The organism is Pseudomonas sp. CFBP 13710 (assembly GCF_014842235.1).
Lineage (GTDB): Bacteria > Pseudomonadota > Gammaproteobacteria > Pseudomonadales > Pseudomonadaceae > Aquipseudomonas > Aquipseudomonas baltica.
In genome coordinates, this window is sequence record NZ_JACYVJ010000001.1 from 743777 (window position 1) to 858725 (window position 114949).

At 62.1% G+C, this 114949-nt stretch carries 103 protein-coding genes and 2 pseudogenes (2 of these 105 cut by a window edge); 62 read left to right on the forward strand and 43 right to left on the reverse strand.

Translation table 11 applies throughout. The annotated features are described in order from the left end of the window. From IFT44_RS03165 to IFT44_RS03175, 3 genes are all read left to right on the forward strand, one after another. Positions 1–127 carry the end of a pirin family protein gene (locus IFT44_RS03165; protein ID WP_192175404.1) on the forward strand. Its footprint begins 596 nt before the window's first position, so the window shows 127 of its 723 coding nt (coding positions 597–723); its start codon lies off the left edge, out of view; the stop codon is at positions 125–127. Positions 128–290: 163 nt separating this feature from the next. Then, positions 291–1295: a GTP 3',8-cyclase MoaA gene (gene moaA / locus IFT44_RS03170; protein ID WP_185793216.1), complete on the forward strand. Its 1005-nt coding sequence runs from the start codon at positions 291–293 to the stop codon at positions 1293–1295. A 185-nt stretch (positions 1296–1480) separates the two neighbouring features. After that, positions 1481–2662, forward strand: a complete 1182-nt coding sequence (locus IFT44_RS03175; protein ID WP_192175405.1) for an acetyl-CoA C-acetyltransferase — start codon at positions 1481–1483, stop codon at positions 2660–2662. An 84-nt stretch (positions 2663–2746) separates the two neighbouring features. On the opposite strand, the gene IFT44_RS03180 is transcribed toward IFT44_RS03175, so the two are convergent. Next, positions 2747–5170: an autotransporter outer membrane beta-barrel domain-containing protein gene (locus IFT44_RS03180; RefSeq protein ID WP_192175406.1), complete on the reverse strand. Its 2424-nt coding sequence runs from the start codon at positions 5168–5170 to the stop codon at positions 2747–2749. A 431-nt stretch (positions 5171–5601) separates the two neighbouring features. Here IFT44_RS03180 and IFT44_RS03185 point away from each other — a divergent pair, with 431 nt between their 5' ends. Beyond that, entirely contained in the window at positions 5602–5904 is a 303-nt protein-coding gene (locus IFT44_RS03185; RefSeq protein ID WP_122477782.1) for an RcnB family protein, read from the forward strand. Positions 5905–5917: 13 nt separating this feature from the next. On the opposite strand, the gene cysG is transcribed toward IFT44_RS03185, so the two are convergent. The 6 genes from cysG to IFT44_RS03215 are packed head-to-tail and all read right to left on the reverse strand — an operon-like array spanning position 5918 to position 13476. Further along, positions 5918–7309 carry a siroheme synthase CysG gene (gene cysG / locus IFT44_RS03190; RefSeq protein ID WP_122477780.1) on the reverse strand — a complete coding sequence of 464 codons (1392 nt, stop codon included), beginning with the start codon at positions 7307–7309 and terminating at the stop codon, positions 5918–5920. Beyond that, entirely contained in the window at positions 7310–8590 is a 1281-nt protein-coding gene (serS, locus tag IFT44_RS03195; RefSeq protein ID WP_185793212.1) for a serine--tRNA ligase, read from the reverse strand. Positions 8591–8616: 26 nt separating this feature from the next. Further along, positions 8617–8991 (reverse strand): fluoride efflux transporter CrcB, encoded by a 375-nt coding sequence (gene crcB / locus IFT44_RS03200; protein WP_122477777.1) that lies wholly within the window; start codon positions 8989–8991, stop codon positions 8617–8619. Then, positions 8988–10313, reverse strand: a complete 1326-nt coding sequence (locus tag IFT44_RS03205) for a replication-associated recombination protein A (RefSeq protein ID WP_122477775.1) — start codon at positions 10311–10313, stop codon at positions 8988–8990. The genes crcB and IFT44_RS03205 overlap by 4 nt, the downstream gene beginning before the upstream one ends. 21 nt (positions 10314–10334) lie before the next feature. Beyond that, the gene (gene lolA, locus IFT44_RS03210) at positions 10335–10958 is read right to left on the reverse strand and encodes an outer membrane lipoprotein chaperone LolA (RefSeq protein WP_192175407.1); all 624 of its coding nucleotides are present in this window, start codon (positions 10956–10958) and stop codon (positions 10335–10337) included. Between the two features lie 37 nt (positions 10959–10995). Next, positions 10996–13476 carry a DNA translocase FtsK gene (locus tag IFT44_RS03215; protein WP_199861456.1) on the reverse strand — a complete coding sequence of 827 codons (2481 nt, stop codon included), beginning with the start codon at positions 13474–13476 and terminating at the stop codon, positions 10996–10998. Positions 13477–13881: 405 nt separating this feature from the next. On the opposite strand from IFT44_RS03215, the gene aat reads away from it, so the two are divergent. From aat to infA, 3 genes are all read left to right on the forward strand, one after another. Then, positions 13882–14562, forward strand: coding sequence for a leucyl/phenylalanyl-tRNA--protein transferase (gene aat / locus IFT44_RS03220; RefSeq protein WP_192059689.1), 681 nt, complete (start codon positions 13882–13884; stop codon positions 14560–14562). A gap of 58 nt (positions 14563–14620) precedes the next feature. Then, positions 14621–15328, forward strand: coding sequence for an arginyltransferase (locus IFT44_RS03225; protein WP_122477770.1), 708 nt, complete (start codon positions 14621–14623; stop codon positions 15326–15328). Between the two features lie 99 nt (positions 15329–15427). After that, complete coding sequence (gene infA, locus IFT44_RS03230) at positions 15428–15646, forward strand: translation initiation factor IF-1 (RefSeq protein WP_002553999.1); 219 nt, start codon at positions 15428–15430, stop codon at positions 15644–15646. A 140-nt stretch (positions 15647–15786) separates the two neighbouring features. Here the strand turns inward: infA and clpA are convergent, their stop codons facing one another. Further along, complete coding sequence (gene clpA, locus IFT44_RS03235; protein WP_122477768.1) at positions 15787–18057, reverse strand: ATP-dependent Clp protease ATP-binding subunit ClpA; 2271 nt, start codon at positions 18055–18057, stop codon at positions 15787–15789. A gap of 29 nt (positions 18058–18086) precedes the next feature. Next, the gene (gene clpS / locus IFT44_RS03240) at positions 18087–18449 is read right to left on the reverse strand and encodes an ATP-dependent Clp protease adapter ClpS (protein WP_043190060.1); all 363 of its coding nucleotides are present in this window, start codon (positions 18447–18449) and stop codon (positions 18087–18089) included. 223 nt (positions 18450–18672) lie between these two features. On the opposite strand from clpS, the gene cspD reads away from it, so the two are divergent. From cspD to nuoN, 23 genes are all read left to right on the forward strand, one after another. Further along, on the forward strand, positions 18673–18948 hold the full coding sequence (gene cspD / locus IFT44_RS21215; RefSeq protein WP_274604387.1) for a cold shock domain-containing protein CspD: 276 nt from the start codon (positions 18673–18675) through the stop codon (positions 18946–18948). A gap of 437 nt (positions 18949–19385) precedes the next feature. Further along, a complete protein-coding gene (locus IFT44_RS03250) occupies positions 19386–21614 on the forward strand; it encodes an NADP-dependent isocitrate dehydrogenase (RefSeq protein ID WP_192055317.1) in 2229 nt (742 codons plus the stop codon). A 398-nt stretch (positions 21615–22012) separates the two neighbouring features. Continuing rightward, positions 22013–22453 carry an NUDIX hydrolase gene (locus IFT44_RS03255; protein ID WP_192175513.1) on the forward strand — a complete coding sequence of 147 codons (441 nt, stop codon included), beginning with the start codon at positions 22013–22015 and terminating at the stop codon, positions 22451–22453. A 59-nt stretch (positions 22454–22512) separates the two neighbouring features. Then, positions 22513–23634: a tRNA 2-thiouridine(34) synthase MnmA gene (mnmA, locus tag IFT44_RS03260; protein ID WP_185793206.1), complete on the forward strand. Its 1122-nt coding sequence runs from the start codon at positions 22513–22515 to the stop codon at positions 23632–23634. Next, on the forward strand, positions 23631–24251 hold the full coding sequence (gene hflD / locus IFT44_RS03265; protein WP_122477760.1) for a high frequency lysogenization protein HflD: 621 nt from the start codon (positions 23631–23633) through the stop codon (positions 24249–24251). Before mnmA ends, hflD begins: the two co-directional genes overlap by 4 nt. Positions 24252–24340: 89 nt before the next feature. Beyond that, the gene (gene purB / locus IFT44_RS03270; protein WP_192175409.1) at positions 24341–25711 is read left to right on the forward strand and encodes an adenylosuccinate lyase; all 1371 of its coding nucleotides are present in this window, start codon (positions 24341–24343) and stop codon (positions 25709–25711) included. Positions 25712–25795: 84 nt separating this feature from the next. After that, positions 25796–26965 carry a ribosomal protein uL16 3-hydroxylase gene (locus IFT44_RS03275; protein ID WP_122477757.1) on the forward strand — a complete coding sequence of 390 codons (1170 nt, stop codon included), beginning with the start codon at positions 25796–25798 and terminating at the stop codon, positions 26963–26965. Then, a complete protein-coding gene (locus tag IFT44_RS03280; protein ID WP_192175410.1) occupies positions 26958–27383 on the forward strand; it encodes a GNAT family N-acetyltransferase in 426 nt (141 codons plus the stop codon). The genes IFT44_RS03275 and IFT44_RS03280 overlap by 8 nt, the downstream gene beginning before the upstream one ends. A 223-nt stretch (positions 27384–27606) precedes the next feature. After that, the gene (locus IFT44_RS03285; protein ID WP_122477753.1) at positions 27607–28362 is read left to right on the forward strand and encodes a secretin N-terminal domain-containing protein; all 756 of its coding nucleotides are present in this window, start codon (positions 27607–27609) and stop codon (positions 28360–28362) included. Between the two features lie 283 nt (positions 28363–28645). After that, the gene (aceA, locus tag IFT44_RS03290; RefSeq protein ID WP_122477751.1) at positions 28646–29971 is read left to right on the forward strand and encodes an isocitrate lyase; all 1326 of its coding nucleotides are present in this window, start codon (positions 28646–28648) and stop codon (positions 29969–29971) included. A gap of 597 nt (positions 29972–30568) precedes the next feature. Beyond that, positions 30569–30982: an NADH-quinone oxidoreductase subunit A gene (locus IFT44_RS03295; RefSeq protein ID WP_043190089.1), complete on the forward strand. Its 414-nt coding sequence runs from the start codon at positions 30569–30571 to the stop codon at positions 30980–30982. A 10-nt stretch (positions 30983–30992) separates the two neighbouring features. Next, a complete protein-coding gene (locus IFT44_RS03300; RefSeq protein ID WP_122477749.1) occupies positions 30993–31667 on the forward strand; it encodes a NuoB/complex I 20 kDa subunit family protein in 675 nt (224 codons plus the stop codon). A 79-nt stretch (positions 31668–31746) separates the two neighbouring features. Further along, positions 31747–33534 (forward strand): NADH-quinone oxidoreductase subunit C/D, encoded by a 1788-nt coding sequence (gene nuoC, locus IFT44_RS03305; RefSeq protein ID WP_122477748.1) that lies wholly within the window; start codon positions 31747–31749, stop codon positions 33532–33534. A 2-nt stretch (positions 33535–33536) separates the two neighbouring features. Then, entirely contained in the window at positions 33537–34034 is a 498-nt protein-coding gene (gene nuoE / locus IFT44_RS03310; protein WP_122477746.1) for an NADH-quinone oxidoreductase subunit NuoE, read from the forward strand. Beyond that, a complete protein-coding gene (gene nuoF / locus IFT44_RS03315; protein WP_122477744.1) occupies positions 34031–35389 on the forward strand; it encodes an NADH-quinone oxidoreductase subunit NuoF in 1359 nt (452 codons plus the stop codon). Before nuoE ends, nuoF begins: the two co-directional genes overlap by 4 nt. A gap of 130 nt (positions 35390–35519) precedes the next feature. Beyond that, on the forward strand, positions 35520–38237 hold the full coding sequence (nuoG, locus tag IFT44_RS03320; RefSeq protein ID WP_192175411.1) for an NADH-quinone oxidoreductase subunit NuoG: 2718 nt from the start codon (positions 35520–35522) through the stop codon (positions 38235–38237). Beyond that, positions 38234–39241, forward strand: coding sequence for an NADH-quinone oxidoreductase subunit NuoH (nuoH, locus tag IFT44_RS03325; protein WP_122477741.1), 1008 nt, complete (start codon positions 38234–38236; stop codon positions 39239–39241). The genes nuoG and nuoH overlap by 4 nt, the downstream gene beginning before the upstream one ends. Before the next feature lie 11 nt (positions 39242–39252). Beyond that, on the forward strand, positions 39253–39801 hold the full coding sequence (gene nuoI, locus IFT44_RS03330) for an NADH-quinone oxidoreductase subunit NuoI (RefSeq protein WP_122477739.1): 549 nt from the start codon (positions 39253–39255) through the stop codon (positions 39799–39801). A 9-nt stretch (positions 39802–39810) separates the two neighbouring features. Further along, positions 39811–40308: an NADH-quinone oxidoreductase subunit J gene (nuoJ, locus tag IFT44_RS03335; RefSeq protein WP_049860090.1), complete on the forward strand. Its 498-nt coding sequence runs from the start codon at positions 39811–39813 to the stop codon at positions 40306–40308. Positions 40309–40312: 4 nt separating this feature from the next. Continuing rightward, the gene (nuoK, locus tag IFT44_RS03340; protein ID WP_043190115.1) at positions 40313–40621 is read left to right on the forward strand and encodes an NADH-quinone oxidoreductase subunit NuoK; all 309 of its coding nucleotides are present in this window, start codon (positions 40313–40315) and stop codon (positions 40619–40621) included. Further along, a complete protein-coding gene (nuoL, locus tag IFT44_RS03345) occupies positions 40618–42471 on the forward strand; it encodes an NADH-quinone oxidoreductase subunit L (RefSeq protein ID WP_122477737.1) in 1854 nt (617 codons plus the stop codon). The genes nuoK and nuoL overlap by 4 nt, the downstream gene beginning before the upstream one ends. Positions 42472–42510: 39 nt before the next feature. Continuing rightward, positions 42511–44043: an NADH-quinone oxidoreductase subunit M gene (gene nuoM / locus IFT44_RS03350; RefSeq protein ID WP_185793200.1), complete on the forward strand. Its 1533-nt coding sequence runs from the start codon at positions 42511–42513 to the stop codon at positions 44041–44043. Between the two features lie 7 nt (positions 44044–44050). After that, positions 44051–45535 carry an NADH-quinone oxidoreductase subunit NuoN gene (nuoN, locus tag IFT44_RS03355; RefSeq protein WP_122477733.1) on the forward strand — a complete coding sequence of 495 codons (1485 nt, stop codon included), beginning with the start codon at positions 44051–44053 and terminating at the stop codon, positions 45533–45535. Between the two features lie 95 nt (positions 45536–45630). On the opposite strand, the gene IFT44_RS03360 is transcribed toward nuoN, so the two are convergent. The 5 genes from IFT44_RS03360 to IFT44_RS03380 form a co-directional block, all read right to left on the reverse strand. Then, a complete protein-coding gene (locus tag IFT44_RS03360; protein WP_192137302.1) occupies positions 45631–47880 on the reverse strand; it encodes an ATP-dependent DNA helicase in 2250 nt (749 codons plus the stop codon). After that, a complete protein-coding gene (locus IFT44_RS03365) occupies positions 47877–49529 on the reverse strand; it encodes a VRR-NUC domain-containing protein (RefSeq protein ID WP_192137304.1) in 1653 nt (550 codons plus the stop codon). The genes IFT44_RS03360 and IFT44_RS03365 overlap by 4 nt, the downstream gene beginning before the upstream one ends. Positions 49530–49613: 84 nt before the next feature. Beyond that, complete coding sequence (locus IFT44_RS03370) at positions 49614–51017, reverse strand: aminotransferase-like domain-containing protein (RefSeq protein ID WP_192175412.1); 1404 nt, start codon at positions 51015–51017, stop codon at positions 49614–49616. Beyond that, positions 51014–52327 (reverse strand): hypothetical protein, encoded by a 1314-nt coding sequence (locus IFT44_RS03375; protein WP_192175413.1) that lies wholly within the window; start codon positions 52325–52327, stop codon positions 51014–51016. The genes IFT44_RS03370 and IFT44_RS03375 overlap by 4 nt, the downstream gene beginning before the upstream one ends. A 332-nt stretch (positions 52328–52659) precedes the next feature. After that, positions 52660–53673 (reverse strand): zinc-dependent alcohol dehydrogenase family protein, encoded by a 1014-nt coding sequence (locus tag IFT44_RS03380; RefSeq protein ID WP_122477723.1) that lies wholly within the window; start codon positions 53671–53673, stop codon positions 52660–52662. Positions 53674–53904: 231 nt separating this feature from the next. Here IFT44_RS03380 and IFT44_RS03385 point away from each other — a divergent pair, with 231 nt between their 5' ends. The 3 genes and pseudogenes from IFT44_RS03385 to IFT44_RS03395 all read left to right on the forward strand — a co-directional run. After that, entirely contained in the window at positions 53905–54819 is a 915-nt protein-coding gene (locus tag IFT44_RS03385) for a LysR family transcriptional regulator (protein WP_122477722.1), read from the forward strand. Between the two features lie 196 nt (positions 54820–55015). Next, complete coding sequence (locus IFT44_RS03390; RefSeq protein ID WP_244652073.1) at positions 55016–55405, forward strand: SDR family NAD(P)-dependent oxidoreductase; 390 nt, start codon at positions 55016–55018, stop codon at positions 55403–55405. A gap of 278 nt (positions 55406–55683) precedes the next feature. Further along, positions 55684–56515, forward strand: a pseudogene (locus tag IFT44_RS03395) (hypothetical protein); the annotation flags it as partial. 50 nt (positions 56516–56565) lie between these two features. On the opposite strand, the gene IFT44_RS03400 reads toward IFT44_RS03395, so the two are convergent. After that, the gene (locus tag IFT44_RS03400) at positions 56566–57300 is read right to left on the reverse strand and encodes a zeta toxin family protein (protein ID WP_020300911.1); all 735 of its coding nucleotides are present in this window, start codon (positions 57298–57300) and stop codon (positions 56566–56568) included. Further along, positions 57297–57545 (reverse strand): hypothetical protein, encoded by a 249-nt coding sequence (locus tag IFT44_RS03405; protein ID WP_020300912.1) that lies wholly within the window; start codon positions 57543–57545, stop codon positions 57297–57299. The genes IFT44_RS03400 and IFT44_RS03405 overlap by 4 nt, the downstream gene beginning before the upstream one ends. Before the next feature lie 376 nt (positions 57546–57921). Between IFT44_RS03405 and IFT44_RS21115 the strand changes: the two are divergent. The 3 genes and pseudogenes from IFT44_RS21115 to IFT44_RS03415 form a co-directional block, all read left to right on the forward strand. Further along, positions 57922–58170: pseudogene (locus IFT44_RS21115) on the forward strand (hypothetical protein); the annotation flags it as partial. A 200-nt stretch (positions 58171–58370) separates the two neighbouring features. Beyond that, a complete protein-coding gene (locus tag IFT44_RS03410; RefSeq protein ID WP_122477720.1) occupies positions 58371–58661 on the forward strand; it encodes a type II toxin-antitoxin system ParD family antitoxin in 291 nt (96 codons plus the stop codon). A 2-nt stretch (positions 58662–58663) separates the two neighbouring features. Further along, positions 58664–59026 (forward strand): type II toxin-antitoxin system RelE/ParE family toxin, encoded by a 363-nt coding sequence (locus IFT44_RS03415; protein ID WP_192175414.1) that lies wholly within the window; start codon positions 58664–58666, stop codon positions 59024–59026. Between the two features lie 6 nt (positions 59027–59032). Here the strand turns inward: IFT44_RS03415 and IFT44_RS03420 are convergent, their stop codons facing one another. Continuing rightward, on the reverse strand, positions 59033–60283 hold the full coding sequence (locus tag IFT44_RS03420; RefSeq protein WP_192175415.1) for an MFS transporter: 1251 nt from the start codon (positions 60281–60283) through the stop codon (positions 59033–59035). 102 nt (positions 60284–60385) lie between these two features. Here IFT44_RS03420 and IFT44_RS03425 point away from each other — a divergent pair, with 102 nt between their 5' ends. The 3 genes from IFT44_RS03425 (at position 60386) to IFT44_RS03435 (ending at position 62954) form a co-directional block, all read left to right on the forward strand. After that, positions 60386–61354 (forward strand): AraC family transcriptional regulator, encoded by a 969-nt coding sequence (locus IFT44_RS03425; RefSeq protein WP_192175416.1) that lies wholly within the window; start codon positions 60386–60388, stop codon positions 61352–61354. Positions 61355–61542: 188 nt separating this feature from the next. Continuing rightward, on the forward strand, positions 61543–62406 hold the full coding sequence (locus IFT44_RS03430) for a LysR family transcriptional regulator (RefSeq protein WP_192137313.1): 864 nt from the start codon (positions 61543–61545) through the stop codon (positions 62404–62406). A 122-nt stretch (positions 62407–62528) separates the two neighbouring features. Beyond that, positions 62529–62954, forward strand: coding sequence for a VOC family protein (locus IFT44_RS03435; RefSeq protein ID WP_122477711.1), 426 nt, complete (start codon positions 62529–62531; stop codon positions 62952–62954). Position 62955: 1 nt separating this feature from the next. On the opposite strand, the gene IFT44_RS03440 is transcribed toward IFT44_RS03435, so the two are convergent. Next, on the reverse strand, positions 62956–64227 hold the full coding sequence (locus IFT44_RS03440) for a type II toxin-antitoxin system HipA family toxin (RefSeq protein WP_122477709.1): 1272 nt from the start codon (positions 64225–64227) through the stop codon (positions 62956–62958). After that, positions 64220–64537: a helix-turn-helix domain-containing protein gene (locus IFT44_RS03445; protein WP_122477707.1), complete on the reverse strand. Its 318-nt coding sequence runs from the start codon at positions 64535–64537 to the stop codon at positions 64220–64222. The genes IFT44_RS03440 and IFT44_RS03445 overlap by 8 nt, the downstream gene beginning before the upstream one ends. Before the next feature lie 346 nt (positions 64538–64883). Between IFT44_RS03445 and IFT44_RS03450 the strand changes: the two genes are divergently transcribed. From IFT44_RS03450 to IFT44_RS03460, 3 genes are read left to right on the forward strand one after another with little or no spacing between them, the layout of a single operon-like run. Further along, positions 64884–65666: an endonuclease/exonuclease/phosphatase family protein gene (locus IFT44_RS03450; RefSeq protein WP_192175417.1), complete on the forward strand. Its 783-nt coding sequence runs from the start codon at positions 64884–64886 to the stop codon at positions 65664–65666. Beyond that, the gene (clsB, locus tag IFT44_RS03455; protein ID WP_122477704.1) at positions 65663–66901 is read left to right on the forward strand and encodes a cardiolipin synthase ClsB; all 1239 of its coding nucleotides are present in this window, start codon (positions 65663–65665) and stop codon (positions 66899–66901) included. The genes IFT44_RS03450 and clsB overlap by 4 nt, the downstream gene beginning before the upstream one ends. Continuing rightward, a complete protein-coding gene (locus tag IFT44_RS03460; protein ID WP_192137321.1) occupies positions 66898–67896 on the forward strand; it encodes a lysylphosphatidylglycerol synthase domain-containing protein in 999 nt (332 codons plus the stop codon). The genes clsB and IFT44_RS03460 overlap by 4 nt, the downstream gene beginning before the upstream one ends. A 9-nt stretch (positions 67897–67905) precedes the next feature. On the opposite strand, the gene IFT44_RS03465 is transcribed toward IFT44_RS03460, so the two are convergent. From IFT44_RS03465 to IFT44_RS03485, 5 genes are all read right to left on the reverse strand, one after another. After that, positions 67906–69981: a hybrid sensor histidine kinase/response regulator gene (locus IFT44_RS03465; RefSeq protein ID WP_244652074.1), complete on the reverse strand. Its 2076-nt coding sequence runs from the start codon at positions 69979–69981 to the stop codon at positions 67906–67908. A gap of 39 nt (positions 69982–70020) precedes the next feature. Beyond that, positions 70021–71016 carry an aldo/keto reductase gene (locus tag IFT44_RS03470; RefSeq protein WP_192175418.1) on the reverse strand — a complete coding sequence of 332 codons (996 nt, stop codon included), beginning with the start codon at positions 71014–71016 and terminating at the stop codon, positions 70021–70023. Between the two features lie 110 nt (positions 71017–71126). Continuing rightward, the gene (locus IFT44_RS03475; protein WP_192175419.1) at positions 71127–71978 is read right to left on the reverse strand and encodes a LysR family transcriptional regulator; all 852 of its coding nucleotides are present in this window, start codon (positions 71976–71978) and stop codon (positions 71127–71129) included. Between the two features lie 178 nt (positions 71979–72156). Next, positions 72157–73026, reverse strand: coding sequence for an NAD(P)-binding domain-containing protein (locus IFT44_RS03480; RefSeq protein WP_185793186.1), 870 nt, complete (start codon positions 73024–73026; stop codon positions 72157–72159). 16 nt (positions 73027–73042) lie between these two features. Further along, positions 73043–73669 carry an RraA family protein gene (locus tag IFT44_RS03485; protein ID WP_192059728.1) on the reverse strand — a complete coding sequence of 209 codons (627 nt, stop codon included), beginning with the start codon at positions 73667–73669 and terminating at the stop codon, positions 73043–73045. Positions 73670–73767: 98 nt separating this feature from the next. Between IFT44_RS03485 and IFT44_RS03490 the strand changes: the two genes are divergently transcribed. Then, positions 73768–74667 (forward strand): LysR family transcriptional regulator, encoded by a 900-nt coding sequence (locus IFT44_RS03490; RefSeq protein WP_185793184.1) that lies wholly within the window; start codon positions 73768–73770, stop codon positions 74665–74667. 59 nt (positions 74668–74726) lie between these two features. Here IFT44_RS03490 and IFT44_RS03495 read toward each other — a convergent pair whose 3' ends face one another. Then, on the reverse strand, positions 74727–76070 hold the full coding sequence (locus IFT44_RS03495; protein WP_185793183.1) for an MFS transporter: 1344 nt from the start codon (positions 76068–76070) through the stop codon (positions 74727–74729). A 351-nt stretch (positions 76071–76421) separates the two neighbouring features. On the opposite strand from IFT44_RS03495, the gene IFT44_RS03500 reads away from it, so the two are divergent. From IFT44_RS03500 to IFT44_RS03525, 6 genes are all read left to right on the forward strand, one after another. Continuing rightward, entirely contained in the window at positions 76422–77012 is a 591-nt protein-coding gene (locus tag IFT44_RS03500) for an amino acid synthesis family protein (protein WP_192055351.1), read from the forward strand. 23 nt (positions 77013–77035) lie between these two features. Then, complete coding sequence (locus IFT44_RS03505; RefSeq protein WP_122477695.1) at positions 77036–77869, forward strand: alpha/beta fold hydrolase; 834 nt, start codon at positions 77036–77038, stop codon at positions 77867–77869. After that, complete coding sequence (locus tag IFT44_RS03510; protein ID WP_122477694.1) at positions 77866–79347, forward strand: aldehyde dehydrogenase; 1482 nt, start codon at positions 77866–77868, stop codon at positions 79345–79347. The genes IFT44_RS03505 and IFT44_RS03510 overlap by 4 nt, the downstream gene beginning before the upstream one ends. A gap of 11 nt (positions 79348–79358) precedes the next feature. Further along, entirely contained in the window at positions 79359–79844 is a 486-nt protein-coding gene (locus IFT44_RS03515) for a flavin reductase family protein (RefSeq protein ID WP_185793181.1), read from the forward strand. A 125-nt stretch (positions 79845–79969) separates the two neighbouring features. Beyond that, positions 79970–80722 (forward strand): GntR family transcriptional regulator, encoded by a 753-nt coding sequence (locus IFT44_RS03520; RefSeq protein ID WP_122477690.1) that lies wholly within the window; start codon positions 79970–79972, stop codon positions 80720–80722. Between the two features lie 5 nt (positions 80723–80727). Next, on the forward strand, positions 80728–81291 hold the full coding sequence (locus IFT44_RS03525) for an NUDIX hydrolase (RefSeq protein ID WP_192055357.1): 564 nt from the start codon (positions 80728–80730) through the stop codon (positions 81289–81291). Here IFT44_RS03525 and IFT44_RS03530 read toward each other — a convergent pair. Beyond that, positions 81288–81590 carry a DUF1330 domain-containing protein gene (locus IFT44_RS03530; protein WP_122477686.1) on the reverse strand — a complete coding sequence of 101 codons (303 nt, stop codon included), beginning with the start codon at positions 81588–81590 and terminating at the stop codon, positions 81288–81290. The genes IFT44_RS03525 and IFT44_RS03530 overlap by 4 nt on opposite strands. An 88-nt stretch (positions 81591–81678) precedes the next feature. Between IFT44_RS03530 and ribBA the strand changes: the two genes are divergently transcribed. The 5 genes from ribBA (at position 81679) to IFT44_RS03555 (ending at position 86851) form a co-directional block, all read left to right on the forward strand. Next, positions 81679–82827, forward strand: coding sequence for a bifunctional 3,4-dihydroxy-2-butanone-4-phosphate synthase/GTP cyclohydrolase II (gene ribBA / locus IFT44_RS03535; protein WP_192137328.1), 1149 nt, complete (start codon positions 81679–81681; stop codon positions 82825–82827). A gap of 95 nt (positions 82828–82922) precedes the next feature. Next, positions 82923–83948, forward strand: coding sequence for an ABC transporter substrate-binding protein (locus IFT44_RS03540; protein WP_122477683.1), 1026 nt, complete (start codon positions 82923–82925; stop codon positions 83946–83948). After that, positions 83933–84871, forward strand: coding sequence for an ABC transporter permease (locus IFT44_RS03545; protein WP_192137330.1), 939 nt, complete (start codon positions 83933–83935; stop codon positions 84869–84871). The genes IFT44_RS03540 and IFT44_RS03545 overlap by 16 nt, the downstream gene beginning before the upstream one ends. Positions 84872–84877: 6 nt before the next feature. Continuing rightward, positions 84878–85687, forward strand: a complete 810-nt coding sequence (locus IFT44_RS03550) for an ABC transporter permease (RefSeq protein ID WP_122477679.1) — start codon at positions 84878–84880, stop codon at positions 85685–85687. A 9-nt stretch (positions 85688–85696) separates the two neighbouring features. Next, positions 85697–86851, forward strand: a complete 1155-nt coding sequence (locus IFT44_RS03555; RefSeq protein ID WP_192055362.1) for an ABC transporter ATP-binding protein — start codon at positions 85697–85699, stop codon at positions 86849–86851. A gap of 85 nt (positions 86852–86936) precedes the next feature. On the opposite strand, the gene IFT44_RS03560 is transcribed toward IFT44_RS03555, so the two are convergent. Beyond that, positions 86937–88340 carry a purine-cytosine permease family protein gene (locus IFT44_RS03560; protein ID WP_192059734.1) on the reverse strand — a complete coding sequence of 468 codons (1404 nt, stop codon included), beginning with the start codon at positions 88338–88340 and terminating at the stop codon, positions 86937–86939. A 236-nt stretch (positions 88341–88576) separates the two neighbouring features. Between IFT44_RS03560 and IFT44_RS03565 the strand changes: the two genes are divergently transcribed. Further along, on the forward strand, positions 88577–89062 hold the full coding sequence (locus IFT44_RS03565; protein ID WP_122477673.1) for a flavin reductase family protein: 486 nt from the start codon (positions 88577–88579) through the stop codon (positions 89060–89062). A gap of 72 nt (positions 89063–89134) precedes the next feature. Then, a complete protein-coding gene (locus IFT44_RS03570) occupies positions 89135–90172 on the forward strand; it encodes an LLM class flavin-dependent oxidoreductase (RefSeq protein WP_122477671.1) in 1038 nt (345 codons plus the stop codon). A 108-nt stretch (positions 90173–90280) separates the two neighbouring features. On the opposite strand, the gene IFT44_RS03575 is transcribed toward IFT44_RS03570, so the two are convergent. Both IFT44_RS03575 and hmpA read right to left on the reverse strand, forming a co-directional pair. After that, the gene (locus IFT44_RS03575) at positions 90281–91360 is read right to left on the reverse strand and encodes an NAD(P)H-dependent flavin oxidoreductase (protein ID WP_192175420.1); all 1080 of its coding nucleotides are present in this window, start codon (positions 91358–91360) and stop codon (positions 90281–90283) included. Between the two features lie 55 nt (positions 91361–91415). Continuing rightward, complete coding sequence (gene hmpA, locus IFT44_RS03580; RefSeq protein ID WP_192137336.1) at positions 91416–92603, reverse strand: NO-inducible flavohemoprotein; 1188 nt, start codon at positions 92601–92603, stop codon at positions 91416–91418. A gap of 124 nt (positions 92604–92727) precedes the next feature. Between hmpA and norR the strand changes: the two genes are divergently transcribed. Next, positions 92728–94314, forward strand: coding sequence for a nitric oxide reductase transcriptional regulator NorR (gene norR, locus IFT44_RS03585; protein WP_192137338.1), 1587 nt, complete (start codon positions 92728–92730; stop codon positions 94312–94314). Between the two features lie 57 nt (positions 94315–94371). Here the strand turns inward: norR and umuC are convergent, their stop codons facing one another. Continuing rightward, on the reverse strand, positions 94372–95649 hold the full coding sequence (umuC, locus tag IFT44_RS03590; RefSeq protein ID WP_192137345.1) for a translesion error-prone DNA polymerase V subunit UmuC: 1278 nt from the start codon (positions 95647–95649) through the stop codon (positions 94372–94374). Continuing rightward, positions 95636–96064 (reverse strand): LexA family protein, encoded by a 429-nt coding sequence (locus IFT44_RS03595; RefSeq protein WP_122477662.1) that lies wholly within the window; start codon positions 96062–96064, stop codon positions 95636–95638. Before IFT44_RS03595 ends, umuC begins: the two co-directional genes overlap by 14 nt. A 95-nt stretch (positions 96065–96159) precedes the next feature. On the opposite strand from IFT44_RS03595, the gene IFT44_RS03600 reads away from it, so the two are divergent. After that, a complete protein-coding gene (locus IFT44_RS03600; protein WP_192137347.1) occupies positions 96160–96858 on the forward strand; it encodes an SOS response-associated peptidase family protein in 699 nt (232 codons plus the stop codon). Between the two features lie 24 nt (positions 96859–96882). On the opposite strand, the gene IFT44_RS03605 is transcribed toward IFT44_RS03600, so the two are convergent. Together IFT44_RS03605 and uvsE are read right to left on the reverse strand one after the other, a co-directional pair. Further along, the gene (locus IFT44_RS03605; RefSeq protein ID WP_192137349.1) at positions 96883–99240 is read right to left on the reverse strand and encodes a glycoside hydrolase family 65 protein; all 2358 of its coding nucleotides are present in this window, start codon (positions 99238–99240) and stop codon (positions 96883–96885) included. 148 nt (positions 99241–99388) lie between these two features. After that, a complete protein-coding gene (gene uvsE, locus IFT44_RS03610) occupies positions 99389–100408 on the reverse strand; it encodes a UV DNA damage repair endonuclease UvsE (RefSeq protein ID WP_192137351.1) in 1020 nt (339 codons plus the stop codon). A 255-nt stretch (positions 100409–100663) separates the two neighbouring features. Between uvsE and lldD the strand changes: the two genes are divergently transcribed. After that, on the forward strand, positions 100664–101797 hold the full coding sequence (gene lldD, locus IFT44_RS03615) for an FMN-dependent L-lactate dehydrogenase LldD (RefSeq protein WP_122477655.1): 1134 nt from the start codon (positions 100664–100666) through the stop codon (positions 101795–101797). 10 nt (positions 101798–101807) lie between these two features. Here the strand turns inward: lldD and IFT44_RS03620 are convergent, their stop codons facing one another. The 4 genes from IFT44_RS03620 to IFT44_RS03635 all read right to left on the reverse strand — a co-directional run bounded on the left by IFT44_RS03620 (position 101808) and on the right by IFT44_RS03635 (position 104614). Then, positions 101808–102266, reverse strand: a complete 459-nt coding sequence (locus IFT44_RS03620) for a YfcE family phosphodiesterase (RefSeq protein ID WP_192175421.1) — start codon at positions 102264–102266, stop codon at positions 101808–101810. 326 nt (positions 102267–102592) lie between these two features. Continuing rightward, positions 102593–102994: an ExbD/TolR family protein gene (locus IFT44_RS03625; protein ID WP_122477651.1), complete on the reverse strand. Its 402-nt coding sequence runs from the start codon at positions 102992–102994 to the stop codon at positions 102593–102595. A 1-nt stretch (position 102995) separates the two neighbouring features. Further along, positions 102996–103721: a MotA/TolQ/ExbB proton channel family protein gene (locus IFT44_RS03630; RefSeq protein WP_122477649.1), complete on the reverse strand. Its 726-nt coding sequence runs from the start codon at positions 103719–103721 to the stop codon at positions 102996–102998. An 80-nt stretch (positions 103722–103801) separates the two neighbouring features. Further along, on the reverse strand, positions 103802–104614 hold the full coding sequence (locus IFT44_RS03635; protein ID WP_192175422.1) for an energy transducer TonB: 813 nt from the start codon (positions 104612–104614) through the stop codon (positions 103802–103804). Positions 104615–105087: 473 nt separating this feature from the next. Here IFT44_RS03635 and IFT44_RS03640 point away from each other — a divergent pair, with 473 nt between their 5' ends. Further along, positions 105088–106188, forward strand: a complete 1101-nt coding sequence (locus IFT44_RS03640; protein ID WP_185793169.1) for a sigma-54 interaction domain-containing protein — start codon at positions 105088–105090, stop codon at positions 106186–106188. Between the two features lie 157 nt (positions 106189–106345). Here the strand turns inward: IFT44_RS03640 and IFT44_RS03645 are convergent, their stop codons facing one another. From IFT44_RS03645 to IFT44_RS03665, 5 genes are read right to left on the reverse strand one after another with little or no spacing between them, the layout of a single operon-like run. Continuing rightward, positions 106346–107566, reverse strand: coding sequence for an acyl-CoA dehydrogenase family protein (locus IFT44_RS03645; RefSeq protein WP_192175423.1), 1221 nt, complete (start codon positions 107564–107566; stop codon positions 106346–106348). A gap of 46 nt (positions 107567–107612) precedes the next feature. After that, the gene (locus tag IFT44_RS03650; protein ID WP_192175424.1) at positions 107613–109325 is read right to left on the reverse strand and encodes a dipeptide ABC transporter ATP-binding protein; all 1713 of its coding nucleotides are present in this window, start codon (positions 109323–109325) and stop codon (positions 107613–107615) included. After that, a complete protein-coding gene (locus IFT44_RS03655; RefSeq protein ID WP_192103376.1) occupies positions 109322–110185 on the reverse strand; it encodes an ABC transporter permease in 864 nt (287 codons plus the stop codon). Before IFT44_RS03655 ends, IFT44_RS03650 begins: the two co-directional genes overlap by 4 nt. Then, a complete protein-coding gene (locus IFT44_RS03660) occupies positions 110182–111174 on the reverse strand; it encodes an ABC transporter permease (RefSeq protein WP_192103375.1) in 993 nt (330 codons plus the stop codon). The genes IFT44_RS03655 and IFT44_RS03660 overlap by 4 nt, the downstream gene beginning before the upstream one ends. Then, entirely contained in the window at positions 111171–112838 is a 1668-nt protein-coding gene (locus tag IFT44_RS03665; RefSeq protein ID WP_192059761.1) for an ABC transporter substrate-binding protein, read from the reverse strand. The genes IFT44_RS03660 and IFT44_RS03665 overlap by 4 nt, the downstream gene beginning before the upstream one ends. 314 nt (positions 112839–113152) lie before the next feature. Between IFT44_RS03665 and IFT44_RS03670 the strand changes: the two genes are divergently transcribed. Further along, positions 113153–113395: a CopG family ribbon-helix-helix protein gene (locus IFT44_RS03670; protein WP_122477637.1), complete on the forward strand. Its 243-nt coding sequence runs from the start codon at positions 113153–113155 to the stop codon at positions 113393–113395. After that, entirely contained in the window at positions 113385–113669 is a 285-nt protein-coding gene (locus tag IFT44_RS03675; protein WP_122477635.1) for a type II toxin-antitoxin system RelE/ParE family toxin, read from the forward strand. The genes IFT44_RS03670 and IFT44_RS03675 overlap by 11 nt, the downstream gene beginning before the upstream one ends. A gap of 109 nt (positions 113670–113778) precedes the next feature. Here the strand turns inward: IFT44_RS03675 and IFT44_RS03680 are convergent, their stop codons facing one another. Beyond that, a protein-coding gene (locus IFT44_RS03680) for an ABC transporter ATP-binding protein (RefSeq protein WP_244652075.1) crosses the window boundary here: on the reverse strand, positions 113779–114949 show its 3' portion. 653 nt of this gene lie beyond the right edge of the window; 1171 of the gene's 1824 nt are visible here — the last part of the coding sequence; its start codon lies beyond the right edge, outside the window — the gene reads right to left on this strand; the stop codon is at positions 113779–113781.

Genomic DNA, 114949 nt, shown 5'->3' on the forward strand with positions numbered 1-114949 from the left:
CCAGCGTCTGAATGAAGGGGATGGCGTGCGCCTGCGCGAGGAAACCGTGCTGCGGTTGACCAACGGGGTCGACGCCGAGGTGCTGGTATTCGACCTGCGCCCCAACGAGTTGCCGCAGATGCCATGATCGGGCAGTGCACCGGGGGCCGATCAATCCTGTCGATGACCGCATTGAAAAAAGCGATTGGCTTGACCCCGGTGTGGCGCGTACCTTCAAGGTCTGTATTTTTTTTGCAACGCCTGCATGGCGTTGGCAGTCGAAATGGTCATGCCCTTTACTGGTACCCCCGATGCACACCCCTGAGCGCACCCTGCACGATGGCTTCGCCCGCAAAGTCGATTACCTGAGGTTGTCGGTCACCGATCGCTGCGATTTTCGCTGCGTGTACTGCATGGCCGAAGACATGACGTTTCTGCCGCGCCAGCAGATCCTCAGCCTCGAGGAACTCGAGCAGGTGGCCGCAAGCTTCGTCGCCCTGGGGACTCGCAAGATCCGTCTGACTGGGGGTGAACCCTTGGTGCGCTCGGGCATCGTCGACCTGTGCCGACGCATTGCCGCCCTGCCCGGCCTGCAGGAACTGTGCATGACCACCAATGGCTCGCGCCTGGAAGCCCTGGCCCAGCCGTTGTTCGACGCCGGCGTCAAGCGCCTGAACATCAGCCTGGACAGCCTCGATCCAGCGCGTTTTCGTGAGCTCACTCGTACCGGCGACCTGAACAAGGTAATTGCCGGCATCGACGCGGCCAACGCGGCCGGATTCCACCATACCAAGCTCAACTGCGTGGTCATGCAGGGTCGCAACGACGACGAAGTCGTCGACCTGGTGACCTTTGCCATCGACCGCGGCCTGGACATTTCCTTCATCGAGGAGATGCCCCTGGGGGCCATCAGCGAGCACAGCCGCGCCGAAGCCTTCTACTCGAGTGATCAGGTACGCGCACGCATCGCCGAGCGTTACGAGCTGCTGCCGTCCGCCGACTCCACCCAGGGCCCGTCGCGCTACTGGCGCATCCCCCAGGCGCCGGGCACGCGCATCGGTTTCATTTCCCCGCACAGCCACAACTTCTGTGCGACCTGCAACCGCGTGCGCCTGACCGTCGAAGGCCGTCTGCTGCTGTGCCTGGGCAACGAGCATTCGGCAGACTTGAAAAGCGTGCTGCGCGAGCACCCCGGCCAACCCGAGCTGCTCGAGCAGGCGATTATTCAGGCCATGCAGCTCAAGCCGTGGAGCCACAACTTTCGCCTCGACGATGACGTGCAGGTAGTGCGCTTCATGAACATGACTGGCGGCTGAGTGCGGGCGCTGGTCTGTGGCATTGTTCCGCTTTTCTTATAAACCCGTTTGAAAATGCAACTTATCAAATCAGTGCACAGGGCCGACAATCACTCTGTGCCGTCGCTGTGTGTCCGGTACGTTGAGCGGTGCCATCCGCTTCCTACAAGAACAAGGCCACCGGCCACACTACCGAGGACTCCTTCATGCAAGACGTCGTTATCGTTGCCGCCACACGCACCGCCGTCGGCAGTTTCCAGGGCTCGCTGGCGAGCGTTCCCGCCGTCGAGCTGGGCGCTGCGGTGATTCGCCGACTGATCGCACAGACCGATCTGGATCCTGCACAGGTCGACGAGGTCATTCTTGGGCAGGTGCTTACCGCGGGCGCCGGGCAAAACCCCGCGCGCCAGGCGGCGATGTTCGCCGGCCTGCCCAGCGCCGTACCGGCCATGACGTTGAACAAGGTCTGCGGTTCAGGGCTCAAGGCCGTGCACCTGGCCGCCCAGGCCATCCGCTGCGGCGACGCCGAGGTGATCATCGCCGGCGGCATGGAGAACATGAGCCTGGCGCCCTACCTGCTGCCGGCCGCACGCACCGGTCTGCGCATGGGCAATGCCGCGCTGGTCGACAGCATGATCAAGGACGGCCTGTGGGATGTCTTCAACGACTATCACATGGGCATTACCGCAGAAAACCTGGCCGAACAGTACGGCATCAGCCGCGAAGCCCAGGATGCGTTCGCTGCGCAGTCCCAGCAAAAGGCCGTGGCTGCCATCGAAGCGGGTCGTTTCGTCGATGAAATCACCCCCATTGCCGTGCCCCAGCGCAAAGGCGAGCCCGTGCAGTTCGCTGTAGACGAGCAGCCACGTGCCGACACCACGGCGCAAAGCCTGGGCAAGCTCAAGCCGGCCTTCAAAGCCGACGGCAGCGTCACCGCTGGCAATGCGTCGTCGCTCAACGATGGCGCTGCGGTCGTGCTGCTCATGAGTGCGACCAAGGCCCAGGCACTGGGCCTGCCGGTGCTGGCGCGCATTGCCGCCTATGCCAATGCCGGCGTGGATCCGGCGGTGATGGGCATCGCTCCGGTGTCGGCCACTCGCCGCTGCCTGGAGAAGGCCGGCTGGAGCCTCGAGCAACTGGACCTGATCGAAGCCAACGAAGCCTTCGCGGCGCAGGCGCTGTCGGTTGGCCAAGTGCTGGGCTGGGACGCCGACAAGGTCAACGTCAACGGCGGCGCCATTGCCCTGGGTCACCCGATAGGGGCTTCCGGCTGCCGGGTACTGGTCACCTTGCTGCACGAGATGCTGCGTCGCGATGCCAGCAAGGGGCTGGCCACCCTGTGCATTGGCGGTGGGCAAGGTGTAGCCCTGGCTCTGGCGCGAGACTGATCCGGCAGCAGGCAACACGCACTGGCCAGTGTGTGGTGAATGGATGGAGACTGGCACGCTCAGCCTTGGTGTAGTTCGACCTACCTAAAACCCGTAGGTCAAACTCACCTCGGCAACACTGTCGCTGTAATTTCGGCCACCGAATCGATGGCCAACTGCCCCGCTCAGGCCAAGTCGAGAAGTTACTTCGCCCTCCACACCCAGCTTTATTTCTCCAACATCCCGATACCCATCCTGGGAGATTTTCACACGATCCATATTGACACTATATACCTTGTCACTGTGAATCCATCCCGCCTCTACGTAGGGCTTGATCTCAGTCCCTGCTGATGAGCCGCGATCTAAATTTTTCAGAAATGCTCTCACTGCCAAATGAGTGTAAATACCGCTCTCATTACCAAATCTCACCACGGTTCCATTCCGCTCAATGTGATCTTCAGCTTTTATGTTGGACCAAGCCAATTTCACCTTGGGCTGAATGTAGAATGAAAAACCGCGGAACTTGGAAACCTCCATCACACGGCCAACTTCTACCGAAGCAACGGGACCACGGGACTTGTACTGCTCGCCACTTAGACCCTCACCTTTTACCGAATTATCGAACCAACTGTACTGAAATACACCGTCGATATAAGCACCCATTTCATCTACGGCATCTTCGTACCAAGTACTATAAACGCCTATTGAGTAGCCTGAAACTCGCCCTTTTGAGTCGTATGAATTAAGTTTATATGCAGTGTCGTTGGTGCCGCTGCCATAACCTGCCAATGCGCCTACTCGCCACCCTCCTCCTTTCCCTGTCGCGCCTGATGCGATATCACTACCTATCATCACAGCCTGACGGTCGGAGTGAGTACTCAGCTGACCGCTGATATCTACGCCCTGGGCATACCCCCTGATAGTTTTCATCCACAAACGCGTTGTCTTTTGCTCGCCACTCAGTGGATCAGTGTAATCTCGCGAGCCGGGCCGATCCTCCAACCTGGTTTCAAACAAAGCATTTGCCATCGCGAGATTTGCAGAGTAAGACCCCGCCTCAGGCCGAATAGTTTGCGACTGAGGTATTTCTGGCACCTCAGAAGCCCCACTGTCCAAATACCAATTCCCACTATTGGAGCCTTCCCCCCTTACGAGACGATAGTCATAAGCCCCGGCTACAATTCGGCCGGCCTGCTCGAACTGAGCTAAAGAATTGCCCTGGACGGTGATAAGTTCTATCCCGTTCAGTGTCGAGGCACCTGATCCGCCCAAATTATTCACGCTAACTTTTGTAAGACCAGAAGTATCGCCCAAGACTACCAAGCGATCCGTCACGGATTCATCGCCATTTAGCACTGAGTTGAAAATCAATAATCCATTGCCTCCTGTATAATCCCCATCAATTGTGAGTACCGCACCAGCACGCGGCCCTTGCAACGAAACAACACCACTATTGGTCAACCCTCCCAACGTTTGACCGTATCCATTGAGCGATAAGGCCCCGCCTTCAAATACAGTGTAATCAGAGTTCTTACTGAAGACATTCATACCTCCTGCCTCAAGCACTCCACCCACTAATTTAGTCAACCCACTGTATGTGCTCTCACCGGTCAATATCGTTCGGCCATTTGCAATCAACGCTGAACCGCCTCCTTTAATAGCCGATGCAAACTCATAATCCGATGCCGTGTGGTTAAAAACAATACTGCCATCGCCGGCACCGAGCCAAACGCCCTCGGTTGAGTTCAGCGAACCCGCTTCGGCCGGAGCGTCAGTGTTTGAAGAACCTATGTAAAGCACTCCGCTTGAACCAGCGGCATCCGCCAAAACCAGCTTATTGGTGTTTAGCTCACCTTTATTCTGAAGCGTGAGCATGCCACTGCCACCTTTACCCACAACCGTAACTTCAGCCGCATTCACGGACGAGCCGCCCCCCGAAACAAGTAACTCCCCAGCCGAGTTGCTTGCTCTACCGAGCGTTATAGAGCCTACACCTGCCCCCACAACATTTATAACGCTCCCTCCAGTAACGCTTACGCTACCCTGCGAAAAGTCTTCCCCACCGACATCTAGCGTGTTCTCGACAGATAGAGAGCTGCCATTACTTACCACTACGCTACCGATCGAATTCCCTTCTACTCCGACCTCGAGCGACTCACCTACAGAAACACGCGCCGCGCTATCTACAACCAGGAGGCCTTTACCATTGACCCCCACTTTGGTGTCTCCTGTACTATTCCAGCGAGAACCTGATCCGGAAACAACCACCACTCCCTCAGAACCGGCGTCAACACCCAGCTGACCAGATCCAGCTCCCACTGAATGACTTGTCACTTTTGCGCCGTTTGTAATATTCACTCGTCCGTACCCATACGTACCGACATTCAACCCATTCCCGATAGTCGGACTAAAGGGAATATTAAAATTCAACGGATCAGGGCCATTGACAGATAGAGCAATAACATCCTGCGGCATCACAAACATCCACGCCAGCCCAGAGCATTGTAGAATTTTGTTTTTTATAGCCATTTCAACCGCCCACCAATATTTAAAACCGACGAAATTCAGTACTCACTGGCATCCTGTATTCCATACATGACACGCACGCAAAATGACGCATTTATTTTTCAACAACTTTAATCGTCGCAAGGCGGAGAAAAATAGAGGAAATTTCCCATGCTTCGCCAATGTAATGCAAAGTTACATTTTTGGAGCAGATGGGAGCTTGCGTGCGTTGCCTTAGCGCATTTTCTTACTTGCCGTCGAAGCTTTCTCAAATACGCTTGGCATGCTGTACAATTGGCATACTACGGTTGATTCGGTTGAAAAAATCGAGATCTCAGACTGGAAGACGTCAAGCTTAGCCGTCTCTTCGGAACCTGTTCACCACATTGCGTGGCCTCTGGTTCCGCGTTGATCGTTGCAGCTTGGCCAATAGGTTGATTAGAGGAAGTTCCCCCATGACCCGCATGCTGTTCGCTTCGCTGTGCATCACCGGCGCGCTGTTGTCGGCCGCATCGCCTGTCACGCTTGCCATCGAGGTATTCCGCCCGCCCGGCGACGCCACCGAGCTGGTTTCCCTGGGCAAGGGCGACCGTGTTCCGGCAGCCTATGCCCAACCCGATTCAGCTTTCATCGGGTGGAAATCCTCGGGGCTCAAGCAACCCGACCCGGACAGCCAGTGGGTGCAGATCGGCGACAACTTCGTACTGGTCCGACGCAGCAACGCGGTGATTCAGGACATCCAGCCCATTCCCAAGTAATGGCTGTCGCCTGTCAGCGATACTGCGCGCCGTCGAACCAGGCGAGCTTCTCGCGCAGCACCACCACTTCGCCAACGATGACCAGCGTAGGTGCATGCACCTCATGCTCGGCGACCATCCGCGGCAGGTCCGCCAGGGTGCCGGTGAACACCCGCTGGTTTACCGTGGTGCCCTGCTGGATCAACGCCGCCGGTGTATCCGCGCCGCGACCGTGGCGAATCAGCTGTTCGCAGATGATCGGCAGGCCGATCAGGCCCATGTAGAACACCAGCGTTTGCCCTGGGGACACCAGATCGTGCCACGGCAGATCACTGGTGTTGTTCTTCAAGTGCCCGGTGACGAAACGCACAGATTGCGCATAGTCGCGGTGGGTCAGGGGAATGCCGGCATACGCCGCACAGCCGCTGGCTGCAGTGATGCCCGGTACCACCTGGAATGGGATGCCGTGGGCCGCCAATTCCTCGATCTCTTCGCCGCCCCGGCCGAATATGAACGGATCGCCGCCCTTGAGACGCAGCACGCGCTTGCCCTGCTTGGCCAAGGCCACCAGTTGCTGGTTGATCTGGTCTTGCGGCAAGGCATGCTCGGCGCGACGCTTGCCGACATACACACGTTCGGCGTCGCGACGACACAGGTCGAGGATCGCCGGCGCGACGAGGCGGTCGTAGAGCACCACATCGGCCTGCTGCATCAAGCGCAGGGCGCGGAAGGTCAGCAAGTCCGGGTCACCGGGGCCAGCGCCCACCAGATAGACCTCACCGGGGGCATGGGGCGGTGCACCGTCGACCTTCGCCTGGAGCATGCGTTCGGCCTCGGCGCCCTGCCCGGCCAACTGGCGATCGGCGATCGGGCCCTGAAACACTTCCTCCCAGAATGCACGGCGCTGGGTGACATCCGGGTACAGCGCCTTGACCTTCTGCCGAAAGCGCGCCGCCAGGCCGGCCAGCTCGCCATAGGTGGATGGAATCCAGGTTTCCAGCTTGGCGCGGATCAGCCGCGCCAGCACCGGCGCGTCGCCGCCACTGGACACTGCCACCACCAAGGGTGAGCGGTCGACGATGGCCGGAAAGATCACCGTACACAGTGCTGGCGCATCGACCACATTGACCGGCACACAGCGCGCGCGGGCATCGGCCGACACCTGGGCGTTGAGCGGTTCGTCATCGGTGGCGGCGATCACCAGCACGCAGCCGTCCAGATCGCTGCTCAGGTAACCCCTGTCGAGCATCTGCCCGCCGCTGCCGCGCACCAGATCGGCAAGCTGCGGGTCGATGCTCGGAGCGACCACGCGCAACACCGCGCCAGCCTCGGCCAGCAGGCGCGATTTGCGCAGGGCGATCTCGCCCCCGCCCACCACCAGCACCTGGCTGTCGCGCAATTTGTGGAACAGCGGCAGAAACTCCATTTAGCCGATGACCTCGAGGCCGCCCATATAGGGCTTGAGTACTTCGGGCACGCGGATGCTGCCGTCGGCCTGCTGGTAGTTCTCCAGCACGGCCACCAAGGTGCGACCGACTGCCAGGCCCGAACCGTTCAAGGTATGAACCAGCTCGGGTTTGCCTGTTTCAGGGTTGCGGAAGCGGGCCTGCATGCGCCGCGCCTGGAAATCCCCGGTGTTGGAACACGAGGATATCTCGCGGTACTTGTCCTGGCTCGGCACCCAGACTTCCAGGTCGTAGGTTTTCACCGCGCTGAAGCCCATGTCGCCGGTGCACAGGGCCAGTACGCGGTACGGCAGCTCCAGCGCCTGCAGGATGCGCTCGGCGTTGGCAGTCAGGCTTTCGAGGGCTTCCATGGATTTCGACGGTTCGACCACCTGGACCATCTCGACCTTGTCGAACTGGTGCTGACGGATCATGCCGCGGGTATCGCGGCCCGACGCGCCGGCTTCGCTGCGGAAGCACGGCGTGTGGGCGACGAACTTGAGTGGCAGCAGCTTGGCATCGAGGATTTCGCCGGCCACGATGTTGGTCAGCGACACTTCGGCCGTGGGGATCAGGTACAGATCGGCTTCACCTTCACGGCTGATCTTGAACAGGTCTTCCTCGAACTTGGGCAACTGACCGGTGCCCTGCAAGGCCGGGGCCTGCACCAGGTACGGGGTGTAGGCTTCTTCGTAGCCGTGTTCGCTGACGTGCAGGTTGATCATGAACTGCGCCAGTGCGCGATGCAGGCGCGCAATCGGCCCACGCATGATGGCAAAACGTGCACCGGACAGCTTGGCAGCCGTCTCGAAATCCAGGCCACCCGACTTGCCACCGAGGGCAACGTGGTCCTGCACCGGAAAATCGAAGGTGGTCGGCGTTCCCCAGCGGCGGACCTCGACGTTGCCGTCTTCGTCCTCGCCGATCGGTACCGATTCGTGGGGCAGGTTGGGAATGCCCAGGGCAATACCGTCGAGCTCGCCCTGGAGCTGTTCCAGCTCCGCCTTGCCGCGCCCCAGCTCCTCGGCGATGGACTCGACCTGCGCTTTCAGCGCGTCGACATCGCCGCCGCTTTTCATCACCTGGCCAATGGACTTGGACAGCGCATTGCGCTCGGCCTGCAGCTGTTCGGTGCGGGTCTGCACGGTCTTGCGCTGGGCTTCCAGCGCCTCGAGGCGCGCCACATCCAGGACATAGCCACGGCTGGCAAGGCGATCCGCTACGTCCTGAAGCTGGCTACGTAACAGTTTGGAATCGAGCATGTCGGTCTCTCGTTTATCAGTATTGGTCAGATTTTAGTCAGTGCCAGGCCGGCCCAGGTGGCCAGCAGGCCGCCGAATACGCTCACAGCGCAGTAGCCCATGGCAACCAGTCCCTGGCCGCTTTCGAGCAGGCGCACGGTGTCCAGCGAAAATGACGAGAAGGTGGTCAGGCCACCCACGAACCCCACCATCAATCCCGAACGGATCTCGACCGGAATGTCCGGGCGAATCATGAACAGCCCATACAGGTAGCCAATGATCAGGCACCCGATGATATTGACGGCCAGCGTACCGGTATAGAACAGACGTGGCCAGTTCGCATTGATGTAGGTCGCGGTGAACAGGCGCAGCAGTGTGCCGACCACCCCACCCAGGGATACCGCGACAATGGTCGGGATCACGCCTTTCTCCGCCGCCGTGGACTGCTGTCGTCCAGGCTGGCGAGGTGCTTGAGCTTTTCGCCTATCTTCAATTCCAGGCCGCGCGGCACGGGGCGATAGTAGTGGCGTGGACTCAACTGCTCGGGGAAGTAGTCTTCGCCGGCCGCATAGGCGTCGGGCTCATCGTGGGCATAGCGGTACTCGTCGCCGTAGCCCAGCTGCTTCATCAGTTTGGTCGGGGCGTTGCGCAAATGCAGCGGTACTTCCAGCGAGCCATGTTCGGCCGCCTCGCGCATCGCCGCCTTGAAGCCCATGTACACGGCATTGCTCTTGGGTGCACACGCCAGATAAACGATGGCCTGGGCCACCGCCAGCTCGCCTTCGGGGCTGCCCAGGCGCTCCTGCACATCCCACGCCGACAGGCACAGCGGCAGCGCCCGCGGATCGGCATTGCCGATGTCTTCGCTGGCCATGCGCACCACCCGCCGCGCCAGATAGAGCGGGTCGCAACCGCCGTCGAGCATGCGTGCGAACCAGTACAGCGACGCATCCGGATCGGAGCCGCGCACCGATTTGTGCAAGGCCGATATCTGGTCGTAGAACGCCTCGCCGCCCTTGTCGAAGCGTCGGCGGGTATCGCCGAGCAGGCTCTGCAACAGCTCGACGCCTATTTCCTCGCCGTCCTCGGCAAGGTCGGAGGCATTCTCCAGCAGGTTGAGGATCCTGCGTCCGTCACCGTCGGCAGCGGCCATGAGCATGGCAAAGGCCTCGTCGCCCAGGCGCAGTCGGCGCTTGCCCAGGCCGCGTTCCTCGTTCAGCGCACGGTCGACCAGACGCCGCAGCGCCGCCTCGTCGAGGCTCTTGAGCACATACACGCGGGCTCGCGAGAGCAAGGCGTTGTTGAGCTCGAACGAAGGGTTTTCGGTGGTGGCGCCGATGAAGATCAGCGTACCGTCTTCCACGTAGGGCAAAAACGCATCCTGCTGGGACTTGTTGAAACGGTGCACTTCATCGACGAACAGAATCGTGCGACGGCCATACTGGCCCGCCTGCTGCTTGGCCACCTCGACCGCCTGGCGAATCTCCTTGACCCCGGCGAGTACCGCCGACACGGTTTCGAAGTGAGCATCGGACACCTTCGCCAGCAGCCGTGCCAGGGTGGTCTTGCCCACGCCCGGTGGCCCCCAGAAGATCATCGAGTGCAGGGCGCCCTGCTCCAGTGCCTCGCGCAGCGGCTTGCCGCGGGCGAGCAGATGCTCCTGGCCGACGTATTCGTCCAGGTTGCTGGCGCGCAGACGCGCGGCCAGCGGCTGGGCAATGGGATCACTGCGAAACAGGTCCATGGGGCGACAATCGACCTCGAATTATTCCTGGATCACGTCCGCGCCTTTGGGGATGTCGAACTGGAATTTGTTCGCGGCGATCGGCTCGTTGGCCCGGACGTTCATGAACAGGATATTGGTGCGCTGGCCCACGCTGTCGATCAGTTGCATGTCGTTGATCACACCCTTGCGGAACGACAGGCGCAACGAATCGAACAAGGTGTCGCGGGTCTTGGGCTTGAGCACGAAATCGATCACGTCGCCGGCTTCCTTGGCACTGATGTCGAAGCTCTGGCTGATCTTCGACACGTCACCGGACAACAGCAGCGCCGGGGTCTGGGTCAGGCGCTGGTCGAGGGTCTTGATGGTGACCTGCTCCAGGTCCGGGTCCCACAGCGAAACCTTCTTGCCGTCGGAGACCATCAACTGCTCCTGCGGCGCGTCAGTGTGCCAGTTGAACAGGCCAGGCCGCTGCAGGGCCATCTGCCCGGCGGTCTCCTGCAACTGGGTACCGCTGCCGTCCAGGGTCAGCTGGGAAAAACGCGCGGTCAATGTCTGGGATTTCTCCAGCAGTTGCGTCAAGCGCGCCACGTCCTTCTGGTCGGCGTGTACCGACAGGCTGGCCAGGGCCAGGGCAGAAACCAACAGCATGCGAATCAGGCGCATGGGAATCCTCGTTCTAAGGTAAGGCGCGAGCGTTGCATCAGTCGCGCATCGGGCCCGGCGCGATCACTTCGCGCGAGCCATTGGTGTTCATCGGCGTGACCACACCGGCCATTTCCATGGACTCGATCATACGCGCCGCGCGGTTGTAGCCGATCTTGAGCTTGCGCTGTACCGCCGAGATGGACGCACGACGGCTTTCCAGCACGAAGTTCACTGCCTCGTCGTAGAGCGCGTCGCTTTCGCTGTCGTCGCCATCGCCGCCACCACTGCTGCCCTCGAAGCCACTGCCGGCTTCCTCGACGCCGGCCAGAATGTCTTCGTTGTAGTCGGGCACACCACGCTGCTTCCACGCCTCGACCACGCGATGCACCTCTTCGTCGGAAACGAAGGCGCCGTGCACGCGAATCGGCAGGCTGGTGCCCGGCGGCATGTAGAGCATGTCACCGTGACCCAGCAGCTGTTCGGCACCGCCTTGGTCGATGATGGTACGCGAGTCGATCTTGCTCGATACCTGGAACGCCATGCGCGTGGGGATGTTGGCCTTGATCAGGCCGGTGATGACGTCCACCGAAGGTCGCTGGGTAGCGAGGATCAGGTGGATACCGGCGGCACGGGCCTTCTGCGCGATACGGGCGATGAGCTCTTCGACCTTCTTGCCGACGATCATCATCATGTCGGCGAATTCGTCCACGACTACCACGATGGTCGGCAGGGTCTTGAGCAGCGGCGCCTCGTCGTGAATGCTTTCGCGCTTGTAGAGCGGGTCGCTCAGGGGCGTCCCGGCCTCTTCGGCGTCCTTGATCTTGCGATTGAAGCCTGCCAGGTTGCGCACGCCCATGGCCGCCATCAGCTTGTAGCGTCGCTCCATCTCGGCAACGCTCCAACGCAGCGCGTTGGCCGCGTCCTTCATATCGGTGACCACGGGGCAAAGCAGGTGCGGGATGCCCTCGTAGATGGACAGTTCGAGCATCTTCGGGTCGATCATGATCAGCTTGGCGTCTTCCGGGCCCGACTTGAACAGGATCGACAGAATCATCGCGTTGACCCCCACCGACTTGCCGGAACCGGTGGTACCGGCAACCAGCAGGTGAGGCATCTTGGCCAGGTCGGTGATCACCGGTTTGCCGCCGATATCGTGGCCTAGCGCCATGGTCACAGGCGACTTGGCCTCGTCGTACTGGGGCGAGGACAGCACTTCGGAGAAACGCACGATCTGCCGGTCTTCGTTGGGAATCTCGATACCGACGGTGGTCTTGCCGGGAATGACTTCGACCACACGGACACTGAGCACCGCCAGCGAACGCGCCAGGTCTTTGGCCAGGTTGGAGATGCGGCTGACCTTGACGCCGGCCGCCGGCTGGATCTCGTAACGGGTGATCACCGGGCCGGGGTGAATGGAATCGACGGTCACTTCCACGCCGAATTCCTTGAGTTTCACCTCCAGCAACTGGCCCACGGCCGCCAGCGACTCCGGCGAATAGTTGACCTTCTTCTCTTCGGCGGGATCGAGAATGGAAATCGGCGGCAAGGTGCCCTTCACGGCGCTGTCGACGAACAATGCAGCCTGCTTCTCCTTCTGCACCCGCGCGCTCTGTTCGGGCGGCTTGCCGCTGGGTGCGCCCTGGGTACTTTCTTCGCTCAACGGCTTGATCGGTACTGCAGGCCGCACGGGCTGGCTGGCCGCGACCGGCGCCGCCATTGCGACCGGCGCGATGGGCGCCACCGGACGGCTCTGCAGGGTCGGTTCCACAGGCGCAGGCCGCACCGGCCTGGGCTTGGCGACATCGCGCGGCTCGCTGACCCTGGGCGCAGCGTAGGCCGGTTCGTCCACTTCACGCAGTTGGGCAACCAGTTGCTTGCGTTCGGCACGCGCCGCCCACCAGCGGCTGGCCGAGCCCTGCATCAGCTCGAGCAGGTCGAGGGTGATCTTGCCGGTCATGTCCATGACCTTGAACCAGGACAGGTCGGTGAACACGGTCAGGCCGAACAGAAACAATGCGATGAACAGCAGCGTACTGCCCTGGATGTTCAACGCGTTGAGCGCCAGGTTGCCCAGGCTTTGGCCCAGCGCGCCCCCGGCGGACGCCGGGAGGCTGCCGGCAGAATGGAAATGGATATGGGCCAGGGCCGCGCCGGAGAGGATCAGGAACACCAGCCCGATCAGGCGCCAGGAGAACAACCAGCCGCTCCACTGCCAGGGCTCGTGGCGCTGACGGAAGATCTGCCAGGTCTTGACGGCCAGCAGCAGGGGGAAGATGTAGGCGAAATAGCCCAGGACCATGAACAGAATGTCGGCGGCGAATGCACCGGCCCGGCCGGCAGCGTTCTGGACCTGGTCCATGTTGCTGCTGGTATGGCTCCAGCCGGGATCGGTCTGATCGTAGGTCAACAACGCCATCCACAGATAAAGGCACAGCGCGCCCATGGCGATCAGTGCGCCTTCCTTGAGGCGATAATGCATTTGCTGGCGCCAGACGGGCACCGATGCGGGAGCGGATGAGGCAGTGGATTTCTTCAAAACGCTTGATTTCCTGCGCCTGTCGAAGCACGCAACTGATGGATGACAAAAAATACAGCAAATGGCCACTATCGGTGGACAACGGGCCCTGCAAAGATCGCATTGTACGGCTTTGTCGGCAATTCGCGCATCTGCAATATAAGCGTCGCTTGCCGTGCGCCATTCAGCTCCGAATCGGGCGACGCACGAAATGCGATTCAGCGGTGCTTTGTGTTTGCCGACAAGGCCTTACGAGCCAATCTTGAAGAACAGTGACATGGGACTGCAATTGCCTGAAAAAGTTACATGAAAGCTCGGTCGCCCTGGCTGCCCGGCCTTGCTGCCATGCATTGGCGTGCCGACCGGATCGTGGCAGGATGAACTCACTGCCCCCGGTACCACCCTCCCCTGCCGTAGCGAACAATCATGCTGACGTGGCTCAAACGAAACGAACTGGTCTTTCCTCCCCTGAGCAAGGCGATGCGCGAGCCCAATGGGCTGCTGGCAGCCGGTGGTGACCTCAGCCCCGAGCGGCTGGTGCAGGCCTACCGGCACGGCTGCTTCCCCTGGTTCGAGGACGGCCAGCCGATTCTCTGGTGGTCGCCGGATCCGCGTACCGTGCTGATGCCCGCCGAACTGCACGTGTCACGCAGCCTGCGCAAGGTACTGCGCCAGCAACGCTTCACGGTAACCTTCGACCAGGACTTTTCCGCTGTCATCGCTGCCTGCGCAGGGCCGCGCGATTACACCGACGGCACCTGGATAACCAGCGACATGCAACGCGCGTACCTCACCCTGCACGAGCAAGGGCACGCGCACTCGGTCGAGGTGTGGGACGGCGAGACGCTTGTAGGTGGGCTCTATGGCCTGGCCATGGGCCAACTGTTCTTCGGCGAATCCATGTTCAGCCGCACCGACAACGCCTCCAAGGTTGGCTTCGTGACTTTGGTCGAGCATCTGCAGCAGGCCGGTTTCGTGCTGATCGACTGCCAGATGCCCACCGAGCACTTGCACAGCTTGGGCGCACGAAGCATCGCCCGAGATCAGTTCGCCGGTTATCTGAGCCAATACCTCGACCAACCCAATAGCGCGACATGGCAGCGCTAGGCGAGTTCTCCGGCACTGGCTTACACTTGATGCAATGGTTTCATTCCGAGGGTTCATCATGACTGAGTTGGCGCGCCTGAAGTTCTATGCCACTCAACCCCATTCGTGCAGCTACCTGCCCGACGAGCAAGCCACGACCTTGTTTCTCGATCCGAGCCAGCCGATGGACGTCCACGTCTACGCCGACCTCTCGGAAATGGGTTTCCGCCGCAGCGGTGACCACCTCTACCGGCCGCACTGCCAGCGCTGCAACGCGTGCGTGCCGGCACGCATTCCCACGGCAGGCTTCACCCCCTCGCGCCAGCAGAAACGCATCGTCAAGCGCAATCACGACGTCCAGGTGACGAGTGCCACCCCCCGCTTCAGCGAAGAGTATTTCGACCTCTATCAGCGCTACATCGAGCAGCGCCACGCCGATGGCGACATGTTTCCGCCCAGCCGTGATCAGTTTTCGACATTTCTGGTCCGAGACCTGCCGTTTTCGCGTTTCTACGAATTTCGCCTGGAAGGCCGGCTGCTGGCGGTGGCCGTGACCGACCTGCTGCCCAACGGGCTGTCCGCCGTGTACACCTTCTACGAGCCGACCGAAGAGCGGCGCAGCCTGGGCCGTCTGGCGATCCTGTGGCAGATCGAGGAAGCACGGCGATTGAACCTGGATGCGGTCTATCTGGGCTACTGGATCAAGAACTGCCAGAAGATGAATTACAAGACGCAATATCGACCCATCGAGCTGCTTATCAACCAGAGATGGGTAACACTTAACTGAACCCCTTGGCTTGAGCCCCCTTTTTCGGGCACAATGCACGCCGCTTTTGCCTGGCGCAGTTGCACCGGGCCATCAACTGGATACCGAGGGTTTTACTGCATGTCGAAAGAAGACAGCTTCGAAATGGAAGGCACTGTCGTCGACACCCTGCCCAACACCATGTTTCGCGTGGAGTTGGAAAACGGGCACGTCGTAACCGCGCATATCTCCGGCAAGATGCGCAAGAACTACATTCGTATTCTCACCGGTGACAAGGTGCGTGTTGAACTGACGCCCTATGATTTGAGCAAAGGGCGCATCACCTACCGCGCTCGCTGAACCGAGACACATGAACACGCCCGGCATTGCCGGGCGTTTTTGTGTGCGTGGGATTTGGACACCAAAAGCTGCGCGGCTTGCGCCGCTGCTGCAGAGACCGTACAAACCCCTGTAGCAGCGGCGCAAGCCGCGTCGAGCCGTTATGCCATCTCAGCCGTGGTTTCGAAATCGAAGGTCAGCTCGCCGTCCTTGATGTCGATGTGCACCACCCCGCCATGCTCGGCCAACTCGCCGAACAGGATCTCTTCCGCCAACGGCCGCTTGATCTTGTCCTGAATCAAGCGCGCCATGGGACGCGCGCCCATCTGCACATCGTAGCCACTTGCCGCCAGCCAGCCGCGCGCGGCATCGGTGACTTCAAGCTGCACACGCTTGTCTTCCAGCTGCGCCTGCAGTTCGGTGAGGAACTTGTCGACCACGCTCTTGATGACTTCGTGGCTGAGGCGACCGAACTGGATGATGGTGTCCAGGCGGTTGCGGAATTCCGGCGTGAAGCTTTTCTTGATCACTTCCATGGCGTCGGATGAGTGGTCCTGATGGGTAAACCCGATCGAGGCCCGCGCAGCGGTTTCGGCACCCGCGTTGGTGGTCATGATGAGAATCACGTTGCGGAAATCCGCCTTGCGTCCGTTGTTGTCGGTCAGGGTGCCGTGATCCATGACCTGCAGCAGCAGGTTGAAGACCTCGGGGTGAGCCTTTTCGATTTCATCGAGCAGCAACACGCAATGCGGCTGCTTGGTGATGGCTTCGGTCAACAGACCGCCCTGGTCGAACCCGACATAACCCGGTGGCGCACCGATCAGACGCGATACGGTGTGACGCTCCATGTACTCGGACATGTCGAAACGCACCAGCTCCACGCCGAGGGCCTTGGCCAGCTGGCGCGCAGCCTCGGTCTTGCCAACACCGGTAGGGCCGGCGAACAGGAACGAACCCACGGGCTTGTCCGGCGCTTTCAACCCGGCGCGCGACAGCTTGATGGCCGTGGCCAGCGAGTCGATGGCAGCGTCTTGGCCAAACACAGTGAGCTTGAGGTCACGCTCCAGGTTACGCAGCAGCTCCTTGTCGGAACTGGTTACGTGCTTCGGCGGAATCCGCGCGATCTTGGCCACGATGTCTTCGACCTGAGGCACTTCGATACGCTTGACTCGATTGGCTTCAGGCTGCAGGCGCTGGTAGGCACCTGCCTCGTCGATGACGTCGATGGCCTTGTCGGGCATGTGTCGGTCATTGATGTAGCGCGACGCCAGCTCGGCGGCCGCACGCAGGGCCTCGTCACTGTATTCGATGTTGTGGTGCTGCTCGAACCGCCCCTTGAGGCCGCGCAGGATACCAATGGTGTCTTCCACCGAAGGCTCGGACACGTCGACTTTCTGGAAACGACGTGCCAGGGCGCGGTCTTTCTCGAAGATGCCACGGAACTCCTGGAAGGTGGTCGAACCAATGCAGCGGATATCACCGGAGGACAGCAGCGGCTTGAGCAGGTTGGACGCATCCATCACCCCGCCCGACGCAGCACCCGCACCGATGATGGTGTGGATCTCGTCGATGAACAGGATCGCCTGCGGACGCTTCTTCAGCTCGCCGAGCAACGCCTTGAAGCGCTTCTCGAAATCGCCGCGGTACTTGGTACCGGCCAGCAGTGCGCCAAGGTCGAGGGAATACACGACGCTGTTCGCGAGCAGATCAGGCACCTGGCTATCGACGATGCGCTTGGCCAGGCCTTCGGCAATCGCCGTCTTGCCCACGCCTGCTTCGCCTACCAGCAACGGGTTGTTCTTGCGGCGACGAGCGAGAATCTGCGCGACGCGCTCGACTTCGCTCTCGCGACCGACCAGTGGATCGATGCGACCCTGGCGAGCCAGCTCGTTGAGGTTGCTGGCGTAGGCATCCAGCGGGTTGCTCGACGAAGAGGTATCACCGCCTTCTTCGTCCTGCATTTCCTGCTCGCCTTCGGAGCTGTCACCGTGACCAGGGACCTTGGAAATACCGTGCGCGATGTAGTTGACCACATCGATGCGCGCCACGCTCTGCTGCTTGAGCAGGAACACGGCCTGGCTTTCCTGCTCGCTGAAGATCGCCACCAGCACGTTGGCCCCGGTGACTTCTCGCTTGCCCGAACTTTGTACATGGAACACGGCACGCTGCAGCACACGCTGGAAGCCCAGCGTCGGCTGGGTTTCACGATCCTCGTCATGCACGGGGATCAACGGCGTGGTGGAGTCGATGAACTCCTGCAGGTCGTGTTTGAGTTTTTCGAGATTGGCGCCGCACGCGCGCAATACGGTGGCGGCTGCCTCGTTGTCCAATAGCGCCAGAAGAAGGTGTTCCACGGTCATGAACTCATGACGCTTGGAGCGCGCTTCCTTGAAGGCAAGATTGAGCGTGACTTCGAGCTCGCGGTTTAACATAGCTTCACCTCATACCCAAGTGGTCGGCGTTAACCGTCCTTCTCGATTTCACAGAGTAGCGGATGCTGGCTTTCCCTGGCGTACTGGTTGACCTGCATGGCCTTGGTTTCGGCGATGTCTCGGGTAAACAATCCGCATACTGCCCGTCCTTCTGTATGGACGGCCAGCATGACCTTGGTCGCCAGCTCACGATTCAGATTGAAGAAAACCTCGAGGATCTCGACGACGAAATCCATCGGGGTGTAGTCGTCGTTGAACAGAACCACCTTATACATCGGTGGGGCCTGCAATGCAGGCTTGGATTCCTGGACGGCAATGCCTGCCGAATCGTCCTCGTGCGACTGCGGGCGGTCTTGATTGAAGGTTAGTCGAATCTGACTGAATGCATGCATGGAAAGAAGATTCATCGTTGAGCGAATAGAAGTGGTGGGTTGACCTTGTGACCGAATTTTGACTCGGTCGCCGCATGACCTTGACTATCGGCAAAACGGTGTTACAAACAGTAGAACCCACATTGGGGAAGAAAGGTCCGCGCAGTCAACCAAATTTTTTCAATCGGTTGTGTTGCGCACGAAGTGGATGATACTCCAGAGCTGGAGTCCTTTGCAGAGGGATATGGGTATGCGCAGTGGTAAAGTCAAGTGGTTCAACAATGCCAAGGGCTACGGCTTCATTATCGAAGACGGTCAGACCGAGGATCTTTTCGCCCATTTCTCCGCCATCGCCATGGAGGGTTACAAGACGCTGAAGGCTGGCCAGGCCGTTTCCTTCGAGATCTCACAGGGACCCAAGGGGCTGCACGCCGTGGCCATCAAGACGGTAGAGGCCGAAGTCACGCAAGCAAGCGCTGCGACGACCAAAGAAGAGGCAAGGCAGTCCGCGAACGCATGATCGCGTCGCAGGAACAGTGATCGCGAGCAAGCGTTCCTCGGGCGCATGCCGGGCAACGTGAGCGCTTGCTCGCCGTCATTGCTGCGAATGTGCACCCGGACAGGCCATCCACACGGATGGCCTGTTTCGTTTCCGGCAGCTGCCGACCCGCCCAGCTTTGTGCCCCCTACACAGTATTCATCGCCGCGACCAGTGGTATACTGCCGCAGTGACCGCAGGGTCACCTTGGTCGGACCGGTCCGCCCGCGTGCACCGCCCATGCGAGTCGCGAGAGGGCCGTTGTTGCCGGTCGACCGCTTGACGCTCTACTGATGCATCCCACATCACCGCGACCAATGCTCGATTTTTCGCCTCATTGATGACAACGAGCGAAAGCGCCTATCCTGCGCATCTCGAGATTCTGTGCACGCTCAGCAAAGAAGAGAGTTAATTCGATTATGCCCACCCGCTCAAAGATCATCTACACCTTCACCGACGAAGCGCCAGCCCTGGCCACCTATTCGCTGCTGCCGATCATCGAAGCCTTCACCGCTTCTTCGGACATCGCCGTCGAGACCCGCGACATCTCCCTGGCGGCGCGCATCCTTTCAAGCTTTCCCGAGCGTCTGCAGGCCGGCAAACCCGTGCCGGACGATCTCGCCGAGCTGGGCACCCTGGCCACCACGCCTGAAGCCAACATCATCAAGCTGCCGAACATCAGCGCTTCGGTACCGCAACTGAAGGCGGCGATCAAAGAGCTGCAGGACCAAGGCTTCGACCTGCCCGACTACCCAGACAGCGCCGAGTCGGATGCCGACAAGGACACCCGCGCCCGCTACGACAAGGTCAAGGGCAGCGCCGTGAACCCGGTACTGCGTGAAGGCAACTCCGACCGCCGTGCACCACTGTCGGTCAAGAACTATGCGCGCAAGCACCCGCACAAGATGGGCGCCTGGGCCGCCGACTCGAAGTCCCACGTTGCGCACATGAGCAGCGGCGATTTCTACGGCAGCGAGAAAAGTGCCCTGATCGAAGCCGACGGCAGCGTCAAGATCGAGCTGGTCGGCAGCGACGGCAGCACCACCGTATTGAAGGAAAAGACCAAGGTCCTGGCTGGCGAGATCATCGACTGCGCCGCGCTGAGCAAAAAAGCCCTGCGCGCCTTCGTGGCCGCCGAGATCGAGGACGCCAAGAAACAGGGCGTGCTGTTCTCCGTTCACCTCAAAGCCACCATGATGAAGGTCTCCGATCCGATCATGTTCGGCCAGATCGTCGCCGAGTTCTATCAGGAGGCGCTGGACAAGCACGCCGACGTGCTGGAGCAGGTAGGTTTCAACCTGAACAACGGCATCGGTGACCTGTACTCGCGCATCAAGTCGCTGCCCGCCGAGCAGCAGGCGCAGATCGAAGCCGACGTCCAGGCCGTCTATGCCACGCGCCCTGCCCTGGCCATGGTCAACTCCGACAAGGGCATCACCAACCTGCACGTGCCCAGCGACGTCATCGTCGATGCCTCGATGCCGGCCATGATCCGCGACTCGGGCAAGATGTGGAACACCGAAGGTGTGCTGCAGGATACCAAGGCCCTGATCCCGGATCGCTGCTACGCCAGCATCTACCAGGCCGCCATCGAAGACTGCAAGAAGCACGGTGCATTCGATCCGACCACCATGGGCAGCGTGCCCAACGTGGGCCTGATGGCGCAGAAAGCCGAAGAATACGGTTCCCACGACAAGACCTTCCAGATTGCCGCCGACGGCGTGGTCCGCGTCAGCGACAGCAATGGTCGCGTGCTCATGGAGCAGAAGGTCGAGACTGGTGACGTGTTCCGCATGTGCCAGACCAAGGACGCGCCGATCCAGGACTGGGTCAAGCTCGCCGTCAACCGCGCCCGTGCCAGCAGCACCCCTGCCGTGTTCTGGCTCGACCCGGCACGCGCCCACGACGCGGTGATGATCGACAAGGTGCAGAAATACCTGAAAGACCACGACACCAATGGCCTGGACATCCAGATCATGTCGCCGGTCGATGCCATGGCTTTCTCGCTCAAGCGCATTCGTGCCGGGCAAGACACCATTTCCGTGACCGGCAACGTGCTGCGCGACTACCTGACCGACCTGTTCCCGATCATGGAACTGGGCACCAGCGCCAAGATGCTTTCGATCGTGCCGCTGATGAATGGCGGCGGCCTGTTCGAAACCGGCGCTGGCGGTTCGGCGCCCAAGCACGTGCAGCAACTGGTCGAAGAAAACTTCCTGCGCTGGGATTCCCTGGGTGAGTTCCTGGCCCTGGCCGCTTCGCTGGAGCACCTGGGCAGCACCTACGACAACCCCAAGGCGCTGGTACTGGCGGCGACCCTGGACAAGGCCACCGGCCAATTCCTCGACAACAACAAGTCGCCATCGCGCAAGGTCGGCAACATCGACAACCGCGGCAGCCACTTCTACCTGGCACTGTACTGGGCCCAGGCCCTGGCCGAGCAGAACGAGGACGCTGCCTTGCAGGCACAGTTCGCGCCGCTGGCCAAGACCCTGGCCGAGAACGAGGCGAAGATCGTCGCCGAGCTCAACGCCGTGCAGGGCAAGCCAGTGGACATCGGCGGCTACTACCATGCCGATGCCGAACTGACCCGCAAGGCCATGCGCCCCAGCGAAACCCTGAACGCCGCGATCGCTTCGCTGGTGTAAGGTTTGAACCGGTAACACCCCCAGCCCTGGCCCTGTGCCGGGGCTGACTTTTTAAGCGCAGGCGATCTCCCGTAGGAGCGGTCATCGGCCCCGAAAGGAGCAACGCGAATTGTCTGATGCACCGCGGCGCCTCTGGTTCGCGGCCACGGACCGCTCCTACGGAAGATCGCATGCGCCCGTAGGAGCGGTCATCGGCCGCGAAAGGAGCAACGCGTATTGTCTGATGCACCGCGGCGCCGGGTTCGCGGCCACGGACCGCTCCTACGGAAGATCGCATGCGCCCGTAGGAGCGGTCATCGGCCCCGAAAGGAGCAACGCGAACTGTCTGATGCACCGCGGCGCCTGGTTCGCGGCCACGGACCGCTCCTACGAGGGGTCCATCAATGGGAGATTCCATCATGACCTGGCAACCGCATATCACTGTCGCCACCATCATCGAGGACAGCGGGCGTTTTCTGTTCGTCGAGGAAATGAAAGGCGGACGTTTGGTGCTCAACCAGCCTGCCGGCCATCTCGAGCCTGACGAAAACCTCATGCAAGCCGCCCTGCGCGAGACCCTCGAAGAAACTGCCTGGGACGTCGAGCTGACCGGCGTGGTCGGCATCTACCTGTACACGGCGCCCAGCAACGGCGTGACCTACCAGCGCATCTGCTTCAGTGCACGCCCCCTGCACCTCAACCCCGAGCTCGAACTGGATCCGGACATCAGCGGCACCACCTGGCTGACCCGCGACGAGCTGGCCGCACAGGGCCATCGACTGCGCAGCGAGCTGGTCATGCAATGCCTGGACGACTACCTGAACGGACCGCTGCACAGCCTGGAGCTGATTCGCACCTGAGCGTTTTCCGACGCACCCTGTTAGAATCGCGTCCTTTTCAGAGGCCCCATCGAATCCCTATGCGTGAGCCAGCTCCCCGCCACTGCGCAAAACAGCGCGTCATCGTCGGCATGTCCGGCGGCGTCGACTCGTCCGTGTCCGCCCTTCTGCTGATGGAGCAGGGCTACCACGTGGAAGGCCTGTTCATGAAGAACTGGGAGGAAGATGACGGAACTGACTACTGCACGGCGCGCGAGGACCTGGCGGATGCCCAGGCCGTTTGCGACAAGCTGGGCATCAAGCTGCACACCGCCAACTTCGCGGCTGAATACTGGGACAACGTCTTCGAGCACTTCCTCGAGGAGTACAAGGCCGGCCGTACGCCAAACCCGGACATCCTGTGCAACCGCGAGATCAAGTTCAAGGCATTCCTGGACTACGCACTGATGCTGGGCGCCGACCTGATTGCCACCGGCCACTACGTGCGTCGCCGCGACAGCGACGGGCAGACGCAACTGCTCAAGGGCCTGGATCCGAACAAGGACCAGAGCTACTTCCTGCACGCCGTCGGCGGTGAGCAGATCGCCCGCACGCTGTTTCCCGTGGGCGAACTGGAAAAGCCCGAAGTGCGCGCCATCGCGGAAATGCACGGCCTGGCGACCGCCAAGAAAAAGGATTCCACCGGCATCTGCTTCATCGGCGAACGCCGCTTCAGCGACTTTCTCAAGCAGTACCTGCCAGCGCAGCCAGGCGAGATCAAGACCACCAGCGGCGAGGTCATCGGCCGGCACCACGGCTTGATGTACCACACCATCGGCCAGCGCCAGGGGCTGGGTATCGGCGGCCTCAAGGACGCCGGTGACGACCCGTGGTACGTGCTGGCCAAGGACCTGGTCGCCAACGAATTGATCGTGGGCCAGGGCAACGAGCATCCGCTGCTGTTTTCTGGCGCCCTGCTCGCTTCGGAAATCTACTGGGTGAACCCGGTGGACCTGGCCGAGCCGCGGCGCCTGACGGCCAAGGTTCGCTATCGTCAAAGCGACCAGGCATGCACCCTGGAACGCACCGCCGAGGGCTATCGCGCGGTATTCGACGAGCCGCAACGGGCTGTCACTCCAGGTCAGTCGGTGGTGTTCTACGACGGCGAAATCTGCCTGGGTGGCGGCGTCATCGAAGTCGCCGAGCCCTGGAGCCAGCCATGAACAACCTGCAGGAACAATTGGTAGCCCTGGGCGCGGTGTTCCAGGCGGCGGTGCTGGTCGACCGTATCGCCAAGACCGGTTCCGCCGCCGAGGCTGACGTCGCCTGCCTGCTGGGCAGCCTGCTGGTGGTCGATCCGCAGAACACGCTTGAAGTGTTCGGTGGCGACGACAGTCATCTGCGCGAAGGTTATGGCGCGCTGTCCAGCGCGCTGGAGCGAGACCCCGGCAGCCTGCAGCGCGAGCCGCTGCGCTACGCGCTGTCGATGCTGGGCCTGGAGCGGCAGCTGGCCAAGCGCGGCGAGATGCTGGAGATCATCGGCAAGCGCATTCCGCAGATCCAGAACCAGGTCGAGCACTTCGGCCAGGGCCATGAGAACGTCATCGCCGCCACTGGTGCGCTGTACCAGGACACCCTGAGCACGCTGCGCCAACGCATCCAGGTGCATGGCGATACGCGCCACCTGCAGCAGCCCAACAACGCTTCCAAGATTCGTGCCCTGCTGCTGGCCGGCATCCGTGCCGCACGCCTGTGGCGACAATTGGGCGGGCATCGCTGGCAGCTGGTGATCAGCCGCCGCAAGCTGTTGCGAGAGCTGTACCCCCTGATGCGCGGATGAACGACCGGAGGGTTGGCCCGGGCCGCCCAATCGGCTTTTTTCATGTATAATTCGCGCCCTTTTCAAAGCCCGACTGTCCGAGAATACCCATGCAGCTTTCTTCGCTCACTGCGGTTTCCCCTGTAGACGGCCGCTACGCCGGCAAAACCCAGGCCCTTCGCACCATTTTCAGCGAGTACGGCCTGATTCGCTTCCGCGCTCTGGTCGAGGTGCGCTGGTTGCAGCGCCTGGCCGCGCACCCGCAAATCGCCGAAGTACCGGTTTTCTCGGCAGAGGCCAACGCCGTACTGGATGTGCTTGCCAGTGATTTCGCCCTGGAGCACGCCGAGCGCGTCAAGGAAATCGAGCGCACCACCAACCACGACGTCAAGGCCATCGAGTACCTGCTCAAGGAGCAGGCGGCCAAGCTGCCGGAACTGGCCAAGGTCAGCGAGTTCATCCATTTCGCCTGCACCAGCGAGGACATCAACAACCTGTCCCACGCGCTGATGCTGCGCGAAGGCCGTGACGATGTGATGCTGCCGCTGATGCGCCAGATCGCCGGGTCGATCCGCGAGCTGGCCCATCGCTTCGCCGACGTGCCGATGCTGTCGCGCACCCATGGCCAGCCGGCTTCGCCGACGACCCTGGGCAAGGAGCTGGCGAACGTGGTGTACCGCCTGGAGCGGCAGATCGCGCAGGTGGCAGCCGTGCCCCTGCTGGGCAAGATCAACGGCGCGGTAGGCAACTACAACGCGCACCTGTCGGCCTACCCGCAGATCGATTGGGAAGCCAATGCCCGCGCCTTCATCGAAGACGAACTGGGCCTGGGCTTCAATCCCTACACCACGCAGATCGAGCCGCATGACTACATTGCCGAGCTGTTCGACGCGATCGCCCGCTTCAACACCATCCTCATCGATTTCGATCGTGATATCTGGGGCTACATCTCCCTGGGCTATTTCAAGCAGCGCACCATCGCTGGCGAAATCGGTTCCTCGACGATGCCGCACAAGGTCAATCCGATCGACTTCGAGAACTCCGAAGGCAACCTGGGTATCGCCAACGCGCTGTTCCAGCACCTGGCCAGCAAGCTGCCGATCTCGCGCTGGCAGCGCGATTTGACCGACTCCACCGTGCTGCGCAACCTCGGTGTCGGTTTCGCCCACAGCGTGATCGCCTACGAAGCAAGTCTTAAGGGAATCAGCAAGTTAGAGATCAATACTCAGAAAATAGCTGAAGATCTGGACGCTTGCTGGGAAGTGCTGGCCGAGCCCATCCAGACGGTCATGCGCCGTTACGACATCGAGAACCCGTACGAGAAGCTCAAGGAGTTGACCCGCGGCAAGGGCATCGGCCCACAAGCTCTGCAGACCTTCATCGACGGGCTGGACATGCCTGAAGAAGCCAAGGCCGAACTCAAGCAACTGACCCCGGCGAACTACATAGGCAATGCAGCAGCGCAGGCCAAGCGCGTCTGACATTCGCTACCGACGCTTTGACGCCCGGCCTCGCCGGGCGTTTTTATTCCAGTTATAAAAGCAATATTATTCAGCAGGTTACACATGAAAGCTAATACCCCACTTCAAATACTGGGCGGCCTGACTGCCGCTGAATTCCTGCGCGACTACTGGCAGAAGAAACCCCTGCTGGTACGTCAGGCCTTCACCGACTTCGAAAACCCGCTGAGCGCCGACGAGCTGGCTGGCCTGGCGCTCGAGGAAGAAGTCGAGTCGCGGATCGTCATCGAGCACGGCGCCCAGCCATGGGAAATGCGCCGCGGCCCCTTCGCCGAAGATGAATTCAGCAAGCTGCCGGAAACCGAGTGGACCCTGCTGGTCCAGGCCGTGGACCAGTTCGTCCCGGAAGTTGCCGAGCTGCTGGAGCACTTCCGCTTTCTGCCGAGCTGGCGCATCGATGACGTCATGATCAGCTTTGCCGCGCCGGGCGGCGGTGTGGGTCCGCACTTCGACAACTACGACGTGTTTCTGCTGCAGGGCCTGGGCAAGCGCAACTGGAAGGTCGGGCAGATGTGCGATTCGCAGAGCCCGCTGCTCGATCATCCGGATCTGCGCATCCTGGCCGACTTCCAGCAGAGCGAAGAGTGGACCCTGGAGCCCGGCGACATGCTCTATCTGCCGCCGCGCCTGGCCCATTGCGGCGTTGCCGTGGACGATTGCATGACCTATTCGGTCGGTTTCCGTGCACCGAGCGCTGCCGAAGTGCTGACTCACTTCACCGACTTCCTCAGCCAGTTCCTGCCGGACGAAGAGCGCTACAGCGACGCCGATGCCGTGCCTGCGGCCGACCCGCACCAGATCCAGCACGACGCCCTGGATCGGCTCAAGCGCCTGCTGGCCGAGCACATGAGCGACGAGCGCCTGTTGCTGACCTGGTTTGGCCAGTTCATGACCGAGCCGCGCTATCCGGAGCTGGTCGCCGGCGAAGACATGGCCGAGGCCGATCTGCTTGCCGAACTGGAACAGGGTGCGCTGCTGGTGCGTAACCCGAGCGCCCGCCTGGCCTGGTCGGAAGTCGACGCAGACCTGTTGTTGTTCGCCAGTGGCCAAAGCCGCTTGTTGCCCGGCGAACTGCGCGATCTGTTGAAGCTGATCTGCGCGGCCGACGCCTTGCACATCGACAACCTGGGCCCCTGGATGCACGACGAACAGGGTCGCGCGCTGCTCTGCGAGCTGGTGAAGCAAGGGAGCCTGGGGTTCGCCATCGATGAATAGCATTGGCGTGCGCGTGGCTGACTGGCACAAGGACAATCGCGACATCCGGCGCATTCGCGAGGCGGTGTTCATCGCCGAGCAGGCGATTCCGGCCGAGCTGGAATGGGACGAGGACGATCTGAGCGCGGTGCATTTCCTGGCTGTCGAAGGCGACTATGCGGTGGGCACTGCCCGCCTGCTCGCCGACGGTGAAATCGGCCGGGTGTCCGTGCTCAAGGACTGGCGCGGCCTGAGGGTGGGCGACAAGTTGCTGCAAGCGGTCATCGCCCATGCCAATGCACTGGGCCTGCACGAGCAGAAACTCAGCGCTCAGGTGCATGCCACGACGTTCTACGAACACCATGGCTTTCGCGTCGTCAGCGGTGAGTTTCTCGAAGCCGGCCTGCCCCATGTGGACATGATTCGCAGTCCAAGCTGACACGTGTGAGCGTGGTCGTCGGCCGCGAACGGCGCATCGTGATACGCCTGCTGGACTGCGGGGACCCTTTCGCGGCCGCTGACCGCTCCTACGGAGGCTCGCATCCGCCTTTGGGCGGTCAGCGGCCGCGAAAGCGGCGACGTGGTTCGGCTGATACGCTGCATCCTGTACATTCAGCGCGCATGCCATACTTGTCCGCACATCCAATGCGGAGATCACGGACATGCCGCTGCACCTTCTGCTCGCCAGCCTGCTGTTGTGCCTGATGCCCAGTGCCCAAGCGGCTACCCAGGTCATGCCCCTTCACTATCGCACCAGTGCCGATATCCTGCCCATCGCCCAACAACTGGTGGGACGAGACGGCAGCGTCGCAGCCTACGGCAACCAACTGGTGGTCAACGCCGAGCCCGACAAGCTCGACGAGCTCACGGCGCTGCTCGAGCAATTGGACAAGCCGGCGCGACGCCTGCTGATCAGCGTCGACACCAGCGACAGCAACACCGCCAACCAGCGCGGCTATCGCGTCAACGGCGGTGGCACCACGCGCATCATCCAGTACGGCACCGACAACCGCAGCGGCGGAGTGCAGCAGGTTCAGGCCAGCGAAGGCAGCCCGGCACTGATCCAGATCGGCCAAAGCGTACCCCTGACCACTGCAGGCACCGACGCGTACGGCCGCCTGCAAGCGCAGACCGAGTACCGCGATGTCACCCAGGGTTTCTACGTAACAGCCAGCCTGACCGGTGATGTAGTGCACCTCAACATCGCTACAAACAACGACCGACTGAGCCAGGAAAGGGCCGACGTGGTCAACGTGCAAAGTACGCAATCGACCCTCAGCGGCCGGCTCGGCGAGTGGATCACGGTGGCCGGCATGAACGAGCATTCGAGCATCAACCAACAGGGCATCGCCCGGCAATACAGCACCCAGGGGCGTAACGACACTACCGTTCGAGTAAAGGTCGACACCCTTGACTGAGCCTGAGGCACGACAGCGCCACCCCTGTCGGGAATCGTCGACCGCAGCCTCGAAAAATGACTCCACAGTCGCGAAATTGGCCTTTATGTAGTGCTTCGTATATTTCACTACAAAACGTTTGACGTGCAGAAAATCCATGGGGCATGATGGCCTCGCCTTCACTGATCCGCGCCTTTGCCACCCTGGCAAACGCACCGCACGATGAAGGCCGACCGGCAGTTCGGCACAAGCAGCGCCTGGCGCAGCAACTCCATCATCGAACCTATGCACGAGGTTTATCTCCATGGCACTGACACGCGAACAACAAGAAGCGGCCCTTGCAAAAGACTGGTCCGAAAATCCGCGCTGGAAAGGTGTGACGCGCAACTACTCGCCCGCCGATGTGGTGCGCCTGCGCGGCTCGGTCCAACCCGAACACACGCTGGCCCGCCTGGGCGCAGAAAAACTGTGGGACCTGGTGACCCAGGGCGCCAAGCCTTCATTCCGCCCCGACAAGGATTTCGTCAACTGCATGGGCGCACTTACCGGCGGCCAAGCCGTGCAGCAGGTCAAGGCCGGCATCCAGGCCATCTACCTGTCCGGCTGGCAGGTTGCAGCAGACAACAACTCGGCCGAATCGATGTACCCCGACCAGTCGCTGTACCCGGTGGACTCGGTGCCGACCGTAGTCAAGCGCATCAACAACTCGTTCCGACGTGCCGACCAGATCCAATGGAAGGCTGGCAAGAATCCGGGCGACCAAGGCTATATCGACTACTTCGCGCCAATCGTGGCCGATGCCGAAGCCGGCTTCGGCGGCGTGCTCAATGCCTATGAACTGATGAAGAACATGATCGAAGCGGGCGCCGCCGGCGTTCACTTCGAGGACCAGTTGGCCTCGGTGAAGAAATGCGGGCACATGGGCGGCAAGGTATTGGTGCCGACCCAGGAAGCCGTTCAGAAACTCACCGCTGCGCGCCTGGCCGCCGATGTCGCTGGTGTGCCGACGATCATCCTGGCGCGCACCGATGCGAACGCAGCGGACCTGCTGACGTCGGACTGCGACCCTTACGACCAGCCGTTCGTGACCGGCACCCGCACACCCGAAGGCTTCTACAAGGTACGTGCCGGTCTCGATCAGGCAATCGCCCGCGGCCTGGCCTACGCGCCCTATGCCGATCTCATCTGGTGCGAAACCGCCAAGCCGGACCTTGATGAGGCGCGCCGCTTCGCCGAAGCCATAAAGCGCGAGTACCCGGACCAGCTGCTTTCCTACAACTGCTCCCCTTCCTTCAACTGGAAGAAGAACCTGGACGACGCGACCATCGCCAAATTCCAGCGCGAGCTGTCGGCGATGGGCTACAAGCATCAGTTCATCACCCTCGCCGGGATCCACAACATGTGGCATGGCATGTTCAGCCTGGCGCACGACTACGCGCGCAACGACATGACGGCCTATGTGAAGCTGCAGGAGCAGGAATTCGCCGATGCCGAAAAGGGCTACACCTTCGTCGCTCACCAACAGGAGGTGGGTACCGGGTACTTCGACGACATGACCACCGTGATCCAGGGCGGCGCCTCGTCGGTCACCGCCCTGACCGGCTCGACCGAGGAAGAGCAGTTCCACTGATCCCACAGGCAAGCTGCTCTCGCGAGGGCGCAGCGTCTGTGGGACGAGGTGCCTGTGCGGCAAGGTAAATGTGGGAGCGGGCTCTGCCCGCGAAGAATTCGGTGCGGTGTACCCGCCAGACCGCAGCGTCACCTTCGCGGGTAGAACCCGCTCCCACAGGGTCATCGTCGCTTCCACAGGGATGGGTGTTGAATCCAAAGCCGCCGCATGCAGTTGCCGGCGGCTTTTTTATGCGTCCGATTGATCCAGCGCAATGCCGGCAACCGAATAAGCGGGTAAAACACTGCGCACAGTTAATTGAGCCAACTTGCATGGTCAATCCAAGACGCTAAATGATATTAGTTATCATTAAGATATTCGCGTACTCACGGTAAAAGCTTGGCCTGCTTGATATTTTCGTGTTTCACCCACCTAAATCCTCTCAGTGAGCTACATTGAATAAGCCTATGTGCGTAATGATACGAATTAATTTGCGATCCGAAATTTACTTGCCCGGCTTTTACCCATAAAATCATCGCGATTGATTCTGCTGCGACATATCGTCACTGCGACACTTCATTCAACCCAGAGGCCCCGGCCCCTGCCAAGGAAACCAGCATGCCCGATTCGACAGGACTCATCGCCCACAACTGGGGCTTTGCCATCTTCCTTCTCGGTGTTGCCGGTCTGTGTGCGTTCATGCTCGGGCTCTCCAGCCTGCTGGGCAGCAAAGCCTTCGGACGCAGCAAGAACGAACCTTTCGAATCCGGCATGCTGCCGGTCGGCAGCGCCCGCCTGCGCCTTTCCGCCAAATTCTATCTGGTCGCGATGCTGTTCGTGATCTTCGATATCGAAGCCCTTTTTCTCTTTGCCTGGTCTGTGTCCGTCCGCGAAAGCGGCTGGACCGGATTCGTCGAAGCTCTCGTTTTCATAGCAATTCTGTTGGCAGGTCTTGTCTACCTGTTCCGAGTGGGCGCCCTTGACTGGGCACCGGAAGCTCGTCGCAAGCGGCAGGCGAAGCTGAAACAATGAGGCTTTGGCAATGCAATACAATCTCACCCGGATCGACCCCGATGCTCCCAACGAGCAGTATCCCATCGGCACCAGGGAAACTGTTTCCGACCCCCTAGAAGATCAGGTTCACAAGAACATCTTCATGGGCAAACTCGAAGACGTCCTCAGCGGCGCGGTCAACTGGGGTCGCAAGAACTCCCTGTGGCCGTACAACTTCGGTCTTTCGTGCTGCTACGTGGAAATGACCACGGCCTTCACGGCACCCCATGACATCGCCCGCTTCGGCGCCGAAGTCATTCGGGCCTCGCCGCGTCAGGCCGACTTCATGGTCATCGCCGGCACCTGCTTCATCAAGATGGCGCCGATCATCCAGCGCCTCTACGAGCAGATGCTCGAGCCCAAGTGGGTCATCTCCATGGGTTCGTGCGCCAACTCCGGTGGCATGTACGACATCTACTCGGTGGTCCAGGGGGTCGACAAGTTCCTCCCCGTGGACGTCTACGTGCCTGGCTGCCCGCCGCGCCCTGAAGCATTCCTGCAAGGCCTGATGCTGTTGCAGGAGTCGATTGGCCAGGAGCGTCGCCCGTTGTCCTGGGTCGTCGGTGATCAAGGCGTCTACCGCGCCGAGATGCCGTCGCAGAAGGAACAGCGCCGCGAACAGCGTATTGCGGTAACCCACCTGCGCAGCCCCGACGAAGTCTGATCCAGCGTTTGTCACGCCTGCCGATGCAGGCCGAGAACCCCTGGCTTCACACCGTAGTTGACCGATAGCGACCGAGACCATGACAACAGCGGACACCGCTCTGTATATCCCGCCCTACAAGGCTGACGACCAAGATGTGGTCGTCGAACTGAACCAGCGCTTTGGCCCCGAGGCGTTCCTCGCCCAGGAAACCCGTACCGGCATGCCGGTGCTGTGGGTGGCCCGTGCCAAGCTGGTCGAGATCCTCACGTTCCTGCGCAACGTGTCCAAGCCGTACAGCATGCTCTACGACCTGCACGGCGTGGACGAGCGCCTGCGCACCCATCGCCGCGCCATCCCCGGCGCGGGCGACTTCACGGTGTTCTACCACCTGCTGTCGGTCGAGCGTAACAGCGACGTCATGCTCAAGGTGGCCTTGAACGAAGGCGACCTGAACCTGCCGACCATCACCGGTATCTGGCCCAACGCCAACTGGTACGAGCGTGAAGTCTGGGACATGTTCGGCATCGACTTCGCCGGTCACCCTCACCTGTCGCGCATCATGATGCCGCCGACCTGGGAAGGTCACCCGCTGCGCAAGGACTACCCGGCGCGCGCGACCGAGTTCGACCCCTACAGCCTGACCCTGGCCAAGCAGCAGCTGGAAGAGGAAGCCGCGCGCTTCAAGCCCGAGGACTGGGGCATGAAACGCTCCGGGACCAACGAGGACTACATGTTCCTCAACCTGGGCCCCAACCACCCTTCCGCGCACGGTGCATTCCGCATCATCCTGCAGCTGGACGGCGAAGAAATCGTCGACTGCGTGCCCGACATCGGCTACCACCACCGTGGTGCCGAGAAGATGGCCGAGCGCCAGTCGTGGCACAGCTTCATCCCCTACACCGACCGCATCGACTACCTGGGCGGGGTGATGAACAACCTGCCCTACGTGCTGGCCGTCGAGAAGCTGGCCGGCATCAAGGTGCCGCAGAAGGTCGACACCATCCGCATCATGATGGCCGAGTTCTTCCGCATCACCAGCCACCTGCTGTTCCTGGGTACCTACATCCAGGACGTCGGCGCCATGACCCCGGTGTTCTTCACCTTCACCGACCGCCAGAAGGCCTACACGGTGATCGAAGCCATCACCGGTTTCCGCCTGCACCCGGCCTGGTACCGCATCGGTGGCGTGGCTCACGACCTGCCGCGCGGCTGGGAGAAGCTGGTCAAGGACTTCGTCGAATGGCTGCCCAAGCGCCTCGACGAATACACCAAGGCTGCGCTGCAGAACAGCATCCTCAAGGGCCGTACCATTGGCGTCGCCGCCTACAACACCAAGGAAGCCCTGGAGTGGGGCGTCACCGGTGCCGGGCTGCGCTCCACCGGTTGCGATTTCGACCTGCGCAAGGCGCGTCCGTATTCGGGCTACGAGAACTTCGAGTTCGAAGTGCCGCTCGCGCACAACGGCGATGCCTATGACCGCTGCATGGTCCGCGTCGAAGAGATGCGCCAGAGCATCCGCATCATCGACCAATGCATGCGCAACATGCCCGAAGGCCCGTACAAGGCGGATCACCCGCTGACCACGCCGCCGCCCAAGGAGCGCACGCTGCAGCACATCGAAACCTTGATCACGCACTTCCTGCAGGTTTCGTGGGGCCCGGTGATGCCGGCCAACGAATCCTTCCAGATGATCGAAGCGACCAAGGGCATCAACAGCTATTACCTGACGAGCGACGGCGGCACCATGAGCTACCGTACCCGCATACGCACCCCGAGCTACCCGCACCTGCAGCAGATCCCTTCGGTGATCAAGGGCAGCATGGTCGCGGACTTGATCGCGTACCTGGGTAGCATCGATTTCGTTATGGCCGACGTGGACCGTTAAGCATGAACAGCACGCTCATCCAGACAGACCGTTTCGCCCTGAGCGAAACCGAGCGCTCGGCCATCGAGCACGAGCTGCACCACTACGAGGACCCGCGCGCGGCGTCCATCGAAGCCCTCAAGATCGTCCAGAAGGAACGCGGCTGGGTGCCTGATGGCGCGCTGTACGCGATCGGCGAACTGCTCGGCATTCCGGCCAGCGACGTCGAAGGCGTGGCCACCTTTTATAGCCAGATTTTCCGCCAGCCGGTGGGCCGCCACATCATTCGCGTCTGCGACTCGATGGTCTGCTACATCGGCGGGCATGAATCGGTGGTCAGCGAAATCCAGAGCAAGCTGGGCATCGGCTTGGGCCAGACCACCGCCGACGGCCGCTTCACCCTGCTGCCGGTGTGCTGCCTGGGCAACTGCGACAAGGCCCCGGCGCTGATGATCGACGACGATACCTTTGGCGATGTCCAGCCCGCTGGCGTGGCCCAACTGCTGGAGGGCTACGTATGAAGCTCACCTCGTTCGGCCCGGCCAATACCATTGCCCGCGCCGCTGAAACCCATCCGCTGACCTGGCGCCTGCGTGACGACGGCGAGCCGATCTGGCTCGACGAGTACCAGGCCAAGGACGGCTACAGCGCCGCGCGCAAGGCATTTGCCGACATGTCGCAGGACGACATCGTGCAGACGGTGAAGGATTCCGGCCTCAAGGGCCGCGGCGGTGCGGGTTTCCCTACCGGCGTCAAATGGGGCCTGATGCCCAAAGACGAATCCATGGACATCCGCTACCTGCTGTGCAACGCGGATGAAATGGAGCCCAACACCTGGAAAGACCGCATGCTGATGGAGCAGCAGCCTCATCTGCTGATCGAAGGCATGCTGATTTCCGCGCGCGCGCTGAAGGCCTATCGCGGCTACATCTTCCTGCGCGGCGAATACACCACAGCCGCCAAGCACCTGAATCGTGCCGTACAGGAAGCGAAAGCCGCCGGCCTGCTGGGCAAGAACATCCTGGGCTCGGGCTTCGACTTCGAGCTGTTCGTGCACACCGGTGCCGGCCGCTACATCTGCGGTGAAGAAACCGCGCTGATCAACTCGCTGGAAGGCCGCCGCGCCAACCCGCGGTCCAAGCCGCCCTTCCCCGCCGCCGTGGGCGTGTGGGGCAAGCCGACTTGCGTGAACAACGTCGAAACCCTGTGCAACGTGCCGGCCATCGTCGGCAACGGCATCGACTGGTACAAGGCGCTGGCCATGCCGGGCAGTGAAGACCACGGCACCAAGCTGATGGGCTTCTCCGGCAAGGTCAAGAACCCCGGTCTGTGGGAACTGCCGTTCGGCATCACCGCCCGCGAGTTGTTCGAAGACTATGCCGGCGGCATGCGCGACGGTTTCACGCTCAAGTGCTGGCAGCCAGGCGGCGCCGGTACCGGTTTCCTGCTGCCCGAGCACCTCGACGCGCAGATGTACGCCGGCGGCATCGGCAAGGTCGGTACCCGCATGGGCACCGGCCTGGCCATGGCCGTGGACGACAGCGTCAACATGGTCTCGCTGCTGCGCAACATGGAAGAGTTCTTTTCGCGCGAGTCCTGTGGTTTCTGTACCCCTTGCCGCGACGGCCTGCCGTGGAGCGTCAAGCTGCTGCGCGCCATCGAGACCGGCAACGGCCAGCCGGGGGATATCGAAACCCTGCTGGGCCTGGTCGGTTTTCTCGGCCCCGGCAAGACGTTCTGTGCGCACGCGCCCGGCGCCGTGGAGCCCTTGGGCAGCGCGATCAAATATTTCCGTGCCGAGTTCGAGGCGGGCATCAAGCCCGTCACGCCGGGCAGCCTGACCCAGGTGGCCACACCCACCATGGCCGGCGCCTGACCAACAGCACGCCCGGCGGCCCGTGCCGCCGGTATCGCCCGCTGACGCGCCCTTTCCGGCTGCGCCGGGCGAACGACAAGATTTCCATTAGCCACGCCCGCTGACAACGGGCCAACGAAGAACTTGAACCATGGCCACTATCCACGTAGACGGCAAAGCGCTCGAGGTCGATGGCGCAGACAACCTGTTGCAGGCCTGTCTGTCGCTGGGCCTCGACATCCCGTATTTCTGCTGGCACCCGGCGCTGGGCAGCGTCGGCGCCTGCCGCCAGTGCGCAGTCAAGCAGTACACCGACGAGAACGACACCCGTGGTCGCATCGTCATGTCGTGCATGACACCTGCCACCGACAACACCTGGATCTCCATCGAAGACGACGAATCCAAGGCATTCCGTGCCAGCGTCGTCGAATGGCTGATGACCAACCACCCGCACGACTGCCCTGTGTGCGAGGAAGGCGGTCACTGCCATCTGCAAGACATGACCGTGATGACCGGTCACAACGAGCGTCGCTATCGGTTCAGCAAGCGCACCCACCAGAATCAGGAACTCGGCCCGTTCATCGCGCATGAGATGAACCGCTGCATCGCCTGCTATCGCTGCGTGCGTTTCTACAAGGACTACGCCGGCGGCACCGACCTGGGCGTGTTCGGCGCCCACGACAACGTCTACTTCGGACGGGTCGAGGACGGCACCCTGGAAAGCGAGTTTTCCGGCAACCTCACCGAGGTCTGCCCGACCGGTGTGTTCACCGACAAGACGCACTCCGAGCGCTATAACCGCAAGTGGGACATGCAGTTTGCCCCGAGCATCTGCCATGGCTGCTCGAGCGGTTGCAACATCAGCCCGGGCGAGCGCTACGGTGAGCTGCGCCGCATCGAGAACCGCTACAACGGTTCGGTGAACCACTATTTCCTGTGCGACCGTGGCCGCTTCGGCTACGGCTACGTCAACCGCACCGATCGCCCACGGCAACCGCTGCTGGCCGAAGGCAACCGCAAGCTGAGCCTCGACGAGGCGCTGGACAAGGCTGCCGAGCTGTTGCGCGGCCGCAACATCGTCGGCATCGGCTCGCCTCGGGCCAGCCTGGAAAGCAACTACGCCCTGCTGGAACTGGTCGGTGCCAAGCACTTCTACAGCGGTATCGAAGCCGGCGAGCTGTCGCGCATCCGCCTGGCCTTGCAGGTGCTGCAGAACAGCCCGTTGCCGATCCCGAGCCTGCGCGAGGTCGAAGACCACGACGCGGTGTTCGTGTTGGGCGAAGACTTGACCCAGACCGCCGCGCGCATGGCGCTGGCACTGCGTCAATCGGTGAAGGGCAAGGCAGAGGCTATGGCCGAGGCCATGCGCGTTCAACCGTGGCTCGACGCTGCCGTTAAGAACATCGGTCAACATGAGCTGCATCCATTGTTCATCGCCAGCCTGACCGACACCAAGCTGGACGACGTCGCCGAAGAATGCGTGCACGCCGCGCCCGAAGACCTGGCGCGCATCGGCTTCGCCGTTGCCCATGCGATCGATCCCAGCGCACCCGCCGTCAGCGGCCTGGACACCGAAGCCCTCGAGCTGGCCCAGCGCATTGCCGATGCGCTGGTGGCCGCCAAGCGTCCGCTGGTCATCAGCGGCACTTCGCTGGGCTGCAACGCCCTAATCGAGGCGGCAGGCAACATCGCCAAGGCCTTGAAGGGTCGCGACAAGGCCGGCTCGCTGAGCCTGATCGTGCCGGAAGCCAACAGCATGGGCCTGGCAATGCTCGGCGGCGAGTCGGTGGACGACGCGCTGCAAGCCGTGATCGACGGTCATGCCGACGCATTGGTGATCCTGGAAAACGATTTGTACACCCGTGTCGATGCCGCCAAGGTGGACGCCGCGCTGAACGCCGCCAAGGTGGTCATCGTTGCCGATCACCAGCACACCCGTACCGTCGAGCGCGCCCATCTGGTCTTGCCGGCGGCCAGCTTCGCCGAAGGCGATGGCACCCTGGTCAGCCAGGAAGGCCGCGCCCAGCGGTTCTTCCAGGTGTTCGATCCGGTCTACCTGGATTCCAGCATTCTGATCCACGAAGGCTGGCGCTGGCTGCACGCGCTGCGCAGCACGCTGCTGAACCAGCCGGTGGACTGGACCCAGCTCGACCACGTGACCGCTGCCGTGGCCAACAGCGCTGCACCACTGGCGCGCATCGTCGATGCCGCGCCTTCGGCCTCGTTCCGCATCAAGGGCCTGAAGCTGGCCCGTGAGCCGTTGCGCTACAGCGGCCGCACGGCCATGCGCGCCAACATCAGCGTGCACGAGCCACGGACATCGCAGGATACCGATACCGCCTTCTCGTTCTCCATGGAAGGCTACTCGGGCTCGGTCGAGCCGCGCCAGCAGGTGCCCTTCGCCTGGTCGCCAGGCTGGAACTCGCCACAGGCCTGGAACAAGTTCCAGGACGAAGTGGGCGGCCATCTGCGTGCCGGTGACCCAGGCACACGCCTGATCGAAAGCCAGGGCGACGGCCCGGGCTGGTTCGCCAGCGTACCGGCGGCCTTCTCGCCCGCTCGCGGCACCTGGCAGGCAGTGCCGTTCTATCACCTGTTCGGCAGCGAAGAAAACTCTTCCCGCTCCGCACCGGTGCAGGAGCGGATTCCGGCTCCCTACGTCGCGTTGGCCAAATCCGAGGCCGATCGTCTGGGCGTCAACGACGGCGCGCTGCTGAGCCTCACCGTCGCCGGCCGGGCCTTGCGCCTGCCGCTGCGCATCAGTGAAGAACTGGGCGCAGGCCTGGTGGGTCTGCCCGCTGGCCTGGCGGGCATCCCGCCGGCGTTTGCCGGCGCATCCGTCGAAGGCCTGCAGGAGGCAGCACAATGACCTGGTTCACCCCTGAAGTGATCGACATCATAATCGGTGTGGTCAAGGCCCTGGTCATCATGCTGGCGGTGGTCGTCTGCGGCGCGTTGCTCAGCTTCGTCGAGCGTCGCCTGCTGGGCTGGTGGCAGGATCGCTACGGCCCGAACCGGGTCGGTCCGTTCGGCATGTTCCAGATTGCCGCCGACATGCTGAAGATGTTCTTCAAGGAAGACTGGAACCCGCCCTTCGTCGACAAGGTGATCTTCACCCTGGCGCCGGTGGTGGCCATGAGTGCCTTGCTGATCGCCTTCGCGATCATTCCGATCACCCCCACCTGGGGTGTGGCGGACCTGAACATCGGGCTGCTGTTCTTCTTCGCCATGGCCGGACTGTCGGTGTATGCCGTGCTGTTCGCCGGCTGGGCCAGCAACAACAAGTACGCCCTGCTGGGCAGCTTGCGGGCCTCCGCGCAGACGGTGTCGTACGAAGTGTTCATGGGCCTGTCGCTGATGGGCATCGTGATCCAGGCCGGCTCGTTCAACATGCGCGACATCGTCGAGTACCAGGCGCAGAACCTGTGGTTCATCATTCCGCAGTTCTTCGGCTTCTGTACCTTCTTCGTCGCCGGCGTGGCGGTGACTCACCGTCATCCGTTCGACCAGCCGGAAGCGGAACAGGAACTGGCCGACGGCTATCACATCGAATACGCCGGCATGAAATGGGGCATGTTCTTCGTCGGTGAATACATCGGCATCATCCTGATCTCGGCCTTGCTGGTGACGCTGTTCTTCGGCGGCTGGCACGGTCCGTTCGGAATTCTGCCGCAACTGTCGTTCGTCTGGTTCGCACTGAAAACCGCGTTCTTCATCATGCTGTTCGTACTGCTGCGCGCATCCATCCCGCGCCCTCGCTACGACCAGGTAATGGATTTCAGCTGGAAGTTCTGCCTGCCACTGACCCTGATCAACATGCTGGTGACCGCCGCGATCGTGTTGTTGAACACGCCCGCCGGCACGGTTCAGTGAGGAATTGACCCATGTTCAAATATATCGGTGACATCGTAAAAGGAACGGGCACGCAGCTGCGCAGCCTGATCATGGTGTTCGGCCACGGTTTCCGTAAGCGCGACACCCTGCAATACCCCGAGGAGGCGGTGTACCTGCCGCCGCGCTATCGCGGCCGCATCGTATTGACCCGCGACCCCGACGGCGAGGAACGCTGCGTGGCCTGCAACCTGTGCGCCGTGGCCTGCCCGGTGGGTTGCATCTCGTTGCAGAAGGCAGAAACCGAGGACGGTCGCTGGTACCCCGACTTCTTCCGGATCAACTTCTCGCGCTGCATTTTCTGTGGCCTGTGCGAGGAAGCCTGCCCGACGACCGCGATCCAGCTCACGCCGGACTTCGAGATGGCCGAGTTCAAGCGTCAGGATCTGGTCTACGAAAAGGAAGATCTGCTGATCTCCGGCCCCGGCAAGAACCCTGACTACAACTTCTACCGCGTAGCCGGCATGGCCGTAGCCGGCAAGCCCAAGGGCGCCGCGCAGAACGAAGCCCAGCCGATCAACGTGAAGAGCTTGCTCCCTTAAGGAAGAAAGATGGAATTCGCTTTCTATTTCGCGTCGGGTATCGCGGTGGTGTCCACCCTCAGGGTGATCACCAATACCAACCCCGTACACGCCCTGCTCTATCTGATCATCTCGTTGATCGCCGTGGCGATGACCTTCTTCGCTCTGGGTGCGCCGTTCGCCGGCGTGCTCGAAGTGATCGCCTACGCCGGCGCCATCATGGTGCTGTTCGTCTTCGTGGTGATGATGCTCAACCTGGGCCCGGCCTCGGTGCAGCAGGAACGCGTGTGGCTCAAGCCGGGTATCTGGGCTGGCCCGGTATTCCTCGGCGCCTTGTTGCTGCTCGAATTGCTGTACGTGCTGTTCGCCAACCCCAGCGCTGCCGGTATCGGCCAGACCACAGTCGATGCCAAGGCAGTCGGCATCAGTCTGTTCGGCCCCTACCTGCTGGTGGTTGAACTGGCGTCGATGCTGCTGCTGGCTGCAGCCGTGACGGCGTTCCACCTCGGCCGTACGGAAAAGGAGTAAACAGATGCCCGCTATCCCTCTCGAGCATGGCCTGGCTGTCGCCGGCATCCTGTTCACCCTTGGTCTGGTCGGCCTGATGGTCCGCCGTAACATTCTTTTCGTGTTGATGAGTCTGGAAATCATGATGAACGCCTCTGCCCTGGCGTTCATCGTGGCGGGCGCACGTTGGGGTCAGCCCGATGGACAGATCATGTTCATCCTGGTGATCACCCTCGCCGCGGCCGAGGCCTCCATTGGCCTGGCGATCCTGATGCAGCTGTATCGCCGCTTCCACACGCTCGACATCGACGCTGCCAGTGAGATGCGCGGATGAACCTGATCTTTCTGACCTTCGTATTCCCGCTGATCGGCTTCCTGCTGCTGTCGTTCTCGCGCGGGCGCTTCTCGGAAAACCTCTCGGCGCTGATCGGCGTCGGCTCCATCGGCCTGTCGGCGGTGGTTGCCGCCTACGTCATCTGGCAGTTCAACGTCGCGCCGCCCGAGGGTGGCGTGTACACCCAACTGCTGTGGCGCTGGATGGCGGTGGACGGGTTCGAACCCAACTTCACCCTGTACCTGGACGGCCTGTCGATCACCATGCTCGGCGTGGTGGTAGGCGTGGGTTTCCTGATCCACCTGTTCGCCTCCTGGTACATGCGCGGTGAAGAAGGCTACTCGCGCTTCTTCGCCTACACCAACCTGTTCATTGCCAGCATGCTGTTCCTGATCCTGGGCGACAACCTGCTGTTCATCTACTTCGGTTGGGAAGGCGTGGGCCTGTGCTCGTACCTGTTGATCGGTTTCTACTATGGCAACCGCAACAACGGCAACGCAGCGCTCAAGGCGTTCATCGTTACCCGCATCGGCGACGTGTTCATGGCCATCGGCCTGTTCATCCTGTTCCAGCAACTGGGTACCCTGAACATCCAGGAACTGCTGGTGCGGGCGCCGGAACATTTCAAGGTCGGTGACTTCTGGATCGTGCTGGCCACGCTGATGCTGCTTGGCGGCGCTGTGGGCAAGTCCGCGCAGCTGCCCCTGCAGACCTGGCTGGCAGACGCCATGGCCGGCCCTACCCCGGTGTCGGCACTGATCCACGCCGCCACCATGGTGACCGCCGGTGTCTACCTGATCGCCCGGACCCATGGGCTGTTCGCCCTGGCCCCGGACATCCTGCATCTGGTCGGTGTGGTCGGTGGGGTCACGCTGGTCCTGGCCGGCTTCGCTGCACTGGTGCAGACCGACATCAAGCGTATCCTGGCCTACTCGACCATGAGCCAGATCGGCTACATGTTCCTGGCCCTGGGCGTCGGTGCCTGGGACGGCGCGATCTTCCACCTGATGACCCATGCCTTCTTCAAGGCGCTGCTGTTCCTTGCCTCGGGTGCGGTGATCGTCGCCTGCCATCACGAGCAGAACATCTTCAAGATGGGTGGTCTGTGGAAGAAGCTGCCGTTGGCCTACGCCAGCTTCATCGTCGGCGGCTCTGCCCTCGCGGCCCTGCCGTTGCTGACGGCCGGCTTCTATTCCAAGGACGAGATCCTCTGGGAAGCCTTCGCCAGCGGCAACAACGGCTTGCTGTACGCCGGCCTGGTCGGTGCGTTCATGACCTCGCTGTACACCTTCCGCCTGATCTTCATCACCTTCCATGGCGAAGCCAAGACCGAAGCGCACGCCGGCCACGGCGTTGCCCACTGGCTGCCGTTGGGCGTGCTGATCGTGCTGTCGACCTTCATCGGTGCCTGGATCCATCCGCCATTGGCGGGCGTGCTGCCGCAGAGCGTCGGTCATGCCGGCGGCGAGGCCAAGCACAGCCTGGAGATCGCCTCGGGCGCCATTGCCCTGGCCGGTATCCTGCTGGCAGCCATGCTGTTCCTCGGCAAGCGCCGCGTTGCCACGGCCGTGGCCAACAGCGGCATCGGCCGGATGCTGTCGGCTTGGTGGTTCGCCGCCTGGGGCTTCGACTGGATCTACGACAAGCTGTTCGTCAAACCCTACCTGCTGATCAGCCACCTGTTGCGCAAGGACCCGGTTGACCAGGTGATTGGCTTGATCCCGCGTACGGCCAAGGGCGGCAACAACGCCATGAGCCGTACCGAGACCGGTCAGTTGCGCTGGTATGCCGCTTCGATGGCCGCTGGCGCCGTGCTGGTGCTCGGCGCCGTCGTGCTGGCGGCGGTCTGATATGAATCCTGTGACTTTGCGAAAGGAAACGAGCCCGTCATGATTTTGCCCTGGCTGATCCTGATCCCCTTCATCGGCGGCCTTCTGTGCTGGGTAGCGGAGCGCAGCAGCGCTACCCTGCCCCGCTGGATCGCATTGCTGACCATGTCCCTGGAACTCGCGCTCGGCCTCTGGCTGTGGGCCAATGGCGACTACACCCTGGCGCCTGCACCCGGCGCGGAACCTGTCTGGGCCTATGAGTTCAAGCTCAACTGGATCCAGCGCTTCGGCATCAGCGTGCACCTGGCGCTGGACGGCCTGTCGCTGCTGATGATCCTGCTCACCGGCCTGCTGGGTATTCTCTCGGTCCTGTGCTCGTGGAAAGAGATCCAGCGCCACGTCGGCTTCTTCCACCTCAACCTGATGTGGATCCTGGGCGGTGTGGTCGGTGTGTTCCTGGCGCTGGACCTGTTCCTGTTCTTCTTCTTCTGGGAAATGATGCTGGTGCCGATGTATTTCCTCATCGCGCTCTGGGGTCACAGTTCCTCGGATGGCAAGAAGACCCGGATCTACGCCGCCACCAAGTTCTTCATCTTCACTCAGGCCAGCGGCCTGATCATGCTGGTGGCGATCCTGGGCCTGGTGCTGTTCAACTACAGCAACACCGGCGTGATGACGTTCAACTACAGCGACCTGCTCAAGGCGCAGTTGCCGGAACATGTCGAATACCTGCTGATGCTCGGCTTCTTCATCGCCTTCGCGGTGAAGCTGCCGGTGGTGCCGTTCCACTCCTGGCTGCCCGATGCTCACGCCCAGGCGCCTACCGCAGGTTCCGTGGACCTGGCCGGTATCCTGCTGAAAACCGCCGCCTACGGTATCCTGCGCTTCGCCCTGCCGCTGTTCCCCAATGCCTCGGCAGAGTTCGCGCCGATCGCCATGACCCTCGGTCTGGTGGGCATCTTCTACGGCGCCTTCCTGGCGTTCGCGCAAAGCGACATCAAGCGCCTGATCGCCTTCTCCAGCGTCTCGCACATGGGCTTCGTGCTGATCGGTATCTACTCCGGCACCCAGCAGGCCCTGCAAGGCGCGGTGATCCAGATGCTCGCCCACGGGCTGTCGGCAGCGGCGCTGTTCATCCTCAGCGGCCAGTTGTACGAGCGCCTGCACACTCGCGACATGCGTGAAATGGGCGGGCTGTGGTCGCGCATTGCCTACCTGCCGGCCATCAGCCTGTTCTTCGCCGCTGCCTCGCTGGGCCTGCCGGGCACGGGCAACTTCGTCGGTGAGTTCCTGATCCTGCTGGGCAGCTTCACCGTCGCCCCGTGGATCACCGCCATCGCCACCTCCGGGCTGGTGTTCGGTTCGGTGTACTCGCTGATCATGATTCACCGAGCCTATTTCGGCCCCTCCAAGTCGGACGCGGTACTGGCCGGCATGGACAATCGCGAACTGATCATGGTGCTGGGCCTTGCGGGCCTGCTGATTCTGCTCGGCGTCTACCCGCAGCCTTTCCTCGATACCTCCGCCGCCACCATGACCGGTGTGCAGCAGTGGTTCGGCACCGCCTTCACTCAACTCGCTTCGGCCCGGTAAGAGCGCTATGGACCTGACGATTCAACACTTTATTGCGCTTGCGCCGCTGCTGATCACCACCGTCACCGTCGTTGCGGTGATGCTGGCGATCGCTTGGCGGCGCAACCATTCGCAAACCTTCCTGCTCTCGTGTGCGGGCTTGAACCTGGCGCTGCTGTCGATTTTGCCGGTGCTCAAGCTGACGCCCATGACCGTGACGCCGTTGCTGCAGGTGGATAACTTCGCCGCGCTGTACATGGCGCTGATCCTAGTGGCCACGCTGGCCTGCGTGACCCTGGCACACGCCTACCTGGGTGATGGCGCCACCGGCTATCCCGGCAACCGTGAAGAGCTTTACCTGCTGATCCTGATGGCCGCGCTGGGTGGCCTGGTACTGGTCTGCGCGCAGCACCTGGCCGGCCTGTTCATCGGCCTGGAACTGCTGTCGGTACCCACGTACGGACTGATCGCGTACGCCTTCTTCAACAAGCGCTCGCTGGAAGGCGGCATCAAGTACATGGTGCTGTCCGCCGCAGGCTCCGCGTTCCTGCTGTTCGGCATGGCGCTGTTGTACGCCGATGCCGGCAGCCTGAGCTTCTCGGGCATCGGCTTGGCCCTGGCCGCCACTGGCGTGCCGAGTGCGCTGGCGCAACTGGGCCTGGCGATGATGCTGGTGGGCCTGGCGTTCAAGCTGTCGCTGGTGCCCTTCCACCTGTGGACACCCGACGTGTACGAAGGCGCCCCGGCGCCTGTCGCTGCGTTCCTGGCCACTGCCAGCAAGGTCGCGGTGTTTGCCGTGGTGGTGCGCTTGTTCCAGCTGTCGCCGGCAGCCAGCAGCGGTGTGCTCAGCGATGTGCTGGCGGTGATTGCGGTGGCGTCGATCCTGATCGGCAACCTGCTGGCGGTGACCCAGAGCAACCTCAAGCGCCTGCTGGGTTATTCGTCCATCGCCCACTTCGGTTACCTGCTGATCGCGTTGGTAGCGAGCAAGGGCCTGGCCCTGGAAGCCATCGGCGTCTATCTGGTGACCTACGTGATCACCAGCCTGGGTGCGTTCGGCGTGATCACCCTGATGTCGTCGCCGTACAACGGCCGCGACGCCGATGCTTTGTACGAGTACCGCGGCCTGTTCTGGCGCCGTCCGTACCTGACGGCGGTGCTGACCGTGATGATGCTGTCGCTGGCGGGCATTCCGCTGACCGCCGGTTTCATCGGCAAGTTCTACATCATCGCCACGGGCGTGGAATCGCAACTGTGGTGGCTGACCGGTGCGCTGGTGATCGGTAGCGCCATCGGCGTCTTCTACTACCTGCGGGTGATGGTGACCTTGTTCCTGATGGAAAAGAACCTGCGTCGCACCGACGCCCCGCTGAAGTGGGAACAGCGCACCGGTGGCGTGATGCTGCTGGCCATTGCCGCCCTCGCCTTCCTCCTGGGCGTGTACCCGCAACCGCTGCTGGAGCTGGTGCAGCATGCCGGGTTCCAGTTGGGTTCGGTGGTTGTGAAAGGCTGAAGATAGGCTGCATGAAAAAACCCGCTTCGGCGGGTTTTTTTATGTGTCCGTGGCGGCCTCTTCGCGGGCAGAGCCCGCTCCCACATAGCCGAACACTAAACCGCCCACCATCGCGGAAACAGGCTCTTGACCCGCGCCTCGGCAAAGCGGTCGTCGATAAGCACTACCACCCCCCTGTCGTCCTGACCACGGATCACCCGTCCTGCCGCCTGCACTACCTTGCACAAACCGGGATACAGGTAGGTGTAGTCGTACCCCGAACCGAACAGGGTATTCATGCGCCCCTTGATCTGCTCGTTGACCGGGTTGAACTGGGCCAATCCAAGGGTAGCGATAAAGGCGCCGATCAAGCGCTTGCCGGGCAAATCGATGCCCTCGCCAAACGCACCGCCAAGCACCGCAAAACCGACGCCCTGACTGGCCGAGGTGAAGCGGGCAAGAAAGTCACGCCGTGCGCCTTCATCCATCTTGCGTGCCTGTGCCCACTGCTCGATGTTCGGGTAGCGCTCGGCCAACAGTGCTTCGACCTGCTGCAGGTAATCGAAACTGCTGAAGAACGCAAGGTAGTTACCCGGCTGCGCCAGGTACTGCTTGGCAATCAGTTCCACAATGGGCCCCAGCGACGCCTGCCGATGGTTGAAGCGCGTGGAGATGTCATCGACGATGCGCACCTCCAACTGCTCGGCACTGAACGGCGACTGCACGTCGATCCACGCATGGTCCTTGGGTAGCCCGAGCAGGTCGGCATAGTAGCGTCGCGGGCTGAGCGTGGCGGAAAACAGAATGGCACTGCGCGCTGCGGCGATGCGCGGCCCCAGCAAGGGCGCGGGGACGATATTGCGCAGGCACAGCTGCGACTGCACGCGCTTGACCGAACCGTCGCGGCGAGTCACGTCGAATACATAGTGCTCATCGAACAGCTCGGCGACACGGGTGAACTGCAACGCCTGGAAATAGAAGTCCAGCAGTTGCGGGTCGATGCCCTGGGGCTGCGCATTCATCTCGTCGCCAATCAGACTGATGCAGCGCAGCAGCGCGAGGATCAACTTGTCCGGCAGGCGCGCGTGCGCCTGGTATGGCCCCGATTGCTCGGCGTGCAGCGCGTTCCACTCCCGATTCACACGTTGCAGCGGACTCTTGAGCTTGCTTGGCGGCGCCGCGCGTACCGCCTGCAGCGTGCGCTGGTCGAGGGTGGCGCTGTACATGCCGCGCGCCCGCTCGACCAGATTGTGCGACTCGTCGACCAGCACTGCCACACGCCACTGCCGCTCTTGAGCCAGACCGAACAGCAGGGCATTGAGGTCGAAATAATAGTTGTAGTCGCCGATGACCACGTCTGCCCAACGGGCCAGTTCCTGGCTCAGGTAGTAGGGGCAGATCCGGTGCGCCAGGGCGGTCTGGCGCACCTGTGCCTGATCCAGGATCTGCAAGCGCACGGCGTCTTCGCGAGCTGCCGGCAGGCGGTCGTAGAAGCCCTTGGCCAATGGGCAGGATTCACCGTGACAGGCCTTGTCCGGGTGCTCACAGGCCTTGTCCCGCGCGACCATTTCCAATGTACGCAGGGGCAGCCCCGGCTGGCGATGCAATTGCGCCACGGCCTCCAGCGCCAAGGCACGACCGGGGCTTTTGGCGCTGAGAAAGAAAATCTTGTCCAGTTGCTGCGGGACCATCGCCTTGAGCAACGGAAACAGCGTCGCCAGGGTCTTGCCGATACCGGTGGTGGCCTGGGCCATCAGGCAGCGCCCGGTGCTGACCGCCTTGTAGACGGTTTCCGCCAATTCGCGCTGACCGACGCGAAATGCCGCATGGGGGAAGGTCAGTGCACGCAGCGCCGCGTCGCGCTCGGCGCTACGGGCCAGTTCCTGACGCGCCCATTGCAGGAAGCGCGAACACAGCCGTTCGAAATGTGCTTCCAGATCCTGCGCCTGGCACTGCTGGCTGAACACCGTCTGCTTGTCGTAATCGACATCGAAATACACCAAGGCAACGTCCATGCGCGTCAGCTGCAGTTGCTTACACATCAGCCAGGCATAAACCTTGGCCTGGGCCCAGTGCAATTGGCGATGATTGTCGGGCTGCAGATCGAGGTCGCCGCGGTGGGTCTTGATCTCTTCCAGGCGGTTCAGCGCCGGGTCATAGCCGTCGGCGCGGCCGCGTACCTGCAACTCATGGTATTGGCCGCTGAGGGTGACTTCGCTCTGGTAGCCGGCCTCGCGGCCCTGAGTCACCCGGCGATGGCCGAGCATGCCCTCCTGAGCCGACGGCGAAGGTGTGAAGCGCAGGTCGAGGTCACCCACCTTGGCCGTGAACTCGCACAAGGCCCGTACGGCCACGGTGTAGCTCACGCGGGCTGTCCTGCCCACTCCACGTAGCAGACCTGCACCGGCAGTGCATGGCGGGCACAGAACTCCAGCCAGCGCAGTTGGTTATCCTGCAAGCGGTCGCCGGGCCCCTTGACCTCGATCATCAGGTAGCGACCTTCGGCGGGCCAGAACTGGATGAGGTCGGGCATACCGGTGCGGTTGGCCTTGACGTCTTCCAGCACCCGGTCGAAACAGTGTTTGAGGTGCTGCGCGGGAATACAGCCCAATGCGAGTTCGAGCAGGGTTTCGTCGAGCATGCCCCAGTGCACGAAAGGCGATTGCACGCCCTGCTTGTCCCGCCAGGTCTGGCGGATGGTGTGCTTGTAGCGCCCATCGTCGAGCTCGCCCAGGCATGCGTCGAACAGCGCACTGCGACGCTGGCGGAAGTCGGGCTGATGCAAGTCGGCCGGACCGTTCTGGAACGGGTGAAAAAAGGCGCCGGGCAACGGTGCGAAAATCGCCTTCCAGCACAGCAGGCCGAACAAGGCGTTGAACAAGGTGTTCTCGACATAATGCACCGGCGCATCTTCGCTATGCAGCGACGCGGCCACCCGCCGCTCGACGCTCAGGCGCTGTTCGCAGAGCACCAGAGTCAGGTCCAGGCGCGCGACTTTTGCGGCCTGGCGCTTGGGTTGAGCAGGCAAACCCAGATGCCGACGCAGGCGCGGCAGCATGCGCGGCAGTTGCTGCGCCTCGGCCGGATTGAGCGGGGCCAGGCTGGCCTGCTCGGCCAATTCCAGCGCCTGGCTGTATTCACCGCGCAATTCGAGCACGCGAATGATCCGCGCACGAGCCTGGGCAAACGCGCAGCTGCGGTACACCACCAGGGCCTGCTGCAGATCCTGCTGACGCTCGCAGGCATAGCCCAGGCGGAACAGCAGCTTCTGCCGACGGCTCTGCAACCAGGATTTGTCCGTGGTCACCGCCAGCAGTTGACGGTGAATGTCTTCGCACGGCAGCCCGGCTTCGATCGCTTCGCTGCATGCATGCAGCGCCAGCCCGGCCGCCACGTCGTCGCGATGGGTCAGCCCCCGTGACTCGGGCGCCAGCTGTACTGCCTCGTAGCGATACACCCCCAGGTCGGCCAGCACGAACTCGGTCCAGCCTTGATGCAGATTGCCGAAGAACAGCAACCGCAGACGGTCACAGAGCGCTTGCACCGTCAGGCAGTAGAGCGTGTCGGCCAACGTTGGACACCAGCCCCGAAACGGCTGCACGGGCCAGTCGTGTTCGGCAAGGGCCAGCAGCAGTTGCGGCTTGGGCAACGATGGCTTGGCGAGGTGGGTCGCGAAACAGCTGACGATTTCCGGCTTGAGCAGCACCTCGCCCACCTGCTGCAGCGTCAGCGGGGCTTGATCGGTGAGATAACCGCTGGCCAGCAGCGGTCGCGCTGCTTCGTCTGGACAACCGATCTCGGCGTACTCGAGGCGACTGGCGCGGAACATCTCGCCCTTGCGCATGATCATGCGCACCAACAGCGCCTGGGACGGCTGCGGCAGCGCGTCGAAACGCTGGATGAAGCTCAGCTCCTCGGTATCCAGCACGTCCAGGTAGCGTTGCTCCAGCCACGCCAGTACGCGACGGAAATTGGCCAAGTAATAGAAAGGGTCTTCGAGCGCTGCAAATGCCACGTTTTCGCCAAACCAGTGTCATGAAAGCCACTGTTTATACATACAGAAAAAAGCCAAGGCAATCGGAAATGGACCGATGGTGGACTACACCTCGTGCACTTTCAGGGCCACTGCCAGCGCTGCGGCGCAGCGCTCCCACTGCATCGCCGAGTGCCCGCAACCATTGAGGCGCAGGTGTTGATGGCAATGGCCCTGCAGGCTGAAGATGTCACCCGGGGCGATCAGCAGACGCTGCCTGCGCAGGTCCTCGTGGACGCCGCGCATGTCCACCGGGTAGCGCGCCCGCGCCCACACGCAGGCGCCACCGGCGCTGCGTGTCAGTTGCAATCGTTCGTTCAGCCGCGTGTGCAGGAGCGTGGTGAAGGCTGTCACCTGTTGCTGCAGGGCTTCACGTTGCAGGTTCAAGTGAGCGTCGTAGGCGCCACTGCCGATGAACCGAGCGAGCGCCTTGTGGCGCAAGGGTGGCGCCGCAGTCACGCGTTGCAGGCAGTACTGCTGCAGGCTGCTGGGCCAATGCCGCGACAGCAGGTAGGCGAAAGCCGCCTCGGCACCAAAGAGGGGTTGCAGCGAGCCGAAGATCAGCAAGCGTTGCGGCGCTACCAGTTCGCGAAAACGCAGCACCGCTTCGAAGCACAGGTCGCCCTCGGTGTCGTCCTCGGCCACCCACACCCCGTGCCGCTCCAGCAGGCTGGCAATCGTGCGCTTGTCGGCGTCACCGATGCAGGTGCCGTGTGGGCCATGGAAAGACGCGCCCAGCACCATCAGACGCACCTGGCGCCTGGCAAGCACTTCGCGCAGGCGCTGCATCGGCACCCGGCCGCGCTCATCGAGCGCCAGCTCGACCACCCGCGCCCCGGCCTGCTGCAAGGTGCGCAGAATGCGCCAGCCGCACGGCACCAATACCACCACCACCGCGCCTTGCAGCTGCATGGCGGTCCAGGTCATGTGCAGCACACTGAGCAGGTCACCGCCGATGTAGACATCGTCGGCGCACCAGTGGTGGTCCAGGCAGCGGGTGTAGCGCGCCGCCAGCGCATGGCGCAGCTCCAGTTCACCGCACGGCTGGGCGATGCTCCCCAGCCCCGCCGGGTAGCGCCTGGCCAGTTCGACTTCGAACCTGAGCAGGGTCTTCAGGGCATCGGTACGCGGCGGTGGTGCGGCGCCACTGAATACGTCCACACTGGACTGGCAGGCGCCGGCGAGTACCTGCTGGAGCAGATCGGGGCTGACCAGCGCCGGCCCGAAGGCTGTGGAGCCCCGTGCGTAGTAACCGGACTTGGCGATCGGCTCGATTCGCCCTTCGGCTTCGAGCAGCCCGTAGGCGGCCTGCACGGTCGAAACCGAAACATCCAGGGTTCGCCCCAGCGCACGGAGGGATGGGAGCTTGACGCGCAGCCCTGGCTCGATCCCGTCGATCAGACGCAATAGGTAGCGGTACACACCTTGGTAAGCGAATGCGCCGGCCTTGTCCCTGGCAGCGCCGTTCATGGCAACCTGGGTCGCTGGTAGAGCCCTTGCAGAATTGGCAAAGACAGCCCGCTGACCGATTCCAGCCACTGCGAGACCTGCGCTGCAACCCTGGAACCACGCAGCGCGCGGTGCAGGTGGGGCAGAGCCACCTGCATACCCGGATGGCACGCTGTCAGGAATGCCTCCAGGCGTGCCCCGCGATCGCTGAACGGGGCGTACACCGCACAGTTCAGCTCCGCTGGAGTCATCCCGTACCACGTGGTCAAGCGGGCCTGCATCTGCTCGGCGGCGTCTTGCACAAGTGCTCTGGGCAGTTGCGTAGCAGGCCAGCCCTGGTTCGCCGCCGTTCGGCCCACGGTGTTGCGGAAGGCCTTCAGCCCCTGCTCGAAGCTACCCCCGTGCAAGCACTGGCTGCGCAGGCCGTGCAGGTAAGCCAGCCAGGCCAGTTGCGGATGGCGGATTTCGTGTGGATCGAATAGCGGGCGCACGGGTTGGCAGCCCAGAAACTGCCACATGGCGTCATCGGACGCCGACGGATCGCCGAGCAGATCATGCATACCCAGCAATCGCGCCCTGTCGAGAGGATCGACGCGCTGGCCGCGTGGCATACCCACGACAGCAGCACCCAGCCCTTGCAGACAGCCACTGCCCTGCCAATGGTCGCGAGTCGCGGGCGATGCGCCCGCCCGGCGTCGCTCACGCATTGCCCAGGCAACGAAACGTCGCCGCTGCAACACCGGTTGGTCGAGCACGATGGCATCGGCCGGGGCCGAGTAGCCCAGCAGTCGCTGATAAACCCGCGCGATCGTTCGATAGCCCCGATGCTGCAGCTCGGCGGATCCAGAGGGGGCGAATTCGTGGGCAGCATTCAACAATTCGCTGCGACAACTCGAGCGCTGGGCGTCGACGCCTGCAAGGCGATACTCGTACGGCCGCAGGACATCGTCGGCGAACGTCAACAGTTCGATGCGCGGATCGTCGTGCAGAAACAGCGCATTGCAGGCCCGCTGCACATTGCCGTTGCGGACATCGTCGAGCAGGGCCTGGCTGCTCACCGCCGCACGGATGAAAAACGTCGGTTGATGACGGGCAGCCAAGGTCAGTTGCGCTGCCCGCAGCAACGCCAGACCGGCATGGCCGGCCGTGCTGCCGCAGAGCCTGTAGACGACTCGATAGCCGCCCAGCCGCTGGGCGCCGCCGGCGGCGGTCATCAAGCGCTGGATCAGTGGCTGTACCGCCACCCGCCGCGCTGGCGAAAAGGAACCGAGCAAACGCGACAGCACCTGCTGGTAGACGCGATTCATGGCTTGCTGGTGCATTGCGCTCATGGCTGCTTTCCGAGTACTGGCCGAGAACCCGCCGGACGACTGCCACACTTCGAAACGTGCTTGCAAAGCCCCGGAGACGGGCATGGAGCGCGCATTATGAAGGGCCGTTTTCCGATTAAAAGATACAGAAAGCAGGCAACGGACAATGCAGATTGGCGGGCGTACGGCGAATCCGCACGAGCACCATGAGGCGCCCATGCCGACGCCGGGCGCAATCGGACAGGTCTGAGAAAAGAGTGGAAAGGTCTTACAAATCTGCGCGAATCAGCGATGCAGATGCTTTGAAAACCAGGCGTCCCGCGCAGGAACGCCTGGTCTGCCGTGTCGGCCGGTTACAGCTGCAGCGCGATGCGACCGCCGCAGGGGCATTCATCCATGGCCTTGTGCGCCTCGACGAACTGGTCGAATGGATACACCTTGGCGATCTGTGGCACCAGCACGCGGTCAGCCGTCATCTGGTTGATATCACGCAGCGCGCGCTGCAAGGCCTCGGCATCCTGGACGATCCCCAGTTCCGGCTTGCCGAGAAAGTTGCCCAGGCAATGCACATGGAACTGGATGTTCTTCTGGAACGCGGCACACGCGGGAAACGGCGTCTGGTTGCCGCCCTGCAGGCCATACAGGATCAAACTGCCACGCGGTGCCAGGACGTCGCCGAGTACCGACATCTGCGGCCCGCCCAGCCCATCCAGAACCATGTCCACGCCGCGATTGCCGGTGAACTTGTCGATCTGCATGAGCAGGTCCTGCTCCTCGGTCACCACGACTTTCTCGGCGCCCAGCGACAGCAGGTAATCGCGCTCGGCCGGATTGCGCGTGGCGGCGACCACCTTCAGGCCCAAGGCCTTGCCCAACTGCACGAACGAAGGTCCGGCGCAGTGGCTGGCGTCGGTTACCAATGCAGTCTGCCCTGGCTTGGCACGGGCCAGTTCGGCGTAGGCGAAGTAGGCGATCAGCAACGGCGTGTAGTGCACCGCTGCCTCTAGCGGCGAGAGAATGTCGGGGTAACGGGTAAGGGCCGTGGCCGGCAGCAGAACCATTTCGCCGTAGACCGGGTACTCGTTGGGGCTTTCTGCGGGAAAGCTGGCGACCTTGTCGCCCACCGCGAAACCCTCGACCCCTTCACCCAGCGCCGTGACCACGCCGGCCATTTCCTGACCGAGGCCCGCCGGCAGGCGCGCTTGCGAGGGCGCCAGGTTCTGCCGCCAGAGCACGTCGTACCAGCTGATACCGATCGCCTCGACACGTACCTGAACTTCGCCCGGAGCGGGCGATGCCACTGCATGCTCTTCGCACGTCAAGACCTGCGCCGGACCAAATTTATGAAAACGGATCGTGCGGGACATCGCAAACCTCGCCTTGTAAACCTCTAATGCCATGAACTTTATCTGGGCATTCGCGCTTAAGCTATCAGCGCCTGTTAATAGTCGACATGCTTGCCATTGATTCGACCCTGCGGCCGCTCTGCGGGGCAGGCACGCGGATGACGCAAACCGAAATTTTCCGGTGCAGGGTAGCAGCCTTTGCCCTTAAGATTCACGCCTGCACCTCTTCTTCATGTTCCAGCGGGCCCATAGATGAACCGTAACGACCTGCGTCGCGTCGACCTGAACCTGTTGATCGTGTTCGAAACCTTGATGCATGAACGCAGCGTCACCCGCGCGGCCGAGAAGCTCTTTCTCGGCCAGCCGGCCATCAGTGCCGCCCTTTCACGCCTGCGCGGCCTGTTCGACGACCCGCTGTTCGTGCGCACCGGGCGCAGCATGGAACCGTCGGCGCGGGCCATGGAGATCTTCGCCCTGCTGTCGCCGGCACTGGACTCCATCTCCACCGCCGTCAGCCGCGCCGCCGACTTCGACCCCGCCACTAGCAACGCGGTATTTCGCATCGGCTTGTCCGACGACGTCGAATTCGCCCTGCTGCCCATGCTGCTCAAGCGCATCCGCGCCGAAGCACCCGGCATCGTGCTGGTGATCCGTCGCGCCAACTACATCCTCATGCCCGCCCTGCTCGCCTCCGGGGAAATCTCCATCGGCGTCAGCTACACCGATGACCTGCCGGCCAACGCCAAGCGCAAGGTGCTGCGGCGCAACCGCCCCATGCTGCTGCGCGCCGACACCAAGCCGGGCAACCTGACCCTCGACGAGTTCTGCGCCCGCCCCCATGCGCTGGTGTCGTTCGCCGGCGACCTGAGCGGCTTCATCGACGAAGAGTTGAAAAAGCACGGCCGCACACGGCACGTGGTGCTCGCCGTGCCCCAGTTCAACGGCCTCAGCACCCTGCTCGCCGGCACCGACATCGTCGCCACCGTGCCCGACTACACCGCCGATTCGCTGACCGCTGCAGGCGGCGTGCGCGCCGAGCCGCTGCCGCTGGACACGCCTTCGTTCGAGCTGCACCTGGCTTGGCGGGGGTCACAGGATAATGATCCTGGGGAGCGGTGGTTGAGGTCGCGGATTCAGATGTTTTTTGGGGATCCGGACAGTCTGTGATGGAATTCCACTGAATTCCATAAAGTCCTTTCATAACAACTACTTATTGAGATTTTTAGTCCACTGCCGCCTGTCTAAATCCAATGGATTCTACGACTTATGGGGGCATAATTGGGGGCAAGTTTCGATTCCTTGAAAAGGATGCCCCCACCGATGCCCCCATATAATGGGGTTGTTTTCAGACGAAAACTCAGCGATGCCTTTGTTAACTACGCAAGCAGCTGCCCAGGTGATGGAAGCCGGTTCAGCCATAGTCAATATCAGTTCAGGAATGGCCCACAGCCCTTACCCCCAAGTCCATGTGTATTACGCCACCAAAGGCGCGGTCAACACCCTGACCCGCTCACTGGCAATGGAACTGGGCCCCCGTGGCATTCGCGTGATAGGCATCGCGCCGGGCTTCGTTCACACCGAAGGTAATGCAGAATCCGCACAAGGAATGGATGAGTTTTTCATCGCCAAAACGCCGCTGGGGCGTGTCGGCAAACCTGCAGACATTGCCGGTGCCGTGGCGTTCGCGGTTTCCAACGATTCCGCCTGGGTGACGGGCAGCACGCTGGATGTGGCAGGCGGGATGATTTTCTAAGCATGCCTCGCAATGCCGGTTGTGCAAAAGGGCAAGGCACCCGCTGTGGACAAGTGAGTGCTGGTGGTGAGTGCTGAGTTGCAGCCTCATCAGAGCTAGCACTTCAACGTCCGCTGCTGGCCGATTATGTTGAAAAGGTAGCTCCCCTATCTGGCCTGCGGCAAGAGGCCCATTTGAACCTGGCGTATCTCTGGCTCTCGGGGCAGCGATCTCTTTCGCTGGCTGTTCAGAGGTGCTGCATCGTTGCATGGACGCTGGGTTGGTCAAGGGCGAAGGCTTTGAAACCTGGCGCCTCGGTCAGTCTCGCCCCGTTCACTGATGCTTGGCGCCTGGTCGAGCAGCTGGATCAGGTGGCGAGTCTGTCGATCGATGAGCTGGACGATGAGGTGGTAACCAGTCACGAAGACCAGCGCGATGTTCTCGGCGAACTGGAAATCACTGCCCGTCTGATGATCACCGGCGGCGAGGCCAAAGAAGAGGCGCGCCTGAGTCGAGCCGATCGCAGCTTGATCCGCGAGTGCATTCTCGATGCGGCGCAGAACAGATGTCCATCAGCCACATCAGCTTGATGAACCCGTGAACAACCTCGCCGAGCGCGACCAGTACCTGGGCCGACCGATCATCATGGTCACCGACGAGGGTCATATCATCACCAAGAACCCGTTGCTGGCGCTGTTCGTGGTCAAGGGGACGAATATGTGGCGCAAGCTCGGCGCTTGGTTCTGGCTGGCGACGCAGAACCTTGCTGATTTTCCCACGGCTGCGCAGACCATGCTCAACATGATCGAATGGTGGATTTGTTTGAATATGCCGCCCGCGGAAATCGAAGAAATCGCACGGTTCAAGAAGCTTTCACCTGCGCAGAAAGCCCTGTTGCTCTCCCCCAGCAAAGAGCAGGGGAAATACACCGAGGGAGTGGTGCTGTCGAAAAAGCTCGAGACGCTGTTTCGAGCCGTGCCACCCAGTCTTTACCTCGCCTTGGCCATGACAGAGCCCGAGGAAAAAGCCGAACGCTGGACACTGATGCAGGAGAATGGCTGTTCGGAGTTGGAAGCGGCTTACCGGGTAGCTGAACGGATCGATAGCGCACGAGGAATAGAGCCCACATAAGGGAGGCGTGGCGCTCCAAGCTTTGGCCAATCCGGCAGCTAGCCGTTCAGCTAGCCGTTGGACACCTTTTCAACGTAGGCATCCATGAACCAGTCAGGGACCTCATCAACCTTGAACTCAAGGTCCGTCCCATCCGTAACTTCGGCCAGCAGCACCAGATCGGCACCGGAGTTATCGAAGATGTAGGCCCGGTCCGAAGCAGCAATAGCCACAGGCAGCAGGCTGAGGCAACGGCCGTAGCGCTGTACAATTTTTTCTGTGGGAACTGGGTGCCCACCTGCCGCGACACGGTTCCTGACCCTGTTGATATTGATGTCAGGGTCTTCAGTTGCCACAAAGTACAGGTAGGTTCGGTATCCAGACTCTCTTGCCTTGAGCATAAAGGCGATTTTGTCGTCGCTAGACATCACCGTTTCGAAGGTGAAAGACAACTGGTCTTCGAGGAGCTTGTTCCGGATGAAGTCAGAGAGCACGGAGGCAAAATAGGAGTTCATCGCGACCGTCTGGAAATTCAGGCCGTTGCTGCTAAAGCCTATGTTGGTCGCCTCCTCATCGAGACGGGCAGACCTGACCAGCCGATGCTCCCTAATGAAACCGAGAACCTCATCACCCTCAACTTCCAGTTGAAAATCACTGAACTCCAGACGACCGCTGTCTTTGGCAGCCTTCTCGATTTCATCCGGGTTAATGTAGATACCGATCAGATGGGAAGGGATGGCACTTTTCATCGTGCTCTTGCCGGAGCCGTTGGGTCCAGCAAAGACCCTCAACCGAGGGACAGTCATGAGCAACGGCGCACCTTGATGACGCCACCCAGAGTCACTTTGTGCTTGGGCTTGGCCACCCGAATGACTTTGTGCTTACCGTCAGCAGTCGTTTCAACAAGCATGCCGTTCATGACTTCCATCACACTGCGGCCGGCAGCCAGGGCGTTGATATAGGCGGTATTGATGGCGCCTTCAGCCATGACCGGGATCTTATCCTCCAGTCGACTCACCAGATCGTCACTCAACACTCGTTTGGCTTTCATATCGCGCTCCACGTTCTCAGAGCGTGCAGAATCTGCACTTAATCAGAATCTTAGCTACGTGAACCTGTTTGTGACAGGGCGAAAGCTACTTCTGCCAGCCTCCATTCTAGAGGAATGGCGTCTGGAACCATACCTTTCAAGAGATTTTCACGTTCGATGCATGACCGGTGGCATTTGAAGCAAGTACCGCCCTTGGTGCAGCGCCCAAATAAGGGAAGCACTGCCGTTCTAGAACCCTGTCAAAATGTTTTTTGGGGATCCGGACAGTCTTTAGGTGTCGTCGGGCAGGCTGTTTATCTGATGATTTTTTTGCTTTCCACAAACCATGGCACTGCAATCCTGGTAGATAGCCACATGAGGCACATCTGGAGGCCATGGTTCGGATGACTGCGCACTTGTCCCATACTGTGGTGCTGACCTGATCGAGCACTATGTCCGCCAAGCTGACCCGATCGGCCACCGAGTGTTCAGCAGCTTCTGCAAGAAGAACATGGGGCTGTTGAAGCATATTTTCGGCCTGCTTGGCGATAGCGACGACAACGTACAGAGAGTAATGCTGTCCTGGTTGAACAGGCGATCGAAAGTACCGGCCTGGCCAGGAACACTACGAAGAATTGTGGATTGAGTAGGATCAGCCTACTGCCAATGACAGGTATCACCCTTGCCCCCTACGCCACCCTTTTTTGAGGTCGTGCGCATGAAGCAACGCGTGACTTCATACGTCGCAGCTCGTCAGTTCCAAACCTCAAGCCATGTGTTCGCAAGAAGAATGGCATAATATGCCAATGAGCGGAAAAAACTTCTTATCGAAAGCTGGAGCTCATCATGGCGACGCGAAACGTTGTGCTCACCCCTCACCAGGAACAGGTTATCCATGACCTGGTGCAGTCCGGCCGTTATCAGAATGCCAGCGAAGTGATGCGAGAAGGTTTGCGTCTATTGGAACAGCGCGTCGCCGAAGACACCGCCAAAATCGAGGCCCTGCGTCAGGCGACTTCGATCGGCATCATGGACCTTGAGCACGGTCGCTTCACTCAGGTGAACGAAGGGGAACTGGATCACTACCTCGAGGACTTGAGCCTGGAGGCCACCCTCCCCGCGCGTGAGAAACGCTGAGCATGCCGCAGTATCGAATTTCCAACGCGGCGCGCGCCGACATTGTCGACATCCTCAGGCTCTCCCAGACGCAGTTCGGCGATCAAGCACGCCAGCGTTACCAAGCGCTGATCCTCGCGGCGCTGCAAGCGCTTGCCGACACGCCTCATCGCATTGGCAGCCGCGACCGCGACCGCGATGAGCTTGCACCGGGCCTTCGAAGCTATCACCTCATCTATTCGCGTCAGCAGGCCAAACAAACCCACGGAACGGTGAAAAGCCCTCGCCATATCGTGTTCTATCGTGTGGCAAACGACCATGTGATCGAGGTCGTCAGACTCCTTCATGACGCCATGGAAGTGCAGTTGCATTTGCTGGACGACTGATCAGAATCACAGATGCAGCGCAGACTCCCGCTGGCCAACCCCGCGGCGAGAAGGAACGCGCACCCGCAGCGCAATCAGCAGCGCAGCCAGCAGCATCACCACAGCCGCCGCTACGAATACGCCTGAGCTGCCGCCGAGGCTGAACATCGCACCGCCAGCGGCGGCGCCGGTGGCGATGGCTGATTGCACGGAAGCCACGACCATGCCTCCGGCGCTTTCCGCCTGGTCAGGGACCGCGCTGGCGACCCAGTTCGACCACGCTACCGGCACACCACCGAAGGCCAAGCCCCAGATTGCCAGCAGTACCGCCTGCCCCGGCACCGAGGCTGGCAACAACACCAATGCTAGTGCTGCAAGGCCGACCAGTGCGGGCATCAGCACCAGGGTGGCCAGCGGGTTTCGTTCCAGCAGCTTGCCGGCCAACAACGTGCCGACGAAGTTCGCCGCACCGAAGCCCAGCAGCATCAGCGACAGCCCTTGAGCGCCGATGCCGGTCGTGCCTTCAAGGAACGGCCGAACATAGGTGAACATCGCGAAGTGGCCGCTGTGCACCAGCACGCAACCGAACATCCCCATGGCAACGCCCGGACGCTGCAACACCTCTAAAATGGTACGCAGTCTTGCCGGCCGCCGCGGCGCCAGCCGCGGCAAAGTGAACGACTGGAAAGCCAGGGTCACCATGCCCACCGCCGCCGCTGCAAAGAACGCGCTGCGCCAGCCATACAGCCCGCCCAGATAGCTGCCCAGCGGCACCGCAACGACCGTGCCGATAGCGATGCCGCTGAAAATGATCGACAGCGCCCGGGGCAACAAGGCAGTCGGCACCAGGCGCATCGCTACCGCCGCTGCCATGCTCCAGAACCCGCCCAGGGCGACGCCCAACAGAATGCGCATCGACAACAGCACCGCGAAGCTGGAGGACACGGCGACCAGTAGATTGGAGGCGACCATCAAGGTAGAAAAACCCAGCAATACCCAGCGCCGGTCGATGCTGCGGGTCAGACCTGGCACCAGCAAGCCAGCGAACAGTGCCACCACTGCGGTCACTGTTACTGCCTGGCCAGCCAGCGCTTCGGATACGCCCAGGTCGGTAGCCATCAGCGTCAGCAAACTGGCCGGAAGGTACTCGGCGGTCAGCAATCCGAACACCCCCATTGCCAACGAGAAGACGGCCATCCACGCCGGCGTCGCAGGCTCTAGGTCCGCGTCGATACCGGTATGGCGGTCGGATACGGTGTTGCATACACCTTCAGTCATTGCTCAGATCTCCCAATCTTGATTACGAGCGGAAGTCTAGGCGCCGAGATCTGGATGATCTATGATCTGGAATCTCTGGTTTTTGACCGAAACACCTGAACGATGTCTGCAGATCAGTTTGCTCTTTCCTCGGATCTCATCAACGAACTGTTGCGCGGCATGCGATTGCGTGGCGTCGAGTACCGGCGTATCCAGGCGGGCCCCACTTTCGGTTTGGGTTTCGCGGAAAAGTCCGGGCACGCCTGGTTCCACTTCATCGCCGTCGGCGATGCGGTGCTGCAAATGGAGGATGGCAGCACCTACGCGCTATCTGCCGGCAATGCCGTGTTCATCTCCCATGGCGCAGCCCACCAGCTGTTTTCTCATCCGCACGCGCCAGTTCAAGACATCGACCGTCTGGACAGCGCACCGCTCGGTGATACCGTCAGCGAAGTGGATACCGGAACCGATGCCAGCGCCACGCCAAGCACAATATTGTTCAGCGCTTGCATGGAGTTTGAACTGGGCAGCCTCCATGGCCTTGGCCGGCTGATGCCGGGGCTGATGCTGATCAATGCCGGCGGCCAGCGTTACCCGGGGCTGGTGCCGATTCTGGCCACCATGGAGCGCGAGGTCAGCGCCGCCCGTATCGGTTTCGCCGGTATCCTTGCGCGGTTGGCCGACGTGGTGGCTGCCATGGTCGTTCGAGGCTGGGTCGAGTGCGCCTGCGGCAATGCCTCTGGGCTCGTCGCGGCCTTGCGCGACCCACGCCTGGCCGGTGCACTGCTGGCGCTTCATCAACAACCGGGTCGGGACTGGACCGTCGCGCAGTTGGCCGAGCACTGCAATACCTCGCGTTCAGCCTTCGCGGAGCGCTTCCAGGTGACGGTTGGCATGACGCCGCTGCGCTACGTGACCGAGCTGCGAATGCGCCTTGCAAGCCAGTGGCTAACCTTGGACAGGCTGCCGATCGAAGAGGTGGCGCAGCGCTTGGGATACACCTCCCAGGCCGCGTTCAGCCGCGCATTCAAACGCATTACCGGCAAAACGCCTGGACTGAGCCGCAAGGTGAGGCAAGCCGAACGCGGGTAGTGGAAGCAACAGAAATAGCCACTCGCGTACGCTGGTACACCCGTTGAAAGCGAGGGACGAAACTGGGAGCAACAGGGTGTTTTTCAGGCTGTAATCGCCGACCAGAAGTAAAGTGCTTTTCGAGGATCCGGACAGCTTCTGGATATCCCGTCATTGCGCACCTATCCGTCAACACACCAAGGCACCCCATGATCCGAGAACTGAAGACCTTCATCTGCGTAGCCCAGCGAGGCACCTTTGCCGCCGCCGGCCAGCAGGTCGGGCTGACCCAGTCCGCCGTCAGCGCGCAGATCAAAGGTCTCGAGGAAACACTCGGCGTCAAGCTGTTCGACCGCACAGGCCGTTCGGCCACCCTCAATTCGGCAGGCCAACGCGCCATACCAATGGCCGAAGAAATCCTGCGCCTGTTCGAGCAAATGGGCGCGGCCGACAGTGCCAATGGTTTCCAGGGCTCGTTGCGCATCGGCGCCATCGGCACGGTTCAGACCGGGATCCTGCCGCAGGCATTGGTGACCTTGAAATCACAGGCGCCGTTCATCGAAACCCACCTGGTGCCGGGTGTTTCGTTGAACCTGCTCAGTCAGGTGGATGCAGGTGAGCTGGACCTGGCCATCATGATCAAACCGCCCTTCTCGCTACCCAAGGATCTGCAAGCCGAAGTGATCGCGCGCGAGGCGTTCGTGCTGATCACCGCCAAGGATGTAGCAGGCGATGATCCGCTCAAGCTTCTCGCAGAACAGCCCTTCGTGCGGTATGACCGCGGATCGTTCGGCGGCCGCCTGGTCACCCAGTTTCTCAAGGAACAAAAGATCCACGTTCGCCAAACCCTGGAATTGGATGAGCTGGATGCAATTGTAAAGATGGTGCGCAGTGGGCTGGGTGTTTCGTTGGTACCCAAAGCGGGTCTATGGCTCGAACATTCGGAGAACGTGAGAGTGCTGGAGCTGCGTGAGCTGACGTTTTTCAGAGAAATCGTGCTGGTAGCCAAGTACCGACAAAAGCATTCGCCACTGTTCAATCTGTTTCGAGACTGCGTTCTGCAGGCGGTATAAAGCTTAACGAACGCTTGATTCATCAGAATAATTGGAGCTCGGAACCCAAGATTTGCGCTTTCACTCGGGGTATTTCCGGATAAGAATTGATAAAAATCAAAACCAGTCCAAAGGAAATCACCGTGAGCCTTTCGCCCTTCCACCTTGCAATCCCCGTGTACGACCTGGCCGCCACCCGTCACTTCTACGGTGAGGTGTTCGGCCTTGCCGAAGGCCGCTCGAGCGCACAGTGGGTAGACTTCGATTTCTACGGCCATCAACTGGTCATCCATGAGCACCCCAAGACGGCTTCGCAGGAAAGTGTGCACAGCAACGCGGTGGACGGCCACAACGTACCGGTCCCGCACTTCGGCATCATTCTGGAATGGGCGCAGTGGGAGGCCCTGGCAGAGCGCTTGAGGGCGCGCGGAACCGAGTTCGTGATCGAACCCTACATCCGTTTCCAGGGCCAGGTCGGCGAGCAGGCCACCATGTTCCTGTTCGACCCCTGCGGCAACGCGCTGGAGTTCAAGGCCTTCAAGGACATGAGCCAGCTGTTTGCCAAGTGATTCAGCTGACTGTTGCTCGCAGCCGAGCAACGTTCTCATCAATACGGTTCTGGATCATGCGCAAGGTGTCTTGAGTAATGAGCTGCGGATACAGGTCCTGAGCAATAGTCGCGAACCGGCTGGCCACATCACAAATACCCTCGATCATTTTGCTTGCGGCAGCCGGGGCGAGCTCTGCTTCCTCGGCAAGCCGCAGCATTTGCGTACGTGAAATCGCCAGCGCCTCACCCATCACATCCATCTGGTGGTATCCGCCTGGTCCTTCGCAGAACGTCACGTCGTAGGCCGGCGACAATCGCCACTGACCGTCGCGCGTCATGATGTAGGCAAAGTTCTTCGGGTGATCGTCCCGGTTGTTAAACGCGACATTGAAGACCGCACGCTCGAACGCCGTTGCCATCGCTCGCACGTCGTTGGTACACATATGCGTCGCCCGCAGGAAGTTGACGTAGTCCAATACGCCCGGTGATCTATAGTCGGCCCCGGTAAAGGCTGCGAGGCTTTGCATCGGGATGCGCAGGCCACCCCGGCGGTCAAAACGCTTGCTGGCAAATGCAGCCAACCCGCCCGGCAGACCGAAGTACTGGGTCTCGGGCGTTTCGATCCCGCACATGCGCAGGCACTCGGCATAGACCATTTCAATGGCGCACACCTCCGCATGTTCGTCCTTGGCTGGAAACTTCACCAGCCAGGCCTCGAAACCAGGCATCACCGCCGTGGTGAATCCGCCCGTTGCCGGGTCGCGATGAACAAGCGCTTTGGGCCTCGCACCCTGAGGCGAGCCGCCCACCAGAAGCAGGGTCTGCAAGAACTCACCGCCGTCTCCCTGGAGCACTTCCTGCACTTCGGTTGCAAGTTGTTCCAAAGGAATATGAACATCGGACTCCTGCCCCTCGGGTACCACCGGCTCGAACGTCATGGCGCCCATCGCATTGCTACCGATGTAGGCCAGCCGTTGCAGCGTACCGATTCGCGCCGTGCCGAGCCCACGACGCCTGAACATGCGATCCATCAGCAACATGCCCCAGCCGTCTGGTAACGCGTCGTAGACGGGTCCTGGCAGATGCCATTGGTGGTCTGGAAAATCCCGTCGCAATCGAGCACCTTTCAACGGCAGCCTGTAAGACGACAGCTCAAAGCCCTTTTCCCTGGCTTCATTGCTGTACTCGAACACGATCACCGGACGACCCGTCAGGGCAGTGGTAGACACCAGCGTGCCCCACTGCCATCGCTCGCCCCAGCCCTCGTAAAAAACGTTCACCTGCTCAGGCATTGCCAGTCTTCCTTTTAGAGCGAAGACGTTTGGCACTGTTTTCATAGCGCTGGATGTCATCGATGCTTTCCAGCCTGGGCATGAACAAGCCATCGAGCTCTTGGGCTCGACCCAATGCCATCGCCACCCTGACCAGGTTCTCGAACCCGACATTGCGTCCGGCTTCAAGGTTGGAAACGGTGTTGGTGCCTATGCCGGCGCGGGCCGCCAGATCGGCCTGGGTCATGTTCAGTGCCAGCCGCTCGGTGCGCAAGCGCCCGCAAAGGCGCTTGGCGATCTCGGCTGGCTTGTTGAAATATAAATCCAACATTGCGAAACCTCGGGGACTGTCTGGCGTAGTGACCCACATTATAGGATGGGCATGCATCCAAGGTAAAATTTAAATCCCTTATGCTGTTGGTTATGTCAATTTTATCGACTTATGCCACAACTTATTGGATTTATGATTTTTCAGGTCACATACAGTCCACATGACCTCGCCTCGCACCAGCACCCTGAGCGGACCTGAGCACGTCTGTGAAACGCATTTTCTACAGCATCAGGTCGCTCCGGCATGGGCCTGGTCTCCAATGATGGCACCGTTGAACCTTCACAATCGCTTCCGAGTCGGACCATAGGGGCCAAAGTGCCCCTGTCGTCCCCTCAGGAGCTTCAGAATGACCACCCCCAATCCTCAGCCGTTACCCCAGGACGCTGTGGCGGTAACTTCCCTGCATGTTCTGACGGTCAATACCCACAAGGGCTTCAGCCCGCTGAACCGGCGCTTCGTGCTGCCCGAGTTGCGCGAGGCTGTTCGCACGCTGGGCGCCGATGTGGTGTTCCTGCAGGAAGTGCTCGGGATGCATCGCTCCCATGGGCAGCGCTACGACAACTGGTCGGACGTTCCCCAATACGAATTTCTCGCCGACAGCATGTGGCCGGTGTACGCCTACGGCCGCAACGCGGTGTACCCGGACGGCGACCATGGCAACGCGCTGCTGTCCAAGTTTCCCATCGTGCGCCACGAAAACCTCGATGTCAGCGTCAATGGCACCGAGGAGCGTGGCCTGCTGCATTCGGTGCTGGCCGTACCGGGGCATGGAGAAGTGCACACCGTCTGCGTGCACCTGGGGCTGAGCGAAAGCCAGCGTCAGCAGCAACTGAAGTTGCTGTGTCGGCTACTTGACAGCCTGGATCCGAAGGCTGCCGTTATCGTCGCCGGCGATTTCAACGACTGGCGCGTGCGTGCCGACGAAGCCCTGGCGAGCTGCCACATGACCGAAGTGTTCGTCGAAGCCTTCGGCAGCGCGGCGAAGACATTCCCGGCCCGACTGCCACTGCTCAGGCTCGACCGCATCTACATTCGCAACGCGACAGCCCACCTGCCCAAGGTGCTGTCGCGCAAACCCTGGTCCCATCTTTCCGATCATGTGCCCCTCGCAGTGGAGGTTCGCTTATGAGCGAGCAATGGCGTGACAACAATGAAATCCAGCTGCTGATCAACGGCGAGGAGTTCTTCCCGGCGGTGTTCGAGGCTATCGGCCAGGCTCGAGAGGAAGTGTTGATCGAGACCTTCATCATCTATGAAGATGAAGTAGGCAAGGATTTGCAGCGGGTGCTGATCGAAGCGGCGCAACGTGGCGTGCGTGTGGAAGTGCTGGTGGACGGTTACGGCACGGCGGAGCTGAGCACGCAGTTCCTGCGCGAACTGTCCGATGCGGGCGTGAAACTGCTGGCCTTCGACCCGCAGCCGCGGGTAATGGGCGTACGCACCAACCTGTTTCGTCGGCTGCACCGCAAGATTGCGGTCATCGACGGCGAAATCGGTTTCGTCGGTGGCATCAACTACAGTTCCGACCACCTGGCCGACTCCGGCGATCCGATGGCCAAGCAGGACTATGCCGTGCGTGTACGAGGCCCCATCGTGGCCGACCTGCACCGAGCCACCCTGGCACTGCTCGACCGCACCAGCAAGGTCGTGCGCGACCGTGCGCCATGGCGCTCGCGCAGCCCGTCGCCCGATGCCGACAGCGCCAGCGCGCGGCTGCTGCTGACCATTCGCGACAACAACGAACACACCACCGATATCGAGGACCACTACCTCAAGGCGATTCGTGGTGCGCGTGAACGGATCATCATCGCCAACGCCTACTTCTTCCCCGGCTACCGTTTTCTGCGCGAACTGCGCAATGCGGCCCGGCGCGGCGTCGACGTGACTCTGATTCTGCAGGGCATGCCCGACATGCCGCTGGTGCGCCTGTGCTCGCGCCTGCTTTACAACTATCTGCTGCGTGACGGCGTGGTCATCCGCGAGTACTGCCAGCGTCCGCTGCATGGCAAGGTCGCGGTGGTGGACCGGGAATGGTCGACCGTGGGTTCCAGCAACCTCGACCCGCTGAGCCTGTCGCTCAACCTGGAAGGCAACCTGATCATCAAGGACCGCCGTTTCAACCAGCGGCTGCACGATCACCTGCAGGAACTGGCCGAAAGCACCTGCAAGTCGATCAGCCTGCAACGGGTTCTGCGTGGGTACTGGTGGCGCGCGCCGATCATCTTCCTCACCTTCCACTTCCTGCGCCACTTTCCGGCCATGGTGGGGTTCATTCCAGCGCACTCGCCCAAGCTGGTACCGCTGATCGACGTTGAGCCGCAGCATTGCCAGGCGCCGTCGCTGGATCACAAGGAGACGGTATGACGACTTCATCGCAGAGCGCGCCGAAGGCCTCGCCGAAATCCAGCAAGTGGGTATGGGCCAAGCGCATCATGACCGTGCTGTGCTTCATCCTGGTCCCGGTGCTGGTGTTCATGCTGGTGAAAAACCTCGACTGGCAGGAGGTCAAGCATGCGCTGAGCTCCTACAAGATGAGTACCTTGTTGATCGGTGCCGGCATCGTCGCAGCCAGCTACCTGACGTTCGCCAGCTATGACTTGCTGGCCAAGCGTTATATCGGCCACGAAGTGCCCAGTCGGCAGGTGCTGCCATTGGCCTTCGTGTGCTATGCGTTCAACCTCAACCTGGGCTCGTGGGTCGGCGGGATTGCCCTGCGTTATCGCCTGTACTCCAAGCTGGGTCTGGATGTGCCGGCCATTACCAAGATTCTCAGCCTGTGTCTGATCACCAACTGGCTGGGCTACCTGTTCGTGGCCGGTACGCTGTTCGCCATGGGCCTGCCGGCACTTCCCGAAGGTTTCAAGATCGGCAGTACCGGGCTGCAGATCATCGGCGTAGTGATCATCCTGCTTGGGCTGGCGTACCTGGCGGCCTGCCGCTTCTCGAAGAAACGCACCTGGACGATACGCAAGCAGGAGATTCTTCTGCCGTCGTTCAAGATGGCGCTGACCCAAGCCTGTCTGGGCGCGTTGAACTGGAGCCTGATGGGCTTGCTGGTGTGGTCGTTGCTGCCCGAGAAGGTCGGCTACCCGACCATTCTGGCGATCCTGCTGATCAGCAGCATTGCCGGTGTGATCACCCATATCCCAGCCGGCCTCGGTGTGCTGGAAACCATCTTCATCACCCTGCTGCAAGGGCAATACTCCAAAGGTGCGCTACTGGCCGCATTGATCGCCTACCGGGCGCTGTATTTCCTGCTGCCGCTGGCTATTGCCTGCGTGGTGTACCTGGTGCTGGAGAAACGCACCCGAACCATCGAGAAAAACCGCGAGTCGGGCGCCAGCAGCGGCGCCGGATAGCGGTATGAGCTAACGCCTGACCAACATCGAGCGCACGGTGTGGATCAGGTGGTCCAGGCTGAACGGCTTGGTCAGCACATGAGCAACAGCTTCGGGCAACTCGTCCATGGCTGCGGTCTGATCCACATAGCCGGTAATGAACAGTACCTTCAGACCCGGCTCCATCGCCCAGGCAGCATCCGCCACCTGACGACCATCGAGCCCACCCGGCAGGCCGATGTCGGTGATCAACAGGTCGGCCTTCAAGCCGCCTTGCACCAGTGACAGGCCCTCTACGCCATTGGCCGCTTCCAGCACTCGATAGCCCTTCTCCCGCAACGCCTCGCCCACCATCTGCCGCAACGTTCCTTCGTCGTCGATCAAAACGATGGTTTCACCGGTGGCTTCGGTGTCTATCAGGGCTCCGGTCAGTACCGGCAGCGTCGCACCGATCTCGCCGGTGTGTCGCGGCAGGAACAGGTGCATTGCGGTGCCCTGCCCCAGTGAGGAATCGACGCGAATCTGCCCGCCCGACTGGCGTACGAAGCCGTACACCATCGACAGGCCCAGGCCGGTGCCCTGACCCAATGGCTTGGTGGTGAAGAACGGATCGAATACCCGTGCGATGGTCTGCGGATCCATGCCGGTGCCGCTGTCGGTCACACTCAGGCACACGTACTGGCCCGGCTGCAGATCGTTCTCGGTGCGGGCTCGGGCGAACTGATGGTGATTGCGCGCGCGCAACCACAGGCTGCCGCCCCCCGGCATTGCATCACGGGCGTTGATGCAGAGGTTGAGCAATGCGCTTTCCAACTGGTTGGCGTCGACGCGCACCCACCAGACATCGTCGTCGCCCTGGGCACTGAACTCGATGCTCGGGCCCAGCGTCTGGCGTACCAGGTCTTCGAGGTCGGCGATCAGGGCCTTGGGCTCGACAGCCCGTGGCGCCAGGGTTTGACGACGCGAGAACGCCAGCAGCCGATGAGTCAGGGTGGCGGCCCGGGCCGAGGCCCCCTGTGCAGCGTCGATGTAACGCTTGAGCTCGCCGATGCGGCCCTGTTCGACACGTTGGCGCAGCAGTTCCAGGCTGGCGCTGATGCCGGTCAGCAGGTTGTTGAAGTCGTGGGCAAGCCCGCCGGTCAACTGCCCGACCGCTTCCATCTTGAGGCTGTGGCGCAGTTGTTCTTCGACCTGCTGCAGCATCAGCGCACGCTCGCGCTCTTCGGTCACGTCGCGGCCTACGGAGTGGAATGAGTCTTCGGCAGGCACCGCTGCCCAGGCAATCCAACGGTAACTGCCGTCGCGGTGGCGCAGGCGGCAGGTCATGTCATGCAGGCGTTCGCCGCGATACAGCGGCACCATCGCAACCGCTACCGCTTCATGATCGTCGGGGTGGATCAGGTCGATGGCGTGATGGCCAACCAGGTCCTCGGCGCTCCAGCCCAGCACCCGCGACCAGGCCGGATTGATGGCTGTGATTTCAAGCCTGCGGCTGGCCACCAACATGATGTCGGATGAAAGGTCCCAGAAGCGGTTGCGTTCGACCGTGCGCGCCATGGCTTCACGCTCGAAGCCTTCGGCTGCCTGCTCGGCCTTGTCCCTGGCCTGCAATGTCGCGGTGGTTTCGATGACCGTGTCGAGCATGCCCACGATGGTGCCATGTTCGTCGCGTACAGGGCTGTAGCAGAACGTGAAATACGCCTGCTCGGCCCTGCCGTTGCGCTGGATGACCAGCGGGAAGTCCTCGATGAAGGTCGCTTCGCCCTGGAAGGCGCGCGTCATTATCGGCTCGATGTCGTCCCACACTTCGTTCCAGACGATGTGCATCGGCACCCCGAGCGCCGGCGGCTTGCCCGCCAGCAAGGGCTCGAACGCATCGTTGTACAGGGTGATGCGCTCGTCCCCCCAGGCCAGACAGCCGGGGAAGCGTGATGCCAGCAGCATATCGACGGCAATGCGCAACACGGCAGGCCAACTGTGGATCGGCCCCAGCGGCGTCGCGGCCCAGTCGTGACAGCGTACTTTCTCGCTCATGCCCTCTCGGGAAAAGGGAAACGGGTGGGTCATGTTCAACTCGGGCAGTGGATCGCCCAGCAACGATAGCATCCGCGCGATTCTTCGGCGACCCACCTGCGCCCAGCGCTGTCAGGCAAAACCGGTCACCACGTGTGGCACGTAGGGGCCTTCGAGGCGCGCCGTTTCCTCTTCGCTCAACGACAGTTGCAGTGCAGCCAGGGCATCGTCCAACTGCACGGCCTTGGAAGCACCGACGATGGGCGCCGACACGCCGCGCTTGTTCAACACCCACGCCAGCGCCACCTGCGCCATGGGCACGCCGCGTTCCTTGGCGATCTGCTCGACCACGTCGATCACCTTGCCATCCTCGACCTCGGTGGCAGCATAGAACGACTGCCCGGAAATGTCGGTGCGGGTGCGTTCGGTCTGCATGCCGTGCGGGCGCGTCAGCCGGCCGCGGGCCATCGGGCTCCAGGGCATCAGGCCGACGCCCTGATCCAGGCACAGGGGAATCATTTCGCGCTCTTCTTCGCGATAGATGAGGTTGAGGTAGTTCTGCATCGAGACGAACCGGCTCCAACCGTGGCTGGCCGCGACCTGTTGGGCCTTGGCGAACTGCCAGGCGTACATCGACGAGGCCCCGATGTAGCGCGCCTTGCCCGCTTTCACCACGTCGTGCAGGGCTTCCATGGTTTCTTCGATGGGCGTGTGATAGTCCCAGCGATGGATCTGATAAAGATCGACGTAGTCGGTGCCCAGCCGCTGCAGGCTGGCATCGATGCTGGCCATGATCGCCTTGCGCGACAGGCCCTGCTCATTGGGCTTTTTCGAGCCTTCCCACATGTTGGCCGGAAAGAACACCTTGGTGGCGATCACGGTTTCCTCGCGACGGGTGAACTCCTTGAGCAATTTGCCGACGATGACTTCGGAAGTGCCGGCCGAGTAACTGTTGGCCGTGTCGAAGAAGTTGATGCCCTGCTCCACCGCATGCTTGATGATCGGCCGACTGGCATCCTCGTCCAAGGTCCAGGGGTGGGTGCCGGCATCGGGCTCGCCGAAGGTCATGCAGCCCAGGCACAGGCGGGAGATGTCCAGGCCGGTGTTGCCCAGCTTGACGTAGTTCATGGAGAGGCTCCTGCGGAGGACCGCGCGACATGCCGGTCCGATGCCTTTACCTTAGCGCCCACTCCTATCGGACATAACCCCCAGGCATCGCACCTGAGCTATGCAGAAATTCACAAGCGTGGCAGCACTGCCATGCAGTGCCGCACGAATTCGCTGACCGCCTGGATGCGTGGCGTTGCGCGCACGTCTTCGTGGAACGCCATCCAGACCTCGATGTTCAAGGTGGCCGCTTCCGGGTCGACCCGTTGCAGGCCATGTTCGGCGGCAATGAACGCCGGCAGGCAGACGACACCCGCCGCACCGGCGGCAGCCAGTGCCTGCACGCGCAGGTCGTTGCTGCACAGCACGAATTCGCCGTCCTCGGCCTGCTCGACCAGCCAGCGATGCTGAAGGGATTTGGCCTGCGAAGCGTCGTAGCCAATGAAGCGCGGCTTCGTTGACTGCGCCAGGTAGGCAGGGCTGGCGTACAGCGCATAGTCCAGGTGCCCGAGCAGACTCGCCACCAATGTCGACTCCAGCGGCCGGGCCAGGCTGACGGCGACGTCTGCCTCCCGGCGCGCCAGCGAGGTGCGCGATTTGGTGCCCACCAGGCGCAGCGACAACGCCGGATGCTGCGCCAGCAGGGTACCGGCGTGGGGCGCAATCAGGCTGCCCAGCAATACGGGCGGTGCCGACAGCACCACTTCGCCCTGCACGTCCGGCTGGTCGGCGCCCGCGTAATGCTCAAGGGCGAACGAAGAGGTGCTCATCTGCTCGGCGAACTCGGCAATCCGCAGCCCCTGGTGGGTCAGCACGTAGGCACGCGAGCGGCGATCGACCAGCTTGAGATTGAGCGCGGTTTCCAGTGACGCAATGCGCCGCGCCACGGTGGCATGGTCCACCGCCAGCGCCCTGGCCGCCGCCGTCAACGAGCCCGCCCGCACGAAGGCCGCAAAGTGCCTCAGATCTTCCCAATCGAACATGGATACCTCGCCTGTGATCAGGCCATGATACCCCCACCCCCCTTCAAAACGCGCAAATGCCCTGTAGGAGCGGTCCGCGGCCACGAACCAGACGCCACGGAGCATCAGGCAAACTACGGGGCCCTTTTCGCGGCCGATGACCGCTCCCACAGGGAACACAAGCTACGTCACCGCGCAGTCATCTGGATACTTCGTTGACCTTGAACAACCACTCGAATGCCTGCGGCAGCGTGGGTGTTGCCACATCGATCGGATTCGCGGCGATCTGGTCGGTCGTGCGCTGGAAGAGATCCCTGACCCCCGGCAGCACCGCGACCGGCATGTCAGCGGCACGCAACTGCCGCTCAGCTTCTTCGACTTCCTTCAAGCGACGCGGCGCATGCAGTACATGGGTGCGGATCAGGGCACCGAGAAAATCGCGCAGGCTTGCCTGATCAATGTCGCTCAAAGCGTCGTGCAACTTGTCACTGACGCCTTGCTTCTCCGCGGCCATGAAACATTCGATAGTCAGGGCTTCCAAGCCTTTGGTGAATACGCTTCTGAGGATCTTCAGGGCCGCCGCATCACCGGCTGCGCCGTGCTCCACTGGTTTGAGCGGCGCGCCGGCGAAGGCGAACAACGTCAGGGCGCGCTCGATACCAGTGCCGGCGCCCAGCAAGTTGGTTTTTTCGTGCGTCAGCGCAATCGCACCGAGGATGGCCACATCGACATAACTCACGTCGAATTCTGCGGCACGTTGCGCCGCCGTCCTGATCAATGCGGGATCGGCAGTGGTCATGTCCACATATAAAGCGTCCTTGGCCATATGCGCGAGCGCCTGCTCGGCGACGGACAGCGACACCGTACCAAACACGCACGATACCAGTACGTCACAGCTTGGCGCGATATCTGCAACCGATGTACAGATATCGCTGCCTGCCTGCGCAGCGAAGGCCGCCGCAGCAGCGGACGGCTTCAGATCGCACAAAACGACTTCGTGCCCAGCTGCCGCCCAGGGTCTTGCATAGGTCAGTCCGACTTCGCCTGCACCGATAATTCCGATTTTCATGCTGTATCTCCTGCAATCAGTGAGCGGCGTAGGCGCCCTTGTAAGTGCCTGCGGCGATCTGCGCCATCATTTCCGCTTCCTTTTGTTCGGTCGCATGACAGGCGCTCAACAGCTCGGCCGCGCGCGATGCGGCGAAGGCGACGATGCCATCGTGGTCACCGACGACGAAGTCGCCCGGCGACACGATCATCCCATCGATGCTCACTGGAACGTTTATCTCACCAGGTCCGTTCTTGTAGGGGCCCAGATGAATGCCGGCCCGCGCGAACATCGGAAACATACCCTTGCCAATGGTTGCCAGATCGCGAATCGCGCCGTCAATCACCACACCCGCCGCGCCACGTTTTTCAGCAATCGCCGCCATGATGTCGCCCATCAATGCACGGCTGACATCGCCGCCGCCATCGACCACCAGTACGTGGCCAGGTTCGAGCAGTTCAAGGGCCTGATGAATGGCTCGGTTATCGCCATTGGCTACTTTTACCGTCAAAGCGATACCAGCCATGGTCCCTTCGATCTTGTGAAAGGGGCGCAACGCTGCGCCCGGCAAACGATCCAGACAGTCACTGATGATCGAAGTGGAGGTGCGGGCAAATGCGGTTACCAGTTCGTCACGTTCGGATGAGGCGAGTACGGCAGTCATAGACAGTTCTCCGATGGCAGATAACACCAGCATAAACAGGCTATGAAATAGAAAAAGCGATATTATTCAATATCCAATCATTCTATTAAGGAATGGACATGATCACCCTGCGCCAATTGCTTGCTTTACACTGGATAGAGCGGCTCGGAACTTTCGAGCGCGCTGCAGAGCACCTGAGCACCACTCAGTCCGCCATATCCAAACGCGTTCAGGAACTCGAGGCGTCGACCGGAATGCAGCTGTTCGACCGTTCGCAACGCGGCGCCCGGTTGACCAGCGCTGGCGAGGAACTGTTAGTGATAGCGCGGGAAATGCTCGGGCTCGCCGAGCGCATCGACTCCCTCAAGGACGGTACCCAAGTGGTGAAGCGCCGGCTAAGGTTGGGTGTGACCGAACTGACCGCATGGACTTGGCTGCCGCGATTGGTGACGCGGCTGGTAACCGATTATCCGGGACTCATTATCGAGCCAGAGGTCGACATGAGCCGCAACCTCCATGAAAAGCTCATGGACGACATGATCGACCTGATCATCATTCCCGACACCTTTACCGCGCCGGAAGTGACCTCTGTCGCCTTGGGCGAGGTCGAGAATGCCTGGATGGCCGCACCGGGCCTGATAGGCCACGATGAGGTGCTGGACCTCGCGGAACTGGCGAAATACCCAATGCTGGTTCAAGGCAAGAAATCGGGCTCGGGACTGTTCGTGAACAAATGGCTGCGTACCTTGGGCGTCGACCTGCCCAAGACGCTGTCCTCGGACAGTCTGACCGCCATGCTCGGACTGACAGCCGCAGGCTTGGGTGTGACTTATCTGCCGTTGGAATGCTTTCGGCCATTGGTGGACGAGGGCAAACTTAACATCATCCGCACAACCCCCACATTACCCCCAGTGCCCTACAAGGCGATGTATCGAAACGATCGCCCTTCAGCGTTCATGACCGAGGTGTCGGGGCTGGCAGTAGAGCTGTGCGACTTCACTCGCCAGTTGCAACGATGAGCCCGGGGCACCGTGCATTCGGCGCCCCATTGCGTATTACCAGGATCAACGCAACGTTGTCATTGCGCGGCGGGCTCGACCTGATCAGCCGGTTCGGCAATGGTCAGCACGAAGGCCAGGGCCGCCAGCGAGCAGATCCCCAGGAAAATGAAGACCGCTGTCCAACTGTAGCTGTCCAGCAGAAAGCCGGTGACCAGGGGTGCTATTGCTCCGCCCGCCTGCCCTGCGCTGTTGACCAACGAGGCCGCAACCGGGTAAGTGGAGCGGCTGGTCAGGCCCATGGAATAGACCGAAAACGACGAGTAACCGATGTTCAGCAGGAAGCCCGTGCCGAACAACAGCAAGCTTACTGCCAACAGCCCGTTGGGCGCATAAACCAAGGCCACCATCATCACGCAAGTGGCCACCGCGCTGATCATCATGGTGGGCTTGCGACGACGGTCCAGAATCCGGTCCGAGAACCAGCCGCCGACGATGTTACCCAGTACTCCACCGGCAAACGGCAGTGCGGCGATGAAGCCAACCTGCATCAGTTCGAAGTGCTTCACTTCGCTCAGGTACTTGGGTAGCCAGGCCAGCAGCACATTGACCACGCCTGTCATCAGCAAATAACCCAGGCCACAGCCCCAGATGTTCCAGGAGGCAAATACCGATTTAGAGGAAGCCAGGGGTGCCACTCGCTGGTAGCGCAGCACTTTGTCCAACGCGCCGAAATCTCGCTGACGGCGCTTGGGCCCGCTCTCGGCCGGGGTCTGATCTTCGATATGATCGGCTTCGGCACCGTTGACCCGCTTGCAGGCACGGGGATCGTTTGGCACTACCCACCACCAGATCAATGCCAGCAGCAGGCCGGGGATGGCGAAGACGATGAACATGGTGCGCCAGTCGTAAAGCATGATGATGGCGGCGCCCACGGGTGGGGCTATGACGGCGCCCATCTTGGCGGCAGAAAGGAATGCGCCCGTGGCCAAGCCCTTCTCACCCGCTGGAAACCAGCGATTGATGGTGCTGAGCATGGACAGCGGGAGTGCGGCTTCGGCGATGCCCAAGGCGGACCGATAGAGTTTGATCATGCCGAAGTTATGCGCGGTTCCGATCAACAGGGTGACGATCGACGTCAGCGTGATCGACACCGGCGCGACGAGCCGCACGCCAAACCGGCTAATGATGAAGCCTGCCGGAATCTGACCCAGTGAATAGAACAGGAAAAACGCACTGACGAGCATGCCAGCCTGCGCGTTGCTGGCGCCAAATTCCTTCTGAATATACGGCAGAGCGATGCCGATATTAGCGCGATCGGCAGCGGCCAGCATGTACACCACGACGATCACCGACAGCACTATCCAGCGATACTTCGACCTGGCCGACCGAGCGGCGGCCTCGGTGTGGGCTAATTCGACCATGAGCGTTCCTTTATTATGTTTGTTCGATGGTCAATCTTGGCCAGCTGCGCGAAATAGAAAAAGCGATAAATAAGCACATTCATTCATTCTCTATTGGCATGACACGGCGCACAAACGTGCCCGCGTCGTTCACGCCGATGCACCGCCAACCGTGCTTCCCGACAACAACGCGAGGTTAAATCCGATCACCTGCGCCACGCGCGCCGAGCATGGTTGGCTTTTCGGCCGGGTTCTATCCCCAGTTCTACGGGCAGTCAGACGAGACCGACCGTGCCACAAAAAAACACTTGCCGAAGCTCGTTCTTGGTATACCATAATACCAGATACAAACCCTCCAAGAAGGAAACAGGCATGAGCTTCGAGATCCGCAAAATCGTCACTTACTCCGAAGAGACCCTCATCGAAGGCGGCAAGGCCACCGACAGTCCCGTGACCATGGTTGGCCTCGCGGTGGTCATGAAGAACCCGTGGCTGGGCCGCGGCTTCGTCGATGACCTGAAACCGGAGATCAAGGCCAACTGTTCGGACCTCGGGGCCCTGATGGTCGAGCGCCTGGTGGCCAGCATCGGTGGCGCGGACAAGATCGAGGCCTACGGCAAGGCGGCGGTGGTCGGTGCCGACGGCGAAATCGAGCACGCCTCGGCCGTCATCCACACCCTGCGCTTCGGCAACCATTACCGCGAGGCGGTGCAAGCCAAGAGCTACCTGAGCTTCACCAACAAGCGCGGCGGCCCTGGCACCTCGATCCAGATCCCGATGATGCACAAGGACGACGAAGGCCTGCGCTCCCACTACGTCACCCTGGAAATGCAGATCGAGGATTCGCCGCGCGCCGACGAGATCGTCGTCGTCCTGGGCTGCGCCAACGGCGGGCGCCTGCACCCGCGGATCGGCAACCGTTACATCGACCTGGAAGAGCTGGCTGCCGAAAAGGCCCAGTGACCCACTTGACTCAGGAGCGCTCCATGATTCGGCTTACCGCTGAACGCACTGCGGCCGGTACCAGTTACCTGGCCGCGGGTGACGGCCCGCCCGTGGTGTTCATCCATGGAGTGGGCTTGAACAAGGAAATGTGGGGAGGCCAGTTCGTCGGGCTGCTGCCGCACTATCGGGTCATCGCCTACGACATGCTCGGGCATGGCGCCAGTGCGTTGCCTGCGCCAGGCACGGCGTTGCTCGGTTATGCCGACCAATTGCTCGAACTGCTGGACCACTTGCAGGTGCCCGCAGCGACGGTCATCGGTTTTTCCATGGGCGGGCTGGTGGCACGGGCGTTCGCCCTGCACTACCCCGAACGCCTGCAGGCCCTGGTGGTGCTCAACAGCGTGTTCAACCGCAGCGCCGAACAGCGCGCCGGGGTGATAGCGCGCACCGGGCAGGCTGCCGAGCATGGCCCGAACGCGAACGCCGAGGCGGCGTTGTCGCGCTGGTTCAGCCGCGAGTATCAGGCGGCCAACCCGGCGCAGATCGCCGCGCTGCGCGAGACCCTGGCCAGCAATGATCCTCAGGGCTACTTAACCACCTATGAGCTGTTCGCCACCCAGGACATGTACCGCGCCGATGACCTCGGCAGCATCGCGGCGCCGGCGCTGATCGCCACGGGTGAGCTCGACCCGGGCTCCACGCCACAGATGGCCCGGGAAATGGCCGAGCGCATTCCCCACGCCGAGGTAGCGATACTCCACGAGCAAAGGCATATGATGCCGGTGGAATCACCCCGGCTGGTCAACCAGATGTTGTTGGATTTTCTCACCCGGGCCCAGCGCCTGGACAACCAGGCACAGGGGATCGTCGCATGACCCTTTCACGCTTTCAGATGTGCATCGACGGCCAGTGGGTCGATGCGCTGTCCGGCAAGACCTTCGAGAGTCACAACCCGGCCCTGGCCCAACCCTGGGCGCTGTTGCCCGACGCCGACGAGGCCGACGTCGACCGCGCCGTGCAGGCCGCACAGCGGGCGTTCGAGGCGCCGGCATGGCGCGGGCTTACCGCCACCGCCCGGGGCAAGCTGCTGCGCCGACTGGGCGACTTGATCGGCGAGAACAAGGAAGCGCTGGCTCAGCTCGAAAGCCGTGACAACGGCAAGCTGATCCGCGAAACCCGCGGCCAGGTGGGCTACCTGCCCGAATTTTTCCACTACACCGCAGGCCTGGCAGACAAGCTGGAGGGCGGCACACTGCCGCTCGACAAGCCCGACCTGTTCGCCTACACGGTGCACGAACCGATCGGCGTGGTTGCCGGGATCATTCCCTGGAACAGCCCGCTGTACCTGACGGCGATCAAGCTGGCGCCGGCCCTGGCGGCCGGCAACACCATCGTTCTCAAGCCCTCCGAGCATGCCAGCGCCACCTTGCTGGAATTGGCGCGCCTGGCTCTGGAAGCCGGCATTCCGCCGGGCGTGGTCAACGTCGTCACCGGCTACGGCCCGAGCACCGGCGCTGCCCTCACCCGCCACCCGTTGGTGCGCAAGATCGCCTTCACCGGCGGTGCCGCCACCGCGCGCCATGTGGTACGCAGCAGCGCCGAAAACTTCGCCAAGCTGTCCCTGGAGCTGGGCGGCAAGTCGCCGAACATCATTTTCGCCGATGCCGACCTGGACAGCGCCATCAACGGCGTGGTGGCCGGCATCTACGCCGCCTCGGGGCAGAGCTGCGTGGCCGGCTCGCGCCTGCTGGTGCAGGACGAGATCTACGACGAGTTCGTCGAGCGTCTGGTCGAGCGCGCCAAGCGCATCAAGATCGGCAACCCCCAGGACGAAGCCAGCGAAATGGGCCCTATGGCCACCGCCCAGCAATTGGCCGTGGTCGAAAGCCTGGTCGCGCAGGCGCTGGAAGAAGGCGCTACCCTGCGCATGGGCGGTCAGCGCGCACAGACCGACAGCGACGGTTGGTACTACCAGCCGACCCTGTTCGAATGCGACAACCACTCCATGAAGATCATGCAGGAGGAAGTCTTCGGTCCGGTGGCGTCGGTCATCCGCTTCTCCACCGAAGCAGAAGCGCTGGCCATGGCCAACGACTCCCAGTTCGGCCTCGCCGCCGGCATCTGGACCCGCGACCTGGGCCGTGCCCACCGCCTGGCCCGTGACGTGCGTTCCGGTATCATCTGGGTCAACACCTACCGCGCGGTATCGGCCATGGCGCCGATCGGCGGCTTCAAGAACAGTGGCTATGGCCGCGAGAGCGGCATCGATTCGGTACTGGCCTACACAGAACTCAAGACGGTATGGATCAACCTGTCCCAGGCCCCCATGCCCGACCCATTCGTGATGCGTTGAGGTAATTTGAAATGATCGAACCCGGCATCTACAAAGAAGTGATGGCTTCGTTCCCATCCGGCGTGACGGTGGTTACCACGCTGGACCCGGAAGGCGGCATCGTCGGCATCACTGCCAGTGCATTCAGTGCGCTGTCGATCGACCCGGCGCTGGTATTGTTCTGCCCCAACTACGAGTCGGACACCTACCCTATCCTGCGTGACAGCAAGCGCTTCGCGATTCACTTGCTGTCCGCAGACCAGCAGGCGGAGGCCTACGCCTTTGCCAGCAAGGGCAAGGACAAGGCGCGGGCCATCGCCTGGCACCTCAGCGAGCTGGGCAACCCGCTGCTGGAGAAAGCCACGGCCATCATCGAGTGCGAACTGTGGCGCGAGTACGACGGTGGCGATCACGCGATCATCGTCGGTGCAGTGAAGAACCTGATCCTGCCCAGCGAGCCGTTGACGCCCATGCTTTACCACCGCGGCAAACTGGGCGCATTGCCGACCCTGGGATGATCGACCTGCGCTGACCCATTCGGCCAGCCGCACCTGGGCACCTGGCCTGTCGCCGTTGGGCAGCAAGGCCGGGGGGCGTGCTAGACTCGCCGCTGTTTTTTTGCCTTTTCAACAGAGCGGACCCGATGAAACGCCTGCCCCTCGACGACAGCTTCAAGGTCAATCGCAACCCCGTCACCCTGCGCGAAATCGTGCTCGACAAGTTGCGCAGCGCCATCATGAACTTCCAGCTCCTGCCGGGCGATCGCCTGGTCGAGCGTGATCTGTGCGAGCGCCTGGGCGTGAGCCGTACCTCGGTGCGCGAGGCGCTGCGACACCTGGAATCCGAAGGCCTGGTGGAATTCGCCGACGCCAAGGGTCCACGCGTGGCCATCATCACCCTGGAAGACGCCCGCGACATCTATGAGCTGCGTTGCGTGCTCGAAGGCCTGATCGTCCAGCTGTTCACCCTCAATGCCAAGGCCCGGGACATCCGTGCCCTGGAAAAAGCGTTGGCGGTCAACCGCAAGGCGCTCGAAGAGCGTGCATTGTCCGACGTCCTGAGCTCGGTCCAGGGTTTCTACGACGTGCTCTTCGAAGGCTCGGGCAATCAGGTCGCCGCTACCCAGTTGCGCCAGTTGCAGGCCCGCATCAGCTACCTGCGCGCCACCTCGGTGTCGCAGGAAAACCGCCGCGGCGTCAGTAGCGACGAAATGGAACGCATCGTCACCGCGATCAAGAGCGGCGATCCGATGGCGGCGCACCAGGCGTCCGTCGATCACGTCCGCGCCGCTGCGAAGGTGGCCCTGGAATCATTGCGTCAGCAGCGCAACGACGACCACAAGGTGCGCGACATCGCCGCGCCCATAGCCCTCAACGAACCGCGCATCGGACGCTGACCGACATGGCCACTCCACGGTTTTGCCCCCAATGCGGTGCCTGCGGCCTGAGCCTCGGAATCCCTGCGGGCGATACCCATGAGCGGACCTTTTGCTCCGGTTGCGGCCACATCCATTACGTCAATCCGAAGGTCATCACCGGCTGCATCGTCGAAACCGACGGCAAGTACCTGCTGTGCCAGCGCGCGATCCCGCCGCGCCCCGGCACCTGGACGCTGCCCGCAGGCTTCATGGAAAGCGGAGAAACCACCGAGGAAGGCGCCCTGCGCGAGCTGTGGGAAGAAGCCGGAGTGCGCGCCGAAATCCTCTCGCCGTACTCGATCTTCAGCGTCCCGCGGATCAGCGAGGTGTACATCATCTTTCGCGCGATGGCCCTGGAGATCACCGACGAGTTCGGCCCGGAAACTGCCGCACGGCAGTTCTTCGCGCCGCAGGACATACCCTGGGACAGTATCTACTACCCCGCCATCCGGCAGATCCTGGAGCGCTACATCCAGGAGCGTGCGACCGGTACCTACGGCATCTACATGGGCAACGACGATACCGGCCGCATCCACTTCATGCGCTAGCCGGCGACCGCCTCGCAACCTTCGACGATGATCACTTCGGCCTTCGCGGCGCCCGCACGCAGGGCGGCTGCTTCCTGGTATTCCCTGGACTCGTAACAGGCTTGCGCCTGGGCGTACGAATCGAACTCGATCACCACGCTGCGCTGCGGCGTGGCCCTGCCTTCCATGGCTTGCGAACGCCCCCCACGGGCCAGCAGGCGCCCCCCGAACTGGGCGAAAACCGCCGGCGCGCGCTGGGTGTAAAGCACGTACTGCGCAGGATCGGTAACGTCTACATGAGCAATCCAATAAGCCTTCATTTTCAACTCGACAGGGGGTAATGTACGTATTATGGTATACCACGATTAGGCCAGTTATCCCAGACCAGTCATCCCAGAGAGTGCAGGCATGGCGTTCAACAGCATCGAAGAAATCATCGAGGACTTTCGTCAAGGCAAGATGGTCTTGCTGGTGGACGACGAAGACCGCGAAAACGAAGGTGACCTGCTGCTCGCCGCCGACCGCTGCACGGCCGAGGCCATCAGTTTCATGGCCCGCGAAGCACGCGGATTGATCTGCCTCACCCTCACCGAGGAACGCTGCCAGCGGCTGGGGCTGGAGCAGATGGTACCCAGCAACGGCAGCGGGTTCGGCACCGCGTTCACGGTTTCCATCGAAGCCGCCAGCGGGGTCACCACCGGTATCTCCGCCGCCGATCGGGCGCGCACCGTTGCCGCCGCAGTGGCGCCTCAGGCGGTTGCCGCCGACCTGGTGCAACCGGGCCACATCTTTCCCCTGCGCGCCCGCGAAGGCGGTGTGCTGACCCGCGCCGGGCATACCGAAGCCGGCTGCGACCTGGCGCGGCTGGCCGGCTTCACCCCTGCCGCGGTGATCGTCGAAGTCATGAAAGACGACGGCACCATGGCGCGTCGTCCGGATCTGGAGCTGTTCGCTGCGCGTCACGGCATCAAGATCGGCAGCATCGCCGACCTCATCCACTACCGCTTGAGCACCGAGCACACGGTGACGCGCATGGGCGAGCGCGAGCTGCCTACCGTGCACGGCACGTTCCGCCTGGTCAGCTATGAAGACCGCATCCAGGGCGGCGTGCACATGGCCATGGTCATGGGCGACATCCGCCGCGAAGATCCGACTCTTGTGCGGGTGCACGTCATCGACCCGCTGCGCGACCTGGTCGGCGCCGAGTACACAGGTCCCGCCAACTGGACGCTGTGGGCGGCGCTGCAGAAAGTCGCCGAGCACGGTACGGGCGTGGTGGTGGTGCTGGCCAATCACGAGTCTTCCCAGGCCCTGCTCGAGCGCGTACCGCACCTGACCCAGCCGGTGCGCCCTTATTCGAGTACGCAGACACGCATCTATTCGGAAGTCGGTACCGGCGCGCAGATCCTCCAGGATCTGGGCGTCGGCAAACTGCGTCACCTGGGCCCGCCGCTCAAGTACGCAGGTCTCACGGGCTACGACCTCGAAGTGGTCGAAAGCATCGCATTCCAGGCACCCGGACCGGATGCATCCGCCATGGACGGCAACGGCATCTGAAACAAACGATCGCCCAGGTCGCCACGACCTGACTGCTCCCGATACGCGGGTGTGGAAACAGCCCGCTCAAACAATGACAAATGAGGGCGTACAAGATGGTATTCAAAAAACGTGCGATAGCGGCGTTGGCCGCAGCGACGCTGGCGTTCACGGCAGGCACTGCCGTGGCAGCCGAGACGCTGAGCTTCGTCAGCTGGGGCGGCACCACCCAGGACGCGCAGAAGTCGTCGTGGGCCGATCCGTTCAGCAAGAGCAGCGGCACAGCGGTGGTCATGGATGGACCCACCGACTACGGCAAGCTCAAGGCCATGGTCGAGAGCGGCAACGTGCAGTGGGACGTGGTCGACGTGGAAGCCGATTTCGCCTTGCGTGCGGCCAGCGAAGGCCTGCTCGAACCCATGGACTTCAAGGTCATCGACCGCACCAAGCTGGACCCGCGCTTCGTCTCCGACTACGGCGTGGGCTCGTTCTACTTCTCATTCGTGCTGGGCTTCAACGAAGGCAAGGTCGGCGCCGGCAAACCCCAGGATTGGACTGCACTGTTCGACACCAAGGCCTATCCCGGCAAACGCGCACTGTACAAGTGGCCCAGCCCAGGCGTGTTGGAGATCGCCCTGCTGGCCGACGGCGTCGCTGCCGACAAGCTCTATCCACTGGACCTCGACCGCGCTTTCAAGAAGCTCGATTCGATCAAGAAGGACATCGTCTGGTGGGGCGGCGGCGCCCAGTCCCAGCAGCTGCTGGCCTCGGGCGAAGTCACCATGGGTCAGTTCTGGAACGGTCGGGTCTACGCCCTGCAACAGGATGGCGCTCCGGTGGGCGTGAGCTGGAAGCAGAACCTGGCGATGGCCGACTTCCTGGTCGTGCCCAAGGGCTCGAAAAACAAGGAGGCAGCCATGCGCTTCGTGGCCAACGCCACCGGTGCCAAGGGCCAGGCCGATTTCTCCAATCTGACGGCCTACGCCCCGGTCAACACTGAAAGCGTGCAGCGCCTGGACTCGGTTCTGGCGCCCAACCTGTCGACCGCGCACGTTGACGACCAGATCACTCTGGACTTCGCCTACTGGGCCAAGAATGGCCCCTCTATCGCGACACGGTGGAACGAATGGCTGGTCAAGTGAAGCTGTCCTCGCCCTCCGCCCTCGGCAGCACCGGGGGCGCCGCCGGCGGCCCTGGTGCGCTGCACGCCGCCCAGCCGCGCCCGAGCCTGATCCAGCGCTGGCGCGGGTCGAGCAACCTGATCCCGGCGCTGGTGTTTCTCGGCCTGTTCTTCTTCGCCCCGCTCATTGGCCTGCTGCTGCGCGGCGTGCTGGAGCCGACACCGGGGCTGGACAACTACCGCGAACTGTTCGCCAACTCGGCCTATGCGCGGGTGTTGTTCAACACCTTTTCGGTGGCCGGGCTGGTGACCCTGTTCAGCGTATTGCTGGGCTTTCCACTGGCTTGGGTTATCACCCTGGTGCCACGGGGCTGGGGCCGCTGGATCTTCAGCATCGTGCTGCTGTCGATGTGGACCAGCCTGCTGGCGCGCACCTACTCCTGGCTGGTGCTGCTGCAGGCGTCGGGGGTGGTCAACAAGTTGCTCATGGCCCTGGGCATCATCGACCAGCCATTGGAGATGGTGCACAACCTGACCGGGGTGGTGATCGGCATGAGCTACATCATGATTCCGTTCATCGTTCTGCCGCTGCAGGCCACCATGCAGGCCATCGACCCGATGGTGCTGCAGGCCGGCGCCATCTGCGGCGCCAGTCCGTGGACCAACTTCTTCCGGGTATTCCTGCCGCTGTGCCGCTCGGGACTGTTCTCCGGTGCCTTGATGGTGTTCGTCATGTCGCTGGGCTATTACGTGACTCCGGCGCTGTTGGGTGGCGCGCAGAACATGATGCTGCCCGAGTTCATCGTGCAACAGGTGCAATCCTTCCTCAACTGGGGTCTGGCGAGCGCTGCTGCCGCACTGTTGGTGCTGATCACCCTGGTGCTGTTCTATTTCTATCTGAAGCTGCAACCGGAATCCCCGGTCGGCTCCAGCAATTCGAGGTAAGTCATCATGCTTCTTACCCCCAATGCCATGAGTCGACGCCTGCGCGTGGGCTTGTACCTCACCACGGGGTCGATCGGCCTGTTCCTGCTGTTGCCGATCGTCTTCATCGTGCTGCTGTCGTTCGGCTCATCCCAGTGGCTGGTGTTTCCACCACCGGGCTGGACCACCAAGTGGTACCTGCAGTTCTTCGCCAACCCCGAGTGGATGGCAGCGGCCTGGTCGAGCTTGAAAGTCGCTGCGCTGACCACTGTGTTCGCGGTACTGCTGGGCCTGCCGACGGCCTTCGCGCTGGTGCGTGGCAAGTTTCCGGGCCGCGAGTTGCTGTATGCCTTATTCACCCTGCCGATGATCGTGCCAGTGGTGATCATCGCGGTGGCCGTGTATGCGCTGTTCCTCAAGCTGGGCTACACCGGCACGGTGTTCTCGTTCGTGGTCAGCCACGTGATCGTCGCCCTGCCCTTCACCATCATTTCGATCATCAACTCGCTGAAGCTGTTCGACCAGTCCATCGAGGATGCCGCAGTGATCTGTGGTGCGTCCCGCCTGCAGGCAATCTTCAAGGTCACGTTCCCGGCCATTCGTCCGGGCATGGTCGCCGGCGGCCTGTTCGCGTTCCTGGTTTCCTGGGATGAAGTGGTCCTCAGCGTAATGATGGCCAGCCCCACCCTGCAGACCCTTCCCGTGAAAATGTGGACCACCCTGCGCCAGGACCTGACGCCGGTGATCGCCGTCGCCTCGACGCTGCTGATCGCCCTGTCGGTGCTGGTCATGGTGGCTGCCGAAATCATTCGTCGCCGTAACCCCGTCAACGCCTAGGAGCTGGACATGAGTGCTGTGATCAAACAACAGGCCGTGCAGGCCGGCGACACCCTGGTCAGCCTCCGCGGCCTGAACCGTCATTACGGCGACTTCGCTGCGGTCGACAATATCGACCTGGACATCAAGAACGGCGAGTTCCTGACCTTCCTCGGTTCCAGTGGCTCGGGCAAGAGCACCACCCTGTCGATGCTGGCAGGCTTCGAGACACCCAGTTCCGGCGAGATCCTGGTCAGCGGCCAGTCGCTGGTCAACGTGCCGCCGCACAAGCGCGGTATCGGCATGGTGTTCCAGCGTTATTCGCTGTTTCCGCACCTGTCGGTGCGCGACAACATTGCCTTCCCCCTGGACATCCGCAAGCTGGGCCGCGCCGAGCGTGATCGCAAGGTCGACGCAATGCTCAAGCTGGTGCAGCTCGAGGCCTTCGCACACCGTCGCCCTTCGCAGCTGTCCGGTGGCCAGCAGCAGCGCGTTGCCATCGCTCGCGCCCTGGTCTACGAGCCGCGCATTCTGCTCATGGACGAGCCGTTGGGCGCACTGGACAAGAAGCTGCGCGAAGACCTGCAGGATGAGCTGCGCCAGCTGCACCGGCGCCTGGGCATCACCATCGTCTACGTGACCCACGACCAGGAAGAGGCCATGCGCCTGTCGCAGCGTATCGCGATTTTCAGCCACGGCAAGATTGTCGGGCTGGGCAGCGGCTACGACCTTTATCAGAACCCGCCCAATGCCTTCGTGGCCTCGTTTCTGGGCAACTCCAACTTCCTCAAGCTGACCACCACCAGCAACGGTTCCGGCAGCTTCGAAGGCGCCAGCCTGGGCATGCGCCTGACACCCGGCGCCAATACGGGCCAGCAGGTACTGCTGATGGTACGTCCCGAGAAAGCCCAGGCATTGAGCGCCGCGCAGGCTGCAGAGCAACCGCTGCTGCCGGGCTGGAACCAGATCGCCGCCACGGTCACCGAGACGCTGTTTCTCGGCGAGAGCCAGACCTGCAGCGTCGTGACCCAGGGTGGCACGCCGATGACGGTCAAGGCCTTGTCTGCAGCCGGCATGCCCTTGCAGGCCGGTGAGCAGGTCCAGGTGCGCTGGGCAGCGGCGGATGCCTGCGTGTACACCCAGTGGGAAGACGCTGACCTCAACAAGGCGGCTGGCGCGCACTGAGCCTGCAACGCGCCTTCTACCCCGCAACGCAAAAGGCCCCGAGTGATCGGGGCCTTTTTGCAGGTGCTGTTTCTGTCGGTTCGAACTACTTGGCGTATCCGGCGCGTACCCGCTCTGCGCGCTGTTGCTTGCGCGTGGCCAGGCAGTAGAACAGTGGGCAGGTCACCACGATGCCGACCAGCCAGGAGAGGTCGGCACCTTCGACCAGGTGGGCGTAGGGGCCGACATACAAGGCGGTGTTGGCGAACGGCAGCTGCACGGCAATGCCACAGGCGTAGGCGATGATCGCGTGCCAGTTGAAGCGCCCGTACTGCCCGCCGTCGGCGGCGAAGATCGACTCGATGTCGTAGTTGCCGTATTTGATCAGGTAGAAGTCGATCAGGTTGATGGACGCCCAGGGCACCAACACCAGCAGCAGTGCCAGGATCAAGCCGATGAAGTCCTGGATGAAGTCACCCGAGGCGCCCACCGCCACCAGACAGCAGCCACTCAACACCAGCGCCGACAGCACGATGCGTACTTTCACGCTGGGCGTCCAGTGGGCCACGAACGTCTGCACGGCGGTGACGATGGCCAGGACCGCGCCGTACAGGTTCAGGGCGTTGTGGCTGATGATGTTGAGCAGGAACAGCAGCATCAGCAGCGGGCCCAGCGCCCCGGTGGCCTGCGCCACAGCAGTCATCGCTTCGGTGCCCGGCGGCGTTGCGAGCACCACCACCGCGCCGAAACTGAACGACAGGATGGTCCCCAGGGTGGCACCGGCATAGGTGGCCCAGAACGGTTTGGCGATGCCGATATCGGTCGGCAGATAGCGCGAGTAATCCGACACGTAGGGCGAGAAGCTGACCTGCCAGATCACTCCCAACGACACCGTGGCGATGAACCCCGCCAGGGTGAAGCCACCACGGGTAAGGAAGTCGACCGGCAACGGCTGGCTGAACACATAGGCGAATCCGGCGAGCAGTGCGCCGCCCATCACCCAGGTACCGATCTTGTTCAAGGTATGGATGAACCGGTAGCCCAGCACACCAATGGCGGTGGCGGCCAAGGCGCCGATCACGCTGCCTACGGGCAGGGAGATCGGCTCGACCATCGAGTGGATCGACTTGCCGGCCAGCACGATGTTGGAGATGAAGAAGCCGACATAGATCAATGCGGCGAAAAACACGATCAGCAGCGCGCCGAAGCGGCCGAACTGTCCGCGGCTCTGGACCATCTGCGGAATGCCCAGCCGCGGCCCCTGGGCCGAGGACAAGGCGATGACCAGCCCACCCAGGCAGTGCCCGAGCACGATGGCCAGCAACCCCCAGGCGAGGTTGAGGTTGAACACCTGTACCACCATGGCGCCGGTCACGATCGGCAGGGGCGCAATGTTGGTGCTGAACCACAGTGTGAACAGGTCCCGAGCCCGCCCATGGCGCTCGGTGGAAGGGACCTGCTCGACGGTGTAGCTCTCGATCAATGGGTCTTGCGATGTACGCTCGGACATAGTTTTTCACTCGAGTCTGTTGTTGTTCTTGTAGGAATCCGGATCGATGCAACGACCCGCTTCTGATAGACAGACCATATTACGGTATACCAAGAAAAGGCAAGTGGATCGCTCAGTCCCGCCACCCCAAGCCGTTGCCAGTTGTGTATCTGGCGACTGAAATTCAGGGTTGCACAAACATTTCTTTGGTATACCATCAGACCAACAAATATTCGAATAAACGAGAGGTGCCTTTGATGATCGATGCCGAAATCTACAAACAAGTCATGGGCTCGTTTCCCTCTGGCGTGACCGTGATCACCACGCTGGACGACGAAGGCCAACTGGTCGGCATGACCGCCAGTGCCTTCAGCTCGCTGTCGATCGATCCGGCCCTCGTGCTGTTCTGCCCCAACTACAAAGCCGACTCCTACCCCCACTTGATTCGCAGCAAGCGCTTCGCCATCCATCTGCTTTCCAGCGACCAGCAGGCCGAAGCCTACGCCTTCGCCAGCAAAGGCAAGAACAAGGCCGACGGGATCGAGTGGAGCATGAGCGCTCTGGGTAATCCGGTACTCAAGAATGCCATTGCGGTCATCGAGTGCGAACTGTGGCGCGAGTACGAGGGTGGTGACCACGCAATCATGGTTGGCGCGGTGAAGAATCTGCTGGTACCCAGCGCCCCGCAAAGCCCGCTGGTCTACTGCCGCGGCAAAATGGGCGCCCTTCCCGCTTTCGCCTGACACTCCCATACCCAGGCTGCGGCAAGCCCCCGGCCGGGACGAATCACCGCCAACAGATCCGAGGTAGGCAAGATGAAATTTTCGCTGTTCGTACACATGGAGCGCTGGGACGACAAGACCAGCCACCGGCAACTGTTCGAAGACCTGACCGAACTGACCCTGATGGCCGAAAAAGGCGGGTTCAGCACGGTATGGATCGGCGAGCACCACGCCATGGAGTACACCATCTCCCCGAGCCCCATGCCGCTGCTGGCGTATCTGGCCGGCAAGACCACCACCATCCATCTGGGCGCCGGTACCATCATCGCGCCGTTCTGGCACCCGCTGCGTGTTGCAGGCGAATGCGCACTGCTGGATGTGATCAGCAACGGGCGCATGGAAGTCGGCCTGGCTCGCGGCGCCTACCAGGTCGAATTCGACCGCATGGCCGGTGGCATGCCGGCCAGCAGTGGCGGCAACGCCCTGCGCGAAATGGTGCCGGTGGTGCGTAAACTGTGGGAAGGCGACTACGCCCATGATGGCGAGATCTGGAAGTTTCCCACCTCAACCAGCGTGCCGAAGCCGATCAAGACGCCACCGATGTGGATCGCCGCGCGCGACCCCGACTCGCACAACTTCGCCGTCGCCAACGGCTGCAACGTCATGGTCACGCCGTTGATGAAGGGCGACGAGGAAGTGGTCGATCTCAAGAACAAGTTCGAAACGGCGTTGGCGAACAACCCGGACGTACCTCGCCCGCAACTGATGGTGCTGCGTCACACCCACGTTCACGCCAGTGACGACCCCGACGGCTGGAAGGTCGGCGCCACGGCGATCTCGCGCTTCTACCGCACCTTCGACGCCTGGTTCGGCAACAAGACCACCCCGGTCAACGGCTTCCTGGAACCCAGCCCGGAATCCAAGTTCGCCGAGCGCCCCGAGTTCGAACTGGAGAACATCCGCAAGAACACCATGATCGGCACGCCCGAACAAATCATCGCGCGCATCAAGTACTACCAGGAACTGGGCGTCGACGAGTTCAGCTTCTGGTGCGACAACAGCCTGCCCCATGCAGAAAAGAAGAAGTCGTTGGAGCTGTTCATCAATGAGGTAGTGCCGGCCTTTCGCTAGGCTTGGCAGCATGCAACGAAAGAACCGGGCACCTGCCCGGTTTTTTCATGGATGGCCAACGTGTTCAACGCGCGCAGGCTACCGGCGTCACTCTTGCCGACAACATCATCAGTGGCTGAATCGAGAGGCCGCCTGCATTTCTTCGACAAGGGCCTGAACGAGCCTTTGCGCAGGCAGCTCCCTGGCCAGCGGTGCGCCCTGACCCGCCCACTGGGCTGCAAAATCGTGGCATCCCTTGGCGCTGGCCGCGGCATGCAGGGCTTTGGCAACATCGTAGGCCAACGGATACTCGGCTGGCAGGGGAACGCTGTCGGTTCCGGACTCCAGGTACAGGCGATTCGGAATCCCGCGGGCCGGTCGGCCCGATACATAGCTGGTAACCCGTGTCTGACTCGCCTTCGCGCTTTTCAGCGCCTGCCGGTGCTCTGGGGTTGCACACGACTCCGGACACAAAATGAAAGCCGTTCCCAGCTGACAAGCACTTGCGCCGAGCATCAGCGCTGCATTTATCCCGGCACCATCCATGATCCCGCCGGCGGCAATGACCGGCAGATCCACGGTTTCAACGATGATGCGCAACAGCGCGAACAGGCCCATCTGCTGGTCTTGTCCGAACCCATCATCGAACACCCCCCGATGCCCGCCGGCTTCGTACCCTTGGGCAATGATGGCCTGAACGCCTGCGCGCTCCAGCTGCTGTGCTTCGGCCAACGTCGTTGCGCAACCGATGACGCAGATACCCGCCGACTTGAGCTCATCGATCCACTGCACAGGCGGCGCGCCGAAATGAAAGCTGACGACCGACGGTTTTTCTTCGACGAGCATCTCGAGCATGGCTCGATCATCGACGAAGCTTTTGTAGATTTCTTTCAAGACCGGCGGAGGTGCAGCGTCGAACTCGGGAAAGAAACTTGAAAGATACTGCAGCCACGCATCGTTTCTGGCGTGGTCGAACGCAGCCGGGCGATGGCAGAACATGTTGACGTTGAAGGGCTTGTGGGTGAGCGCCCTGGTCTGCCGGATCAACTCACGCCCCTGCTCTGGCGTACTGGCCCCCAGACCGATGGAGCCCAATGCACCGGCATTGGAAACAGCTGCTGCCAATTGCGGCGTCGAGACACCTACCATGGGCGCTTGAACGATCGGATGCGTGATCCCCCATTCGGACAGCATGTCGGGTTTCGGCATTTCTCATCCCTCCTCTCGATTGGTCGTGCCGGTTAGCGATCCGACCTGACCAGTGCTAGACCAACGCCTCTGCAGGTCCGAAAAACTCATAATGCGCCTGACCGTCCGGTACGCCCATGTCTCGAAGCGTTCGCTTCATGAATGCCATGAACGGTTTGGGGCCGAGAAAGTAGGCATCCACGTTGCGGTCAGCGGGCAACCATTGCTGCAGCTGCTCTATCGAAGGCATGCCGACGGCATCAGGCTGCGCCCCTGCATCGGTACTGGCCTCGTTGTAAACGATGTAGGCCCTGAACTGCGGGAAACGTTGCTGCCATTCACGAAGCTGGTCTCTGAACGCTTGAGCCTGGGCATTTTTTGCATAGTGGATGAATACCACAGGACGATCACCTGCCTGCAGCGCAGTTTCACCCATAGCGATCGTCGGCGTGATACCCACCCCGCCACTGATCAGCACCAATGGCTTGGTACCTTCTGCAAGCGTGAAGTTGCCGGAAGGTGGAAAGAGCTCGAGCACTGACCCAGCGATAATCTGGTCGTGCAGATAATTGGAAGCCACACCACTGGGCTCGCGCTTGACACTGATGCGCAGCCCCACCCCCGAGGATGGCGCCGACAGCGAGTAACTGCGCCGGCACTCGTTCCCATCGATGTTCAGGCGCAGGCTGATGTACTGGCCCGGTTCATGCGCAATGACGGGTTCGCCATCGACCGGTTCCAGGTAGAACGAGGTGATCTCGCTGCTTTCAGGCACCTTGCCGGCGACCCGGAACATGCGCCCGCCGCGCCACCCACCGGGTGCGGCGGCGACGTTTTCGTACACCTGTTCTTCAGCACTGATCAAAATGTCGGCCAACTGCTGATAGGCTGCCGCCCATGCTGCTATCACTTCATCAGTGGCGATTTCTTCACCCAGCACTTCACGAATCGCGCGCAACAGGCAAGCACCCACGATCGGGTAGTGCTCGGGAAGAATCTGCAGCGCAACGTGCTTGTTGACGATCTGGCTTGCCAGCGGTCCCAGGTTTTCCAGACGATCGATGTTGCGGGCATACATCAGCACACCGTTCGCGAGCGCCCGAGGTTGCGAGCCGTTTGCCTGATGCGCCTGATTGAACAAAGGCCTGACCTCTGGATGGCCATCCAGCATGATGTTATAGAAATGCGTAGCCAGTGCCTCACCCCCCGTTTCCAGCAGGGGGATGGTCGCTTTGATGATGTCGCGCTGAGCTTGAGTGAGCATGTGAACTCCGGATGCAGATGGGTGCTATCTTCATAGCAACCGCTATGCCATACAGAAAATCCAATAAAATCAGTCCTTCATCTATTCTTAAGAGTCTTTTAGACTCGGTTAAAAAGACCCAAATATGAAAGGCAAGGTCATTTCGACTCAGTCATCACGGGCTCTCCAGGCGCTTCTCCCGCTGCTGAGCGATCTCACTGCGGAGATCAGCGCAGAATACCGTTACCAGCGTGTGCTCGATGCGCTTCGCGAATTGGTACCCACCGATGCCGTCGCCATCCTGCGCCTCGAAGATCACGTTCTGATACCCGAAGCCGCCCATGGGCTGGCGGTGGATGCCATGGCGCGACGGTACCCGGTGGACAGCCATCCGCGCTTGAAAGCGATCGTCGAGGCACCGGGAGCGATATTGTTTGCGCCCGACTGTCCTTATCCGGACCCCTACGACGGCCTGATCGGCGCCAGCGCGTTGCCTGTGCACGACTGCATGGGCTGCGCCCTGCGCATCAACGAGAAAATCTGGGGTGTTCTGACCCTGGACGCGCTGAACGTGGGTCAATTTTCCGAGGACGATCTGCAGACGGTGGAAACCTTCGCGCGCCTGGCCGCCGCTACGGTGGTGGCCGCCGGGCATTTCGACGAGCTGATGCGCACTCTCGAGGGCGAACGCAAGCGAGCCGATGCCTACCGACTGGCCCACCAGGGCGGACCTCAACGGATGATCGGTACCAGTGAGGCATTCAAACAGTTGCTGGGAGAAATCGACCTGGTGGCGCCCAGCGAGCTGACCGTACTCATTACTGGTGAAACGGGCGTTGGCAAAGAACTGGTGGCGCGTCGGCTCCACAGCCACTCTCACCGTGCCGACAAGCCGATGATCAGCGTCAACTGCGCCGCCTTGCCGGAACACCTTGTCGAAAGCGAACTGTTCGGTCACGTCAAAGGCGCGTTTTCAGGCGCCGTCGAGAACCGCCTCGGCAAATTCGAGATGGCCAGTGGGGGCACGCTCTTCCTCGATGAAATCGGCGAGCTGCCGCTGTCGGTGCAGGCCAAGCTGCTGCGGGTGCTGCAAGGCGGTGATGTGCAGCGCGTGGGCTCCGACCGTTCACACGTGGTGGATATTCGTTTGCTGGCCGCGAGCAACCGCGACTTGGCCGAAGAGGTTCGGACAGGTCGATTTCGTGCCGACCTCTATCATCGTCTGACCGTGTACCCGTTGCGCGTGCCGCCACTGCGAGAGCGCAAGGAGGACATCCTTCTTCTGGCAGGCGCGTTCGCCGAGGAAAACCGGTACCGCATGGCACTGCCTCCGGTGCGGTTCGCCGCCCCAGCCAAACAGGCGCTCGGGCAATACGCCTGGCCGGGGAATGTTCGCGAGCTGGAGCACCAGATCGCCAGGGCCGTGTTGAAGGCGAAAAAGCGGGGTTCCGGTTCAGCCCGTAAAGACATGCTCGTTCTGCTGGCAGACGATTTCGACCTTCCGACCACCGCCAGAGTCCTGGAAACCGAGCCCGCGCGTTCAAGCGATTCCGTTCGGTCGATGCCCCTCGACTACAAGGCCGCCGTTGATGACTACAAGAAAGAGCTCCTGGAAAACGCATTGATGCAGCACCGAGGCAATATCACCGCTGCTGCCAAGAGCCTCGGCCTGGATCGCGCCAATCTGGCAAGGCTTGCGGCTCGGCTGGGTGTCAGCGTTCGGCGCGTCTAGGAACGACACCGGCCACCTCATCGTTTGCCGCGCCCAACTACAGGCGCGATGGAACGCTCACCCCCTGACCGTCCACAGCTGCTCGAGCTGCGTCGTATAGCTCTGGCTCATCATCTCCCTACGCATGCCCCAGTCCGGGTTGGTCGGCACCGCTGCTGGGCGCAGCGTGCCCCTGCCCCAGCGACCGTTGACCTGGTCGAGCACCTGCATCAGCCGCTCGGCGGCGGCCGGTTGCGCGCTGGCGAACAGGTCGTCGGTGAACTCGCCGCGCTGACACAGGCCCAGCAAGAGTATTTCCGCTTTGCTGTAGGTGAAGCCGCTGCGAAAGATGAATTCCAAGCCCTGCACCGCCGCCTTGGTCAACAGGCGTACATCGTCGGTGGGGTATGGCAGCTGCACCACCACGCCGTTGGCGTACTTGGCTTCCAGCGGGTTGAGCATGCCGGTGCGCACGCTTACGCGCAGCTGCCGACACAACGAATGCTGCGCCCGCAGTTTTTCCGAAGCGCGCATCACGTAGCTGGCCACCGCCTCGCGGATCGGCGCGATCTCGGTCAGGCGCTTGCCGAACATCCGGCTGCAGCAGATTTCCTGCTTGGGCGGATCGGGGTCTTCGAGCGCCAGGCAGGGCGTGCCGCCCAGTTCACGGGCGGTCTTTTCGATCACCACGCTGAACCGGCTGCGCAACAGCGCAGGGTCGGCGCAGCTCAGGTCCCAGGCGGTAGCGATGTTCATGCCTTGCAGGTGTGCGCTCATCTTGCGCCCGATGCCCCACACATCACTCACCGGGGTGACTTTCAACAGACGATCGCGGCGTCCCGCCTCGCGCAGGTCGAGCACGCCGCCCAGCTGTTTATGCCATTTCTTCGCGGCATGATTGGCCAGCTTGGCCAGGGTCTTGGTACCGGCGATACCCACGCCTACCGGGATGCCAGTGCGCCGGTAGACCTGTTCGCGAATGTCTCGGCCCAGGGCGTCCAGGTCCTGATGCATGCCGGTGAGGTCGGCGAACGCTTCGTCGATGCTGTAGACCTCAAGGGCCGGCACCATGGACTCGATGATGCACATCACCCGTTCGCTGATATCACCGTATAGCGCGTAATTGGAGGAAAACGCCACGATGCCATGCTGGCGCAGCAGGTTCTTGATCTGGAAATACGGCGAGGCCATTTTCACCAGCGCCTTGGCTTCGGCGGACCGAGCGATCACGCAGCCATCGTTGTTGGACAGGACCACGATCGGGGTCTTCGCCAGGTCCGGGCGAAACACCCGCTCGCAGCTGGCGTAGAAGCTGTTGCAGTCGATCAGGGCGAAGACCGGCTCATTCCTTTTCATGGGCGCGTACGCTGAAGGTGACCACGCCCCAGATCAGCAATTCGTCGCCTTCCATGATGTAGCGCGGCGGGTAATCGCGATTGGCCGACTTGAGGATCACCTCGCGACCGCGCTTGTGCAGGCGCTTGCACACCGGTTCGCTGTTCACCGCCGCGATGACGACATGGCCGTGCTCGGCCTCGATCGAGCGATCCACGATCACCAGGTCGCCGCAGAAAATCCCGGCGCCCTGCATGCTGTCGCCCTGGATGCGCACCAAATAGATGTGCGGTGCGCGGATTTCAAGCAGCTCGTCCAGCGAGATGCGCTGTTCCATGTGGTCGGCCGCAGGCGAGGGAAAACCGGCCGGGACCTTGAACGAATACAGCGGATGCGCGGTGCTGCCCTGGGCGAGCGGGCCAAGAATGGTGATCATGGGATTGCCTGGTATTGATACTGTACGAATATACAGTTAACTTTGTAAGAACCTCGAGGTCAACCAAAGACCGCGACAATCTGACGGAGAACACCATGTGTGGTCGCTACTCGATGTACGAAGCGATGGAGGTCTATCTGCGCGAGTTGGCCCCGCGTCAGCAGGTCATCAGCTATGTCGACCCACAGCCGCAGGCACGCTACAACATTGCGCCGACGCAGCGCGCCCTGGTACTGCAGGGTACTGAGCAAGGCTTGCTGATCGATTCGGTGAAATGGGGCTGGGCGCCGTTCTGGGCTCAGGGCAAGCGCCCTGCCCCGATCAACGCCCGGGTCGAAACCGTGGCCACCGGCAAGTTCTTCAAGCAACTGTGGCCCAATGGGCGTGTGTTGGTGCCGGCCAACGGCTGGTACGAGTGGGTCAAGGATGCCGACGACCCGAAAAAGAAGCAGCCGTGGTTCATTCATCTTGCGGACGAGACGCCGATGTTCTTCGCCGCCCTGGCGCAGGTCACGCCTGGGCTTGAGCCTGGTGAAGGTGATGGCTTCGTGATCATCACCGATGCCAGCAATGAAGGCATGGTCGATATCCACGATCGCCGCCCCGTGGTGCTGGCACCGGAGCAGGCGCGGGAATGGCTGGAAGCCGACGTGAGTGCCGAGCGCAGTCTGGAGATCGCCCAGCATGAAGGCCGGCCGGTGGCCGACTTCCGATGGCATACGGTGAGCAAGGCCGTTGGCAATGTGCGCAACCAGGGTGCGGAGCTGATTGCGCCCATTGATGAGGCGTCCTGATGCCGTGCTCGCCGCCTGCTGAACTCAGCCGCTGACGTTGACCGACGAGCCGGGGTCGAGCTGTTCCGTGCCCAGCGCGTGGATCAAGGTGATTGCTCGGGTCGACAACTCACGCAAGTGCACGGTGATCACTTCATCGATACGCGTCACATCCACCCACTGCCCATGAAACTGCACTGCCAGGCTGACGTCGCCCAGACCGGGCGGTGGCGCCGGGAACACCCGCAGCCCTTCCACGGCCGGACACACACCCAGGTAATGTCGCTGCATGACGTCCAAGGCGCCGGACATGGCTGCCAGGTGGACGCCTTCGCGCACGCCGCTGTCGGGCTTGGCGTCCAGATCGGTGCGCAGGCAGTGCTGGTAGTACATCCACGAGGCATCACTGTCGGTATGAGCCAGCGCACCGGCGCAGACGGTTTTAGACAGGCTCGACTCATGAAAGACGTGGCCCAGGTGATAGTCCATGGTGCGCCGCGCGATGTCGTCGTCGAACGGGTAGCGCAAGCGGGCGAACAGGGCGTGCAACTGCTCATTGGACAACAGGTAGAACAGCATGAGGGTGTCGGCCTGCTTGCTGACCTGATAGTGGTCGCAATGATCACCGCGGGCTTCGAGCATCCAGTCCAGGCGTGGGTTGTCCTCGCTTTTCCACTCATCCGGGGCGGGCTGCAATCGTTCGAAGCCCTCGAATTGGTCGAGCACACCGTCGGCAGTGAATGGCAAGAACATGTTGCGGCTGACATGTTCCCAGTGCGATGCCTCGTCGGGACGCAGTGCCAGGCGTTCGACGAGGTCTTCGCGCAGCGCCGTCGGCAATCGCTGCAGCACGTCCAGTGCACGGCACAGCGTCCACACTGCCATCAGGTTGGTGTAGGCGTTGTTGTCCAGGCCCGGTTGCTCGGCATGGGGATAGGCGTTGTGGTATTCGTCGGGGCCGATCACGCCTTCGATGACGTAGCGCTGCCGGGATTCGTCGAAGCGCGCCACGCTGGCCCAGTAGCGCGCGACCTCGATGATCAGGTCGCCGATCTTTCCGGCCAGTTGCTGTTCGTCACCGGTGGCCAGGTACAGCGTCCAGGCGTCATAGGCCACGGCCGAGCCGATGTGACGCTGCAGGTGCGTCGGGTCGGGCACCCAATGGCCGGAAAGTGGGTAGTACTGGAACGGCGGGGTCTGTTCCTCGCCATCGTGGGCGCTGCGCCACGGAAACATTGCGCCGGAACAGCCCAGCCGAGCGGCCCGGCGCCGCGCTGCCGGCAGACGCGCATGGCGATAGTCGAGCAACGAGCTGGCCAGCTGCGGACGGTGGGTGGCGAACAACGGAAAGGCGAACAGCTCGTCCCAGAACACCTGGCCGAAGTAGCCCTCCTGCCAGCCGCGCGCCGGAAACCCCAGGTCATGGCTCATGCTCAGTGGAGAAACCGTCTGCTGGATATGCCAGCCGGCGAACTGCAGGGGGTGGTCGACAGCCGGATCGGCAACGCGGATGCGCCCGTATTCCCACGTGTCCTGCCACGCCTGCTCATGGGCAGCCAGCAATTGCGCATGGCTGGCGTCGGGCAGTGCCGCCATGCTGCTCGACAGTCCGTGAAACTCGTCGTCGACTTGAACGATGACACGCTTTTCCAGTACCAGCGGGCCGTGCTCGGGCCACTCGACATCAGCTTCCTGCACCAGACGGTCGTCCGCCACTTGCCCCTGCCACTGGCACGGGGCGCAGGTCTGCACGGCCACGGCGACCTTGCGCGACGAGTCATCGAGGGTCGCCACGACCCCTGCCCGACCATCTACCAGGTGTTCCCAGCGATGGCTGTGCAAACGGCGCCCTTCGTAGTCACGGTCGCGTTCGATCAGATAATTGCTGCGGCTGTTGTCCAGCGTCGTACGCACGCGCAGGCCGGTCAGCGGTTTCTGGGCACGCAGCTCCCAGCGCAGCACCGCCAGTTGTGCATTGGCGAGGCTGACGAAACGGGTCTCGACGAGTTCGACCGGAACATCGTCCAGCAGCAACGACAGCCGACGGGTCAGAACACCGCGCTGCATGTCGACATGCTGGTGATAGGACTGCAGGGTGTCCGGCCCAAGCTCTAACCACGGCTGGTGATTGAGCGACAGCGTCAAGCCGAAGGGGTCTGGCAGGTTGACCAACGCCGCGGTATGGGTGGTGGTGCCGTTGACCTGGCGTGCGGCATCGTCGTACCAGCCCGCCCGGTACAGGCCGGGGTAATGCCCTTCGGGCTGTGGCACGGCGCAGGCCTCGGGCGAACAGGCGCGCCACGAGATCACGCCGTTGGCCAGGGTGAACAGCGCTTCGCGGCGCTGTTCGTCGTCGAGGTCGAAATGGTCGAAGGCCAGGGAATGGGTCGGGCGATCCTTCATGGGCGTTGCCCACGAGCGTGCAACGGGGCGAGAGCGGTAACCGGCGTAAGCGTCATGCAAGGATTCCTCGAGTGTGCAGGCGTCGATAGTCCTCAATGCAGACCCATGCCGAGGCTCTAGGTTCGGCCTCTTGGGGGGTGCGCAGTGGTTACATCATGTAACGCCGATGGAACTCCAGGGTGGCCTGATTCTTGTGCTTGGCCTCGAACATGATGTCGAAGCGCTCGAGAAACTGCAGCGCGTAGAGGTTGGTCCAGTGGTTCCACATAAGCTCGCTGTGGCCATACAGGTCGCGCTTGGACACCACCTGCAGCAGCGTTTGCATCTCCAGCTTCTGCTCGGCGCTGAAGCCCAGTTCCTGCAGGCGCTCCTGGGGCTGCGAGTAATGCATCACCGGGCGCACGCCGCGCCAGCTGTCGATGATGCGGTCCACGCGGGGATCGTTCGGGTCGATGTAGTCGTTCTCGTTGATCCAGCAGTGGTGGATATCCAGCACCACGGGCGCCAAGTCGGCGAGCTGCAAACAGTCGTCGACGCCGTAGGTTTTCTCTTCGTTCTCGAAGGTGATGCAGTGGCGCGCCACGCTGGACAAGCGCGGCCAGATCGCGCGGATGCCTTCGGCGCCAAGGCGACCGGCGATGTGCACGTTGCACTTGAAGTCCTGGAACTGCACACCGTAACCCATCATGCGGATCATGTCGGCGTGGTACTCGAATTCCGCCAGGCTGTTTTCCACCACCGGTGGCTTGTCCGAGCCCAGCACGCAGAACTGGCCGGGATGGAAAGACAGGCGGATGCCTGAATCGCGTGCCAACTGGCCCATGGCCGCGAAGCGTTCGGCCAGCCACGCCTGGCGCTCGGGCTGCTGGTAGAACGCCGCCACCTGCGGGTGGCTGTAGAACGGCAGCAGGTCGCTGCTCAGGCGCAGCATGCGCATGGCTTCGGGCAGTTGCGCCACATAGTCGAGCAGTTGCAGTTGCGCCTGCAGGTTGTGGCGGACGACCTCTTGAAGCTTTTCGTGAGCCACTTGCGTGGCGACGCTGTTCATCCAGCGCAAGGTGGTGGTGCGGGGGTTGTAGGCGCCCTCGATGAGCTTCAATTCGGCGAGGGTCAGGGCGCGGATCGCGTGTCGGTATTGGCAGGCGAAGCCGATGCGGGGAGTGTTCATTCGAATAAGAGCCTGGCATTCAAGTAGGTAGGTCATAGACAACCGCAGCCAGCGTTCCTCTCTCCTTACCGCTACACAGCCGGGCAAATTGACAGACGCCCTGTGCCACTCTTAATCTGTAGCCAATACATTGTAAATTGGTATTACCAATTCAGCTTGCTCCCGGCAGATCTCCAACAACAATCAGGGAATCCGACCCATGCCAACGAACAGTTCAGTCTGCGCCGTTCTTCACGTCCGGGAGATGGCGCGCCCATGATCATTTCTGCCTCTACCGATTATCGCGCCGCGGCGCAGCGCCGCTTGCCGCCGTTCCTGTTCCACTATATCGACGGCGGCGCTTACGCCGAGCACACCTTGCGACGCAACGTCAGTGACCTGGCGGACATCGCCCTGCGTCAGCGGGTGCTGCGCAACATGTCCGAGCTGAGCCTGGAAACCCAGCTGTTCGGCGAGACTCTGGCCATGCCGGTGGCGCTTGCGCCCATCGGCCTGTGCGGCATGTTCGCCCGTCGTGGCGAGGTGCAGGCGGCCAAGGCGGCGGATGCCAAGGGCATTCCGTTCACCCTGTCGACGGTATCGGTCTGCCCCATCGAAGAGGTCGCACCGGCCATTACCCGGCCGATGTGGTTTCAGCTGTATGTGCTCAAGGACCGCGGCTTCATGAAGAACGCCCTGGAGCGCGCCCGCGCCGCCGGGGTGAAGACGCTGATCTTCACCGTGGACATGCCGGTGCCCGGCGCTCGCTACCGCGATGCGCACTCGGGCATGAGCGGCGCCAACGGGCCGATGCGGCGCATGTGGCAGGCCGTCACGCACCCGGCGTGGGCCTGGGACGTTGGCCTGCACGGTCGTCCGCACGATCTGGGCAATATTTCCACCTACCGCGGCAATCCCACCGGGCTTGCCGACTACATCGGTTGGCTGGGGAGCAACTTCGATCCGTCGATTTCCTGGAAGGATCTGGAGTGGATTCGTGAGTTCTGGGACGGGCCGATGATCATCAAGGGCATTCTGGATCCCGAGGACGCACGCGACGCCGTGAGCTTCGGTGCCGACGGTATCGTGGTGTCCAACCATGGCGGGCGTCAGCTCGACGGCGTGCTGTCCAGCGCACGGGCCTTGCCGGCGATTGCCGATGCGGTGAAGGGCGATCTGGCAATCCTGGCCGATTCGGGGATTCGCAGCGGGCTGGACGTGGTACGGATGATCGCGCTGGGGGCCGACACGGTGCTGCTGGGTCGGGCATTCATCTACGCCCTGGCGGTGGCCGGGGGCGCGGGTGTGAGCAATCTGCTGGGATTGATCGAGAAGGAGATGCGGGTGGCCATGGTGCTGACCGGGGCCAAGTCGATCAGCGAGATCGGTTCGGATTCGCTGGTGCGTTGAGCGATAGGCATCACGGCAGCAGGTGGACCAGTTGCGGGTGCACCGCGTCGGGCTGGACGTCGAGCACCATCAGCGTGACGGGCAGCTTGAAGCGGCGACGGCCGGCACTGCCGGGGTTGATGTACAGGCACTCGCCGCGCCACTGGATCAGCGGTTTGTGCGAATGACCGGTGATGACCAGGCGTGTGTCTTCGCGCAGCGCCGCGGGTACATCGGCGATGTCGTGTACCAACAAGGTGGGCCAGCCTTCTAGCTCGAAATGCAGTACCTCGGCGAGCGAGTCGGCCCAGGCCATGCCGACGTCGTTGTTACCCGACACCACTTGCACCGGGGCAATCGCGGAGAGTTGCTGGACGATGTCGCCCTTGCCGATATCGCCGGCATGAACGATGCGCTCGCAGCCCTGCAATGCCGCCACCGCTTCGGGCCGCAACAGGCCGTGCGTGTCGGAAATGATGCCTACTTTCACTGTCGATATCCTAGGTGAGCTGTGCGGATCTGGACTGTGATCTACCTGGGCAGGTTCCCCCAAGATCATCCATCGACCGCAAAACCTACCGCAATCCTGCCACTACTGAGCGGTGAACCCTTCGCGGCCGGTGACCGCTCCTACGGGGGACCCAATACCTCTGTAGGAGCGGCCAGTGGTCGCGAACAGACGCTGCGGTGGGTCAGGTATCCTGCGTTCAGCCCTTCGCGGCCGCTGACCGCTCCTACGGGGGATCCGACACTTCCGTAGGAGCGGTCAGTGACCGCGAACAGGCGCTGCGGTGTGTCAGGTACAGGGCGATAACGCTACTTGGCTGTGATCACCGCCAATTTAGTGATGCCCGCCTTTTCGATGGAGGCCATGGCCCGCGCCACTTCGCCGTAGTTGACGCCGTCATCGGCCTGCAGCTGCACCCGCACATCAGGATCCTTCTGCCGGGCGTTCTGCAGGTTGACCTGAAGCAGGTCCGGCTGGATTTCGTCCTTGTTGATGAACAGCTTCCCCTGCCCGTCGATGCTGACCACCAGCGGATCCTTCTGCTCGGCAGGCGCCACCGCTTCGGTCTTGGGCAGGTTGATCGGGATCGAATTGGTCAGCAACGGCGCGGTGACGATGAACACCACCAACAACACCAGCATGACATCCACCAGCGGCGTCACGTTGATCTCGCTGAGCACTTCGTCCGTGTCCTGAGTCGAAAAGGCCATGTCAGGATGCCTCCTTCACTTTGTGGCCGGAAGCCGCAGCACCACTGCGAGCCAACGCCGGATGTTGCAGTACGCGGAAGGAGTGCTTCTGCGCCAGGCTGTAGAAGTCATGGGCGAAGTCATCGAGGTCTGCCGCGGTCAGCTTCAGGCGCCGCAGGAAATAGTTGTAGACCAGCACCGCCGGCACCGCGACGGCAATCCCCACGCCGGTCGCCACCAAGGCTGCGCCGATGGGACCTGCCACGGTTTCCAGACTGGCCGAACCGGCTGCGCTGATGCCCTTGAGCGCCGACATGATCCCCCACACCGTGCCGAACAAGCCGATGAAAGGCGAGGTGCTGCCGATGCTGGCCAGTACCGCAAGGCCAGTCTCCAGCGAGCGCCGCTCACGCACGATTTGCTGACGCAGGGCACGCTCCAGCCGATCCTGATGATTGATGGCCTGGCTCAGATCGGTGTGCGCCTGCTCGTTGACCTGAATGGCGGCATAGCCCGACTGCGCGACACGGGCCGCTGCACCGGGTTGTTCCTGCGCCAGGTGGGCGGCCGAATCGAGGCTGGAAGCGGCCCAGAACTGCTTGTGAAACTTGCGATCCTGGCCCTTGAGCCGGGCGAACTGCAGCCCTTTGAGCAAGGCCAGGCCCCAGGTGGCAACGGAGAACAGGATGAGCAGCCAGATGACCGAGTGCTCGACGGAAGTGAATGGCGATTCTGTCAGAAGATTCATGGTGAGGCTCTCTGTGGCAAGGCAATAAGTAATGCGACGCGCCTTTGGTCAGGTAGCCCGCTTGGTGCAAGAAAAGTTGTTCAGCGCAGTTTGAAATCGATCGGCACACTGACCCAGCCGTCGACTGGGTCGGAGCCCCGTTTGGCCGGGACGAAGCTCCAGCGTTTCACCGCTGCCAGCGCAGCGTCGTCCAACTGGGTGCGACCACTGCTGGTCTGTACCTGAACCTCGCTGGGCTTGCCGCTGGCCAGCACGTGAACGCGCAATAGCACGGTCCCTTCCCAGTTGCGGCGCATGGCCAGGGCCGGATATTCAGGCGCCGGATTGTGCAGGTAGCCGGCATTGGCCGAGGCCGGTGTCACCGGTTGCGGCGCAGGGGGTGCAGGCGGCGTGGGCGGCGTCGGTGCGGCCACGGGTTGCGGCGGCGCAGGCGGTTGCACGACCGGTTTGGGCACAGGCTTTGGCACCGGTTTCTTGACCACGGGCTGGGGTTTGGGCTTGGGCGGCGGCGGTGGTGCTGGCTTGGCCGCCAGTTCATCCTCGACAGGCGGTGGCGGCTCGACAACCGGTGCGACCGGTTCGGGCGGTGGCGGCGGCGTCTCCACCACCGGCGGTGGCGCTGGCTGCGAAAACTCGATCGTCATGGGTGGAATTTCCGGCGGCACTGTAGGCAGCACCGGTGTCGGGGTCTGACTGATCCAATAGATCACCGCCCCATGCAGCACCAGCGCGAACACCCCCAGCAGCACGCCCTCGCGACGACCGAGGATACGCTTCGGCGCACGTTGCAGACGCAGCTCGCCCAAGGGCTCGCGGAACACCCGGCCCAGGTCGAGCACATCGCCGGGTACCGGATGCCACCGCACCTCCAGGGCGGCCTTGAGGTTATTCATCAGTTACTCCTGTTGACGGGTGATCGTGAAGAGACAAGTCCAATCGGCCTCTTCGGCGGGCGAATGATGGTCAAACTCGACGGGTTCGAAAAGTAATTGTTTGTTATCCCAAACTGCCTATCTGGCATAAGGGAAAGTTTGTGATTTAGCGCGTGCAATTCACTGTTGACTGCAGAACAGCTGAACAACTTAGCTGTTGCGCAGGCAACAACGGGTTGATTCGAGAAATATTCATTTCTCCAGCAGAATTAACCAGTTGCGCTTTACCGACAACGACCTTGCAAGCCGAGCAGGTGCATCGACGGACCGTCACGTTTTTTACGTCACGACATAAGCTAATGCTCATAAGGTATTTAACGATCATTTTTTATATCCTTTAGTATCCCCTTCAGTGTCGCAGTGGCTGCCCAGGCAGCGCAGATGTGGCTTTAGATCGACTCATTCTTTTTACCCTGCACTTTGAAGGCGCCGCCATGCAGCTTTTGACACTTCCCCCATCGCCCGCCCTCGCCACCTCCATTCGCGCCACTGCCCAGGTGTTCGAAGACCCGAAGTCCAGGGCCTTGCTGGCGCATCTGGAGCAAGTCGCGCCCAGCGAGGCGAGCGTGCTGATCATCGGTGAAACCGGCACCGGCAAAGAGCTGGTCGCGCGCCATATCCACAACCTCAGTGGGCGGCGTAACAAGCCGTTCGTGGCCGTCAACTGCGGAGCGTTTTCCGAGTCGCTGGTGGAAGCCGAGCTGTTCGGTCACGAAAAAGGCGCGTTCACCGGCGCGCTGACAGCCAAAGCCGGATGGTTCGAGGAGGCCAACGGTGGGACTCTGTTTCTCGATGAAATCGGCGACCTGCCGATGCCCATCCAGGTCAAATTGCTGCGCGTACTGCAAGAGCGCGAAGTGGTACGCCTGGGTTCGCGCAAGAGCATCCCCATTGATGTTCGGGTATTAGCGGCGACCAATGTGCTGCTGGAAAAAGCCATCAATGCCGGCAACTTTCGCGAGGATCTTTATTACCGGCTGGACGTGGTCAACCTGGAGCTGGTGCCATTGCGCGAACGGCCCGGCGATATCATCGCGTTGACCCGGCACTTCCTCGATGTGTACTGCAAGCGTCTGGGCTACAAACAGGCGACGCTGTCACCCGAGGCTGAGCACAAGCTGCTGCACTACAGCTGGCCAGGCAATATTCGCGAACTCGAGAACGTCATTCACCACACCTTGCTGATCTGCCGCAACGGCGTGATCGAGCGCGACGACCTGCGCCTGTCGAACATGCGCATCGAACGTGCCGATGACAGCCCGGCAGTGGACGATTCGGTGGAGGCTTCACTGGATCGGCTGTTCCAGCGGCTGTTCGACGAGCAGGTCGGTGACCTGCACGAGAAAGTCGAGGAGGCCCTGCTGCGCTCGGCCTATCGCTTCAGCCATTGCAACCAGGTGCACACCGCCAACCTGCTGGGCCTGAGCCGCAACGTGACCCGCACCAGGCTGATCAAGATGGGCGAACTGGCGGTGAACAAAAGGCGTGCTGTTTCCGATCAGCCCGATGCTCGGGTGTTCAGGCTGTCAATCTGAACCAGCCACTCGCGGCCGCTGACCGTTCCTGCATACAGAGAAAACCGTAGGAGCGGTCATCGGCCGCGAAAAGGACGTTGCGGTGTAGCAGGCACTGCGCGGTGAAGCCTTCGCGGCCGCTGACCGCTCCTACGGTGGATGTCGGGTCGACTGTCTTTCAGAACAATCCCGAGGTTGGCGGTGGCGTGCCCTTGAGCTGCCAGGTGCCCACCGCTGCGGCCTTCCAGTCGCGAGGGTTGTGGTTGGCCACCGTGCGGGCATTGCGCCAATGCCGGTCCAGGTTGTGACCACGCCCTGTGGCGGAGGCACCGCCCACATCGAATACCCGTTCCGCCGCCTTTAGCGCGCATTCGGCTGCGATGTATTGCGCCTGCGCGACCTCGATCGCCGCCTCATCCACCGCCGCCGGGTCGAGCCCGGCCCCCCAGGCGCGATCGATCGCTTCGGCAGCCTTGAGCACCAACGCCTCGGCAGTATAGGCGCGCGCTGAAATCTCGCCCACGCTCAACGCAACATACGGATCATCCACCGATTGAGCGGCACTGCTGTGCTTGATCGGACGCGCATGATTGCGCGCAAATGTCACTGCATCGTTCAGCGCATTGCGCGCGATCCCGGCCTGCACCGAGGCCAGGAACAACTGCAGGAACGGCGTCACCAGCGTACGCTTGCCCTCTTCCACCGTGCGTGCGCGTACTTCATGGGCATACACCTGCACGTTGTCCAGGCGCGTCGTGCCACTGGCGGTCAAGCGTTGGCCCATGGCATCGAAGTCATCCAGCAGCACCAACCCTTCACGGTCGCGCGGCAGGATGAACGACACGGGCTGGTCGTGCTCGTCCAACGCCACCGCGCTGATCCAGTCGGCGTACAGCGAACCGGTGCTGTAGAACTTGCTGCCGTTGGCGCGGTAGTGGTCGCCTTCGCGCACGATGCGCGCACTGATCGCGCCGTTGACACCGCCTACCTCCCATCCGGCATTGCCCAGCACTGCCCCTTGCAGGTAACGGGCGAACCAGAGCTGACGTTCCTGCTCGGCGCCTTCGGCTCGGGACACCAGCAGCCCTTCGATGAAAGCGAAACCTGGCCGCAGCGCTTGAGCCACATTGGAATCTGCCGAAGCGATGCGCACCAGCAGGCCGATGACGTCCTTGACCGAGCCGCCAGGGCCGCCGTAACGAGCGGGAATACGCAGGGTATAGAGCAACGCCTGGGCAATCTGCGCGACGGCCTCGTAAGGCAGTTGACGATCACGTTCGCGCGCCGCGGCGCCGGCAGCGATGTCCGGCAGCAGTTGCTCCGCGCGTGCCAGCAACTGTGCCACGCTCAGCGGCGCTTCGGGTGCAGTGGAAGGGGTGACTTTCGCAGCTTGAGTCATGAACGGTTCCTGTCTTGAAATGGGTGTAAGGAGCAGCGCGACGCCTTCAGATGGCGATCTTCCACAAGCGGGATTCATCGAACAGCAGCACGGCGTTTTCCGGTTCCAGTGGGGGCACCTGCAACGGCACGCCGGCACTGGGCAGCCGTGGCACCGCTCCCAGCAAGCGTTGCGTATACGGGTGCTGTGGCGACTCGAACAACTGCTCGACCGGCGCGTGCTCGACCACCTGGCCATGGCGCATCACCAGCACCTCGTCGCTGACATGGCGGATGACGCCCAGATCATGGGAAATGAACAGGTAGGCCAGGCCCAGCTCGGCTTGCAGATCAGCGAGCAGATCCAGCACCTGGGCCTGTACCGAGACATCCAGTGCCGATACCGGCTCGTCGCAGACGATGACCTTGGGGTTGCTGGCAATGGCGCGGGCAATCGCCACCCGCTGGCGCTGGCCACCGGACAACTGCAGGGGCCGACGCGCGGCCAGCTCGGCAGGCAGGCGCACCTGTTGCAGCAGGCGGCGGATGTGCGGCGCTTGTTCGGCGGTGACGACGCCGGCCACGTCCAGCGTATCGGCAAGAATCTGCCCGACGTTCCAGCGCGGGTCGAACGAACTGAGCGGGTCCTGATAGATCACGCTGATGTCACGCCGCAGCGCTCGGCGCTGGCTTTCGGCGACCCGTGCGTCGGCGCTGCCGTTCCACGGCTGATCGAGGAAACGCACCTGGCCATCGTCTGTCTCGAGCAGCCCCAGGGCCATGCGCGCCACGGTGGTCTTGCCCGAACCGGATTCGCCGACAATGCCCAGGGTCTGGCCGGCACGCAGTTCGAAATCGACGCCGTCGACCACCTGGCGCACCTGCTGATCAGGCCCTACATAGCGCTTGCCCAGGCCATGGGCGTGTAACAGCACCGGCTGATCGAAGCGCGGCGTGCGGGCGATCGTGGCGGTACGCTCACCTGGGCTGAGCCGAGTGCCACGCGCATGCTCGGCCGGCACCGCATCGAGCAGGCTGCGCGTGTAGGGATGGCGCGGCGCGGTCAGCACCTGATGCATGCTGCCCTGCTCCACCACTTCACCGTGCTGCAGCACCAGTACCTCGTCGGCCAATTGCGCCACCACCGCCAGATCGTGACTGATGACCAACAACGAACTGCCTTGGGCTTTGATCTCCTGCAGTACCCCGAGAATCTGCGCCTGGACGGTAGCGTCCAGTGCGGTGGTCGGCTCGTCGGCGATCACCAGCCCGGGATCCAGGGCCAGGGCGCTGGCGATCAACGCACGCTGGCGCAGGCCGCCGGACAACTCGCCGGAGCGCTGGCGGGCACGCAGGGCCGGTTCCGGTACGCCGACCCGTTCCAGCAGTTGCAGCACCCGCCCGGCACGGGAGGCACGGTCGCCCCAACCATGGGTCTGCAATACTTCGAGAATTTCCTTGCCGACCGGCCGCAGCGGGTCGAGCGAAACCAAGGCATCCTGCAGCACGAAGCCGATGTCCTTGCCGCGCACCCGACGCCACTGGCGGTCGCTCAAGGCCAGCAGGTCGAGATCGCCGTATTGCAGGCGCCGTGCCCGCACCTGCGCGCCCTCCCCGGCCAGGCCGATCAGGCTGCGCGCGGTGACGCTCTTGCCCGATCCGGATTCGCCGACCAGAGCCAGAGTCTTGCCCGGCGGCAAGGTGAACGACAGGTTACGCACCACACTCTGCCCGGCGAACTCGACGCTCAGGCCTTCGACGATCAGCGTCTTGTGGCTCATGTCAGGCGACCCTCCAGGCGTTGTTGCAGATAGCGACCGGCAACGGTGGTCGACAAGGTGGTGAGAACGATGAAAAGCCCGGGGAAAAACGTCAGCCACCAGGCATTGGCAATGAAGTCGCGGCCCATCGACAGCATGGTGCCCCACTCCGGCGTCGGCGGCCGCGCGCCCAGGCCGAGGAAGCTCAACGCCGAGGCCCAGACGATGGCCTGACCGACGCCCATGGTCAGGGTCACGATCAGTGGGCGCATGGCGTTGGGCAGCAGCTGTCGCCGGATGATGCGGCGAGTCGGGTGGCCCAGGGCGCGCGCCGCTTCGATGTAGCCGGCGTTGCGCACTGCCAGCACCTGGCCACGGACCATCCGCGCATACCCGGGCGCCGCGCCCAGGCCAGTGGCGATGATCAGCGGGCCGATACCGCTGCCGAAGATGGCCACGAACAGCAACGCCAGCACCAGGCTGGGAAAGGCGAACAGCACTTCCAGCAACCAGCCCACGCCGCGGTCGGTGCGCAGCCCGCCCAGGCCGCCCAGCAGACCGAGGGCAATGGCGATGCTCATCGCCAGGGCCGTCGCGGCCAGGCCAACGAACAGCGACAGGCGCGCGCCGTGGATCACCCGTGAATAGATGTCGCGACCGGACTGGTCGGTACCGAACCAATGCGCCCACCCAGGTGGATGAAAGGCGTCGCGCGGGACGATGGCCAGCGGGTCGCCGTGAGCGAACAGCTGCGGTACCAGCGCGGCCACGATCACCAGCGCCAGGAAGGCGATGGACAGGCTTGCACCGAGGTGAATCCGACGCGGTCGACGTTGGCTACGCAGCGGCCGCGCCGGGCTTTCGAGGGTCAGATCGCTCATGCCAGGGTTTCCTTCTGCCGTGGGTCGATCCACTGGTACACCAGGTCGACGAGAATGTTGGCCAGCACGTAACCGGCGGCTACGACCAGGCTGATGCCGATGGTCAACGGCAAGTCTTGAAGCTGCACCGCCTGATACAACTGACGGCCCAGCCCCCTGCGCGAGAAGATCACTTCGATCACCACGGCACCGCTGATCAGCGCGCCGATCGCCCAGCCCGACAGTGACACCCCCGGCAAGACGGCATGGCGCAGCGCGTGCTTGAAGCGCACCGCCACGTCACTCAGGCCACGGGTGCGCGCGGTCAGCACGAAGGGTTGCTCCAGGGTCAGCTCCAGGGATTCGCGGGTGACCTGGCCGATGAACCCAGCCAGCGGTACCGCCAGCGCTATCGTCGGCAGCACCAGGGTCCGCCAGCCGTCGCTGCCTGCCGGTGGGAACAGGCGCAGGCCGAAGGCGAACACCGCCAGCAGCACGATGCCCAGCCAGAAATGCGGAAGGGCCGCACACAGGGTTTCAGCCAGGGACGCCAGGCGCCCGACCCAGCTGCGGCGACCTGCGCTGAACACGGTCAGGGCCAGCACCAGCAGCCACGCCAGCAGCAGCGCGCTGAGCGTCAGTTCCAGGGTTGCCCCGGCCTGCTCGGCCAGTACCCGCGTGACCGGCATGTGCTGGGAGTAGGAAACGCCCAGATCGCCCTGCACCAGGCGCAGCAGATACAGCCCGTACTGGACCGCCAGGGGCCGGTCCAGGCCGTACTCGCGGGTGACCTCGGCGATGGTTTCCGGGGTCGGGTTGCCGCTGGGTCCACCCAGAATGGCTTGCACTGGATCGCCCGGCATCAGCCGCAGGGCGAAGAAGGTCAGCGTCGCGACCGCCCATAACACCAGCAGTCCACCGCCCAGGCGCACGGCCGCGCGGCGGCCCAGGCGAAGCAAACGCTGGCGGCGCGGGTCCGGCGGCGCGACGGTTACGCGTGTCGTGGTCATTTGTTCACCCAGGCGTCATAGAGGTAGGTCACGGCCAGCGAGGGTTCCAGACGAACCCCCTGGGTCGTCTTGTAGATGCCCAGCCGAGTGCTTTGCGGGTAGGTGGTCAGTTGCAGGTAGTGGCTGGAGGCAACGGCTTGCGCCTGGCGGTACAACGCCTGGCGTTGGCTGGCGTCCTGAGTGGCCAGTGCCTGTTGCACCAGATCGTCGAACTGCGGATCGCTGAAGCCTGCGGTGTTCTGGTGATAGCCGCCGACACCCGCAGGTTGGATGAACGCGCTGCTGAAGATGATCCGCAGCACGTCGGCGGTGTTGGTATTCCAGTAGCCGACGCGGATGTCGTAATCCCAATCGGCCTGGCGCTTGGTCGCCTGCACATCGCTCATCTGCTCCATGATCAGTTCGATGCCGGCCTGCCGCGTGGTGGCCTGAACCTGCTCCCACAAGGTGAATTCCGATGGCGGCGTGCGGTTGCCGAGGATCACCCTCACCTGCAGGCGCTTGCCGTCCTTGAGGCGATAGCCGTCCTCGTCGCGACCGGTCCAGCCGGCTTCGTCGAGCAGTTGTGCCGCACGTGCCGGATGGTAATCCTGGGCGTGTTCGAAGTCGGGGCTGTAGAAGCGCGTGGCGTTGCTCAGCGGACCACCGGCGCGGGGAAACTCGCCGAAGTAGACGCTTTTCAAGGCACCTTCGATGTCGGCGCTGCGCACGAAGGCCTCGCGCACCTTGATATCGTTGAACGGCGCACGGCGGATGTTCAGGGTGCCGTTGGTGGGGTTGCCGGGGCGCTGGGCAATGATCAGTTGCAGGTCCGGGTTGCGCCGCGCCGCTTCGTGGGATTCGGGTGGCAGCGCTTCGATCACGTCCACTTCACCGGCCTGCAGCGACGCGAAACGCACGGACGGCTCCTGGATGAACTTCCAGACGATGCGCTCCAGATACGCGGGCCCCTGGTGCCGGGCCGTGGGCGGCGCCGAGTTGTACTGCGGGTTGCGTTCAAGCACGACCTGGCTTTGACGGTCCCAGCGCACCACCTTGAAGGGGCCGGTGCCTACCGGGCTTTCGCAGTTCACATCACGCGAGCGCAGTAGCGCTTCGGGGGATTCGATGCCGAGAAAACCTTGCGCCAGCACTTCCAGGAATGCCGCGTAGGGTGTGGCCAGGTGCACTTGGGCGGTGTAGCCGTCGAGGACATCGGTGCGCTGGTATTGACGGATGTAGCCGCCCGCGGTGCTCGACTGGGTCTTGGGGTTGGCCATGTGGTCGAGGTTGGCCTTCACCGCCGCGGCGTTGAACGGCGTGCCGTCGGTGAAGCGCACGTCGTCGCGCAGGTGGAAGGTGTAGGTCAGGCCGTCGGGAGAGATCTCCCAGCTTTTCGCCAGCCATGGCCCGATATGACCTTCGGCATCCATCGACACCAGTGAATCGAGGACTTGCTGGGCGAGAAACACTTGCGGCATGTCGCCGGCTACATGTGGGTCCAGGCAGGTCGGCTCGCGGTCGGTGGCATAGATCAACGTGCCGCCGCTGACGGGGGTGTCGGTGCGTGCGGCATTGGTGAGATGGTTGTCGCAACCGCCCAGCAGCAAGCTGACGGCCAACAGGCTGGCCCACGCGATGCCTGCGGGGGGTGTTGCGGGGGAACGCGAATGAATGTCTGGCATGGGTCGGGTTGCGCCTTGTGTCGATGCTGAAGCTCACAAGGGGTGATTGCACAAGCCATGCCGACTGCTCCGCCCCGTTGTTGCGGGGCTTTCCAGCGCTGTGTGAATGAAGGGACGAGGCATTTTGTTGAATGGGTGTTGCCTGGCAGACAGTTGCTGTGCCGGAGCCTTTGGAGTGCTGGATTATTTGATTTGACTACCGTCGGAAAAAGCCGCTGTCGCGAGCGGCTTCATACATACCTCGCGACAACCCGCCAATGCTCAAGGGGTTTTGCGGTGTAATATATTCACCACCACTCAACGCCGAGGTTGCCATGACCGGTATATCGCTGAACCTTCCGGAAGATCTGTCCAACTCTCTTTCGGACCTTGCCAAGAGCCATGGCCAGAGCGCGAGCTATCTAGCCATGGACGTCCTTCGCGACTACATCGAACATGAAAAAACACTGACAGCGCAAATCGAGCAGGCGGTAAAGGAAGCCGACAACGGCAAATTTGCCGATGAGGAACGAGTAGCGGCCATGCGTGCCCGGCGTTGGAGTCGGAATGAGGGTTGAATGGCTGGAAAAGGCCCTCAAGAACCTAGAGGACGAAGCCAACTACATTGCGTTGGAAAATCCGAAAGCTGCAGATGATTTCGCAGATGCAATCTTCGCAAGTGTTGATAAACTCGCGCAGTTTCCTACGATGGGACGCGAGGGTCGGGTCAAACACACACGCGAGTGGGCGGTTCCGAACTGGTCCTATCTGATTCCGTACCGGATTTGTGGCGATCGCCTGCAGATCCTCGGGATCTTCCACACAAGGCAGCGGCCACGCTCCAACTGGTGACGTGCACGACCTTGGCGAGGGCAATCCTGAATGCCCTCGCTGTGCAATAGCTTCAGCAGGCACATAACTCGCCCCACACACCGCTATTCTGCGGCGAATCACGATCAGGCTAAGCCGATGCGACTTCTTCGTCGTACGCGTTCTGTGCCTGGCGGCTCCATAGGAGGAAGTACTGGCCCTGCTTTGCCAGCAGGTCATCGTGGGAGCCGTCTTCGATGATACGGCCGTCCTCGAACACCAGGATGCGGTCCAGGTGGGCGACGGTCGAGAGCCGGTGGGCCACGACGATCACGGTCTTGTCCTGCATGATTTCGTCGAGTTTCTCCTGAATGAAACGCTCGGTGATCGAGTCCAGCGCCGAGGTCGCCTCGTCCATCACCAGGATCGGTGCGTTCTTGAGCAGCACGCGGGCGATGGCGATCCGTTGGCGCTGGCCGCCGGAAAGCTTCACACCGCGTTCGCCGACCAGCGAATCCGCGCCCTGGTCCATGCCGTCGATGAACGCGCTGGCGCCGGCGCGGTGGATGGCTTGTGCCAATTCCTGCGGGCTGGCATCCAGCCGTCCGTAGTTGATGTTTTCGGCAATGCTGCGGTGAAACAGGCCCGGCTCCTGAGGAATCAGACCGATCTGCTGATGCAGCGAATGCTGGGTCACGCTGCGCACATCCTGGCCGTCGATCAACACCTGGCCCTGATTGACGTCGTACAGGCGCAATAGCAGATTGAGCAGCGACGACTTGCCCGAACCGGACGTGCCGACCAAACCCACCCGCTGTCCCGCCGGGATCGACAACTGCAGGTGTTCGAACACCGGTTTCTGCGGCGAATAGCCGAAGCTCACATCGCGGAACTCGATGGCGCCGCGCACGGCGGCGAGCGGCTGTGCATCGGGCTCATCCACCACTTCATGGGGGCGGATCAGGGTGCGCACGCCGTTGGCGATATTGCCGGTGGCCTCGAAGAAGTCCAGGAAACGCCGCGACAGGTTGGCCACGTCGGTGATGATCAACAGCGACAGGCTGGTAGCCATCACGAAGGTCGCGATGTCGATGCTGCCCAGGCGCCACAGGTACAGGGCGATCAGCAGCATGCCGACCTTCAGCGACAACCCGCAGATCGACTGGAACCAGCGAATCTTCTCCATGTAGCCAAACGAACGGCCTGCGGCTTTCAGCTCGCGGTCCAGGTAATCGCCCAGGTAGCGATGCTCGAACGAGTGCCGGGCGAACAGGCGAATGTTGGTCAGGTTGGACACCGCATCCACCACCTTGCCGTTGCTG

Excerpts from the sequence above, each read along its gene's own strand:
- IFT44_RS03250 (WP_192055317.1), top strand. The coding sequence starts at position 19,386 with ATGCCCACCCGCTCAAAGATCATCTACACCTTCACCGACGAAGCGCCA.
- nuoF (WP_122477744.1), top strand. The coding sequence starts at position 34,031 with ATGAAGCTCACCTCGTTCGGCCCGGCCAATACCATTGCCCGCGCCGCT.
- IFT44_RS03675 (WP_122477635.1), top strand. The coding sequence starts at position 113,385 with ATGAGGGTTGAATGGCTGGAAAAGGCCCTCAAGAACCTAGAGGACGAA.
- IFT44_RS03640 (WP_185793169.1), top strand. The coding sequence starts at position 105,088 with ATGCAGCTTTTGACACTTCCCCCATCGCCCGCCCTCGCCACCTCCATT.
- nuoG (WP_192175411.1), top strand. The coding sequence starts at position 35,520 with ATGGCCACTATCCACGTAGACGGCAAAGCGCTCGAGGTCGATGGCGCA.
- IFT44_RS03295 (WP_043190089.1), top strand. The coding sequence starts at position 30,569 with ATGCCCGATTCGACAGGACTCATCGCCCACAACTGGGGCTTTGCCATC.
- IFT44_RS03570 (WP_122477671.1), top strand. The coding sequence starts at position 89,135 with ATGAAATTTTCGCTGTTCGTACACATGGAGCGCTGGGACGACAAGACC.
- IFT44_RS03285 (WP_122477753.1), top strand. The coding sequence starts at position 27,607 with ATGCCGCTGCACCTTCTGCTCGCCAGCCTGCTGTTGTGCCTGATGCCC.
- uvsE (WP_192137351.1), bottom strand. The coding sequence starts at position 100,408 with ATGAACACTCCCCGCATCGGCTTCGCCTGCCAATACCGACACGCGATC.
- IFT44_RS03405 (WP_020300912.1), bottom strand. The coding sequence starts at position 57,545 with ATGAAAGCCAAACGAGTGTTGAGTGACGATCTGGTGAGTCGACTGGAG.
- cspD (WP_274604387.1), top strand. The coding sequence starts at position 18,673 with ATGGGTATGCGCAGTGGTAAAGTCAAGTGGTTCAACAATGCCAAGGGC.
- IFT44_RS03460 (WP_192137321.1), top strand. The coding sequence starts at position 66,898 with ATGACGACTTCATCGCAGAGCGCGCCGAAGGCCTCGCCGAAATCCAGC.
- IFT44_RS03450 (WP_192175417.1), top strand. The coding sequence starts at position 64,884 with ATGACCACCCCCAATCCTCAGCCGTTACCCCAGGACGCTGTGGCGGTA.
- nuoJ (WP_049860090.1), top strand. The coding sequence starts at position 39,811 with ATGGAATTCGCTTTCTATTTCGCGTCGGGTATCGCGGTGGTGTCCACC.
- nuoM (WP_185793200.1), top strand. The coding sequence starts at position 42,511 with ATGATTTTGCCCTGGCTGATCCTGATCCCCTTCATCGGCGGCCTTCTG.
- IFT44_RS03665 (WP_192059761.1), bottom strand. The coding sequence starts at position 112,838 with ATGCCAGACATTCATTCGCGTTCCCCCGCAACACCCCCCGCAGGCATC.
- IFT44_RS03400 (WP_020300911.1), bottom strand. The coding sequence starts at position 57,300 with ATGACTGTCCCTCGGTTGAGGGTCTTTGCTGGACCCAACGGCTCCGGC.
- IFT44_RS03645 (WP_192175423.1), bottom strand. The coding sequence starts at position 107,566 with ATGACTCAAGCTGCGAAAGTCACCCCTTCCACTGCACCCGAAGCGCCG.
- IFT44_RS03540 (WP_122477683.1), top strand. The coding sequence starts at position 82,923 with ATGGTATTCAAAAAACGTGCGATAGCGGCGTTGGCCGCAGCGACGCTG.
- IFT44_RS03505 (WP_122477695.1), top strand. The coding sequence starts at position 77,036 with ATGATTCGGCTTACCGCTGAACGCACTGCGGCCGGTACCAGTTACCTG.
- clpS (WP_043190060.1), bottom strand. The coding sequence starts at position 18,449 with ATGCATGCATTCAGTCAGATTCGACTAACCTTCAATCAAGACCGCCCG.
- IFT44_RS03430 (WP_192137313.1), top strand. The coding sequence starts at position 61,543 with ATGATCCGAGAACTGAAGACCTTCATCTGCGTAGCCCAGCGAGGCACC.
- IFT44_RS03560 (WP_192059734.1), bottom strand. The coding sequence starts at position 88,340 with ATGTCCGAGCGTACATCGCAAGACCCATTGATCGAGAGCTACACCGTC.
- IFT44_RS03650 (WP_192175424.1), bottom strand. The coding sequence starts at position 109,325 with ATGAGCCACAAGACGCTGATCGTCGAAGGCCTGAGCGTCGAGTTCGCC.
- IFT44_RS03410 (WP_122477720.1), top strand. The coding sequence starts at position 58,371 with ATGGCGACGCGAAACGTTGTGCTCACCCCTCACCAGGAACAGGTTATC.
- IFT44_RS03500 (WP_192055351.1), top strand. The coding sequence starts at position 76,422 with ATGAGCTTCGAGATCCGCAAAATCGTCACTTACTCCGAAGAGACCCTC.
- purB (WP_192175409.1), top strand. The coding sequence starts at position 24,341 with ATGCAGCTTTCTTCGCTCACTGCGGTTTCCCCTGTAGACGGCCGCTAC.
- aceA (WP_122477751.1), top strand. The coding sequence starts at position 28,646 with ATGGCACTGACACGCGAACAACAAGAAGCGGCCCTTGCAAAAGACTGG.
- IFT44_RS03480 (WP_185793186.1), bottom strand. The coding sequence starts at position 73,026 with ATGAAAATCGGAATTATCGGTGCAGGCGAAGTCGGACTGACCTATGCA.
- IFT44_RS03370 (WP_192175412.1), bottom strand. The coding sequence starts at position 51,017 with ATGAACGGCGCTGCCAGGGACAAGGCCGGCGCATTCGCTTACCAAGGT.
- lldD (WP_122477655.1), top strand. The coding sequence starts at position 100,664 with ATGATCATTTCTGCCTCTACCGATTATCGCGCCGCGGCGCAGCGCCGC.
- IFT44_RS03600 (WP_192137347.1), top strand. The coding sequence starts at position 96,160 with ATGTGTGGTCGCTACTCGATGTACGAAGCGATGGAGGTCTATCTGCGC.
- IFT44_RS03440 (WP_122477709.1), bottom strand. The coding sequence starts at position 64,227 with ATGCCTGAGCAGGTGAACGTTTTTTACGAGGGCTGGGGCGAGCGATGG.
- IFT44_RS03485 (WP_192059728.1), bottom strand. The coding sequence starts at position 73,669 with ATGACTGCCGTACTCGCCTCATCCGAACGTGACGAACTGGTAACCGCA.
- IFT44_RS03185 (WP_122477782.1), top strand. The coding sequence starts at position 5,602 with ATGACCCGCATGCTGTTCGCTTCGCTGTGCATCACCGGCGCGCTGTTG.
- IFT44_RS03670 (WP_122477637.1), top strand. The coding sequence starts at position 113,153 with ATGACCGGTATATCGCTGAACCTTCCGGAAGATCTGTCCAACTCTCTT.
- ribBA (WP_192137328.1), top strand. The coding sequence starts at position 81,679 with ATGGCGTTCAACAGCATCGAAGAAATCATCGAGGACTTTCGTCAAGGC.
- nuoN (WP_122477733.1), top strand. The coding sequence starts at position 44,051 with ATGGACCTGACGATTCAACACTTTATTGCGCTTGCGCCGCTGCTGATC.
- IFT44_RS03550 (WP_122477679.1), top strand. The coding sequence starts at position 84,878 with ATGCTTCTTACCCCCAATGCCATGAGTCGACGCCTGCGCGTGGGCTTG.
- norR (WP_192137338.1), top strand. The coding sequence starts at position 92,728 with ATGAAAGGCAAGGTCATTTCGACTCAGTCATCACGGGCTCTCCAGGCG.
- IFT44_RS03275 (WP_122477757.1), top strand. The coding sequence starts at position 25,796 with ATGAAAGCTAATACCCCACTTCAAATACTGGGCGGCCTGACTGCCGCT.
- IFT44_RS03390 (WP_244652073.1), top strand. The coding sequence starts at position 55,016 with ATGCCTTTGTTAACTACGCAAGCAGCTGCCCAGGTGATGGAAGCCGGT.
- IFT44_RS03375 (WP_192175413.1), bottom strand. The coding sequence starts at position 52,327 with ATGAGCGCAATGCACCAGCAAGCCATGAATCGCGTCTACCAGCAGGTG.
- IFT44_RS03385 (WP_122477722.1), top strand. The coding sequence starts at position 53,905 with ATGAACCGTAACGACCTGCGTCGCGTCGACCTGAACCTGTTGATCGTG.
- nuoE (WP_122477746.1), top strand. The coding sequence starts at position 33,537 with ATGAACAGCACGCTCATCCAGACAGACCGTTTCGCCCTGAGCGAAACC.
- IFT44_RS03445 (WP_122477707.1), bottom strand. The coding sequence starts at position 64,537 with ATGTTGGATTTATATTTCAACAAGCCAGCCGAGATCGCCAAGCGCCTT.
- IFT44_RS03490 (WP_185793184.1), top strand. The coding sequence starts at position 73,768 with ATGATCACCCTGCGCCAATTGCTTGCTTTACACTGGATAGAGCGGCTC.
- aat (WP_192059689.1), top strand. The coding sequence starts at position 13,882 with ATGCTGACGTGGCTCAAACGAAACGAACTGGTCTTTCCTCCCCTGAGC.
- nuoL (WP_122477737.1), top strand. The coding sequence starts at position 40,618 with ATGAACCTGATCTTTCTGACCTTCGTATTCCCGCTGATCGGCTTCCTG.
- IFT44_RS03595 (WP_122477662.1), bottom strand. The coding sequence starts at position 96,064 with ATGATCACCATTCTTGGCCCGCTCGCCCAGGGCAGCACCGCGCATCCG.
- hflD (WP_122477760.1), top strand. The coding sequence starts at position 23,631 with ATGAACAACCTGCAGGAACAATTGGTAGCCCTGGGCGCGGTGTTCCAG.
- IFT44_RS03575 (WP_192175420.1), bottom strand. The coding sequence starts at position 91,360 with ATGCCGAAACCCGACATGCTGTCCGAATGGGGGATCACGCATCCGATC.
- IFT44_RS03565 (WP_122477673.1), top strand. The coding sequence starts at position 88,577 with ATGATCGATGCCGAAATCTACAAACAAGTCATGGGCTCGTTTCCCTCT.
- IFT44_RS03300 (WP_122477749.1), top strand. The coding sequence starts at position 30,993 with ATGCAATACAATCTCACCCGGATCGACCCCGATGCTCCCAACGAGCAG.
- mnmA (WP_185793206.1), top strand. The coding sequence starts at position 22,513 with ATGCGTGAGCCAGCTCCCCGCCACTGCGCAAAACAGCGCGTCATCGTC.
- nuoK (WP_043190115.1), top strand. The coding sequence starts at position 40,313 with ATGCCCGCTATCCCTCTCGAGCATGGCCTGGCTGTCGCCGGCATCCTG.
- lolA (WP_192175407.1), bottom strand. The coding sequence starts at position 10,958 with ATGCGCCTGATTCGCATGCTGTTGGTTTCTGCCCTGGCCCTGGCCAGC.
- infA (WP_002553999.1), top strand. The coding sequence starts at position 15,428 with ATGTCGAAAGAAGACAGCTTCGAAATGGAAGGCACTGTCGTCGACACC.
- nuoH (WP_122477741.1), top strand. The coding sequence starts at position 38,234 with ATGACCTGGTTCACCCCTGAAGTGATCGACATCATAATCGGTGTGGTC.
- IFT44_RS03180 (WP_192175406.1), bottom strand. The coding sequence starts at position 5,170 with ATGGCTATAAAAAACAAAATTCTACAATGCTCTGGGCTGGCGTGGATG.
- IFT44_RS03545 (WP_192137330.1), top strand. The coding sequence starts at position 83,933 with ATGGCTGGTCAAGTGAAGCTGTCCTCGCCCTCCGCCCTCGGCAGCACC.
- IFT44_RS03280 (WP_192175410.1), top strand. The coding sequence starts at position 26,958 with ATGAATAGCATTGGCGTGCGCGTGGCTGACTGGCACAAGGACAATCGC.
- IFT44_RS03635 (WP_192175422.1), bottom strand. The coding sequence starts at position 104,614 with ATGAATAACCTCAAGGCCGCCCTGGAGGTGCGGTGGCATCCGGTACCC.
- moaA (WP_185793216.1), top strand. The coding sequence starts at position 291 with ATGCACACCCCTGAGCGCACCCTGCACGATGGCTTCGCCCGCAAAGTC.
- IFT44_RS03510 (WP_122477694.1), top strand. The coding sequence starts at position 77,866 with ATGACCCTTTCACGCTTTCAGATGTGCATCGACGGCCAGTGGGTCGAT.
- IFT44_RS03495 (WP_185793183.1), bottom strand. The coding sequence starts at position 76,070 with ATGGTCGAATTAGCCCACACCGAGGCCGCCGCTCGGTCGGCCAGGTCG.
- IFT44_RS03205 (WP_122477775.1), bottom strand. The coding sequence starts at position 10,313 with ATGGACCTGTTTCGCAGTGATCCCATTGCCCAGCCGCTGGCCGCGCGT.
- IFT44_RS03225 (WP_122477770.1), top strand. The coding sequence starts at position 14,621 with ATGACTGAGTTGGCGCGCCTGAAGTTCTATGCCACTCAACCCCATTCG.
- IFT44_RS03605 (WP_192137349.1), bottom strand. The coding sequence starts at position 99,240 with ATGAAGGATCGCCCGACCCATTCCCTGGCCTTCGACCATTTCGACCTC.
- serS (WP_185793212.1), bottom strand. The coding sequence starts at position 8,590 with ATGCTCGATTCCAAACTGTTACGTAGCCAGCTTCAGGACGTAGCGGAT.
- IFT44_RS03530 (WP_122477686.1), bottom strand. The coding sequence starts at position 81,590 with ATGAAGGCTTATTGGATTGCTCATGTAGACGTTACCGATCCTGCGCAG.
- IFT44_RS03520 (WP_122477690.1), top strand. The coding sequence starts at position 79,970 with ATGAAACGCCTGCCCCTCGACGACAGCTTCAAGGTCAATCGCAACCCC.
- nuoC (WP_122477748.1), top strand. The coding sequence starts at position 31,747 with ATGACAACAGCGGACACCGCTCTGTATATCCCGCCCTACAAGGCTGAC.
- IFT44_RS03175 (WP_192175405.1), top strand. The coding sequence starts at position 1,481 with ATGCAAGACGTCGTTATCGTTGCCGCCACACGCACCGCCGTCGGCAGT.
- IFT44_RS03465 (WP_244652074.1), bottom strand. The coding sequence starts at position 69,981 with ATGCTATCGTTGCTGGGCGATCCACTGCCCGAGTTGAACATGACCCAC.
- IFT44_RS03425 (WP_192175416.1), top strand. The coding sequence starts at position 60,386 with ATGTCTGCAGATCAGTTTGCTCTTTCCTCGGATCTCATCAACGAACTG.
- IFT44_RS03660 (WP_192103375.1), bottom strand. The coding sequence starts at position 111,174 with ATGACCACGACACGCGTAACCGTCGCGCCGCCGGACCCGCGCCGCCAG.
- IFT44_RS03420 (WP_192175415.1), bottom strand. The coding sequence starts at position 60,283 with ATGACTGAAGGTGTATGCAACACCGTATCCGACCGCCATACCGGTATC.
- IFT44_RS03515 (WP_185793181.1), top strand. The coding sequence starts at position 79,359 with ATGATCGAACCCGGCATCTACAAAGAAGTGATGGCTTCGTTCCCATCC.
- IFT44_RS03625 (WP_122477651.1), bottom strand. The coding sequence starts at position 102,994 with ATGGCCTTTTCGACTCAGGACACGGACGAAGTGCTCAGCGAGATCAAC.
- clsB (WP_122477704.1), top strand. The coding sequence starts at position 65,663 with ATGAGCGAGCAATGGCGTGACAACAATGAAATCCAGCTGCTGATCAAC.
- IFT44_RS03655 (WP_192103376.1), bottom strand. The coding sequence starts at position 110,185 with ATGAGCGATCTGACCCTCGAAAGCCCGGCGCGGCCGCTGCGTAGCCAA.
- umuC (WP_192137345.1), bottom strand. The coding sequence starts at position 95,649 with ATGAAAAGGAATGAGCCGGTCTTCGCCCTGATCGACTGCAACAGCTTC.
- cysG (WP_122477780.1), bottom strand. The coding sequence starts at position 7,309 with ATGGAGTTTCTGCCGCTGTTCCACAAATTGCGCGACAGCCAGGTGCTG.
- IFT44_RS03415 (WP_192175414.1), top strand. The coding sequence starts at position 58,664 with ATGCCGCAGTATCGAATTTCCAACGCGGCGCGCGCCGACATTGTCGAC.
- IFT44_RS03525 (WP_192055357.1), top strand. The coding sequence starts at position 80,728 with ATGGCCACTCCACGGTTTTGCCCCCAATGCGGTGCCTGCGGCCTGAGC.
- nuoI (WP_122477739.1), top strand. The coding sequence starts at position 39,253 with ATGTTCAAATATATCGGTGACATCGTAAAAGGAACGGGCACGCAGCTG.
- hmpA (WP_192137336.1), bottom strand. The coding sequence starts at position 92,603 with ATGCTCACTCAAGCTCAGCGCGACATCATCAAAGCGACCATCCCCCTG.
- IFT44_RS03555 (WP_192055362.1), top strand. The coding sequence starts at position 85,697 with ATGAGTGCTGTGATCAAACAACAGGCCGTGCAGGCCGGCGACACCCTG.
- IFT44_RS03380 (WP_122477723.1), bottom strand. The coding sequence starts at position 53,673 with ATGTCCCGCACGATCCGTTTTCATAAATTTGGTCCGGCGCAGGTCTTG.
- IFT44_RS03255 (WP_192175513.1), top strand. The coding sequence starts at position 22,013 with ATGACCTGGCAACCGCATATCACTGTCGCCACCATCATCGAGGACAGC.
- IFT44_RS03470 (WP_192175418.1), bottom strand. The coding sequence starts at position 71,016 with ATGAACTACGTCAAGCTGGGCAACACCGGCCTGGACATCTCCCGCCTG.
- clpA (WP_122477768.1), bottom strand. The coding sequence starts at position 18,057 with ATGTTAAACCGCGAGCTCGAAGTCACGCTCAATCTTGCCTTCAAGGAA.
- IFT44_RS03630 (WP_122477649.1), bottom strand. The coding sequence starts at position 103,721 with ATGAATCTTCTGACAGAATCGCCATTCACTTCCGTCGAGCACTCGGTC.
- IFT44_RS03475 (WP_192175419.1), bottom strand. The coding sequence starts at position 71,978 with ATGTTCGATTGGGAAGATCTGAGGCACTTTGCGGCCTTCGTGCGGGCG.